A 115,343-nucleotide genomic window follows, 5' to 3' on the forward strand; every position below is an offset into this window, starting at 1 on the left:
GGAGGATCAAGAATGGCGAAATTATTATATTGATTTCCGATCTTCAGTAACTTCAGGCGATGTTGATGTGGTCTTGATAAATAATGCAGCTGGAGGAATTGGAAATGATTTGGCTATTGATGATATTACCTTTAGTCCGTGTGGTGCGGCGGTGTCACTTTCTGCGGATAAGCCTGTTTTTTCAGGTGTGTGCGATAATACGGCTAGCTTTGAGATGAAAGCGGATGTTCCATCTTCTGCATTTACGGACCTTAGATATATTTGGCAAAAAAGCACCGATAATGGAAAAACTTGGCAAGATGTGACTGGTCCAACAACAGATTCGAAGTTCGCGGTAAGTTCTGGGTCGTATCAAAATGGAGATCAATACCGCTATGTTGTGGCTGAGCAAACAAATATACTTTCAGCTAGTTGTCGTATTGCGTCAGAACCCTCTACGGTTCAGGTTTTAGGGTATCCTGAAAAGCCGGATAAAAAAACCTTTAATTTTTGTATAGGTTCAGCAGATGTAATTACAGGTGGCCATAATATTAAATGGTATTCCACGGAAACGTCTAATGATGGTTCTTTTACGGCGCCTATTGTAGATACTTCGAAGCTTGATAACTACAGTTTATGGATTAGCCAAACGCTAAACGGTTGTGAAAGTCCTCGGCAAGAGATATTTGTTAATATTGGTAGTGTTCCACCAAAACCTACGGCTTCAAATATTACAGTCTGTCAAGGTGATGTTGCTCCAGTTCTTACAGCAACTGGAACTAATTTAAGATGGTACACGCATCAGACTGGAGGTTCGGTTTACATGCAGACGCCAATTATAGATACGAGTAAACCGGGTGTTACTTCGTATTGGGTTTCTCAAAATACATTTTGTGAAGGTTTACGAAGTGAAGTCAAAGTCACTGTTGTTCCTGCACCGGTTCCGAATACATCGTTGGAAGCATCGCTTTGCGATGGAGATCTTGTTACGTTGGATGCGGGAGCTGGATTTGCATCGTACGAATGGTTGCTCGATACACCTGTTTTTTCAAGGTATTTACAAGTTACAGAAAGGGGAGTTTATAAAGTCAAAGTTTCGAATTCAAATGGATGTTCTGCAATATTTGATTATGAAGTGAAGTCTGGAGTTACACCAGAATTCGTTAAAATAATAAGTGGAGATTCGTTTATTGAAGTTGTCGCAACTGGAGGAACGCCACCGTATCAATACTCCATGGATGGTGTTAAATGGCAAGATTCGCCAAAATTTAATTCGCTTAAATCTGGGAAATATAAAGTTTACGTCAAATCGCAACTGAATACATGCATTGCAGTTGGAGAAACAACCGTTATTTCGGTTCCAAATTTTATTTCTCCTAATAACGATGGGAAGAATGATGTTTTTTCAATTCCTTTTATTAGTGATTATCCCAATGCAACACTTACGATATCAGATCGGCATGGGAAAACAATGTTTTCTTCCGTTAAGGAAAATACAATGATTTGGAACGGAATGTACCAGAATAGGTCTGTTCCTTCGGATTCGTATTGGTATCATTTGGATTTTGGGAACGGTTCAGAAAGAACCGGATGGCTCTTAGTGAAAAATAGAGATTAAGTAAATAAAAACCTCCGAAGAATTTTCGAAGGTTTTTTTTCGACCATTATTTGGAAGACTATTTAATGAAAAACCCTGAATTCAGGAGAACTCAGGGTTAAAAACACAAATAATGAAATTAAATTTATCTCTTTTATAAAGGCGAATATCGTGCCTTATTATGTTAACTAAAGTTAAACTTTTGTTAGTATTTTGTTACTTTTCAGTCGGTCTAAAAACCAAACCACTTTCAGGGAAGAAATCCATGGTGATTCTGTCGCCGTCGTTTACATTTCCGGCTAAGATTTCTTTAGACAACTTGTTCAAAACGTCTTGTTGAATGACTCTTTTCAAAGGTCTTGCTCCGAAAGCTGGGTCGTAACCTTTGTTCATTAAATAATCCAAAGCGTCTTGAGTTGCGGTCATCATAATGTTTCTTTGTGCAAGAAGCGCATTCAAACCTCGCAATTGATATTGTACGATTTTTCCGATATTCTTTTTGGTTAAAGGTTGGAAGAGTACAATTTCATCAATTCTATTCAAGAATTCCGGTCTTAAACTTTGTTTTAAAAGGTCAAAAACTTCTTCTCTCGTTTTGTCAAGAACTTCATCAAAATTGTTATCATCTAATTTTTCGAAATTTTCCTGAATTAAATGCGAACCTAAATTCGAAGTCATAATAATTATCGAGTTTTTGAAATTCACGACACGTCCTTTATTATCGGTTAATCGACCATCATCCAAAACTTGCAACAATGTGTTGAAAACATCGGGATGCGCTTTCTCGATTTCGTCCAAAAGCACCACAGAATAAGGCCTTCTTCTCACGGCTTCGGTCAATTGTCCGCCTTCATCATAACCAACGTATCCTGGAGGCGCACCAACCAAACGAGAAACGCTGTGACGCTCCTGATATTCGCTCATATCGATTCTCGTCATATTGTTTTCATCATCGAAAAGCAATTCCGCCAAGGCTTTTGCCAACTCGGTTTTACCAACACCCGTTGTTCCTAAAAATAAGAACGAACCAATTGGTTTTTTATCGTCGCTTAATCCAGCTCTATTTCTTCGGATGGCGTCTGCAACGGCTTGTATCGCTTCGTCTTGACCAACCACACGTTTGTGCAATTCGTCTTCCAAGTGCAATAATTTTTCTCTTTCGGATTGAATTAATTTGGTTACCGGAATTCCAGTCCATTTTCCAATCACTTCCGCAATGTTTTCAGAAGTTACTTCCTCTTTAATTAATTCATTTTGATGGTTTTGCATTTCCAATTCCACCTTTTGAAGTTCATCTTCTTTTTCGCGAAGTTTTCCGTATTGTATTTCAGCAACTTTTGCGTAATCGCCAGCTCTTGAAGCACGTTCAGCTTCCAATTTCAGAGCTTCTATTTCTTTTTTAATGTTGGTTAAATCTTCAGATTTTTGTTTCTCTTTTAACCATTTTGCATTAATATCATTTCTTTGTTCCGTAATTTTCGACAAATCTTCTTTTAAATGGTCGATTTTCGTTTGGTTGCCTTCTCTCGAAATAGCCGCCAATTCGATTTCCATTTGCATGATTTTTCTATCTAAAACATCCAATTCCTCTGGTTTTGAATTGATTTCCATTCTCAATTTTGCAGAAGCTTCATCAATCAAATCGATGGCTTTATCTGGTAAAAATCGGTCAGAAATATAACGCTGAGACATTTCCACAGCCGCAATAATCGCTTCGTCTTTGATGCGAACTTTGTGGTGCGCTTCGTATTTATCTTTAATACCTCTCAAAATCGAAATCGCAGATTCGGTATCTGGTTCTTCCACCATCACCTTTTGGAAACGTCTTTCAAGGGCTTTATCTTTTTCAAAATATTTTTGATATTCATTCAAAGTTGTTGCGCCAATTGCGCGAAGTTCACCTCTTGCCAAAGCGGGTTTCAAAATATTGGCTGCATCCATCGCGCCTTCGCCACCTCCAGCTCCAACCAAAGTGTGGATTTCATCGATGAAAAGGATAATTTGTCCGTCCGATTTCGTTACTTCATTTACCACTGATTTCAAACGCTCTTCGAATTCACCTTTGTATTTTGCACCAGCAATCAAAGCGCCCATATCCAGTGAATAAAGGGTTTTGTCCATCAAATTTTCAGGAACGTCACCAGAAATAATTCTATGCGCAATTCCCTCTGCAATCGCTGTTTTACCAACACCAGGTTCTCCAATTAAAATCGGATTATTCTTGGTTCTTCTTGAAAGAATTTGCAAAACTCTACGAATTTCTTCGTCACGACCGATCACTGGGTCTAATTTCCCTTCAGCAGCGAGTTCGTTGAAGTTTTTTGCGTATTTATTTAAACTTTGATAGGTTTCCTCAGAACTTGCAGATGTCGCTTTCGAACCTTTACGAAGTTCTTTAATTCCGCCTTCCAAAAGGCTTTTTGTAACGCCCATGTCTTTTAACATTTGTGATACGGGAGAATTTACTTCAATTAAAGACAGCCAAAGATGCTCAATGGTAACGTACTCGTCGCCCATTTTTTTAGCAATATTCGGTGCGTCCAGCAAAACTTTATTTGCGTTTTGAGAAAGATAAATGTTTCCACCTTCAACTTTTGGAAGTTTCTCAATACTTTCGCGGTTTCTGGCTCTTACCAAATCGGCGTCAGCTTCGGATTTTTTCAAAAGGAAAGGCGATATATTTTCATCCACTTGGAAGATTCCTTCCAAAAGATGTTGCGGTTCAATCTGTTGGTTGCCAAACTCCATTGCTACTTGTTGTGCAGCTTGGATGGCTTCTTGCGATTTTACTGTGTATTGATTTAAGTTCATATATGTAATTGGTATTTTCTAAATTAATGTATTTGCAAAATAGAATTGCAAAAACTATACTTTTCGAATTAAAACCCATAATTATGTCAAAAATTCCGAAATTTTTAAAAACATTTATTTTGAATATGACAAAATTTCTTAATTTTTGATTTTTAAGTGAAATTGATATGCTTTATTGACTTGTTTTACTGAATTAAATTTTGGTTTTCTACTTAACTGATTAATCTTTATATTTGGAATCAGCACTTAATAGAAATTTTCATGCAGCATTTTCATCCACTTCGTGTGGCTCAATTAATCAAAGAAACCAACGATTGCGTACATATCGGTTTTGAAATTCCACAAGAGCTTAAACATGCTTTTTTGTTCAAGCAAGGTCAATACCTAACGGTGCGACACCTTGAAAATGGGGAAGATTTGCGTAGGTCATATTCTATTGTGAACGCACCTTCGGAATCGTCCCAATTGGTAGAAGTTTTGGTTAAAAAACTTGAAAATGGAGTGGTTTCTTCTTTTTTGAATGATCATTTGGTTGAAAATCAAACGTTAGAAGTTTTGGCGCCGCAAGGTCATTTTTACACGCATTATCACCCTTCAAACGAAAAGGTTTATGTAGGAATTGCTGCGGGAAGTGGTATTTCGCCTGTTTTATCTAACGTTGTCGAAGGTTTATATCAGGAACCAAAAAGTTCAGCATATCTTTTTTTTAGCAATAAAAGCACGAATCAAATTATTTTCAAAGAGCGTATAGATGGATTGGTCGAAAAGTTTCAAGGTCGTTTAAAAGTAGTTTATTTGCTTTCTCGTGAGAAACATATTGAAAATGAATTGTTTGAAGGTCGAATTTCAGCCGAAAAATTGAATGCTTTGCTCGAGTTTTTTCCTGAGATTCCGGCGCAAGAAGCAACGTTTTTCATTTGTGGGCCAACGGATATGATTAAAAGTATCAGTACATTTCTGAAAGAAGAGAAGAAAGTGCCGTCATTGCAAGTGATGTATGAATATTATACACCACCAGATGATGAAGAAAATGCAGAGAAAAGTGAAGAATTCAAGAAAATACCGAACATCGAAAGTTTCGTAACCTTGATTATCGATGACGACGAATATAATATCCATTTAAATTCCAAAAAGGAAAGTATTTTGGATAAGGCTTTGAAAGATCAATTGCCTGTTCCTTTCGCTTGTAAAGGCGGAGTTTGTTGTACGTGTAAAGCGCAAGTGATGGAAGGAGAGGTGTTTATGGAGAAGAATTTTGCTTTAACGGAAGATGAAGTGGAGCGCGGTTTTGTACTGACTTGTCAATGCCATCCTGTAACGAATATCGTCATGTTGAACTACGATGTTTAGTGGAGTGTGAATGCGTGAAGTTGTTAATTTGTAAATGTGTGAAGTTCTTTATGTTGCTATTTATTGGTAAGATCATTGACGAATCAACGAATTAGCAAATCAACAAAAAATCCTATTTGCATTTTTATTGGTAACTTAGAAAAGGTTTAACTCTTAAAATTTAATCCGATGAATAAATGGAAATTTGCTTCGTTTATTGAAGTTGACAAAGAGTTTCGAGTAAGTGGACTCAATATTTGGAATTATTATTGGCATTGCTCCGATCGTAAAGTAGAAGTTTTATGTCCGCAAGAAGGGCAGATTTATTTTTTCAAAGAATATGAAATTCAAACTCCTGAAAAGTCGGTACAGTTTGTTGCGGGTGAGTTTGCAGATGCGACAATCGGTATTTATTTGAAAGACGACCTGCATGACGGTCGCATTTAATTTAGAAATCCAAAAAATAGAATGGATCACGATAAGTTTTTAGAATACGTTCAGGCCGAAAATAAAGTCGAGCCGAAAGACGTGATGCCCGATGATTATCGGAAATTGTTAGTTCGTCAGATTTCGCAACATGCACATTCAGAGGTTGTTGGAATGCTTCCGGAGGCCAATTGGATTAGCCGTGCGCCTTCTTTGAGGAGAAAAATGGCTCTTTTGGCGAAAATTCAAGATGAGGCGGGACATGGTTTGTATTTGTATGCGGCGACCGAAACCTTAGGAAACGGTACCATTACAGCGGATCGAGATGCAGCTTACAACGATATGCTTGAAGGTAAGGCGAAATATTCTAGTATTTTCAATTATCCAACGTTAAGTTGGGCAGATATTGGTGCGATTGGTTGGCTGGTAGATGGCGCCGCAATTATGAATCAAGTGATGTTGATGGGGAATTCCTACGGTCCGTATGCTCGTGCGATGGTTCGTATTTGTAAGGAAGAATCGTTTCACCAACGTCAAGGATATGAAATTTTGATGACGCTTTGCCGTGGAACCAAACAACAAAAAGAAATGGCTCAGCAAGCGTTAAATCGTTTCTGGTGGGCAGCTTTAATGATGTTCGGGCCAAATGATGATGCATCTCCAAATTCTCAAAAATCGATGAACTATCGTGTAAAAAGAGAGAGTAACGATCATTTAAGACAACGTTTTATTGATGTTACCGTTCCTCAAGCCGAATTCTTGGGTTTGAAAATTCCAGATGAAAACTTAAAGTGGAATGAAGAACGTGGTCATTATGACTTTGGCGACTTACCTTGGGATGAATTCATGGAAGTGCTTAAAGGAAATGGGCCATGCAATAAAAAACGTTTGGAAACGAAAGTTAAAGCGCAACAAGAAAATTCTTGGGTGAAAGAAGCGGCTTTAGCCTTTTCCAAAAATCAAAAGAAAGAAGAAGTGTAAATAATGAGTTAATTGGATGATGAGTTAATTTGAAAATGAATTATCGCATTATCACATTCACAAATTTTCAAATTTTAATATGGCAAACTTAGATATGTGGGAAGTTTTTATTCAAACAAAACCAGGACTTTCTCACAAGCATGCAGGAACCGTACAAGCTCCAACAGCAGAAATGGCATTGCAAAATGCACGTGATGTGTATACAAGACGTAAAGAAGGAACGTCCATTTGGGTGGTGCCTAGTCAATATATTGTGACTTCGGAAGGAGTTGATAAAGAAGCTTTTTTCGATCCTGCTGATGACAAATTATACCGTCATCCAACCTTTTATCAAATTCCAAACGACGTAAAAAATATGTAATCTTTTGTAAAATTTACTACGTACAAGGTAAAACGTACTTTGTACATAGTACATTTTACATGATACAAAAAAGAAAAAATGAATCCATTATATTACTATTTACTAAAATTAGCGGATGATACCCTGATTATGGGTCAGCGTTTGGCAGAATGGTGCGGGAAAGGTCCGTATTTGGAGGAAGATATCGCGCTTACGAACGTGGCTTTGGATTATTTGGGCCAATCAAGTAATCTCTATAAATACGCAACACAGTTTACAGAAGGAAAGACGGAAGATGATTTGGCTTTTCTACGATACGAACACGAGTATTTGAACGCTCAATTGGTTGAATTTCCAAATGGAGATTACGCACAAACCATCTTGAAAGTCTATTTTTTTAGTGTTTTTCAGAAGATTGTTTATGGAAATTTGATGAATAGTACTGATGAGCAACTCGCTGCGATTGCAGAAAAATCTCTAAAAGAAGTAAAATACCATTACACGCATTCTAAATCTTGGGTAGAAATTTTTTCTAATGGTACCGAAGAGAGTAAATTGCGCTTAGAAAAAGGTATTCAGAATTTGTGGGAATATACCGGTGGTTTGTTTGATACAACGGAAGGTGAAGAAGATTTAGTAAAACTAGATATAGTTCCAAATCCAACAGATTTGCAAGCAGCTTGGTTGAATCAAGTAAAATCGGATTTCTTAAAATTTGGAATTGCACTTCCTGAAGATGAATTTATGCAAAAAGGAAGTAGAAAAGGAGTTCATACAGAATATTTCGGCTATATCCTTTGCGAATTACAATACATGCAAAGAGCATATCCAGGCTGCGCTTGGTAGTGAAAAATCAGAATATGAAAGATCTTTGGGAGCTTTTAAAAACCATTCCCGATCCTGAAATTCCGGTTATCGATATTGTGGAATTGGGGATTGTTCGCGATGCTCAATATGTGGATGCTCGGGATGTGAAAATTTGGATAACACCAACGTATTCGGCGTGTCCAGCGATGTATTCCATTGAAGAAGATATCGTGAGTTTGTTAAAAAAGGAAGGTTTGGTTGCGGAAGTAATTACGCAACTTTCTCCAGTTTGGACAACGGATTGGATTACAGAAGAGGCAAGAGAAAAACTTCGCGTTTACGGGATTGCGCCGCCTGATCAAGAGGGTGAAAATTGGGAAAAGCCTGTTCTTTGTCCTCGTTGTCAATCCCCACAAACCAAGATGATTAGCCGCTTTGGATCTACGTTGTGTAAAGCTTCGTATCAATGTGAATCGTGCTTAGAGCCTTTTGATTATTTTAAATGCCATTAGAAAAAAATTAAATTATGTATAATCAATTCGAAATTGAAACCCATTTAGAGGGGAAATTAAAAATAGCGTATCTCAACCAACCGGAGATCATGAATGCGATCACCAAGCCTTTGTTAAAGGAGCTTAAACAGTTTTTTGATGAATGTTCTAATGATGAAACGGTGCGTTGTGTTGCTATTTCAGGACGTGGTAGGGCATTTTGTTCAGGGCAGAATTTAGGTGAAGCTCTAAATATGGATGCCAAAAATGATGATGCGGTCATTGTTCGAATTGTTGAAGATTACTACAATCCAATGGTGAAATCCATTGTGGAGTGTCGTAAACCAGTTATTTCTTTGGTAAATGGAGCTGCCGTTGGAGCTGGAGCGATGTTAGCATTGATTTGTGATTTTACATTAGCAACAAAAAGTTCGTATTTCGCACAATCATTTGTAAATATTGGACTGATTCCCGATACAGCGGGAACGTATTATTTACCAAAATTGTTGGGTAGACAATTAGCAAGTTATTTGGCTTTCACAGGAAAGAAATTAAGTGCTGAAGAAGCTAAAAATATGGGTTTAATTGCTGAGGTTTTTGAAGACGAAACCTTTGCTGAAAATTCGATCGAAATCTTAACTCGAATTTCAAATATGCCTACGAAAGCAATTAGCATTACGAAAAAAGCGTTTAACGAATCGTATTCAAATTCGTTAGATAAGCAGTTGGAAGGTGAAGCAAAATGGCAACAAGCAGCTGCTAAATCAGAAGATTTTATGGAAGGTGTAACCGCCTTTTTACAAAAAAGAAAACCTGAATTTAAAGGGAAATAAATCTTTCAGAACTTAGATTTTAGAGGTTGGAAATTAGTCTAATATCTAATATCTAACGTCTAACATCTAGAATATGAAAAGAGTAGGAATTATAGGAGCGGGAACAATGGGGGTAGGAATCGCTCAAGTGGCGGCAACTAACGGTTGTTTCGTAACTATTTTTGATGCAAATTCTCAACAAGCGGAAAAAGCAAAATTTGGATTGCAATCAACGATAGAGAAGTTGGTTTCGAAAGGAAAAATTTCTCAAGAGCAAGGTGATTCTATTCTTTCTAATTGTGTTTTTTGTTCGAGTTTATCGGATTTGGCTCAAAGCGAGTTGATTATTGAAGCCATTGTTGAAAATAAAGAAATCAAGTATCAAGTTTTTACCGAGTTGGAATCTTTGGTTTCGGAAACTTGCATTTTAGCTTCCAATACTTCGTCGATTTCAATCACGTCTTTAGCTTCATGTTTGAAAAAACCAGAACGTTTTATTGGAATTCACTTTTTCAATCCAGCGCCATTAATGCCATTGGTAGAAATTATTCCAGGATTGTTGACGGATACTAAATTAAGTTCTGAAATGCTTCAATTGATGGCAGATTGGGGTAAAGTTCCCGTTTTAGCGAAAGATATTCCCGGTTTTATTGTCAACCGAATTGCGCGACCTTTTTACGGTGAAGGTTTACGAATTGTAGAGGAGGGAATCGCTACTCCAGAACAAGTGGATGATGCGATGCGCAGTCTTGGGAATTTTAAAATGGGACCTTTTGAGTTGATGGATTTAATTGGTATTGATGTAAATTTTGCGGTTACCAAAACCGTTTATCAAGACTATTTTTACGATAAAAAATACCAACCGAGTTTGCTTCAGCAGCGCATGAGTGAAGCAAAATTGTGGGGAAGAAAAACCGGACGCGGATTTTACAATTATGCAGAAAACGCAGAAAACCCAATTCCGGACACGAATGAGAAGTTGTACACAGAGATTTTCAACCGAATTATAGCGATGTTAATTAACGAAGCAGTTGAAGCAAAACGTTTGAAAGTCGCTTCGGATGAAGATTTGGATTTGGCGATGATGAAAGGTGTTAATTATCCAAAAGGCTTATTGGCTTGGGGCGAAGAAATTGGTTTTGATCGAATTTCAAAAACACTTCACGATCTGTACGAAACCTATCAAGAAGAACGATACAGACAAAGTCCTTTGCTTCGAAAACTAGCAAATTAAGTATCAAAAATCTACAAAAAACAAACAATGAATCCGAAAGAGCTTGCTCAATATATGCTGAATCAAGACGCTTTTTCCCAATGGATGGGCGTAAAAATTATCGATGTAACCGAGAAATATTGCTTACTAGAAATGCCTGTTCGTCCCGAAATGATCAACGGACTTCGAACGGTTCACGGCGGTGTTACGTTTGCCTTTGCAGATACGGCTTTGGCGTTCTCTTCAAACAATACCAACGATGCTTCTGTGGCGCTTAATTGCGTAATCAATTTCACCAAAGCGGTTCGCGAAGGAGATACGTTGAGAGCGGAAAGTATTTTGGTTTCTGATACCCGAAAAACGGGGATTTATGATATTAAAATCACCAATCAAAACAACGATTTAGTAGCGTCGTTTCGAGGAACGGTTTATAAACTTGGAAAAGCAGTTACGGATTTATAAAACCCGTAAATCCAATACTTTTTCGTCTTGAAGAAAGGCTTGCAAGATATCCTTTTCATCAACTTTTCCAACACCGGCTGGTGTTCCTGTAAATATCAAATCGCCAACACGTAATGTGAAATACTGTGAGACAAAAGCAATGATAGAATCCATACTAAACATCATTCGCATCGTATTTCCATCCTGAACTTTTGCTCCATTTTTCAACAATGAAAACGAAAGATTTTCTAAATCGTAATTGGCTTTAGGAAAGAATGGACTTAAAACTGCGGAACCATCAAAACCTTTGGCAAGTTCCCAGGGAAGACCTTTTGATTTCAGTTCCGATTGCAAATCACGTGCGGTAAAATCAATTCCCAAACCGATTTCTTCGTAGTGTTTAGCGGCGTTTTCTTTTTGAATGTACTTTCCACCTTTTGAAATTTTCACAACCACTTCAACTTCATAATGAACATCGTTGGAAAACTCGGGGATATAAAAATCATTTCCCTTCAAAACAGCCGTGTCGGGCTTCATGAAAATCACAGGTTTATCGGGAATTTCGTTTCCTAATTCTTTAGCATGTTCCGAATAATTTCTACCAATACAGATTATTTTCATGAGGAGTTTTGAATTTTAAAATTTACTTTTTAGTTGAATTCCAGTAAGGATTTTCTTTGTGTATAAAGGGAAATCAGCATTCATAATCCAGCTGTAATAACCCATATCTTTTTTGAAAACGTCCAAAACTTTTTGACCTTTATATTTTCCAAATTGAAAGATTTCGTCATCAGCATCGTCATAGCCGATCATTCCTGCTAAATCTGCAAATTTATTATGGTACGAAAATTCGCTTAAACCAGCGATATCTTTCGGAAGATCAGGATAATGACCAACTTGCGCATCCAAAACTTCAAAAGTCGCCATCACATCGGCTTCAGCAGAGTGGGCGTTGGTTAATTCTTTCTGACAATAGAATTTGTAAGCGGCGCTTAACGTACGTGGTTCCATTTTGTGGTAAATGGTTTGCGCATCTACTAAACGGAATTTACTTAAATCAAAATCAACTCCAGCTCGCAGAAGTTCTTCCGCCAACAAAGGAACATCAAATCGATTGGAATTGAAGCCGCCCAAATCCGTTCCCGCAATGAATTCAATCACTTTTGAAGCAATTTCTTTAAACGTTGGAGCGTCTTTAACTTTATCATCTGTAATTCCATGAATGTCCGAAGACGCTTGTGGAATTAGCATTTCTGGATTTACCAACCACGTTTTGGACTCTCGCGAAGCATCAGGGTTGATTTTTAAAATAGAAATTTCAACAATTCGGTCTTTTCCAACGTTTGTTCCTGTTGTCTCAAGGTCGAAAACGCAAAAAGGTTTATGTAATTTAAGATTCATATAAAGATAGATTATTGGCTAAGTTGCTTCTGAAAAAGAATGGAAACCAGCATGTAATAGACGATAGTTAATGGGATTCCTACCCAGCCAAATGAGATTAAAATAACGATGCTTCCTACTAACAAAGCTAGTTTTGGATAGTTGTCTTGAAAATTCATAGATTTGAATTTCATGGCGATCATTTTGATCGGACTCACCAAAAGCCACGAGCAAAGGAATGTTAAAACCAACCAAAATCCAACATTGTTGGTCATGGGGACGTACTGTCCCATTTGTTTCGTTGCGTAAAACAATCCAAATAATAAGATTGTATTGGAAGGCGTATTTAAGCCTTTGAAATAGTATTTCTGTTCTTCATCTAGGTTGAAAATAGCTAGTCGTAAACACGAAAATAACGTCACAAAAAACCCTAGATATTTGATTTCAAATGGTAGATGAATTCCAAACAAATCTGCGCCATAAGGCTCCATAGCTTTGTAAAGCGTTAATCCTGGTAGAAATCCAAAACTCACCATATCCGCCAAAGAATCCAATTGAACTCCAAGATTAGAATTTGATTTTAAAGCTCGTGCAATAAATCCATCGAAAAAATCCAAAACCAAAGAAATAACAATACACAGCGCAGTAATTTGATAGTCACCCAAAAGCAAATGAACGGCGCCCACGCAACCTGAAAATAGATTTCCAAGCGTGAAAGCGTTGGCGAGATTGTTTCGTACAAAATTCATAGGGACAAAATTAAGAAATACATTTGAGAGCGCTCAGAAAATTAGCACTCAAAACGGATTTCAAGGGTTTAAAATTATTTCTGCACTTTATAAACGTAGTGAATTTTCCTTTCCGTGTGGTTTTTAGACTTGCCACCTTCCTCATTATCATCGTATCGATTAATGAAAGTCACCTGATAGCCCATTTTTTGAAAAGGTTGCATCATATGTTCTCCTTCGGTATTCGTTGCCACATAAAATTGGTTTTCCTTGGGAAGTGTTTTCGCATCATTTAGTTTGATTTCGGGCATCACGTCTTGATATTTAAACCAAACCTCAGGCGAATATTCTTCGAAGGAATACAACGTTGCTTGCTCTTTCTTGATTTGATCTTTTAACATCAACATCGATTTATGCTCGGTATTGTTGTTAAAAACTTGATCGATAATTGGAATTCCGAACAAAGCGGTTCCCACCATTAAAATCAATAAAGCTGAAAAGGCTTTCTCAAATTTCCCTCCAACAAAAACAGAATACAGAACATAAATACCTGCCGCAAAGGCGATTGTTGAAAAAACAATGCTGTAAAATCCGATACTTATGGGTAAGAAAAAGATACCAACCGAAAGTGCTAAACAAACAATTCCTAGAATACTAAAAATTACTTTGTTGAGTTTCTTTTCCCATTTTTTTAATTGAGGAACGGTAAATAAATAATATAAGTAATATCCTGTTGTTACGGCTAGTGGAACCATCATTGGGAATAGATAACGTTCTTTTTTTGATGGAATTAAGGATAAAAAGATAAATGCGAATACCGTCCAATAAAAAAAGAAAAAGTATTGTCTTGGTTGGCTCGTTCGTTTTTTCATCATAGGGAAAATCAATCCGATAACGCTAAAGAAAATCCAAATTCCTGTTTGAGCAGGGAAGTTGAGGTAACGTGTAAATGGTTTTACGTCGCGATTTCCTCTCGCCGAAGCTTCTTTTTCCATCACTGCTAAAAAGGTGTCTGAATCTGCTAAATAAACATAACCATACCATGAAAATCCGATGATAATTGTGATGACAGCACAAAGTGCAATGCCACCAATTTCTTTCCACTTTGGAAAACCGTTGGTTAAAACGTACGCAATATACATTGGGATCAACAAAACATAGGGTCCAGTTGGTCCTTTACTTAATACGGAGAATCCAAAGAAGATTCCTGCAACAAGATAATTTGGAAAGGTTTTGATGTTTTTCAGAGCAAGTAGAAAATAATACATTCCAATCACCATAAAAGCGTAGGAAAAAATGTCCCAATTGGCTCTTCTACCAACATAAATCACCAAAAAACTGGTAATGAAAATTAACGATGAGATTAATGCCAAACGAGCATTTTTTGTGACAAATTCGACAATTTTGTACAAATAAATTAAAGCCGCAAAACAAACCAAAGCGGCTGGAATTCGGAGCGCGCCAATGTGATCAAATCCAAAAAGCATCCCCATAAATGCGGATAGCCAAGTAGGTAAAGGCGGTTTTTCGTAACGCGGTAAGTCATTCATCGTGGTGAAAATCCAATGTCCTTCATGCGCCATTTCTCGTGCACTAACAAAATTTCGAGCCTCCATAATATCCACATAAAGCAGTCCCAAATGGGCGAAAAGAATCACAGAACCAACGGCAAGCAGTAAAATAAAGTAGGATTTCTCCGATTTCATGAGCAGAGTTTTTGCAAATATAGTAACTCCAAACGTTGGAGATTTATTTTTATTGCTTTTTGAAGTATCTTTGCATTTTCAAACTCATTTTTAATGAACCATAATAAACTCTATTCTGTCGTTGTTCCGCTTTACAATGAAGAAGAAAACGCTCCTTTGTTAATCAAGGCGATTGATGATGTTTTAAAGGATTATCAATACGAATTGATTTTGGTGGACGATTTTTCTACGGATAAAACCGTAAAAGTGGTTCGGGATTTAGCGCATCCACATGTGGTTCTTATCGAGTTGAAGAAAAATTACGGTCAAAGTTCCGCTATAATGGCGGGAATCGACTATGCACAAGGAGATTACATCATTACCATGGATGGTGATTTGCAAAATGATCCTACCGACATCCCGAAAATGGTGGATGAAATGGATGCAAATCAATGCGATTTAGTGATTGGTCGACGTCAGAAAAGACAAGATAATTTACTGCGAACATTCCCTTCGAAAGTGGCTAATTTTATCATTAGAAGAACCACAAAATTAAATGTAAAAGATCACGGGTGCGCCTTGAAAGTTTTTGAAAAAGAAACCGCAAAAGGACTCGATTTATACGGAGAATCACATCGTTTTATTACGCTTCATGCACACATGGCTGGAGCTCGAATCGTTGAAGTTCCCGTGAAGCACCACGCAAGACAGTTTGGCGTTTCTAAATACGGAATTGGCCGTACAACCAAAGTAATCAACGATTTGCTGTTATTGATGTTTAACCAAAAATACCTTCAAAAGCCTATTTATCTTTTTGGGAATTTAGGAATTATCGCTTTTGGATTGGGGATTTTGGTGAATTTGTATCTGTTGGTTTTAAAATTAATGGGCGAAGAAATCGGCGGAAGACCTTTATTGATTTTAGGTATTTTGTTAATTTTTGTTGGGATTCAATTATTTACAACAGGGATTATTGTTGATTTATTGATGAAAACCTATTACGAATCGCAGAGTAAGCGTCCATTTAATATCAGAAAAATCACCACTTTTTGAAAAAAGTAAAGAAAATAGGAATCACGCTGCTCAAAATTGGAGTGAGCTTTCTATTGCTGTTTTGGGTTTTTAAAAAGATTCCCTTTAGAGAAGTTTGGGGATTAATCGTTGAGAGTAATTACGTTTATCTCACGCTAGCTTTAGTTGCTTTTGTCCTATCACAAGTGGTTTCCTCACTTCGACTGGTTCAGTTTTTAGAAGTTCAAGACTATTATTTATCCAAAATTACCAATTGGAAATTGTATCTCATTGGGATGTTTTACAACTTCTTTATTCCAGGCGGAATTGGTGGTGATGCCTATAAAATCTACATTCTCAATAAAAAATTCCAGTGGAACGTTAAGAAATTAACGTCGGCTATATTTTGCGATCGATTGGTTGGCTTGATGGCAATTGTGGTTTTAATTCAAATTTTTGCCATTGCTTTATTTGAAACGCCATGGAAATGGGCGTTATTCGGAGCTGCATTCATTTCTGTTATTGGTGGATTTTTCTTCTTCAAACTATTTTTTCAAACTTATAAAACTATTTTTACGAAGACATTTTTGTATTCTATTGGCGTTCAATTACTTCAAGTTTTTAGTGTTTTTTGCATTCTCAAAGCGATTGCTCCTGTTGATTCGGTTTGGATTTATTTAGTCGTTTTCTTGTTAAGTGCGATTTTTAGTTTAATCTCGTTTTCAGGAATTGGCGTTCGTGAATGGCTATTTATGAAAGCGGCGGTCTTGTATCATTTTGATCCTCAGATTTCCGTGTCGGCAGCACTCGTTTTTACGATTATGACAGCGTTTGTTTCCCTTTTCGGAATTTGGTATCAAAACCGCAATATCTTCAATACAGATTCACGGTAAAATTTTATTCTGTTTAGTTTTTATTTTTGGCTTATTTGTTGATATTTATGCTATATATAGTAAAATATTTTTGTTGTTTAAAAAAAAAATCTAATTTTAGCCAATCAATCAACAGAAGTAGATTTCTATTGAATTATTAAAAATTTAGAAAATGAAAAAATTAGTATTCACTTTTGCGTTATCGCTAATCAGTGTTTTTTCTTTTGCACAAATAGAAGGGAAATGGAAAACAATTGACGACGAAACGGGACAAGCAAAATCCATCGTTGAGATTTATAAAAAATCGGATGGTAAATATTATGCGAAAATTAATCAATTACTACAAAAACCAGAAAATAATAACTGTGTAAAATGTAGTGATGATCGTAAAAACAAACCACTTATCGGTCTAGAAATTATTCGTGGATTGAAAAAAGATGGTGCTGAATTTTCTGGTGGAACAATCACCGATCCTAAATCTGGAAAAACGTATAAATGTACGATTAAAAGAGACGGGAATAAACTTAATGTAAGAGGCTACGTAGGGCTTTCGCTTATCGGAAGAACCCAAACTTGGCAAAAAGCAGACTAAACCAACTCACAACCATCATATTTTAATGGTAAAGACATTCGTCATGAATGTCTTTTTTTTATACCTTGAATATTTCTTTTTATTTAAAATTTGCTAATTTTGTATTCTAATTAATTAAAACAGATTATGGCAGAATATACTTTTCGTGAAGTTATTGCTCAGGCGATGAGTGAAGAAATGCGTAAAGACGAATCTATTTACCTAATGGGTGAAGAAGTGGCAGAGTACAATGGTGCTTACAAAGCTTCTAAAGGGATGTTAGATGAGTTTGGTGCTAAAAGAGTAATTGATACTCCAATTGCTGAACTCGGTTTTACAGGTATTGCAATCGGTTCTGCAATGAACGGGAATAGACCTATCGTAGAATATATGACCTTCAACTTTTGTCTTGTAGGTATTGACCAGATTATCAACAATGCTGCAAAAATTCGCCAGATGAGTGGTGGTCAATGGAATTGCCCAATCGTTTTTAGAGGGCCTACAGCTTCTGCTGGTCAATTAGGAGCGACGCATTCACAGGCTTTAGAGAGTTGGTTTGCAAACTGTCCAGGTTTGAAGGTGGTTGTTCCATCCAATCCATATGATGCAAAAGGACTTTTGAAATCTGCTATTCAAGATAACGATCCAGTGATTTTCATGGAATCTGAGCAGATGTATGGTGATAAAATGGAAGTTCCTGAAGAAGAATACTATTTGCCAATTGGTAAAGCAGATATCAAAAAAGAAGGAACAGACGTTACTTTGGTTTCTTTCGGTAAAATCATGAAACTGGCGCTTCAAGCAGCAGAAGACATGGAGAAAGAAGGAATTTCAGTAGAAGTTATCGATCTTAGAACTGTTCGTCCGTTAGATTACGATACTGTAATTAATTCTGTTAAGAAAACGAACCGTCTTGTGGTATTAGAAGAAGCTTGGCCATTTGGTTCTGTAGCTTCAGAAATTACGTATATGGTTCAGCAATTAGCATTTGATTATTTGGATGCACCAATTAAGAGAATTACAACTCCAGACGCTCCAGCTCCGTATTCATCAGCATTATTTGCAGAATGGTTCCCGAAATTGGAGAAAGTAAAAGAAGAAATTAAGAAAGTAATGTATGTGAAAGCATAAGCATAATTTAGTATATATAAAAAAAAGGATAAGCATTGCTTGTCCTTTTTTTATTTATATATACCTTTGAAATTAAGTTATTTAATGAAACGCAAATTGATGAAAGTTTTCGATGGTCAAATCAAAAATTCGTCTAAATTTGCATCCGTTTTTTAAAAACCACAAATTAATGGCAACAGCATTAGAAGGAGGTCATCATTTTGACACCAAGAAACTTACTTTAATTGGAGTAATTGTATCACTAGGAATTGTGTTTGGGGACATTGGGACCTCGCCATTATATGTGATGAAGGCGATTGTAAATGCTCGAAGCGAAGGTGCGCAAATGCCTTTTGAAGATTATATCGAAGGTGCTTTATCGTGTATTATTTGGACACTTACATTGCAAACTACCGTAAAATATGTGGTTATTGCACTTCGTGCGGACAATAAAGGGGAAGGCGGAATCCTTTCTTTATATTCTCTTGTCAAGCGAATGAAAAAACGTTGGCTCTATCTAGTTGCTATTATTGGAGCGGCGACTTTGGTTGCAGATTCCGTGATTACACCATCGTTAACGGTGATGTCGGCCATTGAAGGGTTGAAGATTTATAATCCAGATACGCCAGTTGTTCTTTATACGTTAATTATTCTATTTATCGTATTTGTGGTTCAACAATTCGGAACCGCGCAAATCGGAAAATTCTTTGGACCCATTATGATTACGTGGTTTTTAGCTTTAGGAGGATTTGGAGCGATGCATATTTTTGATCATGTTGAAATTATCAAAGCATTTAACCCAATCTATGCCTACAACTTAATCACACATTCGCCAAGTGCTATTGTGATTATGGGAGCGGTTTTCCTTTGTACAACGGGAGCAGAAGCTTTATATTCAGATTTGGGACATTGCGGGAAATCAAATATCCGTGTGAGTTGGATCTTTGTTAAATTAATGTTGATTTTAAATTATTTAGGTCAAGGTGCTTGGTTATTAGATAATTATCATACTGTTGTTGCTCAAGGAATCAATCCGTTTTTCGGAATTATGCCTTCTTGGGCGGTTTTTCCTGGTGTATTATTAGCGACAATGGCTGCGATTATTGCCAGTCAGGCGGTAATTACAGGTTCATTTACCATGTTCTCGGAAGCGATGTCAATTGCCTTTTGGCCAAATCAAAAAATCAATTATCCTAGTGGTGTGAAAGGTCAAATGTATATTCCTCGTATTAACTGGGGATTGATGATATTTTGTTTTATCGTTGTTCTTTATTTCCAAAAGTCAGAACATATGGAAGCGGCATATGGTTTAACAATTACCATTACGATGATTATGACTTCGATATTACTCATTTTTTGGTTGAAACGTCATCGAGTTCACTTTGCTTTCATCGCGCTTTTTGCTTTGGTTTATGGTAGTATCGAACTTGGATTTTTCTATGCCAATGTAATCAAGTTTTTTGATGGAGGTTGGTTAACGATGGTTCTTGGAGGGTTTATCGCAGTTTGTATGTACGCTTGGTATAATGGACGATTAATTAAAGCGAAGTTTGTAAAATTCGTGAAATTCGATTCCTATGTTCCGATTATTAAGGACATGAAATTGGATGAAACCATCCCGAAATACGCTACGAATCTGGCTTATTTAAGTAGAGCTAAAAGACAAGACGAAATCGAGTCTAAAATTATTTATTCCATTATTCGTAAGCAACCAAAACGTGCGGATCATTATTTTATCTTAAGTATTATTAATCAAGAAGAGCCGTACACATTCAAATATTATGTGGATGAAATTATGCCGGGTACGATTTATAAAGTTAATTTCTTGCTTGGATTTAAAATAGATCGTCGTATTAATGAGTATTTTGATCAAGTTCTGAACGATATGATGATGAATGACGAACTTCCTTCAAGAAGTGGTTACCAATCATTGAGACAACATAATGTACCACCAGATTTGAAGTATGTTATTATTGATAATACGTACATCAGTGATCGATTGCTGTCCTTGAAAGAGAAAATTACATTGAATATTTACAATTTCGTAAAAGTTCTAGGAAGTGATGATTTTAAAGCTTGGGGAGTTACGCCGCATAACGTAGTTGTAGAATCGGCGCCATTAGTGGATTCGTATATGTCAAGCACGCGAATTGAGCAAGTAGATTTCAAAAGACATCATAATTCTTAGACAAGGATTCTATTTCTCCAAAAATCAGTATTTTTGTATCTTTATAGCATGGCAATGGATACGAAACAGAAAGATTCAGATATAAAGGTGATCAAAGAAGTGTTGAGACAGTATTTGCAGGATAATAAATTCCGCAATACGCCTGAACGATACACAATTTTAGAGGAAATCTATAATCTAGAACACCATTTTAATGTAGATGATTTGTATTTAATCATGATGAAGAAAAAATATCATGTTTCTAAGGCAACTATCTACAACACGATTGAGATATTTTTGGACGCTGGACTTATCAGAAAACATCAGTTTGGCGAGAAGACTTTGACTTCTTCTTCCTACGAAAAATCCTATTTTGATAAACAACATGACCATTTGGTGGTGTACAAAAAGGATTCGGATAAGGAGATTGAAGAGATCATTGAATTTTGCGATCCAAGAATTCAGGGGATTAAAGAAGCTATTGAAGAAGCTTTTGGTGTGCAAATTGATACCCACTCTTTATATTTCTACGGAACTAAGAAAGAGTAATGAAATACCTTCTTTTTTTATTTTTACTTTTCAGCACGTCTGCTTTTGCTCAGGTTAAGCCTCAGCCAAAAACTCCAGTGCAGAGAGATCCTTTTTTGCAAAAGAAACCGGATTCCAAGCAGCCTACGGAAATGATCAAGCATGTGCATTCCGATCGTTTTGGTGTGAGTAAAGATCGATACGATGGTAATCCAAATTTTACAGGAAGTGTCGTTTTCGAACATAAAGGTTCTACTTTATATGCGGATGATGTGGTTTTGTACAGCGAAGAAAATTTCATTAAAGCGTATGGGAATGTGAAGTTGGTGAATGCTGATGGTTCTGTGATTACAGCTCAAGAAATGGAGTATGACGGAAATACAGAACGTGGTGTTGCTCGAAAAAATGTGGTTCTTATCGATCCAAAGCAAACGATAAAAACAGAAACGCTTTACTACGAACGTCAAACCAATAAAGCGTATTTCAATACGGGTGGGACAATCACCGACGCTCAGAATACGATGTACACGAAGTCTGCAGTGTACAATGTTTCTACGAAGTTGATTGATTTTACGGGAGATGTTCGAATTGATAATCCAAAATATTTAGTTGAAGGAGTTAATATCCTTCATAATCAAAATACGAACATATCAACGTTTACGGGGCCAACAACGATTTATGATAAAGCAAATCGTTCGAATAAAATTTATACCGAAGAGGGAACGTTCAACCAGAATACCGACGAAGTTTTTCTAAAGAAGAATTCCATCGTTTATTATAACAATAAAAAACTAACAGGAAACACCATTTATTTCAACCGAAATTCGGGGTATGGAAATGCAAAAGGCGATGTAACTTTGGATGATCCTCAAGAAAATAGATACATCAAAGGCGGTTATGGTGAAGTTTGGCAAAAAACCGATTCTGCAGTTATTACAGAAAAGCCGTATGCCGTAAAGATTTTTACTAAAGATTCGATGTATTTCGCAGCCGAAAAATTTATCACCTATCAAAAACTTGATTCGGGCAATCCTCAAAAGAAATTAAGTTTCCTAAGAGCGTTTAAAAAAGCAAGAATGTACAAATCCAATGCTCAGGCTCGTGCAGATTCTTTGAGTTTCAATGAAACGGATGGAATTATGCATTTGGATGGAAAACCAATTTTGTGGAGCGGCTTTAAACAAGTTACCGGTGAAAAAATTGAAGCGTATTTCAATACGCAAACCGAGAATTTGGACTCTCTGAAAGTCATCAACAATGCAATTGCGATTAGCAAAGTGGATAGTTTGAATAATTTGGATGAGTTTGATCAAGTGAAAGGAAAGTTGATGCATCTTATTTTTGAAAATGATCAAATAAAGCAAGCAAATGTTGTCGGAAATGCGCAAGCAATAACGTATGCGGATGATGTGGATGCTAAAACCAATAAAAAATCGAGAATTGGAATCAACCTAGCAACATGCGGAAAAATCGTTGCTGATTTTGAAGAGAAGAAAATCCAGATTGTTTCGTGTAATATCGGTTCCAATGGAGAAATGATCCCGATGAGTTTGGTTTCCAAAGAAAAACGGTTTTTCCCAGATTTTAATTGGAATACAACTGATCGACTGAAAACATGGCGCGATATTTTTGTGGAATCTCCGAATTATCCTGCTACAATTTACGAATCTAAAAACGAGCTTTTCGATCAAGCTCAAGACAAAATAAAGAAAGAAAAAGAGAAAGAAGAAGCGAAAAAACCGAAACGAGTTCGTAAGTAACGAGGTTTTCGTTTTCTATTTTCTACCCTTTTCTTTTGCTATTCAATTTTACTAAAATGAATACGAAATCAGATTTTTTTACCTACCAAGCGCAAACAACGCCGTTTGCTGCGGGTTTCGAAGTGGAGAAAGCTTCAGGAAGTTATATTTATGGAAAAGATGGCCGAAAATACTTAGACTTTGTAGCTGGTGTTTCTGCTAATACATTGGGACATTCGCATCCAAAAGTTGTTCAAGCGATCAAAGATCAAGCAGATTCGTATTTGCATGTCATGGTTTATGGTGAATATGCTCAAGAGAAGCCAGTTAAGTTATGTCGACTTTTAGCGGAAGCAACGCCCGAGCCTTTAGAAGTTACGTATTTGGTGAATTCTGGTGCGGAGGCTATTGATGGCGCATTGAAATTGGCAAAGCGATATACAGGTCGTGAGCAAATTATCTCGATGGTGAACTCGTATCACGGAAATACACATGGTGCGCTTTCGGTTTCTGGAAATGAAACGCATAAGCGGGAATTTCGTCCTTTGCTTCCGATGGTTGATTTTATTCAATTTAATGATGAATCCGAATTCGAGAAAATTACAGAAAAAACAGCTTGTGTTATTGCAGAAACCATTCAAGGTGCTGCTGGTTTTTTAGTGCCCAATCAAGACTATTTCAAAAAACTAAAAGCGCGTTGCGAAGAAGTTGGCGCATTGCTTATTTTAGATGAAATTCAACCAGGATTTGGACGTACGGGAAAATTATTTTCGTTTGAACATTTCGATATGGTTCCGGATGTCCTTGTTATGGGAAAAGGAATGGGTGGTGGAGTGCCAGTTGGTGCATTTATGAGTTCTAAAGAAATTATGCAATCGCTTTCACATTCACCGAAGTTAGGTCATATCACGACGTTTGGTGGGAATCCTTTAATTGCAGCTTCTTCTTTGGCGACATTACAGGAGGTTTTAGATTCTGGATTAATGAATGAGGTAAATCGTAAGGAGCAACTTTTCAGATCCTATTTAAAACATCCAAAAATCGAAAAAATTAACGGATTAGGTTTGATGTTGGCGGTCAATCTTGGTTCACCAGAATATACACTTCAAGTGGCTAAACGTTGTATGGAAGAAGGACTTATCGTTTTCTGGCAACTTTATAGAAATGAGTATTTACGAATTTCGCCACCATTAACGATTTCGGAGGAGGAAATTAAAGAAGGTTGTGATATTATACTTAAAATTTTAAGCGAGTAAGGCAACAAAAATCATTTTTTCATAGTGCGTATTTCCGAAATTAATTTATATATTGCGGCTCAATAAAAATTATAGGAAGTATGTCGAAAACGAAAGTGCATTACGAATATCCAATGCATTGTCTTTCAGAGATTTTGTATGAATACTTGGCAAGCGCTGAAGGCTTGTCCGAGTGGTTTTCAGATGAGGTGGTAGAGAAGGGAGACGATTTTTATTTTACTTGGGGCGGAGGTCACACGGAAAAGGCAACCTTGATTAGGTACAAGCCAGAAAGTTTTGTGCGTTTTCGTTGGGAAGAGGATGAAGGAACTAAGAATTTTTTCGAGATGACAATTGTTATCGACGAAATTACAGAAGATTTAGCTTTAAATATTACTGATTTCTGCGATCCAGGTGATGAAGAGCAGAACAAAATTTATTGGGATAATCTTATCGAAAACCTTCGAATAAAACTAGGAGCAGGATAAAAAATAATACAAAGGATGAACGGATGAAAATTCGTTCATTATTTTTAATAGCTATGCAAGATTTTACAATTTCAGAAAATTTTTCACCAATCAATAGAGCGTTTTTATACGGGGACTCAGTAAGTGTTGCTTTTTTTGTTCGCAATGGAGCGATCATTATGGCGGAAGAATCCTATTTCTTCCTAATGGCATCGATGCGTAAAATGCGAATGAATATTCCGTTGACGTATACGCTTGAGTATTTTCAAAATTTGGTGCAAAAAGAAATTAGCGATTTTCAATTCGAAAATGGAATTATTGAGTTTTTTGCTTTTCGCGAAGCCATTGATTCATCTTTGGAAAAAGGAAATGTAGGTTACGTGTTGAAACGGAATTCATTACAAGATATTCTTCAAGTTCAAGGAAATTATGAATTGGATATTTTGAAGGAAATAAATGTGAATACAAGCTTGTTGAGTAACATTAGAACGCACTGTCCAGAAAATGTATACGCTTCGATTTACGCGAAAGAAAATGATTTGGATGAAGTGATAATGTTGAATCCTAATAAACGAATTGCGCGTTCTATTTCGGGGAATTTGATGTTTTTGCAAGACGGTAAGATCAAAGTTCCAAAACAATCCGAAGGTGCGTTTATTTCGCCTCTAATGGAGAATTTTGTTACATTTTTAAGCAAACAAAATCTTGCGGAAGTGGAAGAAGTAGAAATGGTTGCTTTCGAATCTCAAAAAGCGGAAGAAATCTTGTTGATTTCGGATGTTAAAGGCTTGTTTTCAGTAACGAAAATTAGAAATAGAGAATTCAAGTTTGAGACCCTCTCAAATTGGATTCAGCAATGGCAAGCGTCTTTCGAGATGGCTTAAATTGACAAGCCCGATAAATAACCGTTTTGCAGTCGTTTATCGGGCTTTAGTCCCTTAATATGGAAATTTACTAGGGGTTTCTAAATTATTGCGATTTCCATTTTTCTACTTCATGTAGAATTTCATTTTCTCATCTCAAATCGCATGTCAAAGGAAGTGATTTTATCGTTAAGAAAAATCTAACTGATTGCTAAATTGTGTTAAAGTTTTTCACTAAAAACTTAGTTCATCGAAATATCTTCCGGGCTATTCGCCCAAATCAGAAATTCACCACCTAAATTTTGCATAATCTTCTTCCAAAGATTTTGGTCGTTTTCTGAGGTGTAATCCATGTTGTAGAGTTCTACAACCGTCCAAAATTTTTGTTTGATTTCGTTTTCTAGTTGTTGAGCCGTCCAGCCAGAGTAGCCAGAGAAAACTTTGATTTCTTCAAGTGAAATTTTATCTTCTAAAACTTGAGCTATGATGGTTTCCAGGTCTTCGGTTACGTAGTAATTGTCTATGAATTCCATGTAGGATTCGGTTTCGGGTTTTCCTTTAGCAAGAATAAAAATTTTATCATTTTCAACCGGACCTCCTTCGAAAATTTCCACTTTAAATCCTACTTTTTCTTCAATTCGTAAGCTTACATTTTTATTCATTTTGTTTAAAATTAAGCCAAATGCGCCATTCTCGTCATGATTGATGACAAGTATGACCGAACGAGAAAATATGTCTCCCGAAATATCGGGCGTGGAAATTAAAATTTTACCTTTGTAGGAATAACTCATACTCAAAAATATAAAATAATATGGAAAATCTTCATGACCACCGTAAAGTTTATGCAAAATCCGAACTTTTGGAGTCTGAAATTCGAGAAAATCCGATCGAGCAGTTTCGAGATTGGTTTTTAGAGGCGGATGAAAATGCAATGATTTCGGAAGCCAATGCCATGGCGGTTTCTACGTTAGAAGCAGATTCGTGTCCAAGAACTCGAATGGTTTTGTTGAAGGCATACACGCATGAAGGATTTATATTTTATACCAATTATGACAGTAAGAAAGGCAAAGCGATTGAGAAAAATCCGCATGCTTGTCTTCATTTTTTCTGGCCTGTTTTGGAGCGTCAAATCATTATCAAGGCCAAATTAGAAAAGCTTGCTCCGAATTTGAGTGACGGTTATTTTTCGCAGCGACCACGTGGTAGTCAGCTAGGAGCGTTGGTTTCGCATCAAAGTTCCGAAATTCCGAATCGGGAGTTTTTGGAAAAAGAATTGCAGGATTTAGAAAAGTCGTGGGAGGGAAAAGAAATTGAACGTCCAGACTATTGGGGAGGTTATTTGGCTAAACCGTATGAAATTGAATTTTGGCAGGGGCGTCCGAATCGTTTGCATGATCGTATTTTGTACTCCTTGCAAGAAGATTATGATTGGAAAGTAACAAGATTGTCACCGTAAAACATAAAAAAAACCTCGAATAAAACGAGGTTTCTTTTTTTATAATAATCGAATGATTATTTTTTCTTAGCTCCAGAAACTGCTCCAGCAAGATCAGCACCAGCTTTAAACTTAGCAACTTTCTTAGCAGCAATTTTGATTGGTTTTTTTGTAGCAGGGTTGATACCTTGTCTAGCAGCTCTTTCAGCTACTGAAAAAGTTCCGAATCCTACTAGAGATACTTTTCCGTCTTTTTTCTTCAAAGTAGAAGTTACGTTAGAGATAAAAGATTCTAAAGCCGCTTTAGCTGCTACTTTAGTGATTCCTGCATCCTTTGCAATTGCGTCGATTAATTCAGACTTGTTCATAATTTTTAAATTAAAAAGTTAGTGTGTTGATTATCTTATAATAACAAATATAAAACAAATTTCATATTGTGCAAATTTTTTTACAAAAAAGCGAATATGTTATAGCGTTTATTCCTTTTTTATTGAAAACTAATAATAGTACTTTGCACGTAAATATCGCTTTTGTAGGCATCCAATATTATGCCAACTGCCTTGTATTAAGGTGTTTTTAAACTTTTGTTTAATTTATAAGTCTAATTGCGAATTCCTTAATATTTATCGATAATGATGTGATTTTGCTTTATTGTTGAAAATTAGATAAATAAAGGATTTTTATGGAAAGTTTTTCTCAATAAATTTGCTTTTGAAAAAAATCTATTTTTTCGTAGTAAAACAAATAAATTCTTAAATTTGCGCCATGTTAATTGAAGTATTTAAATCCAAGATTCATCGTGTGAAAGTCACGGAATCTGACCTTAACTATATCGGATCCATCACCATTGATGAAGATCTTATTGATGCTGCAGGACTTATTGTAGGGGAAAGAGTGTATATCGTGAACGTCAATAACGGTGAGCGTTTTGATACCTACGTGATTAAAGGAAAGCGTAAATCGGGTGAGATTTGCTTGAACGGACCTGCAGCTCGTAAAGTACAGAAAGGCGATACGATTATTATCATCGCTTACGCTCAGATGTCTCCCGAAGAAGCGAAGGTTTTTCAACCAACGATTGTATTTCCGAACGAAGAGACCAATCTTTTAACGTAAGATTTTATGGAAAACAAATCGACTTCTAGTCCTGTAAAAAACATCTTAACCATCGTTATCTCGCTTGCGTTTGCGGGATTTTTTTTATGGCTTGCCTTAAGAGGATTGAATTTTGAGGTGATTAAAGGAGCATTAGCAAAAGCGAATTACTCTTGGGTTTTGCTAGCGGCTGTTTTTGGATTGGGAGCCTATTGGTTTCGAGCGGTTCGATGGAATTTGTTATTGGAACCGATGGGACATAAAATCTCCAATAGCAATTCGTTATGGTCAATTTCATTTGGTTATTTAATGAACCTAACGATTCCTCGAAGTGGAGAATTAGCACGTGCAACAGCGCTTTACGGTGTAGAAAAAGTTCCAGTTGATAAATCTTTTGGAACGATTATTTTAGAACGTGTAATCGATTTGGTTTGCATGCTTGTTTTTCTTGGCTTGACTTTGATTTTTAAGTATGATGTTATTTTTAGTTTCTACAAATTAGCCACGACGCAGAAGAAAGAAGACAAAGTAACTGAACCAAACTGGTTTGAAAACATATTGTTGAGTATTGGAATTTCAGACTTTGCACAGTTTTATTTTGTTTTAAAAATTGTTTTGTTGGTACTAGTTGTAATAGCTATTCTTTATTTGGTCATCTTTAAACGTAAGAAACTGATTGATTTTGCTAAAGGTATTTTAGCGGGATTATTATCGATTTTCAAATTAAAGCAAAAGGGGAAGTTCTTTTTATTAACTGTTCTTATTTGGGTTTGTTATTATTTTGCAGCCTATTTAGTTTGTTTTTCCTTACCTGAAACCTCAGATTTTGGTTTTGCCGATGGTTTCTATCTTTTAGTAGTAGGAACTTTAGGAATGATTATCCCGGCTTCTGGTGGAATTGGTGCTTTTAACCTAGCGATGAAATTTGGTTTTATGGCCTTGTTTATTTCCATGGGAAAAAATGCAACGCTTGGTAGTGAAATAGGCTTAATTTATTCTTTTATTTCACTTCCGCTGCAGATTTGCTTGATGCTTATAATGGGTTTGATTTCAATTCCTATGTTAGCGAAAGCGAGAAAGTTTTAGTTTAAAAGATTCAAGAGCCTAGAACCAAGAACCAAGAACCAAGATTTTGGACTTCAAATAATATTGATTACACAAATAAGAACAACATCCATTCGCAATAGGGATAGTAGTGGTAGCCCGGAAGGAGGCGCGAGCGAAGCGAGCGTCGACTGAGGACTTTTAGCGAATAGCCCGACCCGAGAAGTGGCAACGGAAAGGCGAGGGGATTGCCCAAAATCTACCCATCTAATTTTCAATTTTCGAATAAAAACTGACTTCAAAACACTATCTTTGTACTCGTTACAACGAACTTAAGTAAAACAAGGAGAAATCCTTAAATATCTAAAAAATGACAGTAGACAACAATCATGTAGTTGCTCTTAGCTACACATTACACACTATTGAAGGTAATGGTGAAAAAGTTTTCGTAGAAGAAACAAATGGCGAAAATCCGCTTACTTTTTTATACGGTGTTGGAATGATGATTCCAAAATTTGAAAACGAAATTAAAGGTCTTACAGCAGGTGATAAAAAATCGTTCACAATTTCTCCAGCAGAGGCGTATGGTGAGAGACAAGACGATGCGATTGCTCAATTACCAGTTGATATGTTCCAAGAATCAGGTATGCCACCAGTAGGTGCTATTTTGCCTCTTTCTGACAACCAAGGAAACAATTTCCAAGCGGTTGTGGTAGAAGTAACTCCAGAAATGGTTGTTGCAGATCTTAACCACCCAATGGCTGGAAAAACATTAAACTTCGACGTTGAAATCTTGAACACAAGACCAGCAACTGAACAAGAACTTTCTCACGGTCACGCTCACGGAGTTGACGGAACAGAAGGTCACTAAGAAGAATTTCAGATTTTTGTCTGAATTTTAAATAGAATCGGGCGCCCAACGAAGTTGGGCGCCCGAGTTTTATTGTTTTATTTACTATTTCAAAAACGGAAGCAAAATCTTTTCCATCACATCGTAACCTTCCTTATTGGGATGAACTTCGTCTCCTGAATACTTGGCTGGTAATCCATTTCGAGTATCTTTCATCGCAGCATGGTATTCAATAAATGGAATTTTATTTTTCAACGCATAGGCTTTCAGCATTTTGTTAAGTTCTAAAACCTTGTTTGCGGGTTCTATTCCTGCTTTCCACGAAAAAGAGTAGGCTGGCAAAACGGAACTCATCACGACTTTAATATGGTGAAATTTCGCTAATTCAACCATCGAAAATATATTGTCCGCAACATGTTCTAAAGAAATTGGACCCGTATTTTCAGCAATATCATTGATTCCCGCCATAATAACAACTTGTTTCGGATTTAGATTCAGAACATCTTGTCGAAATCGAAGTAGCATTTGCGACGTTGTTTGCCCGCTAATTCCACGGTTTACAATTTGATGCTGCTCAAAAAATGATGGATTATTAGATTTCCAAAATTCGGTGATAGAATCTCCAAAAAGTATCGTTTTTACTTGGGTTTTTGAAGATTTAAGTTGAGCGTTTGCCGTTTCGTATTTTTTATAATTAGCAATATCTTGAGCGTTCATAAACAGCGTCAGTGTTAAAGCAAAAAAAGTGAATATATTTTTCATAGCTGATTAATTTTGGTTTTGGATAAGACTTCCTTTTTCCTCATCTTTTACGATGCTTAAAGAGATAGGCATACGTTCTTTCAGTTCTTCGACGTGGGAAATAATACCGACGATTCGGTTTTCTTTTTGAAGATTCATTAAAGTTTCAAAAACGATGTTAACGGATTCTACGTCTTGCGTTCCGAAACCTTCATCAATAAAGAAGAAATTCTTTTCCGCTTTCGCATTGGACTGCACCGATTCTGCTAAAGCCAACGCCAAACTCAACGACACTTGAAAAGCTTGTCCGCCAGAAAGCGTTTTCACACTTCGACTACGACCTTCGTTGAGGAAATCGACAATTTCAAAATCGTTGTTATCATTCAAACGCAAACTCAATTGGTTGCGCGTCATTCGATGGAATCGTACATTGGCATGATCACATAATTGACGCAAATAAATGGAAGAAACATATTGCACAAAACCTGCTCCTTTAAAGAGATTGAACATCGTTTTAAGGTTTTCTGCACGTTTAGAAAGTGCTGCCTGCTCTTTCAATAAATCCTCTTTTTTCTTGAATTCTTGTTCCAAACGAGTGATTTCTGCAGCGATTTGGATCGCGAATTTATTGGATTCTGCAAGTTCAGATTCTTTGATTTTAAATTGATTTTCTGTTTCCAAAAACTGGTTTTCATCGAATGAAAAATCTTTTAGTTTTTCCTTCAATTCCGAAATGCTGTTTTTCAGAGTTTCGAATTGAATTTTAAAATTCTGAATTTCCTGTTGAATATTTTGCTCGTCTAAATTTTGATTCAAAATTTCTAAAACTGCATCTAGATCATTGAAATTCGATTTTCCTAAATTCTCATTCAATTGATTTTGAATTTTTTCTAATTGAGAATTCAAATCAGAAACTTGCTTTTGAAATTGTTCACGCTTCGTATTTTCAGCCGATAATTTGACTTGAATTTCTTGAATTTCAGAAATTAAATGATTCCAAACCGTTTCTGTATTTTGATTTTCTTGTTTTAAATTTTCAAGTTGCAATTGAACTTCAGCTTCCGTTTTTTCAGAATAATCGTTTGGATTTAATCCTTTTAAAAGTGCTTTGTTGCTTGCTATTTTGGTTTTGAATTCTAAATTTTCATTCGAAATCTCTTGAAAACGTTGATTCGCTTTATCTAGTTTTTTCCGAATGGAATCTAATTCGGTTCGGGAAGTTTCAAGTTCTTTTTCTTTTGTTTTTAGTTGATGCTCTTTGTTTTGGTTTTCTGCTTTTCGATTTTGAAAATCATCAAATTGATCTTTTGAAAAGTCTTTCCAAATGAAGGTTTTTTCTAAATCTGAAATTTGCTTTTCCAGCGTTTCAATCGAATTTTGAATTAGTTTTCCTTGCTGAGAAACCAAGTTTTTTTCTTGTGTTATTTTTTCCGCTTCCTTCGTTTTTTGTTCTAAACTTTCCAATTGTCCATTTAAAGCCAAAAGTTTTTCTTCTAAAACTTCTAAATCATTGCTCACATCTTCAAAAACTGCAATCGAAGGATGATGCTCCGAGCCGCATAACGGACAAGCTTTTCCTTCGTGTAATTCGGTAGAATAATGTGAAAGTTGTCGTGAAACTTCCAGCTTATTTTTCTGATTTTGGAGCTTTTCTTTTTCTGATTTTAGTTTTGCAATTTCTTCGGAAAGCTTTTTTGGTTCTATATTTTTTAGTTTTTCGTCGAGAATTTCAATCGATTTTTTGTTAGTTTCAAAGCTGGCTTTTTCCTTAGCTAAATTATCAGTTAAGTTTTTTTCTTTCGAAAACCACTCGCCAACTTCAATTATTGTTGCGGACGAAATTAAGTTCGATTTTAAGTTTAATATTTCGTGTTCTTGATTTTGAATTTTTATGGAAGTTTCTTCTTCTTTAGATTTAAATTCTTTTACAAACTTTTCACCTTCAATCGTGCTTTGTGCATTTTTTTCAAGTTTAAATTCATCGGATTTTACATGAAACAACAATTCTAAATCTTGCTCAAGAACTTTTTGTTTTGGGAGCGCATCAACTTTTGGTTGCAGTTCTTCTTTTGATTTTTGTAATCGATTCGAATTATCCGTCAACGATTTCCAATTTTCGTCCACCAATTTCAATTGCTCTTCCGTAGATTTTAAAAGATTTTGATTTCTTTTTTTTTCTTTTAAATCATCGTTAAATACTCGAAATGTCGATTGATAAAGCTTTAATTGATTCTCTTTTGCATCAATTTTTTCTTTATTTTTTTCTAATTGCGAAAAATCAGTTTCTTTTTTGGAAAGCAATTCGAAATCCGATTTCAGGTTTTTTAATTGTTGATAATGCGAATTGACTTTTTCAAATTCTAGTTTTAAGTTTTCCTGAGCTGTTTTCGCTTGAATTAAATTATCTTTTTGCGTAGCAATGTGTTCTTCCGAAATCGTTTCAAAACCCGAAAGTTTTCCTTCAAGTTGATCGAGTTCCGTTTGATTTTTCTTATTTAAACCTGAAACTTTATCCTGCAAATCAAATCGATACAGATTGAAAATTTCTTTCATCATATCGGTTCTTTCTTTCGCACCCAACTCCAAAAACTCCTTGAATTGCCCTTGGGGAATAATAATCGTCCGTTTGAAATTGGAATAATTTAAGCCAATAATTTCTTCTGCATTCACGTGATCCAAAGCTTCCCAAGTTTCATTTTTAAATTCATAAAACACTGCCGAAGCTGGCTTTACATTTTCAAAATTCTTAGAATTTCGTTTGTATTCTCGTGTTGCGCGGAACAACTTATTTTCGTGATTGATGAAATCAAATTCAATATACGAACGATTGGATTTTAAGTTCATCATGTTGTACGCACGTTTATCGCGCGAATTCAAACGCTCAGTTTCGCCATACAACGCAAAAGAAATTGCTTCTAAAATCGACGATTTCCCAGAACCAACCGCCCCGAAAATCCCAAACAATCCCGCTTCCGTAAGATTGGAAAAATCGATACTTTGACGTTCCTGATACGAATAAAGTCCTTCTATAATGAGTTTCTGTGGAATCATTTAAGCGTTTTTAATTTCTTGAAGAAGTTGCATTAATTCTTCATTCGGTTCTTGATTTGCGTTTTTCGATTTGAAATAATCGACGAAAAGTGGCTCTAAATCTTTTGTAAGATCAATTTCAGCGATTTCACCATTTTGATTTTCGATATTTTTCACCTTTGGAATCAAATAAATAATGCCGTCATGACTTTGAAAAATTCGTTTGCGGTCTCCCGCTTTTAAATACGAATCAGATTCGATGGTTAGTTCAATTAAAGTATTTGGATTTTCTGTCAGCCAAGTGATTGTCTCATCAACGTTATCGAAACTTTTTCTAACCAATTGCCGTCCAGATTTTAATTCAATTTTTTCAAAAGAAATGTTTTGGTTGGGCTTTGCATCAATAATGGAAACGTATTTGGTTTGGCCAGCCTCTGAAAAACTATAACAAAGTGGTGAAGAGCTGTAAATAACAGGTTTTTGTTCCGTTCCTATATTTCTGAATCCGTGCAAATGTCCCAAAGCCGTGTATTGAATTTGATTAGGAATCGCATCCGAATAGACCATATCCGCATTTCCGATTTTGATTGGTTTTTCACCTTCGGGTTCTTCCAAAAGTGCAGCACCACGCTTATTCATATATAAATGCGTAGTCAAAATATTAACGCCATTTTCATCACAGAATTCATCTGCAATTGTTTTCCAATGCTCAGCTAAAGTTTCGTTCAAGGCTTTTTCTTTTTCTTCACCGAAATACTGTTTCAACCGAACTTCATTGGCATAAGCGGTATGAATTAATCGAATTGGATACGCGAACTGAACTAATTTCAACTCTAAAAATCCTTCTTGAGAATTTATAATTTTGAAATTTTCTACCTCAAATTCTTGAATTTTTGCTTGCGGATGACCAATGAGAATAATGCCACATTCGCGAGCCAAAGGATCGGGCGCATCAATCAAACTAGGAGAATCGTGATTTCCTGCAATCGCAATTACGGGACGTTTTCCGTTGTTGGAAAGTCTCTTTAAGGTTTTATAAAAAAGTTCAGCCGCTTCAACACTTGGATTAAAATTATCAAACAAGTCGCCCGCTACGATTATCATGTCAACTTTTTGTTCATCAGCGATTTCGATGATTTCATTCATCACTGAAACTTGCTCCTCCAAGCGTGAAAATCGGTCTAGGCGTTTTCCTAAATGCCAATCGGCAGTGTGTAAAATTTTCATGATTCGCTATCTGGTTGTTGATTCTCCTTCTCAATAAAACTGGCTCTGATTTCTTTTAATCGAGCTTTTCGTTTTTCTTCGGCTTCTTGAGTTTTCCTCTTCTTTTGGTCGATTTTTTTCTTATTCGCTTTTCGGTTGGCATCCGTATTTCTGCTCATTTTTAAGCCTATTTAATGAAGCTAAGATAGTGAAGTTTGAGAGGAATTTAAAATGAAAAATTGCAAACTAAGCTTTTCGTTTTAGTATTTTTACAAAAAAAATATGGACCAAAATTCTAAAGATCCACTTCACGGGAAACGTTTGGACGCTATTTTAGAAGAACTTTTAGAGTACTACAAAGGCTATGGCGAATTGGGAAAACAAATTAACATCAAATGCTTTACGGGTGAGAATCCTAGTGTTTCGTCTTCGTTAAAGTTTCTTCGCAAAACACCATGGGCGCGCACCAAAGTGGAAAGTTTATATTTGTATGTTTTGAGACAGAAAAAGAAAAACTCTTAAATTCGTTTGCATGTCCGAACATTATCTAAAAAAAATAGACCGTGTAACCGCTATTCTTACGCAATTGCAGAGCAAACCTTTGGTTCGCGCTCAAGATTTGGCGCAGAAATTTGAAGTAAGTGTTCGGACGATTTATCGAGATATTAAAACTTTAGAAAGCGCTGGAATTCCGATTATTGGTGAAGCTGGAAGTGGCTATTCATTGATGGAAGGATATAAATTGCCGCCTGTGATGTTCACAAAAGAGGAAGTTTTAAGTTTTATCACAGCCGAAAAATTCATGCAAAAATTTTCTCACGAAAGTTTGGGAAGTCATTATCAAACGGCGATGGGTAAAGTAAAATCTGTTCTAAAATATTCGGATCGAAATATGATTCAACATATCGAAAGTCAGATTGATGTGTACAATTACAGCCATAAAGAGGAAGATGTTGTGAAGAATTCTATTCCGATTATTTTGGAAAGTATTTCTGAGAAAAAGCAACTGAAACTGAACTATCAAGCGGTTAACAACCAAGTGACAGAGCGAGTTGTAGAAGCTGTTGGGATATTTTTTGAATTCAATTTCTGGTATTTGATGGCGTTTTGTACACTTCGAAAAGATTTTCGACAATTCCGAATTGATAGAATGCAGAAAATCCAAAAGTTGGATGTTGATTTTCAAGCAGAATACGGAAGTATCGCCGATTACAAAAAGAATTCTCAACGAGAAAAAGTGGAGGTTCAAATTTTAGTTCAAGAAAAATTGAATGCTCACATCGTTAATTCCAAGAAATTTTATGGTTTAACCAAAGAAGAATTCACTGAAAACGGAATTTTAATGACCTTTGAAACGGAATGGATTGATGAAGGTTTTCCGCGTTGGTTGATTACTTTTGGTGATTCTATGGAAATCATATATCCTGAAGAATTGAAAATCAATTTTAAAAATTTGCTTTCGGATATTAAACAGAAGCATCTGTAAAAAGTTTCGGGCGCGGCGAAGCCGCCCCCGAAACCAAAAATCATCTGTTCGAACCTAAATTTTCTAAAACTGAAATCGTTGGAGGTTCTACCAAGCCTTTTTCATCTCTAGCTTTTTGAAATTCAAGAAAAATTGGAATTTTCAAAACCTCTTGCTGAATTTCCTCATTTTCATATTCTGAAATATGCGTAAACTTGTTCTCATAAGCCTCAAAGAGAACTTTGTAGTCAAAATTCAAATCCGTTCTTGACTTAAAATTCTCTAAAAATTTCTGAATATTCGCTTTATTTTCAGCCACAAATTCGGGCTTTACTTTATAGCTTACAATTACATTAATCATTTCGATTTTTTTTGTGAAATTAATAAATAAGCTCAAAATCTTGGTTCTTGATTCTCGGTTCTTTTATCTGATAGTCTAACGCTCCCAGAAAAACGGAGGCTCAATTCCCAAAGCTCGTAAATACACATAACCTTGCCCTCTGTGATGAATTTCATTATCCACGAAATACAAAATATTTTCATAAACAGGAAACTCGAATTGCCCGAACAAATTAAAAGTTTCAGCAAAACGCTCCTCAGGAATTTGATTATAATAATCGTTTATTAATACCGTTTCCTCATCCCAACGATCCAGAAGTTCTTGCTTCGTTTTGGGTTGAAAAGCTTCTTCATTATAAGCATCCATACTTTTCTCCAAAATCCCTTTCAAAGCGGGACTTCCGATGGAAATCATTTCTAGTGCCATTCTTCCGAACGGTCTCATTCCGCCGATCGAAAATTCGAACAAATCCTTTTCTGGAAATGCCTCAATCACCCTTCTGGTCAAGTTTCTGTGTCCTTGCCAATGTTTCAAAAGTTGTTCTTTAGAAAGAACTTGCGCTGTTGCTGTCATGTTTTTTTTGTTTTAGGATTAATTTCTACTCCAAAATTACGAGGCAGTTGTGACAACAGTTTGTCAGTAGCAAAAACAAATTCTATTTTTCTTTTTTGGGTGTGTCCGCTTGCCGTTTTGGCGCTCGCTTCGCTCGCGCTCCTTGGCTTGCGGTCGGTCTGCGCCTGCAATCTTTTACCTCCACTTCGTGTCGGCAAAAGGATTTCCGGCTCCGCCCTCACACGGAATTTCGGCTCTTAAAGAAATAGTCAACATAAAAACAAAATTTGTAACAAATTCAAAATCAATAACAACTAATAGTGTAAAATCAGATTATGAAAAAGATATTGTATATAAGTTGCGCTTTTTTCTTGTTTTCTTGTTCAGAAAATTCAAACAGAAATTCAAAAGCAAACAATCCAACCAATGTAATCGAGGAAGCGGAATCCTCGGCGTCTTCAAGCTTAAGCAAAAGCGGAAGCCGTTATGGTGGAAATTTGGTTGACGAGATATTTGGAGCATTATTGGATAAAAATGAAAACCTTAAAAAATTGGATGAGAAAATCCTAAACCTTCAAAAAGAATCCACAAAAATAATTTCTGAAAATGAAAAAGTGATTTCAAAATCTGCAAATTATTATGCAGATGCCAAATCAAAAACGGAAAGCATTTCTGATTCTTTAACCAAGAAAAGCGCTTTAGAAATGATAAAACAAAGCTCAGATCGATTCGATTTAAAAACGCAAAAACTCCGTGAGTTAATAGGTCAAGCCAAATTGAACAGTCAAAAAATAGATGATACATACACCATTTTTAAAATCAAAAAGACCATTCCCGAAATCGAAAAATATCAAAATGACAATCCTATCGAACTGAATAATCTCAACAACTACATCAACAGACAATCGCAACTCCTTTCTGAACTCAAAAAAATATAGAATCGTCACTAAACTTTTCTTGGCAAGTTAATTGTTGAATGTAGATTTCAAAATTTTAAAAAGAATGAAAAAATATATCGCAATCGCATCTGTTTTGGCTTTAACATTGACTTCATGTAATAAAGTTGAAGAAAAAATTAATGAAAGTATCGACCAAGCTACCGAAAAGGTCAAGCAAAAAGCCCAAGAACAAGTGAAAGAAACGATGGATAAAGCCGTGAACGAAACAATAAATTCGGTTACCAATTCGCAAGACGTAAGTTTTCAAGAGGTTTTTCCTAGTGCAAAAATGGATATTGTTTCCGAGTTTAAAGGCAAGAAAATGAAATTCCCGAACGGAAGTCCAGCTTATTTTTTAAATACAAAGCCGACAAAGCTGAATTATTACAATTAATGGCGGCTCAACCAACAACCGACGAAACAAAATCGGATACGGAAGCAAAGAAAATTGATGGTCAAAAGTTCATCGACCAATTAAGCTTCTTTGAGAAATTTATTCCTGAAGGTATTTTGGATACCAATTTTTTAAGTGAAATAAAAACGGATAAGTCTTTAGAATTCTACAGAATAAAGCGTTTTCCAAATAAATCAACCATTATTGTTAATCCAAAAACAAACGTGATTTATCAGTTTGTGGAAGTTAATTAAGATAAATTTTTATCGGATAAACAGATTCGGCGGCGCCTTTGGCGCCGCCGAATCTGTTTATTTGGTGATAATGCAAAAACTAGGTTTCGCGCGGCGGCGAAGCCGCCGCTGGAACTCAAAAACTTTAAACCTTCAACCCAAAACTCTACAACTAGAATTTAATACGTCAACATCAAACCAGCTCCCCAACCCATTTTCGAATCATAATTTCCAGAAATAGAAAGCCATTTTTTAACGATATAGTTGAGTCCAGCATCAAATTCCTTGTCAGAATTTACAGAAACACTTCCTCGAAGTCTTCTCGAAAGCGGAATATCTTCTCTACTAAATTCCAAAACAGCTTTTCCGTTGTGATCAATACTTGCATCAGCTGTAATTAAAAATGGCAAAACGTACTGAATACCAACGATGAAAACGTTATTATTTTTCGGAGCTACATTTTGTCCGAACCACGTTTTCTTAGGGTTCATCAACATTCCGTGATGATCCATTTCAAAATGTCTATTCTGAGTTCGGAATCCCACATACGGCAACGCCCATTGGAATTTTCCTAAATAACGACCCACTTTTACATTGGCTTCATAGTGATCCAACTTCCAATTCGAATGGAATTCATTAATATTTGCCCAATGTGGACCAAACATTGTCATTGTTTCCGCATGAATTCGATTACTCGAAACGTCCAACATCGCCATCGAACTCATCATCGAATTATCTCGTTTAAAATCTTTCCAAGCTTCCTTTTTATCAGGTAATTGAGGATTCGGAGCCGAGTTCTCATAAGAGAAAATCCGTCCCATTCCCGCCATCATGTGATACAAAATATGGCAATGAAAAAACCAGTCGCCATCTTGGTTTGCCGCAAATTCTATCGTGTTGGTTTCCATCGGCATAATGTCCATTACGTTTTTCAGTGGCGAGTATTCACCTTCAGAATTGATTAATCTAAAATCGTGGCCATGCAAATGCATCGGGTGGCGCATCATGGAGTTGTTATACATTTTGATACGCAGAACTTCTCCCTTTTTAACCAAAATTTTATCCGTTTCCAAAACCGTTTTGTTATCCAAAGTCCACAAATAATGGGACATATTTCCTTCTAAAGTGAAATTTAGTTCCTTAATATTATCTGATGGAAGTTCCGTAATTTCGGGCGCCGAAAGCATGTTGTATGACAAACGTTTGATTTCAGGCTTGTCATCCATCTTCATTTCAGAATGATTAGAATGATCCATTTCTTCATGTTTTGATGGCTCTTCTTTTGTTTTAACACCCATCATTTCGTTCATGTGCTTCGCCGAAGCTTTTCGTTGAGCTTCCGAAAGTTCAGGATACATCACTTCATTCATATCCATCATTTGGTTGCCCATTTCCATGTTCATCGGCTTCATATCACCACTCATTTTCATCATGCCGTTCATCATTTTCATACCTTCAAAAAGCATTAAACGAGGAAGGTTGGGTGCTTCTACTTTTTCACCCGAACCTAACCACAACGAAGCATGACCAGATCGATCTTCCGCCGTTGCGCGGAATTCAAAACTCTTATTTTCAGGAATGGTAACTTCAATATCGTAGGTTTCAGAAACGCCGACGATTAGACGATCAACGACAACGGGATTGACTTCATTTCCGTCATTTCCGACGACTGTAATTTTTCCGCCGCCATAATTCAACCAAAAATAGGTGGACGAACCGCCATTGGCTACCCTCAATCGAACTTTATCACCCGCTTTAAGATTGGAATAAGCCGAAGTTGGTTGCCCATTAATTAAGAATTTTTCGTAATAAACGTCACTTACATCCATCGCTTCCATGCGTTTCCACTCGTTGAGCAATTTGACTCTGAAACTTTTCGCTTTTATGGCTTCCCAATAGGATTGCACGGCATTTTTCTTGACCGCATACCAATCTGTATTTCCCATGTGAAGACGACGCATGATGTTTTTTGGATTTTCATCACTCCATTCGCCCAAAAGAACTGGGATTTCTGCAGAATAATTTTGACTGGATTCTTGACCTTCACGCTTTTTGAAAATCAAAATTCCATTCATTCCAATTTGTTCTTGTACACCTTGATGTGAGTGATACCAATAAGTCCCGTTTTGTGAAATCTTGAATTTATACAAATGCGTTTCACCCGGCATTACTGGCTTCGTCGTCAAATACGGAACGCCATCTTGTTCATTTGGCAAAATGACGCCATGCCAATGGAAACCCGTTTTTTCTTTCATTTGATTATGAAGATAAATTTCCGCTGTATCGCCTTCTGTGAAGTATAAAGTTGGTGCTTGCAATTTTCCGTTAACGGCAATCGCACGACGTTCTTTTCCTGTGAAATTCACGATCGTGTCTTTTACATACAAATCATATCGAACGGTCTTTCCACCAAACGAAACCTTTCCGTTTTCGGAATTTCGTTTTAGTTTGCCATCACTATCGGAATCGTCATGATGTTTGTTTTCAGATTTTGGAACTTTCACCAACTCGAGTTCCATTCCACACTTTGGACATTTTCCAGGTTTGTCGGAAACCACTTCTGGATGCATCGGACAAACGTATTTTCCTTGCTGCGTTGTAGTGGTTTTGGTCTCTGTATGTTGATGATTTTGCGAAAATCCGAATGCAAAAAACGATACTAAAATTACAATTAGTAGCTTTTTCATTTTTACTAAATAAAAGTTGAAAACTAGTTTTTAATCTCAGATTTTACGCTTCCGCAGGACAACATTTTGCTTCCGTAATATGGATTTACGATTTTGTTTTCATTGCTCAACCAGCTCCCTTCAGCCATCGGACAATATTGAACGTAAACGCTTTTATCCGAAAGTTTGAACTTCTTCGCAATTTCAATCATGTTATCCGAAAGATTGTAAAAAGATTCTCTTTGCTTTTGAATGCTTCTTGCTTCTGCAATCGCTGTAGCGTCTTTTCTTAAAGAAGTGATATTACCTTCAGAAATCAGTTTTAAATCGATGGTTCCTGCTGTTTTAATGAAATTTAAAGCTGCTTTTGAAGTTTCGTCCGATTTGTCAGAAGCCAACGCATCTTTGATTTCAATATATTGATTGTAAAGTTTCGTAATGTTCGCATTACTGGTCTTTTGAGCAGAAATAGAAATGATTGCGAATATAGAAAGTGCGAATGTTAGAATGTATTTTTTCATTGTAATTGATTTTTAGATTCTAGAACAAAGAGCCAAGAATCAAGATTTTGTTTGAATTTAGATATTAGATGTCAGATTACAGACACTAGATTTTAGATTTCTCGTTAGGTTTAAAAATTGAACAGTAGTTAAATTATAAGCTAACAACTATCAACCAAAAACCGTCAACCAAATTCTAAATTCGGAAATTACAATGTTGAATAAATATAGGAACAGACCACGATTCGGGTGGTGCATTGATTTTAATTGATGGAAATTTTGAATCCGAATAAGAAATATCCGGAAACTTAAAATGATGGGTAAAAACTTCTGCAAACGAAGAAACAAAACTTAATTGTAAAAGTTCAGATTTTTTGGAAGTATCAGTTTTTAAAACTTTGAACTCGGTTTTACAACAATCGTTTTTAGATTTTGTTCCGCATTTTCCACAAGATTCATCGGAGGATTGTCCGATCGAAGAAAGTTCATCCATACAATAATGAATACTAATTGCCGCTCCAGAAGACATTCCGAAGTAGAAAAAAGTAAGCAGTATGATGAGGAACTTTTTCATTTACCGTACAAAAGTAAATTGATTTGTTAGCGTTTTGTTATATTATTATGGATAAATATAGCAAAACTTTGAAAACTCATATTTTACTCAACGAAATCCCCCGAAACATAATACCAACGACCTTTTATCAGTTGAAAGTATGAAAATTCATGATGAACTTGAGGTTTACTATCTTGGTCTGTGTAATAGGCTTTGAACTCGACTTGATTAAGTGCTGGAGTTCTGATGATTTCTAGTTTTGTCCAAGTATTTATTTCGCCCCATTCTTGCAATTCGGCTTTATCATGGAATTTTCTTTTGGATGGAAGTGTCGTTTCCCAAAGATAATCAGCATTTGGAATTGCAAAAGCAGAAAAACGCGAACGTATCAAAGCTTCGGCTGTTGGTGGAGTTTTATCACCTTTGTGGAAAGGTTGGCAGCATTCTTCGTAGGTTTTTCCGGAGCAACAAGGACAAGTCATTTTTGTTGAGAGTTTATAGTTTAAGATTGTTGAATGATAAATTCCATCGTTTTTTCGACGTGGTTTTGTTCTGTAATTCCTTTGGCGTAATAAGAATTGTCACCAGAATCGTATTTATCCAGATAAGCTTGACTAATTTTTTCGTTTAAAGCATCTAAATCATTTGGGATTTCGGCTTTTATTTTAAAAACTTGGTCACCACATTTTATTTCGCCATTAGAATCATTTAGAAAAGTGTTGTACCAACTTCTTTTTGCAAATCCCCAAGAGCGTGCAAAAATTCGATTGTTAACGGTTACCATCCATATTTCAAGAAAAGTTTCGCGGTCTTTTCCTCCTTTTATTCCGGTAAGGTTGTGCGAATTGATGTAATTAATTGCTTCGTTTTGCATTGTTAAGTTTTGTAAGAATCGTCACTTCGAGTAGCGAAGCGTATCGAGAAGCCAGTATTTTAATAACTTCTCGATACGATTCTTTCAAAATCTACTCGAAGTGACGGCTAATTTTAGATTTACCCAAAAGCTCTTTTCAAAAGACTTTCTACTTTTGGCTCGCTGCCACGGAAGTCTTTGTACAATTCCACTGGGTCTTTGGTTCCGCCAGATGATAATAGAACTTTGTATTTTGCTGCTGTTTCAGGATTGAAAATTCCAGTTTCTTTGAAATATGCGAAAGCATCTGCGTCCAAAACTTCTGCCCATTTATACGAATAATATCCCGCCGAATATCCACCTTGGAAAATATGCGAAAAAGTCGGACTCATCGCCGTTTCTGGATTTACAGGATATAAAGAGGTTTTCGAAGTTTGAGCGTCTTCAAAAGATTTTACGTCATTTACATCTTCAGGATGCGTGTGATATGCCATATCTAACAAACCAAAACCTAATTGACGAAGCGTTTGGTAACCTTCCATAAAGTTTTTGGATTGTTCGATTTTTTCAATTTTATCGTTGGGTAAAACTTCACCTGTTTTGTAATGTTTTGCAAAGGTTTTTAGGAATTCTGGTTCGTAGCAGAAGTTTTCCAAAAACTGAGATGGTAATTCTACAAAATCCCATTTTACAGAGGTTCCCGAAAGATTTGGATATTGCGTATTGGCTAACATTCCGTGAATTGCGTGTCCAAATTCATGGAAAAGTGTGGTCACTTCTTGGAAAGTCAACAAACTTGGCGTGTCTTTCGTCGGTTTGCTGAAATTACAAACGATGGAAATATGCGGACGAGAATTTTCGCCATCTTTCGTGAATTGATTTTTATAACTCGTCATCCATGCGCCGGCACGTTTGCCTTTTCGTGGGAAATAGTCGGTATACAGAATAGCTTTAAGCTGTCGGTTGTCGGTTGCTGGTTGTTGGTCGCTGAGCGGAGTCGAAGCGCTATTGTCAACCTCGTACACTTCATAAGTTTTAACATCCGCATGATATTTTTGGATGTTGTTGATTTCTTTAAATTCCAATCCGAAAAGTTGATGTGCTAGTCCAAAAACGGCGTCCTGAACTTGATTTAAAGGGAAATAAGGTTTTAATTCTTCATCATTGAAATCATATTTTGCTTTGCGTAATTTTTCAGCGTAGAAAGAATGATCATAACCTTGCATATCTTCGATTCCGTCGGCTTTTGCTAAAGCTTTTAATTCTTCGATTTCTTTTTCGGCGTAAGGTTTTGCTTTGGTAAGAAGCTCATTTAAGAAATCTAAAACTTTAGTTGGAGATTTTGCCATTCGCTCTTCCAGAACGTAATCTGCATAGTTTTTATATCCTAACAGTTCTGCTTTTTGTTGTTTTAACGAAATGATTTCTTTGATAAGATTTTGATTGTCAAATTCACCACCATCAAAGGATTTTTTACCATTTGCTAAAGCCAATTCTTTTCTCAACTCACGATTTTCTGCATAGGTCATGAAAGGAACATAACTTGGATACTGCAATGTCACAACATAACCTTCTAAATTGCGTTCTTTGGCTTCTTCAGCGTATTGCTCCAAAATTGCATCGGGAATTCCTGCCAAATCTTCTTTGTTGGAGATATGCTTGAAATACGCATTGGTTGCCGCAAGCGCATTTTGTCCGAATTGAAGTGACTTCACCGATAAATCCATATTGATTTGCTTCAACTTTTCTTTATCCGAATCGTTGAGTAAAGCGCCGCTTCTTACAAAGCCTTTGTAGGTTTCATCCAAAAGCATTTGTTGCTCTTCGTTGAGATTGTATTTTGATTTTTCATCTGAAGAATTTTGATTTTCTTTTTGGTCAGATGGATTTCGTAAACTCATTTCATCATACACTTTTTTAATTCTATTGAAAAGCGCTTCGTTCTGCGATATTTTAGAAGAATATTCTGTTAAAAGTGGTGAAACTTCTTGCGCAATTTGTTGAAGTTCGTCGCTGGTTTCTGCAGAATTTAGGTTGAAAAAAATATTCGAAACCACATCCAATTTCTCACCTGAATAAGCTAAAGCTTCGATTGTATTTGAGAAAGTTGCATCTTCTGGATTGTTGATAATTTCATCAATTTCTTTCTCCGATTCTGAAATTAATTCTTTGAAAGCAGGAAGATAATCTTCGTTTTTGATGTTTTCAAAAGGTGGTGTATGATAAGGCGTATTGAAGTTTTGAGTAAGTATGTTCATAAAATTTGTATTAATGTATTGTGTACAAAGTACAATGTATTTACTGTTTATTGTTTAATGTTTAAAGTTTCCTTCGTCGCTTCGAGTAAAATTCTGAAAGAATTTTGTATCGAGAAGTTTTTATTGCGACTTCTCGATACGCTTCGCTACTCGAAATGACGGAATGTTTTTTATCTTAAATCTAATGTTTCAAGTTTTAAATCTGATATTTTGAATCTCGGTTCTTATATATATATATCTCAAAGATAAAGCCAAATCTTGAAATTGTGACAAAATTGCGTCCCGGATGGAACGGCATGTTGGAGCTCTTTTGTCAAGGTGGCTGAGCGGAGCCGAAGCTACATTGCAAAAAGCGACTAGTGACAGCCGGAAAAGACGCCATGAAAATTGTCAGTTATAATGTGTAGGAAGTGAAAGAATGTTAAATTTGAATTAAAATATCAAGAATGTCGCACCATTTACTTTTAATATTTCACTTGTTAGGCGCATGCATTTGGGTGGGTGGACATTTGATTCTGTCCATCGGAATTTTGCCCGAAGTTTTGAAGAAAAAAGATCCCGAAATTCTCCTCAATTTTGAACGGAAATATGAGGAAATCGGAATTCCAGCTTTGCTTGTTATGGTGATTACGGGCGTTTGGATGTCGTATCAATTCGGGATTAAATGGGATGATTGGTTTCATTTTTCCAATCCTTTGGAAACGGCGATTTCCATAAAATTGGGTTTTCTTCTCGTAACCATTTTGTTTGCGTTGAGTGCTAACTTTCTTGTTTTACCCAAACTTTCTGCTAAAACAATTCCATTGATGGCCTTTCATGTGATTTCAGTGACTATTTTAGGCGTTGGTTTTTTGTTGGTGGGGAGTTTTATTCGGTATGGTGGAATTTCTTTTTAATGATAAATTTAAGAAATCAAAAAGCGAAATCAATTAGATTTCGCTTCATTTTATCTGTTGTAAAGCTTTTCATAAAGCTTCCGGAACTTCTCTTTGATAATTTTTCTTTTGAGTTTTAAAGTCGGCGTTAATAGTCCGTTTTGTTCGCTCCAAACCTCAGGCGTGAGTTCGATAGTTTTTATTTGCTCCCAATGTCCTAAGTTTTTGTTGACGTGCTCAATCTCCGCTAGAATGGCTTTTTTTAGTTCGGGGTTATTAGCAATTTCTTCCTCGCTAGAACCAAGATTGACGTTATTTTTCGATGCCCATTCTTTAGCATAAGAAAAATCAGGTTGAATAAGTGCTGCTGGCATTTTTTCGCCTTCACCAACCACCATAATTTGCTCAATAAATTGCGATGCTCTAGCCAAATTTTCAATCATTTGTGGAGAAACGTATTTTCCACCCGATGTTTTGAACATTTCTTTCTTACGATCGGTGATGAAAAGGAAATTATCCGAGTCCAAATGTCCAATATCACCGGTTTTGAAATAACCATCTTCCGTAAATGCTTCCTTCGTCATTTCTGGATTTTTATAATATCCTTGAGTGACAATTGGACCTTTTACGGTGATTTCGCCATCTTCTTGAATTTTTACATCAACATTTGGGATTGGGCGACCAACAGAGCCAATTTTCATGTGTTCAAAACTATTCACTGCAATGACCGGCGATGTTTCGGTTAATCCATAACCTTCCAAAATTGGAATTCCTGCTGCTTGAAACATGATATTGAGTTTCTGACTCAAAGCCGCTGACCCGGAAACTAAGGTGATAATATTTCCGCCCAAACCCGCTCTCCATTTCGAGAAAACCAATTTGTCAGCTACTTCGTGAAGTAAGGATTTTGGTGCTCCTAACTTATAGCTTTCTGCAATTTTTAGTGACCAAAGGAAAATTTTTGCTTTGAAACCACCTCCAGAAGTTCCTTTTTGATAAATTTTGTCGTATACTTTTTCTACTATTCTCGGAACAACGGTTAGATATTCTGGTTGTACTTCGAGAAGATTTTCACTTAGTTTATCCGTGTTTTCAGCAAAATATATGGAGATTCCACTCATCGTGAAAATGTACAAAATCATTCTTTCGTAAACGTGGCAAAGCGGAAGAAAACTTAAGGCTTTATTTTCAGGTTTTTTACTCGGAACAATATCATAGCATCCAATCACGTCGGAAATGATGTTTTTATGCGTCAGCATCACACCTTTAGGTGTTCCTGTCGTTCCGGAAGTGTAAATAATAGAAACCAATTCGTCTTCGGAAATACTATCTTTCAAGGCATCAACTTCGGGTTGATTATCTTCGCTTTCACCCATTTCTAGAAGTGTTTTCCAGTTTTTGGCTCCGCTTACTTGATCAAATGTGAAAATATCTTGAAGTTGAGGAAGGTTCTTTTGGATAGAATGAATTTTAATAAACAGTTTTTCATCCGAAACAAAACAAACTTTCGTATCCGAATTATTCAAATTATAAACACAATCCATATCCGAAATCGAAGGGTAAATTGGAACCGTTACCAAACCAATTTGCAGAGCTGCGTGGTCAAAAAAGCACCATTCTACTCGATTATTGGTTGATATTAAACCAATTTTATCTCCCTTTTTTAATCCATATTTCAATAAAGCTCTTGAAAGCTGATTGATGGTTTTCAAGTATTCTTCTGTAGAAATACCCACCCATTCGCCATTTCGTTTGTCACTTACATAAACTTCTTTATTGTATTTTTTATGGGAATAGTAGGGGATATCAAATATTCTTTTTACGTCCATCGGGATGATTTTAGTTACGATTTTTAATGATGTACAAATATAAAAAAATGTGCTCGGATGGGATTCTGAATATTTTTCTCAAAAACACCATTTTCAATGCTCAATTGTAAGCAAAAGTTGGTAATGTTTGAAACGAAATCGAGTGTAATTAGTATTTAGTAAATAGTATATATTTGTACAACTAAAAAACGAAACTATGAAAAGAGCATTACGTCTTATCCTTTTATTTTTGGTGGGAATTGTCTTGGTTTTGGCTATTGTGATGTTTGCAATTGGTAAGCAATATCATTTTGAAAAAACAATTACAATTAATGCAACCCCTGAGAAAATTTACGAGAAAATTAGTTCTACAAAAGGAATCAATGAATGGAATCCTTGGATGGATCTTGACCCGAATTTGAAATTAAGCTATCAAGGAACTCAAGGCCAAATAGGTGACCAATATTGTTGGGTAGGGAACGAAAATGTCGGCGAAGGTTGCCAGAAAATTCTGGAATTGGTACCTAACGAAAGACAAAAAACAGAAATGACGTTTAAAAAACCTTTTGAAAGCACAGCGACTTCGGAAGTTTTGTTGAAACCAAAAGGAAATCAAACGGAAGTAACGTGGACTTTAGATTGTGATTTGGATTACCCAATGAACTTAATGAGTATCATGATGGATAGCCAAATGGACGATTCCTACGGAAAAGGTCTAAACAAACTGAAAGAGATTTCAGAAAAATAAAATAAATCGAATCAAAAAAAGCCTTTCATAATTTGGAAGGCTTTTTTTGTTTCGTGATGCTTTAAAATTGGCATTAATTGAACTTTTTACTATTTTTATTTTATGAATCACCGAGTTGTTGATAAAAAAGATTTGCGAAACTACGTTCTCCAATTAATTTCAGATAAAATTGAAAAATTGGAAAACTTCATCGAATTTACCGTTGAAGCGAGTCGAGATATCAAAAAAACACCCAAATACGATAGCATACGAGAAGAAGCGCAAGAAGAAATTTATCAGTTACAGAAGCAGTTGGCAGGTTTTTATGAGATGCAAAAATCCATGACAAAAGTATTGAATAAGGAATTTGATAAAATTAATTTAGGTTCTTTGGTGATCACGAACAAAGCCCGATTTTATATTTCGGTTTCTTTGGGTGAATTTTTCTTTGAAGGTGATCGTTTTTATGCGATTTCGCAAGAAAGTCCCATTGCTCAAAAAATGCTTGGCTTGCGAGTTGGCGACGAATTTATTCTGAATAAAATTCATCAAAAAATTGAAGAGATTGTTTAATTTATGAAGTCGGTTTTTCAAACCCAGCGCTTTTTTCTGAGAGAAATACACGAAAATGATGCAGAATCGTTTTATCAACTAAATTCCAATCCTAACGTTTTGAAATTTACAGGAGATCAACCTTTTTTGAATGTGGAAGAAGCGCGTTTGTTTTTGCAAAACTATCAAGAATATCAAAAATTTGGTTTTGGAAGATGGGCGATTATTTCGAAAGAAACTCTAGAATTTGTCGGTTGGTGTGGTTTGAAATTTCATCCAGAAACCAAGGAAGTAGATGTCGGTTTTCGAATTTTTGAAGAATTTTGGAATCAAGGGATCGCGACTGAAACGGCTAAAGCTAGTGTTGACTATGGTTTTAATTCATTGAATTTAAACGAAATCATTGGTCGTGCAATGAAAGATAATCATGCTTCTATAATGGTTTTGAAGAAATGCGGTCTCGTATTTTCAAAAGAAATTGAACTGGATGGTAGACCTGCCGTTCAGTATGTAATCACTAAAAAATAATTGGGAAATACCCGATTTCAATTTGTATTTTTACGCTATGGAAAATGCTAAAGTTTTAAAACATATTATCGAAGAAAGACGTAGTGTCTTTCCAAAAGATTATACCGATCAACCGATTCCCGAACATATTTTAGATGAGGTTCTTAATGCGTCTGTTTTGGCTCCCAATCACAAAAAAACAAGACCGTGGCGCTTCAAAGTTTTCCGTAACGAAGACAAAAATAAGTTGGGAGGAGAGCTGCAAACTATCTATAAATCGATAACATCTCCGCAGACTTTTTTAGAAAAGAAATATCAGGATATTGGCTTCAAAATAGGAAAAGCAAATGTGGTTATTTCCATCGTTTGTGAGTTTAGTGGTTTGGTTCCCGAATGGGAAGAAATTGCAGCAACAGCCATGGCTGTGCAAAATATGTATTTAACATGTACGGCAAATAGAGTAGGCTGTTATTGGAGTTCTCCCGCTTTGGTTAATCATCTTCAACATTCTTTAAAGTTAGAAGAAAACCAAAAGTGTTTGGGATTGTTTTATATGGGAATGCTTTAGTAACGATCGTAAAAACTAGTTGCCTTTGATTCGGATTTTTATTCTTTTATGTAGTTTTATTTCATTATCACTTTTTGGGCAACGTGAAGCGACTGACTGTGTTAATTTTATTCAGATTTGTGGCAATCAAACAATTTCATTGAACCCAGCAGGGAGTGGAGTTCAAGAGCTGAATTATTACAATGTTTGTAACGGAACGGAGAACAATTCACTATGGATTCGCTTTACCGTAAAAACTTCTGGAACTTTGGGTTTTGATTTAATTCCCGATAGCTCTGATATTAATGTTGATTATGATTTTTGGATTTTTGGTCCCAACGTGTCATGCAGCAACTTTGGCTCAGCCATTCGTTGTTCTACGACCAATCCAAAACAATCTGGCGCGGCGAACAATCATACCGGAATGAGAGATTCAGAGCCTGATGGCGATTTTTCTGAAGGTCCAGGCTCTGACGGCGACAATTATATTAAATCTTTAAATGTTGTTGCTGGCGAATCCTATTTTTTGTTGATTGATCGGCCAATCGGAGATAGTTCATTTAAGCTAAATTGGACCGGGACCGCAAATTTGGAAGATCCTTTTGGAACGGCACCAAAAGCTTTTGGAGTTCCAAGTTCAGTTGAAATCTGCAATATCAATTCCACGCTAGATTTTTCAACTTTTGATGCGAGAATTTTAAATAATAATCCGGATTTTGAAGTCTATTATTACAATTCTAATGAAGATGCGAGTTATGATCAAAACAGATTAACCGGAATAACTACCATTGAATCTAAAAAGTATTATTATCGAATTCAAAGTTTAAAAACGCATTGTTTTCAAGTCGGCTCAATCGATGTTATTCGAAATCCTTTGGTTTTAAAAACCGACGAGTTGAAAGCTTGTTCTACAAATGGTTTAGGAATATTCAATTTGTTAAATGCGAAACTTACTGACGATGCCATCGATCAAATTCACTTTTACGAAACTCGAGTTGCAGCCGAAAATCATATTTCAGGAACCGAAATTTCAAATCCCACTGCATACACGTCTGCTGAAAAAACAGTGTATGCTTGGGTAAAATTAATTGATGGATGCGAAGCGGTGACGGAAGTGAAATTATCATTTTTCCCTATTCCAAATGTGAATGTCGCGTTATTTAATTCAGAATTTTGCGATGACGATTTTGATGGAAAAATTCCAGTTCAGTTTGCAGCGATTACGTCGACAATAGTTCAGAACAGTTCTGATTTTAATGTGATTTATACACTTGTTGCAGATCCTAGTCAAATTCTTCCTAATTCTTGGTCATTTTCTCAAGATACGGATGTTCAAGTTGAGGTGAAAAGTAAAAATGGTTGTCCATCCGCTTTTGGGATTATTCATTTTAAGATTAAACCAAGATTGTTGGTGGATTTGCAACATCATTTTGATATTTGTGATTCAGATTTGAGTGGGAAAGAGGATGTTAATTTATTTGATTTAGCAAAACAAATCGCCAATTATTCCCAAGTGAAATATTATACATCTCCAGCTGAAGCAAGAATGAATGGAACTTCGATTTCAGAAAATCAAACAATTACGGCAGATTCTGATTTTTATTTTCGATGGAAAGACGCTTCCGGTTGCGATGAAATCACGCATGTAAGTGTTACGTTTAATCAAAGCAGAAAATCCGAAATCTTAAAAGATGTGGTGATTTGCCCAAGTGCCACAACGACTTTAGATGCAGGTGCAGGTTATTCCGCATACGCATGGAGTAATGGAAGTAAAACGGCTAGTTCAGGCGACCTTGCGGTTGGGAAATATTGGGTCGATCTTTTTGTTGGAAACTGCAGTTATCGGCAGCATGTTGAAGTTTTAGCCGAATCTAGTTTGATAATTACAGATATTAAAGTTAAAAATAATACAGCAACCATATCCGTAGAAGGTGGTTCTTCAGCTTACGAATATTCTTTGGATGGTGTTCATTGGTTTTCATCTCCCGTTTTCACCAATTTAGCATACGGAATTCATAAAGCTTATGTGCGAAATCAAATGAAATGTGAAGTCGTTTCTGCAGAGTTTTTGAATCTCAATTTGATAAACGCAATTACACCTAACGATGATGGAATAAACGATCATCTTGATTTTTCTGGTTTGAAAATTAAAAAAGACGTTCGTTTTTTGGTGTTCGACCGATTTGGGAAGGAGGTATTTCAAGCCAAAGAAAATTCTTTTGTTTGGGACGGAAAAAGTGACTTGAAACGACCACTTCCTAGTGGCACGTATTGGTATATTTTAGAGTGGATAGAACCGCATTCAGGCGTGAAAATGCAATTTCATTCTTGGATTCTATTAAAAAATAGAAATTGACACGCATTTTTTTTCATAAAATGGCATCGATGAGATTGTTAAATAAAAATTTAATCTTATCTTTGCAGCCTTAATAATTAACCGGGACGAGTTCCCAAAAATCAAAATTATATGTCAGTAAAAATTAGATTACAAAGACACGGTAAAAAAGGAAAACCGTTTTTCCACATTGTAGTAGCAGATTCAAGAGCGAAAAGAGATGGTAAATTCATCGAAAAAATCGGAATCTACAACCCAATTACAAATCCTGCAACAATTGAATTAAACGTTGATTCTGCAGTAAAGTGGTTAAACAACGGTGCGCAGCCTACTGATACGGCTAGAGCAATTCTTTCTTACAAAGGAGCATTGTACAAAAAACACCTTCAAGGTGGTGTTGCTAAAGGTGCTTTTGACGAAGCTGAAGCTGAGAAGAGATTCACTGCTTGGGTTGAGGCTAAAGATGCTAAAGTACAAGGTAAAGTTGAAGGTTTGGCTACGGCAAAATGGGATGCTAAAAAAGCAGCTTTCGAAGCTGAACAAAAAGTAAACGAAGCGAGAATCGCAGCAGCTGCAAAAGCAGAAGCTGACGCTCAAGCTGCTGATGTTGCAGAAGAAACTGCTGAAGCAACAGAAGAAGTTACAGAAGTTATCAATGAAGAGTCTGCAGAAGCTGGAGAAACTCCAGAAGCAGAAGCTTAATTAGATAGAAAATTAAGACTTAGTGAAAGACGCGATTATTCGCGTCTTTGCTTTTTATATCTTTGTTATTACACCCTTTTATTCGATTTCATGAAAAAAGAAGATTGCTATTTCTTAGGAAAAATTACGCGCCGTCATGGTTTGCAAGGAAATGTTATTTTGAAGTTAGACACCGACCAACCAGAACTTTACAACAAGTTGGGTTCTATCTTGGTGGAAGTTAATGGTCTTTTGGTTCCGTTTTTTGTTGAAAAACAACAATGGCATAGAGAAGATAAAATTCTAACTTTCAAAAATGCATCCGAAGCGATGGTTGATCAAACGGTTGGAAAAAATGTTTTTCTGCCACTAGATACGTTGCCGGTTTTAACAGGAAAGCAGTTTTATTATCATGAAATTAAAGCTTTTGAAATTGTTGATGAACAAGGACGAAGCTGCGGAAGAATTAAGGAAGTAAATGACCAAACAGCCCAACATTATTTTGTGTTGAATTTGAACGATAAAGACGTTATAATTCCAATTATTAAAGATTGGATTGATGAGGTTGATCGTGAGAAAAAACAAATCAAAATGCATCTCCCAGATGGTTTGCTAGAAGTATTTCTAGATCCGCCAGGTAACGATGAAAACTAATACAACCGCTTCTTTTGAAGCGGTTTTTTTATGACGATGATTTATTTTGCGCCAGAATGCTTTATCTTTGCACCTCACGAGAATTTCGGCCTGTTGATTCTCTTTTCGAAGAGGGTAGGAAAGTCCGGACTCCAAAGAGTAGCATAGCGGATAACATCCGTCCGTCGCGAGGCGAGGACAAGTGCAACAGAAAGCAAGTACAGTTCGGCTGTAGTGAAACCAGGTAAACTCTATGCGGAGCAATGATAAGTATATCGGGTTTTTGGTTCGCCAAAATAGAAGCGGCTCGTTTCGAATACCGAGGGGTAATCAGCTCAAGTCCTGTAGCAATGCAGGACGTAGATAAATAACAGGCATTTTGGCTTGTCCAAAATACAGAATCCGGCTTATAGATTTTCTCGTGTTTTTTCTGTATTCCTCCAAAAAATTTGGGCTGCAACTAGGAAAAGTAGTGTACCCAATCCAAAAATCAACCAATACCAAAGGTTGTATTTCAAGTCGTAGAACGTATTCCAAAGATCAACTAAGTAAAACTGACCAATAAGGGCAAAAAGGTTGTTTACAAAATGAAAGAGGATGGAATACATGATTTTCCCTGTTCTGTAATAAATCAATGCGGAAGTACATCCAACCAAAAATGTGGAGACTAACTTATTCGCCATCGGAAGGTGAATTAACGAAAAGTAAAATGACGAAACAAGAAGGGAAGTCATCAAGGTATTTTCCTTCAGCATTTGTCTAAAAAATACTTTTCGAAAAAGGAGTTCTTCAAAAATAGGAGCAATAATCAAGGTTGGAATTAACGTCATGATAAATTCAGAATCGAATTTTACACCTGGACTTCCTTTGAAATTAGGAATATCAGGAAATCGTATATCATGATAAACATCGAGAAAAGGTTGCACAAAAATTTGAATTCCAATCACCAAAAAGAGTATCGGAATCCAAATTTTATCTTGAAGCGGAACGGTAAAATCACGCCAGCTGAAAAATGGAAATTTCTTTTCCAAAATGAATTTCCAAATTAGAAAGTACACCAAAATAAAGATGATGATTGGTAAAATATTGACAAATAATTTCCATGCAAAATCAGGGATAATCCAGTTGCCAATGCTTGAGATGACGATTCCTACGATGAGGAATATACACCAACAAACGATAAAATAGAGAAAAGAATCTACAAGTTTCACGAGTCTTGTGAAAGCTGTTCTCTGGCTGCTTCTAGCTCTTTTTCTTCATCAGTTGAAAGAACTGGGAATTTCAAATCCATTCCTTTTAATGTATCAATAATAATTTGGATCGCCGATAATCTTGAAAGCCATTTTTGATCCGCAGGAAGTACGTACCAAGGCGCATTATCGGTATTCGTTTCGCGAATTGCTTTTTCGTAGGCTTTCATATAGTCTTTCCAAAGGGCACGTTCTTTAAGGTCGCCTGAAGAAAACTTCCAATTTTTATCTTTTTCATTAATTCGATCTAAGAAACGCTGCTTTTGTTCGTCTTGGGAAACATTCAAAAAGAATTTAATAACCGTCGTTCCATTTTGAGTTAGATGTTTTTCAAAATTCTGAATGGATTCATATCTAGTATTCCAAAATTTATCATCAAAATCGGAAACTTTTTTCCATGTTTTTTCGCTAAGATTGTATTCTGGATGCACTTTACAAACCAAAACACTTTCGTAGTGACTGCGATTGAAAATTCCAATTTTTCCTTTTTCGGGCAGCGCAATATAGTGACGCCACAGGAAATCATGTTCGTACTCGCTGGAATTGGGTGTTTTAAAACTATGAACCTCACAACCTTGCGGATTAACTCCTCCAAAAACATGTTCTATTAAAGAATCTTTTCCCGCCGCATCCATCGCTTGAATGACGATAAGCAAGGCTTGGCTTCCATCAGCATACAATTTTTCTTGCAACGCCTTTAGTTCTTCTTTTAATTCTACCAAAAGCTTTTCACCATCTTCTTTTTTTAATTTAGATTTAAACTCGGTATTGGCTTTTGAGATATCAAAATTGCTTTCAGCACGGAATAGTTTTTTGAAGTTGTAATTTTCCATAATTCAGGTTTTCAAGTATTAAAAATAAAAAAATCATCCTTAAAAAAGGATGATTTCGAAGACATTATTTTTGTATCGTCTTATTTTTTAGCTGCCGGTTCTACAATACCTTTAATGTGTACAACAGAACGGCTATTTTTATCATCGTTCGAATAAACTTCTACCATTTTCTGGAAACCATTCGGTTCTAATAATTCCGTATTGTAATGAACGGTAATTTTTCCTGATTTTCCAGGTAAGATAGGCTCTTTATTCCATTGTGGAATCGTACATCCGCATGTAGATGTTACGTTAGAGATAATTAATGGCTTATCACCTGTATTTGTTACAGTAAAAACGCGGTTACCATCGCTTCCTTGTTTTACTTTTCCGTAATCGATAATTGTTTTATCAAATGTTATAGTTTGAGCAGAAGCTAAAGCTGCGAAACCAACTAAGGCTAATCCTGCAATCATTTTTTTCATATCTGTTCGGTTTTTAAATTGATATTTAAACTTGTTTTAAGGGTACAAAGTTAAAAATAATTCTAAAACTTTGTTTTAATTTTTTAGTTAGACTATTTTTGCAAATAGTAAGCCAAAAATTGAATTATGACGATTTCAGACAAATACAGTCCAAAAGAAACCGAACAGAAGTGGTATGAGTACTGGATGGAGAACAAATTTTTCCATTCGACGCCCGATAACAGACCGCCTTATACTATTGTTATTCCACCACCAAACGTGACGGGAATCTTGCATATGGGGCATATGTTAAACAATACAATTCAGGATGTTTTGGTCAGAAGAGCTCGTATGCGTGGGTTTAATGCATGCTGGGTTCCGGGGACAGACCACGCTTCTATTGCAACAGAGGCGAAAGTGGTTGCGAAGCTGAAGTCAGAAGGAATCAACAAATCGGATATTACAAGAGAGGAGTTTTTGAAACACGCTTGGGATTGGACGAACCAATATGGTGGAACCATTTTAGAGCAATTGAAAAAGCTAGGATGTTCTTGTGATTGGGATCGTACGCGTTTTACTTTAGAAGATAAATTGTCGCAACAAGTAATTAAAAGCTTTGTTGATTTATATAATAAAGGTTTGATTTATCGTGGCTACCGAATGGTAAACTGGGATCCCGAAGCGAAAACCAATATTTCTGATGAAGAAGTTATTTTCAAAGAGCAAAACGGAAAATTGTTCTATTTGAAATATCAAATTGAAGGAAGTGAAGAGTTCTTAACGGTTGCTACAACGCGTCCTGAAACTATTTTTGGTGATACTGCAGTTTGTGTTAACCCTAATGATGAACGTTACACGCATTTGAAAGGTCAAAAAGTAATTGTACCTATCGCAAATCGTGTGATTCCTATTATTGAAGACGAATATGTTGATATTGAATTCGGAACAGGAGCGTTGAAAATTACGCCGGCTCACGATACCAATGACTATGAAATCGGACAGAGACATCAACTTCCGATGATTGATTCGATGGATGATGATGCCAATTTGAACGAGCATGGATTGCATTATGCAGGACAAAACAGATTTGATGTTCGTAAGCAAATCGTAAAAGAATTAGAAGAAAAAGGTCTTTTGTTGAAGGCAGAAGATTACGTAAATAAAGTAGGAACTTCTGAGCGTACAGGTGCGGTTATCGAGCCTAAAATTTCGCAACAATGGTTCTTGAAAATGGCAGATATTGCAAAACCTGCTTTGGATGTCGTGATGAACGATGAGGTAAGTTTTTACCCAGACAAATTCAAGAATACCTATAAATATTGGATGGAAAACATCCGCGATTGGAATATTTCTCGTCAACTTTGGTGGGGACAACAGATTCCAGCGTTTTATTATGGAATTGGTGAAAATGATTTCGTTGTTGCCGAAACAATTGAAGAGGCTTTAATTTTAGCGAAAGAAAAATCGCAAAATCCAAATCTTGAACTCTCCAATTTGACTCAAGATGAAGATGCGTTAGATACGTGGTTTTCATCATGGTTATGGCCAATGTCTGTGTTTGATGGAATGTTAGATCCAGAAAATAAAGACATTTCGTATTACTATCCAACAGCGGATTTGGTTACGGGACCGGATATTATTTTCTTCTGGGTGGCTCGTATGATTATGGCGGGATTGGAATTCCGTGGCGAAGTGCCGTTCAAAAACGTGTATTTTACAGGAATTGTGCGTGATAAGCAACGTCGTAAAATGTCCAAATCTTTAGGGAACTCTCCAGATCCGTTAGAATTGATTGAAAAATACGGAGCCGATAGTGTTCGTGTTGGGATTTTGTTGAGTTCGGCGGCTGGAAACGACTTGCTTTTTGATGAAGATTTAATGCTTCAAGGAAGAAACTTCGCTACCAAAATTTGGAATGCCTTCAAATTGACGCAAAGTTGGAAGCAAGAAGAAAAAGCACCGAATGAAGCCGAACTTCAAACGATTGAATGGTTCGGAAATCAACTGAATAAAACAATTGCGGAAATCAACGACCAATTTGAGAAATTTAGAATTTCGGATGCGTTGCATTTGATTTATAAACTAATTTGGGACGACTTCTGTTCTTGGTATTTAGAAGCGGTGAAGCCTAATTATGGTGAAGCTATTTCTACAGAAGTATATCAAAAAACAATGGATTATTTCGGTGAATTACTGAAATTATTACATCCATTTATGCCGTTCTTAACTGAAGAACTTTGGCAACATATTGCTCCGAGAACTACCGAGGAAGCGTTGATTATAACGCAACAAATGCCTTCATCAACGTTTGATGTGGCTGCGATTGATAATTTTGAAACAGCTAAGGAAATTATTTCTGGAGTTCGTAATTACAGACAAAGCAAAGGGATTTCACCGAGAGAAGTCGTTGAAGCATTTACCAATGCGGCTGCATTTGCAAACCAAGCGGTTATTACGAAGCTTGCAAATGTGGAAACGATTAATTTCAATACGAAAACCGACAAGCCGAGCTTTACGTTTTTGGTGGGAGCAACGGAAGTTTCTATTCCGCTAAGCGAAAGTTTAGATTTGGAAGAAGAAAAGAAGAAAACGGAAGAAGAACTCTCGTATTTGAAAGGATTTTTAATTTCGGTTCAGAAAAAACTATCGAACGAGAAGTTTGTAAGCGGAGCACCAGCCAATGTAGTTGATGTAGAACGTAAAAAACAAAAAGATACCGAAGAGAAAATTGCTATTCTGGAAGAAAAGCTAAAATCTCTATAAAAACATATAAAATCATCATCGGAAAAGACTAATGAACGTTTGTTTTTTAGTCTTTTTCTTTACCTTTATTCCTAATTTTAAAGTCATGCACTACCCAGAAACTATAAAGAAATTATTTACGAAAGATTTTGTAGAAAACCCAGCGATAGAGTCTTTTCAAGTTGGAGATTTAGTTATTAACAGCGGTAAATTGATCGCTTGTGACCCGTTGATTACGCACGATATGAAAGCGTTCAAAACACAGTTTCCTTTGGGTAAATTTCCTGTAACCATCCATAAAGAGAGAGAAACCAACTGCATCGCCTATGTTGAAATTCGTTTTAACACGAATCCTGTTGTTGATTGGCAATTAGCAACGACAGAAGGTCAAAATGTGGATGATTTAGCGGAAGGAGAAACTTTTGGCTATCCTGTTGAAAGTGGTATGGGTGCTTGGATGGACTCATTGGCTCAAGAAGAATTAAATTGGCTGGAACAGCATTTGTATCGAAGAAAGGGAAGTGATTTTATGGGAATCTATGAAGAATTTTTCCACGATCATTTTTTTGATGCAAACGGTGCGATTGATCAATTTGCATTTTTAAAACCAAATGAGGAAAAAGAAGGCAATCTTTTTGCATTCGAAACGGGGTATGGTGAAGGGTTTTATGCAAGTTATGTCGGGTTTGATAAAGACCATCAACCCGTGAAAATTATTAATGAATTTATCGAAATTTCAGCGGAATAATCCTGTTTTTTCAAATACCAAAATACCTTATATTTGTCCAAAAGCCAATTTGAATTATGAAATTCACCAGTGAGCAACCCAAGATTTTAGTAGTAGGAAGTTCTTCCATTGATTTGGTTCTGAATACGGAAACCTTTCCGTATCAAGGTCATACTGTTATGGCTCAGAAATGCGAAAGTTTTTTTGGAGGAAAAGGCGCCAATCAGGCGGTGGGAACAGCTCGTTTGGGCGGAAGCGTTTATTTTATTGGAAGCGTCGGGATGGATCCGCATGGTCAACAAATAATGCGTAATCTAATTGATGAGGGCGTGAATGTTGGTTTTGTGGTGGAGTCGGAAACAGAATCTACAGGTTCGGCTTATGTAACAGCTTCGCACGGTGAAAATGCTATCGTCGTGGTTCCAGCGGCTAATTATTATTTGAAACCCGCTCATATTGATCACGCAGAGCGTTTGTTCAATACAACGGATATGGTTTTAGTTCAGTTGGAAATCCCAATGGATGTGGTGGTGCATACGATTCAACTAGCCAAATTAAACAATAAAAAAGTCATGCTTTATGCCGCCCCTGCAACACAATTACCGGAATATGTGATTGAAAATGCCGATTTTATTGTAGCAAAAAGCAATGAATTGGAGGTGATTTTTAAAGATCAAGAAAAAGACGCTGTCCTTAAAAAGTTTCCAAATAAATTATTTGTTCGTGATAACAATTCAACCACGTATTTTAATGGAAGCGAAATGCGCTACTACCGAAATGATGAAGTGGGATTTGCAAATAAAATGGGGATGGGCGATGCGTTCACTTCAGGCTTCAGCATTGCGTATTGTCATGGAAATGAAATTGACGAATGTGTAAAATTCGGCAACGAAGTGTCTCTTAAAGTCGCTAAAGTTCGTGGTTCACAAAAAGGCTTACCTTTCTTAAAAGACTTTCAGTAAAAGAAGATTCTATGTGTCGAATTTCAATTTTCGGCGTATGAGCTTATTTTTTGGATAAATTTGATTGGATATTTCACTACATGCAGTCAATAATCATACATACGGAGGATCAGTATCCTTTGCACACAACGCTTTTCGAACCTCAACTTTCCAACAAATGTTTTCTACTTATTGGTGGAGCTACAGGAGTTAAACAGCATATTTATTTTGGATTTGCGCAGTTTATGGCGGATCAGGGTTTTACCGTGTTGACTTTCGACTATCGTGGAATTGGATTGTCAAAACCAAAGAAAATGAAAGGTTTTGAAGCCAGCATGCGACTTTGGGGAAGTGTGGATTATCGGGCGATAACATTTTATATTCGGAATCATTTTCCCGAAATGCACAAATACTATTTGGGGCATTCTTTGGGAGCTTTAATCCTCGGGATGAATGTCGATTCTCATCTATTTGAAGAATTTGTTTTTGTGGCGACTCAAAAAGCGCATGTTTCTAATTTGAAATGGAAAACCCGAATGGAAGCCTACGTCGGTTTTGGACTTTTACAACCGATTTCAACACAGATGTTTGGCTATTTTCCAGCCCATCGATTTGGGTTGGGCGAAAGTTTACCCAAAGGAAGTGCTTTTGATTGGAGAACACTGATTTTAAATAAGAAATCAACCAATAAATTATTGGAGCAAACCTTGGATATTTCGAAGGAACTGAGGCAAAACGTATTGGTACTTTCGATGGAGGACGATGCTTGGGTGACGGATAAAGGTGTTCACGCTTTGTTAGAAGAAACCTACCCGAATATGAAACCTACCTACAGAAAAATATTGGTTTCGGAATCCGAAGCGAAAAAAATTGGACATATTAATTTCTTTAGGAAATACAATAAAAAATTGTGGAACATTATTTTAAATGAAACGGAATGGTAGACATCATAAAAACAACAGTTGATTTTGTTAAAAAAGAGCTTGAAGGTGCAGAAACTGGGCACGATTGGTATCATATAGAGCGCGTTTGGAGGCTCGCTGAACATATTGGTGAGAAAGAAAACGCGAATACTCAAGTGGTGGCTTTAGCCGCTTTGTTACATGATATTGCCGATCCTAAATTTCACAATGGGAATGAGACGTTGGCATTGGAAATTTCCGAACGTTTTTTAACGGAGAATAATGTTGATGCGGATGTTATTCAGCAAGTGCTTTATGTGATTCAGAATATTTCTTTTAAAAATAGAGGCGAAGCGCCAACGCAACCGAGTTTGGAACTTCAAATTGTGCAAGATGCCGATCGTTTGGACGCTATTGGGGCGATTGGGATTGCGCGAACATTCAACTTTGGAGGCTTCAAAAATAATTTAATGTATGATCCTGAAATTCAACCAAAATTGAATATGGATAAAGAGGAATATAAAAAGTCGAACGGAACAACAATCAATCATTTCTATGAAAAATTGCTGTTGCTGAAAGATTTAATGAATACCGAAACCGGTAAGAAATTAGCCGAAGAACGCCACCAGTATATGCTTGGTTTTCTAGATCAATTCTATAAAGAATGGAATGTAGAAGTGTGATTCCAAGATTATAAGTATATTTGCGGTGTCTATGGGGTTTATTTTATTTATTCTACTCATATTATTATGTCTTTCGCTGTTTCTCTCTTTGTACAAAAAGGGGCCGCTTAAGCGTATCATTTATTCATTTCGTATCCTTACAGTGGTGTTGGGCGTCGCTTTTTTCACGTATTGGTTTGTTGAAAAAAGTTTAGACAAGTTTATGAAAAATGCCATTGGTTTGCAGTTAATTAATGAGTTGCCACAACCTTTGGATTTTTACATTATCACGGTGGAAAAGAAGGATGGTGAGAAAGTCTATCAAACCGAGCATTTAGGAAAAATCAGAACCGATCATTATCGAATTAATTATTTGAAAATGGCCAATTCTAATGAATACTGGGTTGTCGGTTATTTAGGGAAAAATCTATCGTATTTCTCTGCTCAATTTGTGCCCAATAAAAGTATGGACCAGATTGTGAATGTGAATAACTACACGGTAGAAAGTGAACAGCTTTCTGAAATTGCAAAATTACATGTTGACGATTACCGAAGTAAAGATTTACGAACCGCCGTACGAGTTACTCTTGTATTGCTGCTTTTATTTCTGAATATCGGTTGGTTGATGACCAAAGATAAAGGAGATCATTAAGATCTCCTTTTTTATTTTGTTGACACCGATTTTTCGGATGTTATTTTTGTTCCTTCAATTCTTTTTTGTCTTTATCCGAAGGATTCCAAACTTTGACATCAGCATTTTTATCTAATCCAGAAATGATCTGAACGTTGATTCCGTCGCTAGCTCCAAGTTTTACATAGGCTTTTTTGAAGTTCCCATCTTTTTGTTTTACTTCTACAAAAGCTTTGTCTTTTCCGCCTTGCTTTTCATACTGAATCAAGGATTCGTCTAGTAATAAGGCATTTTTTTGCGAACTCAAAACAATCTCCCCGTTTGCTGAAAATCCCGCACGAATGTATTCGTTGCTTGGGTTCATCACATCCCCTTCAATCGGAAATTTAATGGTTCCATTTTCGTCGGTTCCTTTAGGGGCAATCATCGTTACTTTTCCTGGGAAATTTTTGTTCTGAAGGGCTCCAATCACGATGTTCATGTTCATTCCTTCTTTAATTTTTCCTGCTTGTGCTTCATCAATTTTACCTTCAAAAATCAAGGAATTCAAGTCAGCTACGGATGCAATCGTTGTTCCCGCGTTGAACGAGTTGGCTTCAATAACTTGGCTTCCCGCTTTTACAGGAACTTCCAAAATCGTTCCGGTTGCTTTAGAACGAATCTGTGTCGTCGCCATGCTTTGCAATTCTGGAGTAACCCCAGTTCTTGCAATTTGCAAGCCTTTTTGTGCTGTTGCCAGTTGTTGTTGCGCATTTTTAACCGATTGTTGCATGTTGTAAAGCGCTTGCTGAGCAGTTAAAAATTCTTGCTTCGAAATAACCCCTTGATTGAACAATTTTTGTTGCATCGCAAACTGTTGTTGCTGATTGGCAAGGTTAGAGCGCGCATTGTTGATTTGCAAATTGGCATTGGCAACCTGTTGCTGTGCGTTGTTTACTTCGGCAACGTTGGGTACGATTCTCAATGTTGCTATTAATTGTCCAGCCACAACTTTATCGCCTTCTTTTACCATGATTTTTTCAATAATTCCAGGCATATTGGGTTTAATCTCAATTTCCTCACGGGGGACAATTTTTCCTGTTGCCATAACTTTGTCCTCCATATCTTTTACCATGGGCTTTCGGGTAAGAAACTCTTTACTTTCTTTGGTATTGGATTTTACCATATATCCGATGACCGATACGAGAGCCACAGCTGCAATTAGGCCAAGAACGATATATAAAATCTTCTTCAAAGGGGACTTCTTTTTCATATGATCTAGTTTATTTAATTCTTTGTTAATCTGTTCTAAGTGCTTCAATTGGACGAATACGTACCGCACGTTGCGCTGGAATCATCCCAATCACCAATCCTAAAAATACCATGATGGCCATGGCGCCAAAAACGTTTCCGTAATTTACGGTTGGGTTGTAGAACGGAAATTCGTCTTGATTGGCGAAAGCTGCATTGAGGCCCATGAGCAATATCATTCCAAACATAAAACCAAGTAAGCCCGAAGAAAGCGTGATTACGACACTTTCTAGAAGGATTTGGTTCCGTACTTCGGAAGGTTTAGCGCCTAAAGCACGTCGAATTCCAATTTCTTTGGTACGTTCTTTTACCGTAATTAATAAGATGTTTGAAATCGCAATAACTCCCGCAATTATGGTTAGTGCTCCAACCACGATGGTGAGAAGTTGCATTCCATCTAAGAATCCAGTGAGTTTTTTAAACTCTTTTCCAAGGTTGAAACTTCCATACGCATTGGTATCATCGGGTGAAGCGTGGTATTTTTGTTTTAAAGCTGTTTTTACATCGTCTTCTACCAAAGCAACATCAGCGTCTGGTTTCGATACAATGGCAAAATATCCGACACGATCGCCATCGTTAAACATTTTTGTAAACGTGGAAAGTGGAATATACACGGAACGGTCGTTATTCAATCCGCCACCCGCCTTTACTGAGAAAACACCGATTACGTTGAAGAAAATTCCTTTAATATTAATGGATTTTCCGATCGGGTTTTCGTTTTTCTTGGCATCGAAAAAGTTTTTATAAACCTCTTCTCCAATGACAACCACGTTTTTATTTCCCGATACATCGGCATCGTTGAGATATCGACCAAATAAAAGTCTTTTCTCTGAAATTTTATTTCCAATTGGGTAATCGCCATTCAAAGTATAAACGGCCGTTTTGTTATTTCGGTTCATCGATTCTCCAGGAGTTCCGAAGCTTCCGCGGGAGTTTTGTGGAGAAATGTAATCGATTTCGGGAACTTTCTTTTGCAGATAATCAATATCGGGTAAGCGAATTTCCATTGCTCGACCTTTCGGGAACCCATCAAATGGAATGCTGGTATTTTGTGCCCAAAGGAAAATGGAGTTGGTTGCAAATCCCGAAAAAAGTTTATCAAAACCATTTTCCATTCCTTTTGCTGCTCCAAGAAGAGCTACGTATAAGAACATTCCCCAACCCACACCAATCATGGTGAGGAAGGTACGCAGCTTATTATTCCGTAATGAGTAATAAATCTCCTGCCAAGTATCTTGTTTAAATAGAATGTTCATTTTAATATTTCTAAAAACTTGAATTTGATATTATTCGGCTCTCAAGGCTTCTATAGGTTTAATTTTCGCGGCACGATAGGCAGGTACAAATCCAGCTAATAATCCTGAAAAAATCAAACATAAGAAGGCTACCAAGATTAATCCCCATCCCACACTTGGATCCATAATGAAATATTCTTCCAAATTATTTCCGATGAGTTTTAGGGTTAAAATTCCTAACGCCACACCGATAAGTCCAGAAACTACAGTGATGACAATACTTTCCTGCATAATCAGTGCGATAATACTACGCGGTTTGGCGCCAATTGCTTTTCGTACACCAATTTCTTGCGTTCGCTCCTTCACGATATACACCATGATATTCGAAATACCAATGATTCCTGCCAAAAGAGTTCCCATCCCAATAAAACCAACGATCGCTGCAATTACCGCTAGAAAAGCAACGCTTTCGCCTTGGTTTCGGGCATTGTTCCAAACCCAAACGCCATCTTCATCATCGGGAGAAACTTTTTTTCGAGCCTTCAGCTTATCCTTAATGTCGTCACCGTATTTCATGGCTTGATCTGGTGTCATTTCAGGATTGTACGCTATATAAATGGTGGAAAGGGAGTCGGATCCTTTTTTCATTTGTTGAAGCGTACTTATCGGAACCGAAATATGTCTTTCGTCCCAGTCGCCACCATCATCCGAGAATACACCAACCACTTTAAAAATGGTACCGTTGATGTCTAATTCTTTACCTACTGGACTTCCATCTTTAATTAAATCTCGTTGAACCATTCGTCCAATCACCGCAACATTTCGTTTTTGTTCGATATCAATTGGGGAAAGGTATCTTCCTTCGAGTATTTTTCTGTTTTCAATGTATTTTTCTTCGGTATTGGCACCGTTTATTTGGTAATTTCCACTCTCACGGCCGTATTTTACCATCCAACTCGATGAATATCTAGGTGTTGAATATTCTACTTTTTTCTTGTCGTCGTTGATAATCGCATCATAATCTTCGTTATTCAAAGAAACCTCACGTCCCGATTGCAATCCACCGTACGCGATGCTGGTATTTCCTGTAGAAATTTGAATTAAATTTTGAGCATCTCTTGTGAAACCTTGTGTGAAGGCATTTTTTAATCCATTTCCAAAACCAAAAAGCACAATAAAAATAAACAACCCCAAAGCTACGGTGAAGCCAGAAAGTACGGTACGCAAAACATTGGAGCGTATCGAACTGAATATTTCTTGCCAACGGTCTATATCAAACATGATGGGGTGTGTTTACGTGTTTATTCTTTGTTGAATTAGTTTTTATCATAGTCGCCTAAAACATGCTGTTTGATAAATTCATCACTTTCGATGATTCCATCTTTTAGGACAACGTTTCTTTTGGTTTGGGCTGCCACATCGGGTTCGTGCGTTACGACAATAATTGTTTTTCCTTCGTTATTAATCTCTTGCAACAACTTCATGATATCATGCGTCGTTTTTGAATCTAACGCTCCTGTTGGCTCATCCGCTAAAATCACTTTCGGATTGGTAATCAACGCACGAGCAATAGCTACTCTTTGTTTTTGTCCACCCGATAATTCGTTAGGAAGGTGATTTGCCCAAGGTCCTAAACCTACTTTTTCAAGATATTCCATCGCTCTTAGGTTACGCTCTTTTCTATTGATATTCTGATAGTAGAGTGGTAGCGCAACATTTTCCAAAGCAGTCTTATAGCCAATAAGGTTAAATGATTGAAATACGAATCCCAAGAATTTGCTACGATATTCTGCTGCTTTTACTTCGTTGAGGTGTTCAATAGGAATTCCATCCAGTTCATACGTTCCGGAATCCTTTTCGTCCAAAATTCCTATAATGTTAAGCAGGGTAGATTTCCCTGAACCTGAAGAACCCATAATGGATACGAACTCGCCTTCGTCGATGTTGAGATCGATTCCTTTAAGAACATGAAGTTGGCTTTTCCCCGTGTCGTATGATTTGTTCAGATCCTTTATGAATAACATGGACGTCGTTTTTTCAATTCTAACAAATAGGTAGATTTTTTTTTTGGTTTGTTACATATTTTATTTAGAAATAAAACAAATATGAAAAATATGAGTACAAATAATTACTAAATCAAAATAATGTTTAACTTAATGAATGATAAAAAGTGTAAAAGCCTATTATCGAAAAAACTAACTAACCATAAAACGATTTCTATCTTGCTCAGTAGCATACTGGGTTTTTTATGTGTATTTACACAAGACATTCCACCGCCACAAGTTGATGACTTTGAATCCCGAACACATACCAAAATCTAATGCTAAACAGGTTGACTTCAAACTATTAGAAAATAATTAGGAGGTGTATTTTTTCGTTGGTAAAGGTATTTTCTGCGATACAGACAAAGCCATGATTTTGCCCAAAGTAAGTTCGCCTCATCTCAATATTGTAAATCCAGCGGCGGGTATGCTTGTGTATGATACACATGATAAACTATTAGCGATTTTTAACGGAACGCAATGGTCGTTCTTAAAACCTTAGAATAAAATTTAAAATTCACATGGTTATTAGTGGCGCCAAATCTTCTTCGGAAGTGAGGCGCTTTTTTTTGCTTGATAATTTTCCGCTTGTTTAGGTTTAATTAATTGATTTTCAATTATAATATTCGATGTGTTTAATATGAATTCTCTACGTTGATGATGATATCGGTAGAAATCATCCCAAACCGACACTCTTAGCGACTTCTGTGTCAATGTGGAAAACTTTTGCCTCCATAAGTCAGACTTTTACATTTTCAGCCTTTCAAATCTTAAAGGCATTCTCTATTTTTGTTTTTCAGTTCAAAAGCAAATGATGATTTTATTTTTGATTTGATCGTCAATTTTATTTTATTGAAAATCAATTGTTTGAACTGGATTCTAAAAACAAGTTAAAAAAGGTATTAATTCTAAAAAAGAGACACAATTATGGGAATTTTTGATAAGAGAGTGAGTTACAAACCGTTTGAGTATCCAGAAGTTTTACAATTTGTAGAAGCGATTAACAAATCCTTTTGGGTGCATTCGGAAGTTGATTTTACAGCTGATGTTCAAGATTTCCATTCACAATTGGAGCCGCACGAAAAAAATGCGGTTAAAAACGCTCTTTTAGCGATTGCTCAGATTGAAGTTTCTGTAAAAACCTTTTGGGGGAACTTATATACCCACTTGCCAAAACCAGAACTTAACGGTCTTGGAGCAACATTTGCAGAGTGCGAATTCCGTCATTCGGAAGCCTATTCTCGTTTGCTAGAAGTTTTAGGATACAACGAAGAGTTTAATCAAGTTATTGAGATTCCAGCCATTAAAAAGAGAATTGATTTCTTAACCAATGTGTTGAAGCATGCCAATTCAACAACGCCTAAAGAGTACGTTTCGTCTTTGCTGTTGTTTTCAATCTTGATTGAGAACGTATCCTTATTCTCTCAGTTTGCGATTATTTTGTCGTTTACGCGTTTCAAAGGTTTCATGAAAAATGTGTCTAACATCATTGCATGGACGTCCGTTGATGAGCAAATTCACGCAAATGCAGGGATTTATTTAATCAACAAAATTCGTGAAGAACAACCTGATTTATTAACAGACAGCGATATCGAAGATATTTATACATTGGTAGATCAGTCTATTGATTTGGAAGGTGAAATCCTAGATTGGATTTTCGAATTGGGTGAAATTGATAACTTCTCCAAAGAAGATTTATTGAATTTCATGAAATATAGAGTTGATGATTCTTTGAAGAAAATCAACATGGCAACTCGTTACAACGTAACGCCAGAACAATACAGACCCATGGTTTGGTTTGAAGAAGAAGTTTTCGCGAATTCATTGGATGATTTCTTTGCAAAAAGACCGGTAGATTATACCAAGCACGACAAGAGTATTACCGCGAACGATTTGTTCTAAAAAAGACTCTAGAATCAAGATTTTATGGCGCGAGCGAAGCGAGCGTCAAAAAGCACAACATTAGCGAACTCAAGTTTAAGAATCGCTAGCAAGCTGAATTAAGTAGTATCAAAACACAAGGTGTATTTTATCGAAATACCTTGTTCAAAAAAATAAAAATCATGGAAGAACAAAATACAGATATCTGGTGGCTGAATGAAGAATCAGAGCAAATGCTTAACCGAGGTTACCTTTTAAAAGGGGAAACTGTGGAAGGGGCTATTGATCGAATTACTTCGGCTGCGGCAAAAAGACTTTACAAGCCAGAATTGCAACCCGCATTTAAGGAAATGATCGTGAAAGGATGGATTTCTTTTTCGTCTCCCGTTTGGGCGAATATGGGTACGCAAAGAGGTCTTCCTATTTCGTGTTTCAACGTGCATATTCCAGATAGCATCGAAGGAATTACCCATAAAATGGGTGAAGTGATCATGCAAACCAAAATTGGTGGTGGTACTTCCGGTTATTTTGGGGAATTACGAAACCGTGGAACTGCCGTTACCGATAACGGAAAATCTTCTGGTGCCGTTTCGTTCATGAAATTGTTTGATACGGCAATGGACGTCGTTTCGCAAGGCGGTGTTCGTCGAGGAGCTTTTGCAGCGTATTTGGATATTGACCATGGTGATATTGAAGAATTTCTATCGATTAAAGATATTGGAAGTCCGATTCAGAACTTGTTTACGGGAATTTGCGTTCCTGATTATTGGATGCAAGATATGGTGGATGGTGATATGGAGAAGCGTAAAATATGGGCGCGTGTTCTAGAAAGCCGTCAACAGAAAGGTCTTCCGTACATTTTCTTTACCGATAATGTAAACCGTCATAAGCCTCAAGTGTATAAAGATAAAGGCTTAACGATTAACGCAAGTAATTTGTGTTCTGAAATTATGTTGCCTTCAACCATGGAAGAATCGTTCATTTGTTGTTTATCATCGATGAACTTAGAGTTATTTGATGAGTGGAAAGACACCAATGCGGTTCAATTAGCTATTTACTTCTTGGATGCGGTACTTTCTGAGTTTATTGAAAAAACAGAAGGTAATTACTATCTGCAAGGAGCTCGTAACTTTGCATTACGTCACAGAGCTTTAGGTTTAGGAGTTTTAGGATACCATTCGTATTTGCAGAAGAATATGATTCCTTTTGAAAGTTTCCAAGCAACGCAGTTTAATGCAAAAGCATTTAGACATATCAAAGAGCAAGCAGAAATCGCTTCTCGTGAATTAGCCAATATCTACGGGGAACCAGACATGTTGAAAGGGTACGGAATGCGTAACACAACGTTGATGGCGATTGCTCCAACAACTTCGAGTTCGGCTATTTTAGGTCAAACTTCGCCAGGAATTGAGCCATTTGCGTCCAACTATTATAAAGCAGGATTAGCAAAAGGAAACTTCATGCGTAAGAACAAATATCTGAAGAGACTTTTAGAAGAAAAAGGTCTTGAGAACGAAGAAACTTGGAGAACGATTATGTTGAATCATGGTTCTGTTCAGCATTTAGAAGAGCTTGCAGAAGACGAAAAAGCGGTGTTCAAAACGTTTAAAGAAATCTCTCCAATGGAGATTGTTTCTCAAGCGGCGCAAAGACAACAGTATATTGATCAAGCACAATCATTGAACCTGCAGATTCCTTCAACAATGCCAGTGAAAGACGTTAATTACGTGATGATTGAAGCTTGGAAAAAAGGGGTGAAAACATTGTATTACCAAAGAAGTTCATCGGTTTCTAAAGAATTGATGGTCAACTTCGTTTCATGCTCGGCATGTGAAGCGTAAGAAGAAGTTAGAAAGTAGATTTTAGAGGTTAGAATCAAGAATCAAGAGATATAAATAAAAACTGCAGATTTTTCTGCGGTTTTTTTAATACCTTTAAATCGTAATTTAAAAAAGTAACCAATGAAATTCGGACAAGTTGAAGATCCTTCCAATATCGATTTTACCCTTCCAAAAGACCATAAAAAAACAGCAGAACTTTTTGAAAGCAATAAAAAAGGTTTGCAATCCATTTCTATTGGTTGTGCAAAATGGAATAAGACCGATTTGAAAGGCTTTTATCCCAAGGGAACCAAAGATGAGTTGACCTATTATGCAACGCAATTTAATTCCATTGAGCTGAATGCCACTTTTTACGGAATGCCAACTGCGGAGCAAGTTCAAACTTGGAAAGAAAAAACACCGGCTAACTTTAAGTTTTTTCCGAAAATAACCAATACTGTTTCCCATTTCAGACGCTTACTGAATATTACTGATGTGGTGACGCAATTCGCAACGGCAGTACTTAATTTTGATGAGAAATTGGGAATGGTTTTCCTACAATTGCATGATAACTTCAAACCGAAAGATTATGATCGTTTGGAGAAGTTTGTACAAGACTGGCCGCGTGAGATTCCTTTAGGGATTGAACTTCGTAATACCGACTGGTTTACTGATGAAGAAGTTTTTAATACGGTTTGTGCTCTTTTTGAAAAGAATGGAATAACGAATATTTTGGTGGATACGGCGGGACGACGCGATATGCTTCATATGCGCATGACGACCCCTAAAGTTTTTATTCGTTACGTTGGTGCCAACGCCGAAAGTGATTATCAACGACTTGATGATTGGCTAGAGCGATTAACCGAGTGGAAAGAGCAAGGAATGCAAGAATTGGACTTTTTTGTCCATCAAAATGTTGAGAAAGCGTCTCCTTTATTGTCAGCGTATTTTATTGAAAAACTTAATGCTAAGTGGGGAACAGAAATTCATATTCCTACGATGGCAGAAGTTAAAACGAAGTTCTAGAGCCTGTTTAAAAATTTTAGTAATAAAATGTTAACAGGCTCTTAAGTTGAACGTAAAAATAAACAAGAGTCGGCATCGAAGATGCCGACTCTTGTTGTATATGCGTGAAAAAAATTAAGCTAAGAACTTAATTTCCTTATCCTTAAAATCGTTTTTGTTTACCAATTTGTTGATGGTTTTCAGCATCTTTTTTCTCAAAGCGGCAATTTTTCTAATGTTTTTGTCTTCGCTATAATCGAAAATATTGTCTTCAAAAGAAAACGTATCCCCTTTTTTAAAATGGATGTTGTTTTTCTTCATTTCCTTCAAGATCATCATGGTGGTCATGTTTTCAAGAAGCGCATATTCGGAAATGGCAACATTTTTCAATGTTTTCAGAAGTGCTTTTTTATATTTCTTTTTGTTTTTCATAATTCTAATTTTTTGACGCTTCAAAGGTAGGCAAAATTCCTTTTAAATGCTTAAATTAGCGAAAATTTAAAGTCAATGCAAGATCCTATTTTTGAACTAATTGAAAGAGAAAATCAAAGACAATTACACGGTTTGGAGCTTATTGCTTCCGAGAATTTTGTTTCAGAAAACGTGATGAAGGCGATGGGCAGTGTTCTTACGAACAAATATGCCGAAGGCTATCCAGGAAGAAGATATTACGGCGGTTGTGAAGTCGTAGATGAGGTGGAAAACCTAGCTATTGATCGTGCGAAGCAACTTTTTGGTGTTGATTATGTGAATGTGCAACCGCATTCGGGTTCTCAAGCGAATGCTGCCGTTTATTTGTCATGTGTGAAACCTGGAGATACAGTGATGGGAATGGACTTGTCGATGGGAGGTCACTTAACTCACGGTTCTGCCGTTAATTTCTCTGGAATTCAGTACAATATTGTTTCTTACGGCGTTCAAAGAGATTCTGGACTTATTGATTATGATCAAATGCGTGAAGTAGCGCTACAGAATAAACCAAAAATGATTATTGCTGGTTTCTCGGCATATTCTCGAGATTTAGATTATGCAAAGTTCAGAGAGGTGGCAGACGAAATTGGAGCGACGCTTTGGGCGGATATCGCGCACCCAGCAGGTTTGGTTGCGAAAGGTTTGTTGAACAATCCGTTTGAGCATTGCCATGTGGTTACGACAACAACGCACAAAACCTTGAGAGGTCCACGTGGGGGAATGATCATGGTCGGTAAGGATTTTGAAAATACCTACGGTCATAAAACACCAAAAGGAGAAACGAAAATGATGAGTGCTGTTTTGGATTCTGCAGTTTTCCCAGGTATTCAAGGTGGGCCATTGGAGCATGTAATCGCAGGAAAGGCGGTGGCTTTTGGTGAGGCATTGGACCAGTCTTTTGAGGTTTATGCAAAACAAGTGAAAGCCAATGCACAAGCGTTAGCAAAAGCGATGATTGATCGTGGTTTTGATATCGTTAGTGGTGGAACGGATAATCACTTGATGTTAATTGATCTTAGAAATAAAGGTGTAAACGGTAAAGAAACGGAGAAGGCGTTGGTGAAAGCAGATATTACATGTAACAAGAATATGGTTCCGTACGATGATAAGTCACCATTTATCACGTCGGGAATTCGTTTGGGAACTGCTGCGATTACAACTAGAGGATTGAAAGAAAATGATATGGAAACGATTGCTGAATTAATCAATACAGCGGTTTCAGATTTGAAAAATGATGCCAATCTAGAATCTGTAAAAACGCAAGTCAATGCTTTAATGGAAGGCAAAGCGTTGTTCAACTACTAATTTCGTGTAGAATACATAGCATAAAAAAACCATCCAAGATTGGATGGTTTTTTGTTTTTTGAAAGGTTGTTGAGACTTATACCAATTCAAAGAAATGGAGTTTTCCGATTTTGATTTTTGTTCCTTTAACAAGATTAATCATGCAATTCGGATCCGTTATTTTTTCGTGATTTACTTGCATACCGCCACCCAAAATAATTCTTCGAATGGCGGATTTTGAATCATCCTTTTTCAAATGATGGCCCAAATCGACCAACGAAATGGGATTTGACTCGCCTAATTCCTCAATAGAAATAGGTTCAAAAACCTTTTCTTCTTGATTTTTATTTTGAAACTGATTGGTGAAAAAGGCTTCTGCCTCCAACGCCTCTTGATCTGAGTGGTATTGAGTGATGATGTTCTTGGCGATTTCCTTTTTGATATTCATCGGGTTCTCTCCATTCGAAAGTCGGCTTTTTAATTCACTCAATTCCGCTACTGAGAAATCCGTTGCCAAGTCCAAATACTCTTCGATGAGTGCATCGGGAATTGACATGGTTTTCCCAAACATCTCTTGAGGTTCATCGGTTAATCCAATGATGTTATTCAAGGATTTGCTCATTTTTTCTTTACCGTCTAAACCACGAAGTAGGGGCATGCACATCACAATTTGTGGGGACATTCCCATACTTTCTTGCAATTGGCGTCCCATGGTGCAATTAAACAACTGATCCGTTCCGCCCATTTCGATATCGCAGTTGATTTGCGTAGAATCGTAGCCCTGTAAGATCGGGTAAACCAGTTCGTGCATTGCAATTGGTGTGTTTTCTTGGAATCGTTTGTTGAAATCATTTCGATGCATGAGTTGGGCGACGGTCACTTTGGAAAGCAATTGAATCACCTCTGAAAAGTTTAATGCATCTAGCCAATCCGAGTTGAAGACGATTTTTGCTTTATTCACATCAATCACCTTCGAAAGTTGGTTGATGTAGGTTTGCGCGTTATGTTGCACATCGTCTGCACTCAAGGGTTTTCGCGCTTTGTTTTTCCCTGTGGGGTCTCCAATTCGGGCAGTAAAGCTTCCCACCAAAATGACGATTTGATGCCCTAGATTTTGAAACTCTCGAAGTTTCTTCAAAACAACAGCGTGTCCCAAATGGAGATCTGGTGCAGTAGGGTCGAATCCTAGCTTGATGATTAAAGGGCGTTTTTCCGTTTCGGCAAGTTGAAGTTTCTCTTCTAATCCGTTTTCTGGTAGAATGATTTCTACGTTTTGTTTTAAAGTTGTTATCATGTTGTTGGTTTGAATTTTAGACAAAAAAAATCCCGAAACGTACTGCTTCGGGATCGTATATGATGGTCAACGCAAAATGCGATTTAGGTCAATAGGAGATTTCCCGAGAAGTTATCGGGTAATAATACGTACTGAAAAATGGCAGCCTTAGTATGGAATTCAATTTTTTCATTTCGAATGACAAAGGTACAAAATATTTTATAGCTTGCTTTTTTTGAAGTAATTTTGGGGCATGGCCGAGGAAAAGAAATCCTATACGTTCGATGAAATCAAGCTAAAACTGGTACACTATTGTGTGTATCAGGATCGGTGCCATTGGGAGGTGGAGCAAAAGATGCGTGAGTTTTTATTGATTCCCGAAGCCAAAGAAGAGATTCTCCTATATTTAATACAAGAAAATTATCTCAATGAAGAACGTTTTGCTCGCAGTTATGCCCGAGGTAAGTTTTATTTGAAGAAGTGGGGGCGCACTAAGATTAAAATTCACCTCAAGCAAAAAGGAATTGGCGACAAACTCATTTCAAAAGGAATGGAAGAAATAGATGCGGATGATTATGAAAAGACGCTGCAAAAACTCTACGAATCCTACTATGAAAATTTAAAGGGATTGCCAATTTATCAGAAGCGTACCAAGACCATCCGACATCTCCTATCTAAAGGGTTTGAGTATGATTTGATTTTGGATGTTAATTCTACGAATTAGTCTTTTTTGATTTAAGTATCAAAAAAAAATAATACATTTACATTAACTAACTTATAACCATGAAAACGACATTACGTATCGTCTTCATCATAGCCTTTTCTGTTATGATGAAGGCACAGGTCTTTAAATACGGTTTTATCGGCGGCTTTCATAAGACCTCTATTGTGGGTATCCATGATTATTCTGAAGGGAAATTTGGCGGTAATCTCGGTTTTTTTGCCAATGTTTCGCTTGTTGAAAACGATGTTTTTGACTCGTCGTGGTTGTATTTGCAGCCGCAGATTGAGTTTGCGATGGAAGGTGAACATGCCAATCCACCTGAAGGTTATCAGAAGTTTTTGAACAATTATGTTGCCGCCCAAGTCTATTTAAAATACTTTTTCCATAAAGGGAATATGAAGCGGGATGTCTTTATTTTTGCTGGCCCTCGAGTGGAGTATTTGATTTCTGAAGAGAGAAAAGGTCCTCCAGTTTACGATATGTTTGTGGATATGGAAAAGCGCATCAATAAATTTGGTTATGGTGCTTCGTTTGGCGTTGGCTTAAAAGTAACGCCACGATTGGAAGGTATACTCCGATACGATCGAGGTTTTAGCCATATTTATCCTGACTACTCTATTTTCAATACATATAATCGAATGTTGTCTTTAGGCTTTAATTATTATTTATCTCCGATTAGATAATCCCGAACTCGAATTGTGATTTATGAAAAGGAATTCCCTTGTTATTATGTTCGTTGCCTTGTTTTGCATCGCTTGTCAGCCGAAGCGGAATATGGTGTATCTGTCTAATAGTAATTTTGAAAATGAGGTTTCTCAAGCCCGTTTTCAAGGTTTGCAAATTCAAGAAGGGGATGTTTTGGATATTTTGGTTTCCTCGTTTGATGATATCGCTTCGAAGCCATTTAACCGTACGACGATGACTCAAACCGGTAAGATTGCCGCAACATCCACCCAAAACCTGGGTGCAACTAACGAGTATCAAGTCAACGAAGAGGGCTATATTCAAATGCCTGTCTTGGGATCCATTTTTTGTAAGGGGATGACAAAGACCCAATTGAAGAATGATTTGGAAAGCCGTTTGAAGCAGTATCTCACCGATCCTGCGGTAACGGTGAAGCTGGCCAATTTCAGTATTTCGGTTTTAGGCGATGTGGGTTCACCAGGACAGAAAACAAGCACTTCTGAAAAGCTGAATATTTTTCAGGCCTTAGCTTTAGCTGGGGATTTAAATGATTCTGCAAATCGAACCAATATTAAGTTGATTCGTTATTCTGAAGAAACTGGGAAAGATGCCGTAACCAATTTGGATTTATCTGAAGCATCGATTGTGAATTCCCCGTATTACTACCTTCAACAGAATGATATTTTGTATATCGAACCGGATAAGAATAAGCAGATTGTTGCCAATACGACCAATCCCAATCGGGGCTTGTTTTTACAAATTGGAGCTGCTTTAATGGGACTTGCCACGTTCATCATCGCTATAAGTAAATAATATGGAGTTACTCGATAAGCAAGAAGATCGTAATAAGCAGGTGAACTTCAAGAGGGAAGTCGGGCGCTACTTAAAAAAGTGGCCTTGGTTTGTCTTGAGTATGTTGGTGTTTTATATTGGGGCGTTGGTGTATTTACGCTATGTGCAGCCTCAGTATCTATCTAAAACTTCGTTGATGCTTTTGGAGTCTAAAAATAAAAATACCGCTCTAAGTGATTTGAAGAATCTGGGGATGGGTGTCAGTGGGGACAACGAATTGCAAGGAGAAACTACGTTAATTGTTTCCAAGCCCATACTTTCACAAGTCGTTAAAACTCTTAATCTTGATGTTACTTTTTATAGTATTGGTAAGATCAAGGAGGTTGAATTATACGATGATGCTCCGTTTGTTGGAGAAGTGAAGGCGCTACGCGATTCTGTGAAGTTTGGAGGCGCTACCGTGATTCTAAAACCTGCAGGTGGAAATTCCTTTCGCATTGAAGAAGGCCCCTCTGCTGGGAAGACGTTTGCCTTTGGACAGGTTGTTGATTTACCGTTTGGGAGCGTCCTGCTTCGTATGAAGCCTCATGCTGTATTTGGCGAACCTATCAAGGTCGTTTTTTCCAATGTGAAAAATGTTGCCGCACGCTTAGAATCGTCGGTAAGTGTGAGTCTGCCCGAGAATAAAGGGCTGCTAATGGAACTTTCGCTTGTGGGCCCTGTACCTCGAAAGTCCGAAAATATACTCAACGAACTAGTCAAGCAATACAATATTGATGGGGTGAAAGATAAGAATCAGGAAGCTCAGAATACGCAGGATTTTATTAACGGCCGATTGGATGTTATTACGCAAGATTTATCGGGAATAGAAGGAGAGAAGGAAGATTTTAAGCGCCAAAATCAGATTACTGATTTGGAGGCCCAGGCGAATATGGCTATGTCGAATGCCAATGATAATACGACCAAGTTGTTGGCTGTATCCACCCAACTCGATTTAACTAATTCCATATATCAAGCCAGTGGGAAAGAGCAGTTGCTACCTACTAATATCGGTTTAGGTTCCACGGATACTTATATTTCTGAGTATAATGAATTGCTACTCACGAGGAACCGTGTTTTAAAACAAGCTACGCCCGCCAATCCAGCGATTATTGAACTCAATAAGCAACTCTCCGATGCTCGCCATTTGGTGCGCACCAGTTTGAATGAAAAAAGAGCCGCTTTGCAACTGGAATTGGGGACATTGCAACAGCAATTACAACTCAATAAAGATCAAATTACAAAATATCCCTCACGAGAAAAGGTATTCCGAACGATTGAAAGACAACAGCAATTGAAAGAGCAGCTGTATTTGTATTTGCTCCAGAAAAGGGAGGAGAATGCTATTACCCTTGCGGTGACGGCACCGAAGTCTAAGGTGGTAAATCCAGCGTTTACGACGGGGCAGGTGAAGCCCAATCGAAAGCAGATCACAACGGGAGCGTTGGCTGCAGGCTTTTTATTGCCTTTGGCTTTACTCTTTGCGATGAATACGTTGGATACGAAAGTTCACTCGAGGTTGCAAATCAACTCTCTGGTTCCCGATATCCCCGTCTTAGCTGAAATCCCTGTGACTAAGGAAGAAAATGCTTTGGTACATCCTAAGGATTTTTCCCCTTTTGCCGAGTCCTTCCGAATACTCACTTCCAATTTGAAGTATGTATTAAAAGCCAAAGTAGCGCCATCTGATCCCAATTTAGGTTCGGTTATCTTGATTACTTCTTCGATAAAAGGCGAAGGAAAAACGACGGTTACTATGAATATCGCTCAAACTTTAGCGTGGCGCAGCAAGATTTTGTTGATGGGTGCTGATATCCGAAATCCCCAATTGCATCGTTTTATTGATGGAAAAAATATTGGACTTACGGATTATTTGGTTTCGGAAGACACCGATCCTTTACGATACGTCAAAAACTCCGGTTTGAGTGAAAACTTGGATGTCTTATTTAGTGGAAAAATCGCCCCCAATCCGAATGATTTGTTGGATATGGAGAAGTTTGATCAGCTGATCGCTCGGGTTCGAGATGTGTACGATTACGTCATTATCGATTCGGCACCGTTGATGTTGGTGAGTGATACGATGAATTTGATTAAGCATTCTGATGTGGCGATCTATGTTGTGAAATCCAGTTTTACTGAAAAAGAAATGCTGGCTTTTGCTACCGAATTTAAGAAAAACAATAACCTTAAAAATATGGCCTTTGTGCTCAATGCTGTTGAACCTCAAAATTCCCGGTACGGTAAGAAGTACGGATATGGATACTATACGTATTCTCAAGAACATGGTGAGAAAGGGTGGAGGGCCTACTTTAAAAAATAAAGACAATTGTTTTTTTTCAAGCTCGAATAACTCTATTTTTAGTTTAGTGTCCCATATTTAAGTCAAGTTATTAGTATATAATAGTAGTGACAAATTTACAAACACTGTACATATTAAGCCAGTCGTTTAATAATTGCATCAGTATGATTACCCTTTCCATCATTATTCCAGTGTACAATGCCGAACATTTTCTTGAAGAATGTTTGCAATCGGTATTTAAGCAGACTTTGACGGATCTGGAGGTTATTTGTGTCAATGATGGTTCCACGGACCGGTCAATCGAAATTCTTGAAAAATGGAAAAAGAAAGAAGCGCGTTTGCTCATACTTGACCAACCCAATCTTGGCGTTTCTGCAGCACGAAATGCAGGTCTGCGTGTTGCTGATGGGAAATATTGTGGCTTTGTTGATGCAGATGATACCGTAGATGCAATGTATTTCGAGTTATTTCTTGATCACGAAAAGAAGTATGATTTTGTTTCTGGATTTCTTGGCGTGATACCAAAAAGATTAGAAGTAGAAAAGGAATATTTTAAAGAAGATTTGCAATCTCTTTGGATGAAAACGATGCTTTCAGAGGATACTTTGAATTCGGTTTGCTCCAAAGTTTTTAAAACCGAATTTCTTAGGCAAGAAGGTATTTTGTTTCCTACAGATATGAAATTAGGAGAGGATGCTCATTTCTTTTATCAGGTTTTAAGTAAAGCAAATACGGGAAAAACGATTGATGTACACGGGAAATATATATACCGAGATAATGAGGAAAGTGCAACACGAAAGGTGGTAGATGATACTTTTTTTAAGCGAATGTTTCAAGAGTTTGAATTTGATCACAAAGAGTTTTATCAAATAAACCTTTCGAAACAAGAAATACGAGCATTAAAAACGAAACGATTAGTGCGAGCGTTCTTAGCAGCACTTTCCTTGTACTTGCGCGAAAATCCTAACATGAAATATGAACAGCGTAAATCGATTGTAAAAACATTTTCTCGAAAGCTGACGTCAATACAAGTGATTCCTTCGTATTTAAATGAGTTTAGGGAAGAAATTAATCGTTTTGAACGCTTTGTTTTAAAGGCGATACAACAACAATCAACATCAAAAATAATGTGGGCATACCGTTATGCACATTGGAGAAATGGAATTAAGTAGAAAGAACTATTTATTGTTCTTCCATGGCGGAAGCAAAAATAGAGGTTGTGAAGCTATTGTAAGAACTGCTGTTACCGTGATTAGATCTCGATATCCTGAGGCGGTCATTGCGTTGGCGTCAACAGATCCCGATTCTGATAGAGGAATTGATGGTATCGATGAGGTGATCTTTCATAATCAAAATAGAGGAATTTCAAGGTTATCAAAGAAGTATTTCAAGAATTTTTGGGAAACAAGGTTTCGAAAATCATCAAAAATACACTACCAGCTTATGCATCAAGATATTATCGATCGCATTTCAGATTTTGATGTATTTCTATCCATTGGTGGAGATAATTATTGTTATGGTGATTTACCCGATTATTATGAGCTGAATAAACTCATAAAAGCAAAAGGCAAAACGTTACTATTATGGGGCGCTTCCTTAGGAAAAGAAGATATAACTACCAATACGAAATTAGAGGATTTGCGATATTTTGATGCCTTGTTGATTCGCGAGACAAAATCCTTTAATGAGTTAGAAAGCCTTGGATTGCATAATGTAAAGTTGGTTGCAGATGGCGCTTTTGTTTTGGATAAAGTTTACTTGGACTTACCCAAAGAATGGGAAGAAGGTAATACCATTGGTTTTAACTATAGCCCTTTGGTTGAAGATAAATATCCATTAAGTAGAAACGCTGCGATTGAATTACTTCGTCATATTTTAGAAACAACACCTTACACAATTGCATTAACTCCCCATGTTATCCAGCCTGGGAATGACGATTACCATTGTTTGAAAGAGTTGTTGAAAGATTTGGGAAATCATCCTAGTATAGATAGAATTTTTATGCTTCCGAATACCCTTAATGCAATGGAGTACAAAGGCTATATTGCAAAGATGAAGCTTTTTATTGGGGCGCGTACCCACGCTACCATTGCCGCCTATTCATCTTTTGTCCCAACCATGGTATTAGGATATAGTATCAAATCTTTAGGGATTGCCCATGATATCTTTGGGTATGAGCGATTGGTGCTTAAATCTTCAGAAATTTCTGATGCTCAATTGTTAATTAGTAAATTTGAGGAACTCAGCAAAGATCAGGAGGAGATACGAAAAGAACTGGAAAGGAGAATACCAGAAATACAGAAAAAATCGTTTGAAGCGAATTCTTATATTTAATGCATTAGTATGAAGAAAGAACTACTTTTTGTAATACCAGCATTGGATTTAGGCGGAGCAGAAAAAAGCTTTGTTAATCTTCTCAATGCCATTGATTACACAAAATATCATGTGGATGTTTTTCTAATGACCAGAACGGGGATGTTTTTAGATTTAATTCCCAAAGAAGTTTGTATTTTGCCTCAATCAGATACTTTTAGTACATTTTCTACTTCTTTTTTAAATTCTATTCTTCAATTTATAAAACAGGGAAAACCTTATCTAGCACTTCAAAAAGTACGATTTTCCGTATATAATAAAGTCGAAAATAATCCTGTTTTAAAAGAGCAAAAGTCTTGGAAGTATCTTCGTTATTTTTTTGCCAAGCAACCTAAAATGTATGATGTTGCCATTTCTTATTTAGAAAAAACAAGTGCATATTACGTTGCTGAAAAAACGATTGCTAAAGAGAAAATTACTTGGATACATACCGATTTAGAACAATTGGGAATTGATTTCGAAATTGAAAATACCTATTTGCAACAGTTTACCCATTTGGTAACGGTATCTGATGGATTAACGGAACGATTGAAAAAAAAGCTTCCACAATTTTCGGCTAAGATTAAAACGATAGAGAATATTAATTCCAAAAAACTGATTGATTTTTTAGCTTCTAAAACGGAAAATATATCTTTTTCAAAAGAAGCAATCAATATTGTGTATGTTGGTCGTTTGGCTCAAGAAAAGGGATTATTCAATGCATTAGATGCGATAGATATTTTGATTGAGAAGAAATATCCTATACATTGGTATTTAATAGGGACTGGAAATAAGAAAGAAGAATTGGAGAAAGTAGCGGTTCAAAAGGGGATTTCGGGGCATATCCACTTTTTTGGTTCTCAAAATAATCCTTATCCGTTCATTAAAGAAGCTGATCTCTTTATATTAACCTCCTTTTATGAAGGGAAATCCATATCCTTAGAAGAAGCTAAGATATTGAGAAAACCTATTGTAATTACTAATTTTTCTTCGGCTAAAGACCAAATTGTTGATGGAGAAACAGGACTCATTGCCGACATGAATCCCGAATCCATTGCCGAAAAAATTGAAACTTTACTTACCAATGTGAATTTAGTCGCAAAATTGGTTTCAAATCTTGAACAAACTGCTTTTGGTAATGAGACGGAAATTGAAAAATTTTATGATATCATCGATGGGTAATAGAAAGAATATATTGTTTGTAATGAATAATCTGCACATGGGAGGTGCCGAAAAAGCATTAGTTGCGCTACTGCAAGGCTTAGACTATTCACAATTTCAAGTCGACTTATTGCTTTTCAAAAAAGAAGGAATACTACTGAGTGAAGTACCAAATGAAGTTACTTTATTAGAAGCTCCCAAAAATTACCATTATTTTGATGGATCGTTTAAAAAAGTACTAAAAAGTCTTAACCCATTTCTTATCTATCAAAGGTATCGTTTTGTAAAATTAATGAAGAAGGGAAAAAATACTTCAGAAGCTGAGCAGTACGCTTGGGGCGCATTAAAAAAGGCATTACCAAGATTAAATAAGAAATACGATGTTGCCATAGGTTATTTGGAAAAAACGCCTAATTATTATGTAGTAGATAAAGTTACCGCAACTAAAAAAATAGGATATATCCATAATGATTACGTTAGTTTAGGATTAAATAAAACGATAGACGCCTCTTATTTTGATCAATTATATGCTGTTTGTACTATTTCTAAAAATTGTCATGATGTTTTACACAATGAGTTTCCATTGAAAAAAAACTTATTCCACTTGATTCCTAATTTCGTATCGAAAGAAATATTAGTTACAAAAAGTAGAGAAGAAATAAATGAAAAATATTGGAGTACTAAATCAAAAAAAATAATTTCAGTTGGAAGGCTTGAAAAGCAAAAAGGCTTTGTTTTGAGTATTGAAGTGGCTAATCTTTTAAAACAAAAAGGAATTGATTTTAAATGGTTTATATTTGGCGAAGGCAGTCTTAGGAATGATTTACAGAACTTGATTAATGACTATGGGTTACAAGATACATTTGTACTACTTGGTATGCACATTAATCCAACTAAGTTTATGAAAAATGCGGACCTTATAGTACAAACTTCTCTCTTTGAGGGCAAATCTATTGTAATTGATGAAAGCAAAATCTTGCAAAAACCTATTTTAGTTACAAACTACCCTACAGTGTCAGATCAAATTGTAGATAATTATAATGGTATTATTTCAAGCTTTGATCCAAGTGATATTGCCAGTAAGATTGAGCATATTTTACATGATGGAGAGCTACGCCAAAGGTTATCACAAAATCTAGAATTAGAAACTGCTAAGGATGAAGGCTTAATAAAATTTTTAAGACTGATTGAATGAAAATAATTAATTTTTTAAGAGCTAGATTTAGAAAATGATTTAATGAAGAAATGATCGAAAAAATTAACCAATTTGGATTTGTGAAATAATGATTTATTTGTGTCTTTTTATTCTATTATTTTGTCTATCGATTATTTTAATTGATCTGATTCCTCAGTTTTGGACGTGGCAAAGTCGTATTAAAATTGGACAATTCGAAAATCAAAAGGATTGGGAAAAAAAGGTTTTTTCACTTTCTAGAAGGTGGCTTAAAAATACGCCTACCATCAAACTGACCGACCAAACTCGATTGATTTTTATTGATGTCATCAAAGGGAATTATACAAGATCAACCATACAAGCTTGGCAGGAAGCGGCTTTGGTTTTAGGCTTAACAGAATATCATAAGAAGAATACTCATCAAGTTATACAACAAGAAATCGTTCATTTTTTTAATAAAAAGACTTTAGGTACTGGAGCTTGGAAAATAAAACCTACTGCAACAGATGAAGCGATACTTGCTTATGCTTTGTTAAATGCAGATTTTATTAACAAAGAAAAATATAAACCAGCACTTGATGAAACCTATCAGATGATTCTTTCTCTAAAAGGAAAAGATGGTACGGTTTCCTATAAAAGTCACACACGAGATTTTCGATTTGTTGATACTATCGGTTTTATATGTCCTTTTTTAACGCTTTACGGTTTGCAATTCAACCATCCTGACGCCATAAATTTGGCTATTCATCAAATAAAAGAATACGTCAAACATGGAATGATGCCAAATCGAAATATCCCATGTCATACCTACCAAGTGGAAACAAAAATTCCAACCGGTTTATTTGGTTGGGGGCGAGGTTTGGGTTGGTTTGTGATTGGTTTAGCTGACACTTGGAAGTTATTGCCTTCATATCATCCTGAAAAAGAGCATTTAAAGCAAATTATGATTAAGACTGTCCATTCGGTTGTTGAATTTCAGCAGGAGAATGGAGGATTTCATTGGTTGTTATTTGATACCCGATCCAGAATGGATTCTTCTACTACAGCCACCTTAGCTTGGTTTTTTAGAGTTGCCGAAGAAATTTCTGAAGTCTCAGAAATTTGTGTTTCTGCCAAAGAAAAATGCTTGCAGTATTTACTAAAGGTTACCCGACGAAATGGAGCTGTTGATTTTTCGCAAGGGGATACTAAAGGAATAGGCATCTATTCCCAGAATTTTGATATTTTACCTTTTACCCAGGGATTTTTGTTGAGAACTTTATACAATTAATGATAACAGGAAGAACAAATAGCACCCTTAGGAATATATCTACAGGTTTTATATCTCAAATCATCCAAATGATATTGGGTTTTGTTTCACGTACCGTATTTATCAACTATTTATCGGCCGAATACCTTGGTGTGAGCAGTTTATTTTCCAATATCTTGTCGATGATGGCTTTGGCAGAGATGGGGATTGCTTCGGCATTTATCTACGAATTGTACAAACCTTTATCCTCCAAAAATGAAGAGCAAACGGCTGTAGTATTGCGATATTTTAGGAAAACATATGCCGTTGTTGGTGTTGTTGTTTTTATAACAGGACTTCTATTGATGCCCTTTTTAAATGACATTATTGCAGAAAAACCAGCAAGCATTACAGAAGATATTCGCGTGATCTTTTTATTTTATATAGTAAGCACCGCATCTTCCTACTTTTTCTCTTATAAGATGTCTTTGCTTGATGCGGATCAGAAAATATCGGTTTCAACTATTAACAACATTAAGTTTTTAATAGGTCAAAATATCGTGCAAATAGTCATTCTCATTTTCGCGCAGAATTTTTTATTGTATGTGGGTGTACAGATTTTGTCGCAATTTTTATCTAATCTGTATATTTCGAGAAAAGTTAACCAACAGTATCCATTTCTTTCAGAACATAAACATGTTAAGATTTCACCAGAGGTAAAAAATAATGTGATAAAAAATGTAAAGGCAGCTTTTCTAACAAAAATTGGAGGAGTACTGGTGAATGCCACCGATAATGTTTTTATCAGTATGTTTGTTGGTTTGGCACTGCTAGGAAAGTATTCCAATTACGTGATGCTGTTTGGGTTAATTTCCGGCTTTTTAATGATTATTTTTGCAAATATTAAGTCGTCAGTTGCGCATTTTGTCATCAATGAATCTCTTGACCGACAACGCCAATTGTTTAAGACGCTTAATTTTTTGAATTTTGTCTGTTTCGGTGTCGCCTCTTTATTAATATACTTTTGTATTAATGATTTTATAGAAATTTGGATTGGAACGGCTTATGTTTTAACAGCAAATATACCCTTAGTTTTAGCCATTAATTTTTTTATGTTGGGAATGCAGAATGGTTTTTGGACATTCAAAGGTGCGTACGGCTACTTCCAATTTGGTAAATATATGGTATTGGGTACCGCAGCAATTAATCTGGTACTATCATATATATTAGGAAAGGAATATGGCATTGTAGGTATTATTACCGCAACTTTAATCGCAAGGTTGTTTACCAATTTTTGGTATGATCCTTTTATTGTCCTGACAAAAGGTTTGCATCAAAATCCTTGGAAGTATCTGTCCCGATTTTTATTGTATCTATTTATTTTGTGTTCAGTTGCGGGGCTGATTTATGGCGTATTTCGCGTTGTTCACTTCGCACTTTGGTTGCAATTGCTATTGAAGTTTTTCCTAACACTCACTTTCTCTTTTTTATTGATTTTTTTATTCATGAAAAATACAGAGGAGATGAAGAGCTCGTTAACTTTTGTTAATAACTTACCACTCATTAAAAGACTTTTTAAAGCAGAATAATATGAAACTCCTCTATATCACTAATGGGATTAACGGTTCTGGCGGACTCGAGCGGGTGCTTTCCATTAAAGCTTCGTATTTTGCTGATGCGTTGGGCTATGAAGTTCATCTATTGGTTTTAAATCAGACTGACCAAAATCGCTTTTATTCTTTTAGTGAAAAAGTTCAATTTCATTCGATTGATGTTGGCGGTCATCCACTTTCTTACTTTTTTAAGTATAAATTTGGGATTCAAAATACAGTACATCAAATTAATCCAAATATTATTTTGGTATGTGATGATGGATTGAAAGGCTTTTTCTTACCAAGTTTAATTAAAACAAAAGCCCAATGGATCTACGAACGCCATGCTTCGCAGGAACTGAACAAACAGAAAGGCCTAATTGGAAAACTGTCCACACAAATTATGCAAACACAGTCTAAGAAATTTGATCGTTTTGTGGTTTTAACCAATGCGAATAAAGAAGAATGGCAACGTGCAGCAGTTGAGGTGATTCCTAATCCTATCAGTTTTTATCCGAAAGAGTCCAGTACATTAGAATCCAAAAGAATTATTGTTGTAGGTTCCCATTCTTATAACAAAGGCTATGATACCCTATTAAAAATTTGGAAAAATATTGAAAACGACTATCCTGATTGGCAATTGGCTATTTTCGGAAAAATAGATCAAGACGAGACTTATGTCAAGATGGCGAAGGATTTCGATTTACAATCTGTTACTTTTCATCAGCCCATTGCGGCTATTCAAAAAGAATACCTGCAATCGTCCATGCTATTATTACCGTCACGTTCCGAAGGTTTTGGGATGGTGTTGATCGAAGCGATGGCGTGTGGTGTTCCTTGCATTAGTTTCGATTGTCCATCGGGGCCTATAGATATTATAAGTAATGGCATTGATGGGATCTTAGTGGAAAATCAAAACACAGAAGACTTTGAGAATGCCATTCTTCAATTAATAGGAAATTCCGAGCTTAAAAAGACAATGGGCGAAAAGGCGAAAGAACATGCAAAGGCCTATTTACCTCCGGAAATAATGGAACAGTGGGATCACTTATTTAAAAATTTGATATAAATTCAATGAAAATCCTCATCAATACTGACCAAATTTATTTGCATGGTGGCATCGAGAAAGTGATGGCGACCAAAGCCAACTATTGGGCGAACTTGCTTGATGTTGAGGTTTTTATTGTGACCACCGAGCAACAGAATTTGCCTCCACGATATCCATTAGATGCGTGTGTTAGATTAGTAGATTTAGGCGTTAATTATTCCCGAGTAACGTCTTATTTTTCATTCGAAAACTTAAAGAAGTCCTGGGTGCATTATAAAAAGCAAAAGCAACTATTCAAGGAGTTGCAACCAGATGTTATCATTTCGCCTAATTTTAATTTTGATCACTATTGGTTGCCTTTTATAAAACAAAAATCGAAATTGATTAAAGAACGTCACGGTTCAAGATTCTATGAAGCTATACAACGAGAAGAAGCCAATTTTTTAAAAAAGCTACAATTCAAAATTAATGATTGGATTGAAAAAAAATATAACGCTATCGTGGTTCTTAATCCTGATGAAGCACGCTATGTAAAAACTAATAATGCAGTGGTTATACCCAATCCTATCGAGGCATCAGATCTCTTGGCAGATGTTCGTGCAAAAAAGGTGATTGCTGCTGGACGCATTTCACCCGTTAAGAATTTCGGAGATTTGATTAAAGCATGGGAATTCGTGCATCAAGAATTTCCCGATTGGCAGTTGGATCTATATGGCGAAGATTATTTGCAGACACAAAAGAAATTAGAACTGCAAATAGAAGAAGCTGGTTTACAAAATGTGATTCATTTCAAAGGAAGTACAGAAAATATTTTGGAGCTAATGTCACAATATAGTATTTACGCCATGACCTCCGAAACCGAATGTTTTCCAACGGTCCTATTAGAGGCAATGTCCATTGGACTTCCTATCGTTAGTTACGATTGCCCCAACGGACCTCGTCATATCATCGAGAACGGCGAAGATGGTGTTTTGGTTCATCATCACGATGTTGAGGCTTTCGCAACCGAATTAAAAACTATGATGCGTAATCCTACCGAGCGCCACCGCATGCAGAAACTGGGCAAAGAGCATTGTCTATGCTTTACAACCCTCGTCGTCATGAAACAATGGCAAAGTTTATTAAATTTACCCCATGTTTGATTGGATCCCAGTAGAAATCTATACCAACCTTTACTATCAGCTTCTTTTGCTGGTGGTATTCTTGATTGTGGTTCATGGTTTTCTCTATGATATCCATGATGCGCAAAGCCTACAATTTTTTCAAATTTTAGGTTGGATCTTGGCGGTTGTTTTGGTTTTGTATATAGGACAGCGGCCAATCAATTATCGATTTGGAGATACTGTGAATTATAATAAAGGGTACTCCGTTTTACAATCGGGAGTGCAGGTCACCATAGAAAAGGATTTTCTTTTTAATTACCTCATGGTTTTCTGTTCCAAAATAATGTCTATTCACGGTTTTTTGCAACTTTGTGCGCTCTTGTATATCGTCCCTTGTGTTCTTTTTTCGAGGAAATATTTTGGGAACTATTGGTTTTATGCCTTTTTTATGTTCTTGGGTTCTTTTTCTTTTTTGGGGTATGGAGTGAATGGTGTTCGAAATGGCTTGGGAACCGCCATGTTTTTACTGGCTTTGGTTTTTTATGAAAAAAAATGGGTGCTGTATGGATCGTTGATCGTCTCCTATTTTATGCATGCCTCTTTAATTATACCGATTGCAGCCTTTATTGTTTCGGGTTTGTATCGGAATCCTCAAGTGTATTTGATTATTTGGTTGGTCGCCATTCCGTTATCATTGGCAGGAGGTTCGGCATGGGCATCTTTTTTTGCAAATCTTGGTTTTGCAGAAGATCGAACTCAAGGCTACCTTACCGGAGGTTCTGCAGAAATTAATGTCCAATTTTCGCAGACGGGGTTCCGTTGGGATTTTTTATTGTATAGTGCTTCTGGCATTTTTGCGGGATGGTATTTTATTTTTAAAAAGAATATTATCGATGGCTTTTATATCCATTTGTTTGGTACGTATTGTATCGCCAATGCCTTTTGGATATTGGTGATTACCGCTGCTTTCAGTAACCGGTTTGCCTATTTATCCTGGTTTTTGATGGCCGCGGTGATTGGGTATCCGATGTTTCGCTACAAATTATGGAATGATCAGTATCGTATGTTTGGGATTGTGCTCTTTATTTATTTTATGTTTACCTACGGTATGTTTTTAAAAACTGGTTTTTAGCATGGATAAAGTTAGTATTATTGTACCTTGCTTTAATGCAGAAGCAACCTTAAAAACCTGTTTGGAGAGTATTCGAAATCAATCTTTTTCCAATATTGAAGTTATTTGTATTGATGATGGTTCTACTGATGAGACAGCACGTGTTTTAGATGCCTTTTCAAAAGACGATGCTCGTTTTCTGGTGTTTCATCAACATCATTCGGGTATTTCGCAAGCTCGCAATTTAGGATTGTCGAAAGCGAATTCAGAATATCTTCTTTTTGTGGACAGCGACGATTGGTTAGAGCCCAATACACTTCAAGTAGCTGTTGAGTCCATCCAAGATTTTGATATCTTAATGTTTTCGTATTATAAAAATTATACTGCCCACGAAATGCCAAAAGATTTGATGATTGATGGTGATTTTGATGCTGCTTTTATTCAAAGACGTTTAGTTGGATTTGTAGAGGATGAGATTAAAGACTTCCCGTCTATGGATGCATTAGCGACCGTGTGGGGCAAGTTGTATCGAAAATCTATTGTACATAATGTAGAATTTACGGAATTAGATGAAATTGGAACTTGGGAAGACGGCTTGTTTAACGTTCATGTTTTAGACAATGCTAGCAAAGTGCGTATTTTGAACCAGCCACTTTATCACTATCGAAAAACGAATACTCAATCATATACTTCTTTATTTAAGGAGGAATTACCGAATCAATGGGAACGAAAGTTTGGAATTTTAAATACAATTATTGAATCTAGAGATTTGCCATTTCAAGAAGCCCTAGGAAATCGGAAGGTATTGACTGTTTTGAATTTGTGTTTTAACGAACACCATGCTCGTAAAGGATTTCGTGAGACGCAAAGGAGAATTCAGCTGATTTTAAATAAACCTTTATATGCAGAGGCACTTAAACAATTTAAATTGACTAATTTGCCTTATCATTGGCAGGTTTTTTATTTTTTTGTTAAAAAACAAAATGCATTTATGGTAACGTTGGTTTCGAAGTTTATTTATTTGGTAATCAATCGACGAATAGGATGAAAAAAATAAAGATCTTGCAAGTTTTTACCATTCTTAATCGAGGTGGCGCCGAAACCAATATGATGAATTATTTTCGGTTGATGAATCGTGATCAATTTCAGATGGATTTTTTGGTGCATCGTGAAGAAATAGGAGCGTATGAGTCGGAAATATTGGCTAGGGGAAGTCGGATTTTTCGATTGCCCGCTATTCATCCGTTGCATTTGAGGACGTATAAAAAAGCGGTGGCCCTTTTTTTTGAGGAACATTCGGATTATGATATTATTCACGGCCAGCTTTCCGAATTGGGTGTTTTTATTTATGAAGAAGCCAAAAGACGGAAGATTCCTGTTATTATTGCCCACGCCCATAGTAGTTCTTCAGCTTTTGATTTTAAATTCTTATTTAGAACCTTGTGGATAAAAAGGATAAGAAATCTAGTTAATTCTTACTTTGGATGTAATGAGGAATCTATTAGATATTTATTTGGAGAAAATATGATTCAGAATTATTTTTTAATGAAAAATGCAATTGATTTACAAAAGTTTATAATTGAACCGTATCAAGACCAAAACAAAAAGTTAAAATTAATTCATGTAGGGTCGTTAACAAAAGTGAAAAATCATACCTTTTTACTCGATGTTTTTTCGGAAGTGGTTAAGCGTAACGCAAACGCAAAGCTGTATCTCGTTGGTGAAGGTGCGTTGAAAAATCAAATCCAAGCTCAGGTTAGCCGCTTGAGGTTATCATCCCAGGTTCATTTTTTAGGGGTGCGTTCTGATGTTCCCGATCTTTTGAAAATGATGGATATATTTCTTTTTCCATCCTTATTTGAAGGACTTCCTGTAGCTCTTATTGAAGCTCAGGCCTCAGGAATACGTTGTGTCATATCGGATACCATTTCCAAAGAATCCCTACTTATTGAAGAAAATGTGAAGGTGTTGTCCCTGAAACAAAGTGCTGCGACTTGGGCGGAGGCGTTGCTTGCGTTTTCAACGTACGAGCGGCAAGATCAAACGGGACGCATTCGAGAGAAAGGATATGCTATAGAGGATAATGTTCCCAAATTGGAAGCGCAGTACCGCAACTTAGTTGCTCAATTTAAGGGTAAATCGTAACGAAAAGCCTATTTTTGTTGGAAAGCTATCCATGAAGACCCTTACTATTTTTACGCCCAGCTACAATAGGGCGCATCTTTTACCCCGTTTGTATGAAAGTTTGCTAGACCAGACTTCGCAGGATTTCCTTTGGTTGGTGGTGGACGATGGTTCGCAGGATGAGACCCAAGACTTGATACAGAGATTTATCGCTGAACAGAAAATAGAGATACGTTATGTTTATCAAGAGAATCAAGGGATGCATGGTGCTCATAATTTGGCCTATGAAAGCATTACCACCGAACTCAATACGTGTATTGATTCGGATGATTTTATGCCCCCAAGTGCTGTGGAATTGATTTTGAATTTTTGGAAGTCGCTTCCTGATACGAAGGCTTTGGTAGGTATGGCTGGATTGGATCAGGATATGAATGGGAATCTAATAGGAACACCCTTTACCCGTTCGGAAATCACTATTGAATCGTTTTATCGACAAGGAGGTAAAGGAGACAAGAAGTTGGTTTATAAAACCGATGTGATGAAAGCTTTACCGCCTTACCCTCTGTTTGAAGGGGAAAAATATGTGGGTTTAAATTATAAATATCTTTTAGCAGACAAATTGGGGCATTTAGCAACATTAAACAATTTCTTGGTAACGGTAGATTATCAAACAGGAGGCTCTTCTCTTAATATGTTTCATCAGTATTACAAAAACCCGAAAGGATTTGCTTTTTTAAGAAAAGAAAGTATAAAAGTGACAAAATCAAAAAAAAGGAAATTTTTGGACTCAATTCATTATGTTTCGAGTAGTTTATTGGCTAGAAATTTTAGTTTTATTAGCGAATCTCCAAATAAGCTAATGACTATAATTGTAATTCCTGCTGGTTTTTTATTGTTTACGTTTATTGTTTTTAAAAATCGAAAGCAATTAAACTCTACTGAACTGTAATTTTGAATTATTGTGTTAGGTTAATTTATCCTTATGGTAGGGAAATAAAAAAAATCTCGAATTTTTAGTGGAAAGTTAATTATTTTTTTGAAATTTGTAAAAACTAACTAATTATACCATGAATTTCAAATTAAACTACCATGAAAACTTTCAAAATAGTTAAGGTCGCTACGATTCCGTGCTCTTTGGACGGACTGTTAAAAGGTCAATTGTCTTATTTCAATCAATTTTATGATGTTATTGGGGTGTCTTCCTCAGGAAAGGAACTTGAAAATGTTGCTCTAAGGGAAGGTGTTCGTACCGTAGAGGTGAACATGAAACGGAGAATTAGTCCTTTTCACGATATTGTTTCACTTATAAAGCTTTATTTTGTTTTTAAGAATGAGCGGCCTCATATGGTTCATTCCATTACTCCTAAAGCAGGACTTCTTTCTATGATTGCGGCAAAAGCATCGGGAGTACCCATTCGAGTTCATACATTTACTGGACTTGTTTTCCCCTATAAAGGAAATCCATTAAAGTATGTTTTGATATATATGGACCGCTTATTATGCTATTGTGCAACACATGTTATCCCTGAAGGAGAGGGGGTGAGAAAAGATTTGGAATTGTACAACATAACTAGAAAGCCATTAAAAGTTATTGCAAATGGTAATGTAAATGGGGTTAACTTAAGTTATTTTGACCGTAATGTTATTCCATTACAATTGATTTCTGACCTTAAAGATAGTTTACAAATCTCTTTCAAGGATTTTGTTTTTGTTTTTGTTGGGCGTATTGTTAAAGATAAAGGTATTGAAGAATTAGTTAATGCTTTTAAGAATTTAAATAGAAAAGATATTAAATTACTACTGGTTGGACCTTATGAGGACGAGATAGATCCTATTTCTCCAAAAACTAAAAAAATAATTTTAGAATCTGCTAATATAATTCATGTTGGTTTTCAAGAAGATGTCCGTCCTTATTACACTATAGCAAATTTACTTGTTTTTCCAAGTTATAGAGAAGGTTTTCCTAATGTAGTTCTTGAAGGTGGTGCTATGGGACTTCCTACGATTGCTACTGATATATGTGGATGTAATGAGATTATTAAATCTAATGAAAACGGAATATTAATACCTAAAAAAAATGAAGCAGCATTGAGAGAAGCAATGCAACTTTTTTATGATAACCCAAATATGGTTTCCTTTTTGGCATCAAATGCACGAATTTGCATTGAGAAAAAATTTACGAACGCTGAAGTTTGGACAGATCTTCACCGATTATATGAGATTTTGAAAAATAATCTAGGAGAACAGGATAAAATTTCTAAAAAAGCCTATGTAAAGTTTTCTCATAACGTTGTGTTAAAAAATGGTTTGAATTAATTGTAGCTACATTTTTTTTATAAAAAAATAATCGTAATTACTTAATTTTTAGTATCTTTGATTAAACTAAAACCATGAAAATACAAAAACATCCTTTCTTGAAAAGGTATGCCTATTTGTCTCCCAAGTTCTCATATTGGGATAGCCTTCATTATAGTTTATTCGCATTTTAGTTTACAATTTATTGCTGTATCCTAAAAAATCTTAACTACCAAAAACACCATACCAATGAAAAAAAATATATCTACTTCAGTACGCAACCTCCTGTCTTTTTGTTTCGTTTTACTTTTTACTATTGCTTATGCGCAAACTACGGTTACCGAAATTTTTCAATATACAGGTTTGGTGCAAAATTTTACTGTTCCGCAAGGGGTAACTTCCATTAAGATAGAAGCGTGGGGTGGAGGTGGTGCCGGTGGTGGCGCGGTAAATGATGGGGAGTTCTTAACTGGTGTAAAATTGGGTTCAGGTGGGGGTGGTAGTGCTTTCGCGGGAAATAATAGTCTAGCCGTTACGGCTGGAGCGATTTACAATGTTTTCGTTGGGAAAGGTGGCGTTGGAACTGCAAACGGTAATATGGGTGAAAATGGAGGAGATTCTTATTTTCGCTTAAGTACAAATAGTGCAAATATTGTGATGGCTAAAGGAGGGTACGGAGGTTCTGGATCAGCTTCAGGTGGTCCGAATCAGAGTCAGGGAGGACAGGCTAATGCCAGCGATGGAGCAATTAAGAATTCCGGTGGAAATGGTACTTCTAGAAGTGGTGTTACTTCAGGTAGCGGAGGAGCTGCTCCAAATGGAGGAGGTACAGGAGGTGCAGGTATTGGAGATTGGTTTGAGGTTGCTAGTGGAAATATAGGTGGTTTTCCAGGCGGCGGTGGCGGTGGTGCAAAGGTTGGATGGCTTAATAATAGCAAGCAAGCAGGAGGAAACGGGGGAAATGGGCAAGTAAAAATAACGTATACAATTACACTTCCAGCAATCTCAATAACTCCAGCTTCGGCAACTATATGTTCTGGGGCTAAAGTTAATTTAAAGGCTAGCCCTGCGACATCAAGTGGGATTTATACTTATGAATGGACTATACCGGAAACATCCACATTCGTTGGTGTCGGCGAATCGATAGAGGTTAGTCCTACAACGACAACAACATATAGGGTTACAGGCAAATTTTCTAGAGGGGGGCAAAATATTACAAAAACGAAAGATGTTACGATTACAGTAAATCCAAATGTAAATGCGGGTTCAATTACTGCTAGTTCAAGTTCACTATGTATTGGTGGGACATCCAATTTAAATACTACAGGAACAGCTGGTGGAGCATGGTCGTCTTCATCTAATTCTATAGCAACCGTTAATTCTTCAGGTGTTGTAACCGGTGTTAATCCTGGAACGGCAACTATCACGTATACCGTTACAGGTTGTGGAGGAACAAAGACAGCAACAACATCAATTACAGTAAATCCAAATGTAAATGCGGGTTCAATTACTGCTAGTTCAAGTTCACTATGTATTGGTGGGACATCCAATTTAAGTACTACAGGAACAGCTGGTGGAGCATGGTCGTCTTCATCTAATTCTATAGCAACCGTTAATTCTTCAGGTGTTGTAACCGGTGTTAATCCTGGAACGGCAACTATCACGTATACCGTTTCAGGTTGTGGAGGAACAAAGACAGCAACAACATCAATTACAGTAAATCCAAATGTTAACGCAGGAACAATTTCTGCTAATTTAAGTTCAATATGTGTTGGCGGAACATCCAATTTAACCACTACAGGAACTACAGGTGGCACTTGGTCATCATCAACTCCGTCTATAGCAACCGTTAGTTCTTCAGGTGTAGTAACTGGTGTAAGCCCTGGAACGGCGACCATCACGTATACCGTTACAGGTTGTGGTTCGCAGCCTAAGACATCATCAATAATTATGACGGTTAATCCTTTACTTCCTGTAAGCGTTGCAATTTCTGCGAATCCAGGGGTAGCGATTTGTGCTCCAGGAACCAATATTACATTTACCGCTATCCCGACTAACGGAGGTGCTTCGCCAAGCTACCAATGGAAGGTAAATGGAGGTAATGTAGGAACAAATTCGGCCACATTTTCAAGTTCTACTTTAGCGAATAATGATACTGTTACGGTAACAATAACTTCTGATGCGTCACTTTGTACCAGTGGGTCACCAGCAACTTCTAACACTTTAATTATAGGTGTTGCTTCTACTTCAACTTATTCTGCATCTGGCTGGGATAATGGAATACCATCCGCAACAAATCAAAGAATTGCAAAAATTTCGGCTGATTATAGTACCAGTGCTGCAGGCAATGATTCTTTTACTGCTTGTTCATGTGAGGTAGATGCGGGCAAAACACTAAAGATTACTGCTGATAAGTTTGTAGAATTACAAGGTGGCTTAACCAATAACGGAAGTGTAATCGTGGAGCCTGATGGAAACTTGAAGCAGTTAAGTAGTCAAAAAGGAATTAATACAGGAAGCGGTACTACTATCGTGCAACAAAAATTAGATTTGAGTGCATTAGGAGATCAATATAACTATTTGGCAACACCTGTAGAATTTGCACCTGGACAGTCCTTTAAAACCATTTACCCTGGAGTTACAGGAACAAGTCAGCCTCAAGTTTTGTATTATGTAGAAAGAACCCGTTATTTTTATCAATCAAGTGGGGCTAATATATTAGGAAGAAGTTCTGCAGTAAAAGAAGTTACAAAAGCATTGGTTCCATCAGGTGTAGTAGAATTTAAAGGAGTCCCTTTTGTAGGGGATATTGTTAATTATCCATTAGATTATTCTCCAACAGGATTAGGCTTCAATCTTGTTGGTAATCCGTATCCTACTAATATTGATTTGGATGTATTGTATACGCTTAATAAAGATAATATTAAGGCAGAATTCCGTTTTTGGGATAACAAGGCAAATAATATATATGAACAACAGGGCGCTAATTATAGTGGCAGTGCTTACGCAATCTATAATGCTAAGTCCATTACAGGGGTTTTGCGAACATCAACTGCAAGTGCTTTGGCAGCGCCTAGAACACCAAATAAAATTCTTAAAGTTGGTCAAGGATTTATGGTTCAAGCTCTAGGTTCTGGAAAATCCCTGTTATGGAGTAACCCAGCCACTTTAAAGACCACAGATAATACAGGATCCTTGTTTTTTGGGAAAACAGCATTACTAAATCGTTATTGGCTACGCTTTAAAACACCAAATGATTTAGTACTTTCTTCTGCAATTGTGTACATAAGTTCGCTATCCAATGCAAAGGGCATGGAGGATTCTGATGTTGATAGTAACGAGTCTAACTCTTTTTACACATTTACAACGGACGGATCTGGAGTTGTTATTAATGGACGAAGTTCGTTCACAACAGCAGACCAAGTTCCAATTGGTGTTACGCATTATCAAGATGGTAAATATGAAATTTCTTTAGGGGATCAAGAAGGTGTATTCGCGAATGCACAAGCTATTTATTTAAAGGACAACGATCTGAAAACGATTACAGACTTAAGCAAAGGGAACTATTCGTATTTTGGTGAAAAAGGTTCATTTACCAATCGATTTGAGATTGTATACACTCAATCCAATTTTGATGGGGTTTTAAATAATAAGGAAAATTCTATTGGCGGAGTTAAAGTCTATTTAGAAAGAGATGATTTTGTCGTAGATGCTAAGGATAAAGACATAAACCAAGTATCGATTTATGATATGCAAGGTCGTTTACTTAAAACAATTATGGATGAAAAACGTGTTATTCGAATTTCAAAATCAAGTTTAGGAAAAGGTATATTTCTACTTAGAATTGTTCAAGGAAGTACGATTACTACCAAGAAAATTAAAAATTAAAATCCGCAGGATTTATTTATAATATGGAATACTGCGGATTAATTCTGCAGTATTTTTTGACTTTTTGTTTGAATTTTTCTTTTTTTTTAATTAACTACACAAATGATTGAAAATGAAACGGTTATACAACAAGAAGCTTTTTCGGTTGTTGTTTTTTATACTTTTTAATATCCATCCTTTTTATGGATGGGCTAAAATTAGTTTTAAAGCAGATTTTCATGAATTAGTTGGGAAAGCTTCGATAATCGATAAGGAAGTTCGTTCGAATAAGAATGGGACTTCGGCATGTACGATGATACCCGTTTTACAGATTAATGCAGCATCGTTAACTCTGTTTACTTATGCTGAAGGGCAAGGTCCTTCACCCTATCAGACAATTCAGGTTTCCGGACAAAACATGGAAGGGGAACTATTAATTACCTGTGATTCTAATTGGGAGGTTTCTACAAATCAAGGATTTACGAATCCGCAACAAACATTGGTTTTGACACCAAATGCTTCCAATGTGGTTGTATTGACCAATATTTATATCCGCTTAAAAAGTAATATCAGTCAGGGAAGCTATTCAGGGATTATTAATTTTCAGACCGTAAATTCCCCTATTCAGTCGTTTTCTTTAAGTGGTGAAGTTTCCGCTCCGGTAGGTTTCATTGATGTAAAAGCACAAATTGCATCAAATCCTTCAATTTCGGGTAATGGTTCTGGTACCAATGTGTCAAACCCGCTTCAAAATACCCAATTTGCGACACTATCAATTGGTGATCTTCAAACTAAATCTTTTCTACTTGAAAATAGTGGTGGAGTAGGATTTCAAATTTCGTCCGTCAATATCGAGGGTGCCAATCCAAGTGATTTTAGTATTTCCCTCTTGCCTCAATTTATTAATGCAAAAACCACAATATCCTTTACAATTACATTTTCTCCAAATAGTATGGGCGAAAAAAATGCGATCATTCATATCCGCAACACCAGTACCAATGTATCGGAATATCGTTTTAATGTAAGAGGAAACGGAAGAAATGGAGAAGTTGAAGTAAGAGGAAATTCGATGATTATCATAAATGGGAGTAGTGATATCAAAGACGAAAACAATACACGAATTGGGTTTTCAAATATTAATACATCGTATCCTACCATAACATCGAAGAATTTCACCATTTATAATAGAGGAAACGATATTTTGGACGTGACAAGTATAACAACGGAAGGTCAAGATGCAGGAAGTTTTGTAATTGCACCTTCGGTATTCACCATACCTATTGGTGGTTCTCGAGAAATTACAATTTCGTTTCAACCGGATACCATAGGAATAAAAAATGCAATAGTAGTTATTCAAAACTCGGATAGATTACCAAATAAAAATCCGTATCGCTTTTTAATTCAGGGAATTGCAGGTGATTTTATTTCGTGTTCACCAAATGAAAAACGCATTTATGAAACAGGTTTTGAATCACCAGAATTTACGAGTAACTTAAATGGTTTAGGAGCAATTTACAATAATTCTACACCTTATGTTTCAGGTCCTTCAGGAAATACATGGAGTACCTATTTCGGGACACCATCCCAAACTGGTTCTATAACGGAGCAGCAATCATTACAAATGCGTCTGTATGCAACACAACCATCAGTTAAAGCGTATTCGTCCATGGATTTTGATGTTTCAAGTGCGATCCGTTTAGAGTTTAAAGCAATCTCGACAGGAAATTTAATGGTTCGTGTATTGCAATCGGTCGATCAGGGTGTTTCGTATAATAATCCTCAGGAATTTAATCTATCTCCTACAATTTCCGCTGTACCGTATCAATATCAGGTTTCTTCATTGACTACTAATCAACCCATTCGGTTCAAATTTGAGTTAGTAGGAAATGCCCCCGCTAGTGGTAGTTCACGATTGATTATCGATGATGTTGTTATTTTTGCTTTTGAAAATAACATTAAGGAATGGAATGGTACATCTTGGTCTGGTGATGGTCAGACACCAAAACCGAATCAAAAAGCAATAATTTTGAACGACTATTCAACTAAAAATTTTGGAAATTTTCAAGCCTGTTCGTGTGAAATTAAAGCTGGAGCAAATTTAATTGTTGGAGATAATGAACATGTTGTTATTCATAACGCGTTGATTAATAATGGAAATGTGCTTATAGAAAATAATGCGAACTTAGTACAAACTTACGATGTAAATAGTAATATAGGTGAGATTCGTGTTATAAGAAATGCGATGCTAAAAAAGGGAGATTACAACTATTGGGCATCTCCAGTTTTGGGACAGAATTTAAAGTCTTTTTCTCCTGATACATCAGATAAACAATTTCTAACTTATAACGAATGGAATGACTTTTTTACCAGTGTAAATCCTCTTCTTTCTTCATTTCAAGTTCCTGGTAAAGGTTATGCTATTGGCGCACCAAGTACTTTTTCGTCTTTGCAAAGCACTTTTCAAGGAACGTTTACTGGTGTGCCTAATAATGGCTTTTACGAATTGCCTCTTTTTTATACAGATTCAAATCATGGTTACAATCTTATTGGCAATCCTTATCCATCAAATATCAATATCGAAAAACTATTTTCAGAAAATAAAGAGTTAATAAATGCTCTCGCTTATTTTTGGACTAATATTAATCCGAATGGTCCGATGCAAGGAAGTGGTTATCCGAAAGATGGACTTCTCAATAATTATAGCGTTTTTAATGGAACAGGTGGGGTGGTAATGTCAGGAACGGTTAATACCTATTTTTCAATGGTTCCGAATGTCAAAATTGGTCAAGGTTTTATTGTAAAAGCTAAAAAACCTGGAAATCTGATTTGGAATAATTCGATGCGAAATTCCGAATCTAATTCAATGTTTATTAATAAAGTAAATCAAATTCAAAAAGATCGGTTTTGGCTACAACTAAAAACGCCTTTGGATGTGGTTTCGACTATTTTAATTGGATACGTATATGGTTCTTCAAAACAATTTGAGCTTGATTTTGACGCGCCTTTGGTTGTAAAAGCATCGGATGCTTTATATACTATTTTGAACACCAAAGCTCTTGCGATTGAAGGTAGGGGTTCTTTTGATAGTAGTGATGAAATCCCGTTAGGAATGAGCTTTTATGAGGATGGTTTGTACGAAATTAATATTAAAGATGTGGACGGGATTTTTGTTGATAAAGAAATTATTCTCCTAAAAGATAGAGTGACAAGTACAATTACAAAATTGTCAAATCAAAAACCCTATCGTTTTTTTGCAAAAAAAGGTGTGGAAGAGAATCGGTGGAGTATTGTTTTTAGAGATTCTTCTTTGTTAACAGATGATATTTCAATTAAATCAACTGTTGATGTGTATAAGGATGGAACTTTTTTGGTATTAAAATCTAAATTAAAGCCCATCCAAGAAGTACTCATTTTTAATGTTGTAGGACAATTATTATATCAAGGGAAACCAAATAAAAAAAGTATAGAATTAGATCAGCTGAATACTTCAAATGATCTTAAAATAATTGTTTTCAAGATTGATAATGAAAAGATTACAAGGAAAATATTTTGGTGATCTTTTTATGAGGAGTATTGTCTCTATAAAAAAATGTACATTTGTATAATTCAAGACCTAAAAATAGTCATGAAAAAACTAATAACAATAACTTTAACTACGCTATTTCTTTGTAGTTTTGCACAATATTCTGATAATGATAATACATTTAGGAATGATGAGGTAAAGGAGCAAAAGGATATCAAACAAGAGGATCCAACCATTAATAGTCCTGGAAATCCAGGAGAGCCTACACCTATAGATAACTTTCTACCATTCCTTTTGATATTTACAGGAGTAGGAATTTATTTTAGCTCAAGAAAATATTTAAAAAATAGAGGATAAAACAATTTATTTTTTAAATTTAATAAAACTAAAAACTAAACTACAAGATGAAGAGTAATTTGAAATTGCTTTTGATCTTGAAAACTAACCATGTACAAAACTTATTTTAAACCAGCAGCCGATTGGGTGGTAGCACTGTCTCTATTCATTTTGCTATTTTTTCCGATGCTTATCATAGCTATTTTGCTCGGAATTTCCAATCGAGGAACTCCACTTTTTTTACAAAAAAGGCCGGGGAAAAATGGTAAAATCTTTACCATTATTAAATTCAAAACCATGTCTGATCAACGTGATGAAATGGGGAGTTTACTTCCCGATCATGAACGATTAACTCGTTTCGGGCGATGGATACGTATTACGTCGGTAGATGAATTACCACAACTGGTTAATGTTTTGCTCGGCGATATGAGTCTTATTGGGCCAAGACCTTTGTTGGTGGAGTATCTTCCGTTATATAATGATTTTCAAAATAGACGACATCTTGTAAAACCTGGAATAACAGGTTGGGCACAAGTGAATGGACGAAATGCCTTAAGTTGGGATGAAAAATTTCATTTTGATGTAGAGTATGTGGAGAATCTGTCATGGGACTTGGATTGTCGGATTGTCGGAATTACCATTGATAAAGTGTTAAGAAGACATGGCGTTAATGCTGAACCAAAGCTTAGTATGGAAGCTTTTAAAGGAGAAGTGTTATGATACTTTACGGAGCCAGAGGTCAAGCTAAAGTGATTTATGATTTGATCTTATCGAACAATCGACTTTTAGATTATTTGGTGGATGATAATCCGCCAACTTCTTTTCCGCATCAATTACCCATTTATATTCCAACAGATAATTTACTTACGAATAAAGAACTCATTATTGCTATTGGTGATAATTCGATTAGAGAACGGATTGCCAAAAGAATAGCTCCACTTTGTACATTTGCTAATATGGTGCACAATACAGCTTATATTTCGCGATTTACGGTTATGGGAGAAGGAACGGTGGTCATGCCTAAGGTGTGTATTAATGCCGAAGTGCATATTGGTGATCATTGTATCATCAATTCTTCAAGTGTAATTGAGCACGAATGTGTTATTGGAGATTTTGTTCATGTTTCACCCAATGCTTCGCTAGCGGGGAATATTACTGTTAAAAAAGGAGCGCATATTGGATTGGGAGCCCAAGTCGTTCAAGGTATTACGATTGGTGAAAATGCGATTATTGGCGCTGGAGCGGTGATTTTAAAGGATGTCCCAGCGAATACGATTGTTGTTGGTAATCCGGGTAAAATCATTAAATTTAGAGATGAATTAAAGGATGGAAACTAAGATTTGGCTTTCTTCACCGCATATGGGAGGTGGTGAGATGAAATATATACAGCAGGCTTTTGATGAGAATTGGATTGCGCCTCTAGGGCCTAATGTCAATGGATTTGAGACTGATTTGGAAGGTTTTCTAGAAAGTAATGTGCATGTTGCTGCATTGAGTTCAGGAACTGCAGCATTGCACTTGGCACTTGTTTTACTTGATATTAAGGCTGGAGATGAGGTTATTTGTCAAAGTCTCACTTTTGCTGCTTCGGCAAATTGCATACGCTATTGCGGCGCGGTTCCTGTTTTTATTGATAGCGAACGAGATACATGGAATATGTGTCCTATTCTTTTAGAAGAAGCAATAGTAGATCGTATTAAAAAGGGGAAAAAGCCTAAAGCAATTATGGTGGTTTGTTTGTATGGTATGCCTTATCAAGTAGAAGCTATTCACTCAGTCGCTGAGAAATATGAAATTCCCATAATAGAAGATAGTGCCGAAGCTCTAGGAAGCTCCTACAAAGGTCGTATGATGGGAACTTTTGGAGATTATTCTGTTTTAAGTTTTAATGGTAATAAAATTATTACTACTTCAGGCGGTGGTGCTTTGGTAACTAAAACCAAAGAAAATAAGCAACGTGCTATTTTTTTTGCCACCCAAGCCAAAGAGAATACTGTTCATTACGAGCATATGGAAGTCGGGTATAATTATAGAATGAGTAATGTGTCAGCAGGAATCGGACGTGGGCAAATGGAAGTACTTTCTGAGCGTGTACATCAAAGACGATCTTTAAATCAATTTTATGCTGATTTGCTTGACTCTAAAAACGGAGTACAGGTTTTTAAGGAGCCATCAGATTTGTTTTTTTCGAATCATTGGCTCACTGCTCTTGTTTTAGATTCTAAATTTGGATATACACCTGAAAATCTACGTCTTGAATTGGAAAGGAATAACGTCGAAGCACGACCTTTATGGAAGCCGATGCATTTGCAACCTGTTTTTGCCGCTTTTCCAAAGTATGAAAATGGAGTTTCTGAAAACCTCTTTAACTTTGGACTTTGCTTACCCTCGGGCTCAAATCTTACATCAAATCACTTAGAATGGATTTCTGAAGTAATTTTAGATTTTTTAGAAAATAAAAGTCTTTAAAGCAATAGTGGAACATACGATTTAAAATTATTATGAAAAATAAATCAAAAATAAATACGATTTTTTGGACTTCTAAAAGCAAGTTTTTGGAAATAAAAAAAAAGCAAGAAAATTTTATTGAAAATAAATTCATTGTTGGATATATTGATTGTTTAAATGATAATAAAGTACATTTTATTTCTGAAAATAAAGAAATAGACATTGCCAATTTATTTTTGAATGAAAGTAATTTGCTTGATACTATCGAAGAGCTATATCTTGATGAAAGGTTAGATTGTAGTGATGTCTTAATCAAAAATTATATCAATGTATTTCTTTCTAAAGGTGTTTTAATTTATAGACTAGTTGATAATAATGCTATTGTAAAATTATCAATTGAAGATTTTATAAAGCATAGTGAGCATAAATTTGAATTGGGGGAATTAGTGGATAAGTTTAATGATGAATGCATATTAGTTACGGGTGGCGCAGGGTCCATTGGTGGTGAGTTGGTTAAACAGCTACTTTTACTCAGCCCAAGTAAGATCGTTATTTTGGATCAATCAGAATGCGCTTTAAATGAAATTCGATTAGAAATTAATAAGCAAATTTTTAGTATAGAAGTTGAATATGTTTTAATCAATATTACCAATTTAGAGAGGTTAGAATGTTTGTTTAAAAAAAATCAATTTTCCTTAGTTTTTCATGCAGCAGCTTACAAGCATGTCCCTATGATAGAATTGTGTCCACATGAAGGTGTATTAACAAATATTCTTGGAACTCAGTACTTAGCAATTTTATCAAAAAAATTTAACGTTAGAAAATTCATTTTTATTTCTACGGATAAAGCTGTTAATCCAACAAGTGTGATGGGGGTGACAAAACGAATTGCAGAATTGTATTTGAAAAGTATATTTAGTGAATATCCTAATTTTATTATAGTGCGCTTCGGAAATGTAATCGGATCTAGTGGTTCGGTTGTGCCAATGTTTAAGAAACAAATAGAAAATGGTGAGCCGGTTACGATCACTCACCCAGGTGTAAAAAGATTTTTTATGACCACCAATGAAGCGTGCGAGTTAGTTTTACATGCTTTATTGATGGGGAAATCTAACGAAACGATGTATTTTGAAATGGGTAAACCTATTTTAATTCAAGATATTGCTGAGCAAATGGGTAAATTGTATTCAGGTTTTTCCAATAAGGATATAGTTTTTGAATATATTGGATTAAGGCCAGGGGAAAAATTAGAAGAAGAATTGTTTTATAAAGGTGCAAAAATATATAGAACTAATCACGAAAAGATATTCATTTGTAAAGAACGTGGTATCAATTTTGATAAATTGACTGACAAAATAAATTATATACTAAATAATTTAAATAGTTTTGATACGATTGAATTGAAACATGAGTTAAAGAAAATAGTTCAAGAGTATACTATTAGCTTATAAGAGGTGTTTTAAATAAAAGTTAATTATTGTATATTTGCCAAATGACATTATAAAGTATGAATTTACAAAAACTACTATATTTTTATTCTATATTATTAATTCTAAACTCTTGTGCTACAAAAAAAGAATTGGGGTATTTTAAAGATAGCGAGCAAGAAATTACAAATGAAATTAATAGAATTGGAGAATTAAAATTACAACCAGGTGATCAGCTAGTGATTAACTTTATGGCTCCGGATAATGAGGTTGTAAAGCCATTTAATCAAAATTACACTTCTGGTAAAGTACTACAAAATGTTACTACTTCGGGTAATGCGATGTCATCCACATCTACGGTTTCTGGATCAACCTACTTAATCGATTCTGATGGAATGATTGAGATTAATGTGATTGGACCAGTAAATGCAAAAGGATTAACGGTTGATGAATTAAAAGAGCAGTTGAGATTGAAGGTTCTTCGGTACGTGAAAGAGCCTACCGTAAGTGTACGACTTACTAATTTTAGAATTTCAGTAATGGGTGAAGTTGCTAGACCAGGAGAGTTTACTATTCCTGATGGTAATGGAACTGTTTTAAGTGCTTTGAGTATGGCAGGGGACTTGACAATTTATGGGAATCGTGAAAATGTACAACTAATACGTTCAATAGATGGTAAAATTATTAGGACTACTATTGATTTAACAAAATCAGAATTGCTAAATTCACCAAATTATGCATTAAAGCAGAATGATATTCTGTATGTGTCTCCAAATAAAACAAGAGAAAAAACATCAAGATTAGACCCCAATGCAGGGATTTATATTTCTGTAGCAAGTATCGTTGTTACAATATTAGCGTTAGTATTCAAAAAGTAATTCGTTTTTATCACATTAAGTAATATGTCTTTGGATAAAGAAAAAAAAGAAACGCCTGACGAAATTGATTTGAGTCAAGTTTTAAAACCCTATTTGCAGAAATGGCCATGGTTTATTATTAGCGCATTAATATTATTAGCGCTTACTTTTACTATTCTTAAATTTGTAACCCCTGTTTATAAGATACAGACTACAGTTCTTATTAAAGATTCTAAAAGTAATACAAGTGGTTCTGATGCTGGTGTCCTTCAAGATTTGTCTGGATTTGGGGGGATGAAAACGAATAGTGTGGAAAACGAAATGGAAATTTTGCGATCCAAAAAACTGATGAAAGATGTTGTTGAAAAGAATAACCTTCAAGTTGATATTTTTTCTGGAACAAAGTGGAATGATGTTGAACTGTATAAGGAAACATCACCAATTGATGTGAAAATTATTAATGAAAAGAGTTATCAGAAATTTCCAGAAGAGCCTGTTCAAATTCATATAACTGGAAATAGTTTTGTTCTTTCATCTGACGAATTAAAACAGAATATTAAAGGGGAGTTTGGTAAAACGATTTCTTTACCATACGCTAATATTATTGTTGTAAAGAATGAATCTTTTATTGAAAAACAAGCCTTGGGAATTGATCCAAATTTTTTAGAACTTGTAATTTCTAATGCAGATAAAAAAGTTAACATTCTTCAAAAAAAATTATCTGTAGACTTAGTTAGTGATGATGCAACAGTTGTTGGACTTTCACTTAATTATCCAGTAATTAATAAAGCAAAGGATATACTTAATTCGCTTGTTATTTCTTATAATAACGATGCAATATTAGATAAAAATTCAGAATCTAAAAGAACACTTGAATTTATAGATGATAGGATTGCTAAATTACAAAATGAACTAGGGGCAGTAGAAAGCGAAAAAGCTCAATTCAAATCTCAAAATGGATTAACTGACTTAGAAACTGAGGCTAGGATTAATTTGGAGACATCAGCAAGTGCCAGGGCAAAACAGGTGGATTTAGATTCACAATTAGAATTAACAAATGTATTATTAGGTTTTGTAAAAAAACAGGCGAATAATCAGATACTTCCAACTAATATTGGTTTGAATAGTTCAGACGCTTCTGCCAATATTTCGAGTTATAATCAATTAGTTACTGAGCGAAATAGACTTTTACAATCAGCAACGAATGAAAATCCTGTAGTTGTTGAGTTGACAAAGCAGATTCAAAATATGAAAAATTCTGTTCTGGAAAGTCTACAAAAGAACAGACAAGGTTTAGAATTAGCTAGTAAGGAGTATCAGTTAGAGCAAAATAAAATATCTTCAAAAATTACAAAACTTCCTTCTCTTGAAAAGCTGTTTAGAGGGATTGAGAGGCAACAGCAAATTAAGGAAAATTTGTTTTTGTTACTATTGCAAAAAAGGGAAGAAGTAGCTATAGCACAATCAATTTCAGCTCCAAAGGCAAGAGTAATTGATCTTGCTTACCCGTCTGGATTACCTGTGTCTCCCAACAAAATAATAATTATGCTGGGCGCATTAATTTTTGGATTAATAATTCCATTTGCTATTATATATCTTACCCAATTACTAAGCAATAAAATTAAATCCAAGCATGACTTAGAAAGAGTTTCGCAAGCACCATTTTTGGGAGAATTACCACGAATTCAGAAGGGAGAGCCAGAAATTGTTACTTCTAATGATTTATCGCCAATGGCTGAGGCATTTAGGATTTTAATTACGAATATGAATTTTATTTTACCTAAAACCTCTGGTGGTAAAATCGTTTTTGTAACATCCACCGTAAAAGGTGAAGGGAAAACCTTTACGTCTGTGAATTTGGCACTAACATTGGCTAATCCAACTAAGAAGGTAATAATAATTGGATCTGATATTAGAAATCCGCAATTACAAAGGTATAATACATCTAGAAAGGGATTAAAGGGATTAACTGAATATTTATATTCAGATGATACGAAATTGGACGAGATAATTCACGTTACATCATTTAACCCAAATTGTGATGTAATTTATTCGGGTATGATTCCTCCAAATCCAACTGAATTATTAAGTAATGGTCGCTATGAGCAATTATTAGATAAACTAAAGCCTCTTTATGACTATATAATTTTGGATACAGCACCATTAATGTTGGTTACTGACACATTCTTAATAGCCTCATTGGCAGAGGTAACCATTTATGTAACTCGTTCTGGTTATACGGATAAGGCATTAATCGATTTTGCAAACTCCAATATTAATTCTGGAAAGATCAAAAATGTTGGGTTTGTCCTGAATGATGTTGATAAAAATAACTTTGGTTATGGGAATAAGTATGGTTATGGTTATGGTGCAAAGGAAAAAAGTTGGTTGGAGAGAATAAAAGAAAAACTGTAAACTAAGAGGAAGGTTAATAGAATTGTTGATATTATTTTATGAAAAAGAAAAATCTTATTGTGTTTGGAACAAGGCCGGAAGCAATAAAAATGGCTCCACTAGTTAATGCTTTTAATAGTTCAGAAGAGTTTGAAACTAAAGTTTGCGTAACCGCCCAACATAGACAAATGCTTGATCAAGTATTGGAGTTTTTTAGTATAACTCCTGATTATGATTTAGATTTAATGAAACCTAATCAAAACCTATATTCTCTTACTGCGGACATTATTGTTGGGTTAAAAGATGTTTTGGAGGACTTTAGGCCTGACTATGTTTATGTGCATGGAGATACTACAACAACTATGGCTGCAAGTATAGCATCTTTTTACAGTGGTGCTCAAGTTTGTCATGTTGAAGCTGGTTTGCGAACTCACAATAAAAGGGCTCCTTTTCCTGAAGAAATTAATAGACAGATTACAGGAAGGGTTTCAGATTTTCATTTTGCACCAACTGAGAAGTCAAAATCAAATTTATTAGCAGAAAATGTCAATGAGGAGTCAATTTTAGTTACAGGTAATACAGTAATAGATGCTTTAATGCAAAGCTCAGAAAGGTTGAAAGAATATTCTAATTCCGAAATTGAAATATTAGAAAATCTAATTATTCCAAATTCTAAAATTATTTTAGTTACTGGTCACAGACGAGAAAATCATGGGGAAGGCTTTATTAATATTTGTAAGGCTTTAAAAGCTATTGCACTTTCTAATCCTTCGGTTCAGATTATATATCCGGTGCATTTAAATCCCAATGTCCAGAAGCCTGTTTTTGAGTATCTTTCTGGGGTTTCAAATATTAGTTTAATTGAACCTCTAGCATATCCTGCTTTTGTTTGGTTAATGAATAGATCTTATTTAATTATTACAGATAGTGGTGGGGTACAAGAAGAAGCTCCAAGTTTAGGAAAGCCAGTTTTAGTAATGAGAGAGACTACCGAAAGACCTGAAGCTGTAGATGCAGGAACGGTCATTTTAGTAGGTACAGATTCTGAAAAGATCATTTCGGAATGTACTACACTTTTGAACTCATCAGAAGCATATCAAGCTATGTCAAGGTTGCATAACCCATATGGAGATGGTAATGCTTGTAAGAGAATTGTCGATTTTATCTCGACCTTAAACTAGGGTATGGCTCAAGAAAAAGGGCTGTTTAAGGAAACAATCATCTATTCTATTGGAAGTTTTGGCTCTAAAATTTTAGCTTTTCTTTTAGTTCCATTGTATTCCTTTTTTTTGTCAAAAAAGGATTTAGGAGAGTATGATTTGTTTCTAACGACCATTACGTTGTTGGTTCCTTTAGTATCTCTTCAGATTTCAGATGCTTCTTATCGTTGGTTGATAGAGAAAAAAGACATAAAGGATAGTATATATAAGACAAAGATATTTACGAATTCAATTTTTATTTTTTTACTTGCATTTTTTATTTTTACAATTCTTTTTTACATCTACATAGCATTTTTTGATCAATTTGTCTACAGCCACTTCTTTGTTCCAACTCTATTTTTTAGCTGTTTGCTTCCTTTTTTACAAAGCTTTTTGCGTGGTGTTGGTAAAACAAAAGAATTTGCCGTAAACGGTGTACTAACGAGCTTTTTGATGGTTGTATTCAATGTGTTTTTTATTTTTATTCTCCATCTTAAAGTAGAAGGTATTCTAATAGCGAATATAATTGCCAATGGTATCGCATGTGTTTTAATTATTATAAAACTAAATTTCTTTAAAAGTTTCAATGTAAGCTATTTAGATAAATCCTTAATTAAGAGATTGTTAGCTTATTCCCTACCGTTGATTCCTAATTTAATGAGTTGGTGGCTTATTTCGTCAGCAAGTAAATTTATTATATTAAAATATATGGGGGTTGATGCCAATGGGTTGTATGCAATATCAAGTAGGTTTCCCTCAATCTTAATCCTTATAAATTCTGTATTAATGCTTCCAATACAAGATGCTTTTTTGAAAAGTGAATCTAATGATTACAGTAATTTTAATACATTAGTAATTAAATTTATCAAATTAGAACTTATTTTGGTACTATTACTTTCTATTGGAGCTCCTATATATTCAAAATTTATTATTAGTAATGAGTTTTATTCCTCTTGGAAATTTATGCCCTTACTTTTTTTAGGTGTTGGTTTTAATACAATTGGAGCATTAATAACATTAATTTTTCAAAAAGAAAAAAAAACCTTAAGGATTACAATTACCACATTGTTAGGAGGTGCTTTTTCTGTGGGTTCTTGTTTTTTATTAATTAACGAATTTGGATTACAAGGTGTTTCGTTATCCTTTTTATTGGGATATTTTGTTATGACATTTCTTAGATATCACGATGTTAAGAGAAATAGTAGTTTTCAATTGTTTATACCTAACGAATTATTTTTTTATTTAATATTAGTTATATTAATTAATATTATTATAATTTATTTTGAGATACCATTTTATATTTTTGCGTTATTATTTATATCATCAATATTTGTATTTTTAGTTGTAAATAAGAAATTTATTACAAATTTTATAATTTCAAAAAAACAAAGTTTACTAAAAAAATAGTGTTTAAAAAACGAATCATGAAACTACTCTACTATTTATTTTTGATTTTTGCAACGCTTATTAACTGCAATTCAGATGATGAGATTAGAGAACCTAAACTGGTTAAAGATTTTAATTCAACAACTGGGGCTAATGTAGATTTAGGGAAATCTTACGATGTCATCATTTATGGAGGAACTCCTGCAGGAATCACGGCTGCTATTGAAGTTGCTAATTCTAATAAGTCTGTATTGTTAATTTCTCCAGAAGGGACTTATTTGGGCGGAATGATTACAAATGGATTAGGTGCGACGGACTATACTTCATCAGCAATCATCGGAGGAACGACTAAAGACTTTTTTAAAGAATTGAAAAGCTTTTATTCTGATGATTCAAATTGGTTTGCGGGAACCAAAGAAAGTTTTTATAAATATAATTCTTATCCTGAAATGATGATGTGGTTTGAGCCTAAAGCTGCCAAGTTTGTATTTCGAAAAATGATAATGGAAAATAAAATACCGGTATTGCATTCGGAAAGATTAAGCCTAACAAAAGGTGTAATCAAGGACTCTCAAAACTCAATAAAGGAAATAGTTATGGAATCTGGAATGAAAATTTCTGGGAAAGTATTTATTGATGCGAGCTATGAAGGTGACCTAATGGCTAAGGCAGGTGTTTCTTATACTGTAGGTAGAGAGCCATCTGGGCAATATGGTGAAAGTCTAGCAGGAATCCAACGTACTAGACAAAATTACTCACATCAAAATCCCGATGGTATTATTGATGACTCTTATATTAACTATACGATGGGTCACGAAGGATCAGGAGATAAAAAGCTACAGGCTTACTGCTATAGAATGACATTGACAAATGTGGAACAAAATAAAATAGATTTTCCTAAGCCTGCGAATTATAAGGAGGAAGATTACGCACTTTTGTTTAAATATTTAGAGATTTATAAAGTTGGTAAAGATCCTGCTTTTATTGATTTTACACCAATGCCTAATGGAAAAACAGATTCTAATAATTCAGGTCCCATTTCTACAAATTTTGTAGGTAAAAACTATAATTACCCAGAAGCTACTTATTTAGAACGAGAGCGTATTATTCAAGAGCATAAAGATTATCAAATGGGATTAATGTGGACGTTAGCGTATAGTGATAAAGTTCCAGCAAATATTCGTGAGATCTATAGCAGATGGGGACTTCCAAAAGATGAATTTTTAACTAATGGTCACTGGCCTAATCAGTTGTATATCAGAGAAGGAAGAAGAATGATAGGTGAGTATGTAATGACTCAAGCAAATTGCGAAGGTGTAAAGATTGCTGATAAATCAGTCGCTCTAGGTTCCTATTGGATGGATTCACACACGGTACAACGCTATGTGAATTCTAAAGGATTTGTTAAAAATGAAGGGAGTATTGCCGGGAGAGTTTCAGAACCATACAAAATTGACTATGGTAGTTTAGTACCTAAAAAGAATGAATGTAAAAATTTGCTAGTACCTGTTTGCTTGTCGGCTTCACATATTGGGTATAGCTCAATTAGAATGGAGCCAGTTTATATGACTTTAGGACAGGTTTCGGGTTTTGCAGCGGTATTGGCTATTAATAATAAAACGGCTGTTCAAGATTTGAATTATACAGATTTGAAGGCAATACTAACATCAAAAAATATGGTATTTTAATTAATTTCTTATGAAGATTAATGTAAAGGGGGCTTATGGCGAATCAAACTTTGGTGACGATTTGCTAATGATTGTATTTGAAAATTATTTCATTGAAAATTTTCTTGATTTGCAATTAAATTTTTCAGGAGAAAATGCGGATTATGTTGAATCGTTATTGAAGAAAAGCACTTATAATGAAAATATTAAAAATGCAGATTGGCTTATTTATGGAGGTGGAACACAATTTTTTGCCTTTAATTCAAAGCCATTATCTTTTTTTCAAAAAGTATCATTAGTAATTACGAATCCGAGTTTGGTGATAAATAAACTAAGAAACGATGATGCTAGAAATGTTGCTTTTTTAGGTTTTGGAATAGGTCCTTTCTCAAATAATAGTTCAGCGGAGTTGTCTGCGAAAGAACGAGTTAAAAAAGCAAGATATGTAGGAGTTAGAGATCAAGTATCAAAATCATTTTGTGATGTGTGGAAGATAAAGTCTACGTTAGGTGCTGATGTTGTTTTTTCTTCCTATTTTAAAAAGTTAAATTTAATTCCTCCAAAAAATTCAGGAGAAAAAGACTCTACGATAAGAAAAGTAGGAATTATACTTAGAGACTGGGGTTGGGATAATGAAGGCGATGCTTATATAAGCAATATTCTTAAATTTTATAATTTGC

106 protein-coding genes, 1 other RNA gene and 1 pseudogene (2 of these 108 only partly in view) are annotated in these 115,343 nt (G+C 35.9%); 79 read left to right on the forward strand and 29 right to left on the reverse strand.

Features of this window, described 5'->3' with window-relative positions:
- Nucleotides 1-1,597 carry the 3' portion of a T9SS type B sorting domain-containing protein gene (locus tag AC5XHR_RS10300; protein WP_495950705.1) on the forward strand. The gene continues 509 nt to the left of window position 1, outside the view, so the window shows 1,597 of its 2,106 coding nt (coding positions 510-2,106); the start codon falls outside the window, past its left edge; its stop codon occupies nt 1,595-1,597.
- Between the two features lie 195 nt (nt 1,598-1,792).
- Here the strand turns inward: AC5XHR_RS10300 and clpB are convergent, their stop codons facing one another.
- A complete protein-coding gene (gene clpB, locus AC5XHR_RS10305; RefSeq protein WP_495950706.1) occupies nt 1,793-4,387 on the reverse strand; it encodes an ATP-dependent chaperone ClpB in 2,595 nt (864 codons plus the stop codon).
- A gap of 261 nt (nt 4,388-4,648) precedes the next feature.
- Between clpB and AC5XHR_RS10310 the strand changes: the two genes are divergently transcribed.
- The 9 genes from AC5XHR_RS10310 to AC5XHR_RS10350 all read left to right on the forward strand — a co-directional run bounded on the left by AC5XHR_RS10310 (nt 4,649) and on the right by AC5XHR_RS10350 (nt 11,248).
- Nucleotides 4,649-5,737, forward strand: a complete 1,089-nt coding sequence (locus tag AC5XHR_RS10310; RefSeq protein WP_495950707.1) for a 2Fe-2S iron-sulfur cluster-binding protein — start codon at nt 4,649-4,651, stop codon at nt 5,735-5,737.
- A gap of 168 nt (nt 5,738-5,905) precedes the next feature.
- A complete protein-coding gene (locus tag AC5XHR_RS10315; protein WP_495950708.1) occupies nt 5,906-6,163 on the forward strand; it encodes a hypothetical protein in 258 nt (85 codons plus the stop codon).
- Between the two features lie 21 nt (nt 6,164-6,184).
- A complete protein-coding gene (paaA, locus tag AC5XHR_RS10320; RefSeq protein WP_495950709.1) occupies nt 6,185-7,123 on the forward strand; it encodes a 1,2-phenylacetyl-CoA epoxidase subunit PaaA in 939 nt (312 codons plus the stop codon).
- A 79-nt stretch (nt 7,124-7,202) separates the two neighbouring features.
- Nucleotides 7,203-7,484, forward strand: a complete 282-nt coding sequence (paaB, locus tag AC5XHR_RS10325; RefSeq protein WP_495950710.1) for a 1,2-phenylacetyl-CoA epoxidase subunit PaaB — start codon at nt 7,203-7,205, stop codon at nt 7,482-7,484.
- Between the two features lie 78 nt (nt 7,485-7,562).
- Complete coding sequence (paaC, locus tag AC5XHR_RS10330; RefSeq protein WP_495950711.1) at nt 7,563-8,309, forward strand: 1,2-phenylacetyl-CoA epoxidase subunit PaaC; 747 nt, start codon at nt 7,563-7,565, stop codon at nt 8,307-8,309.
- A 14-nt stretch (nt 8,310-8,323) separates the two neighbouring features.
- Nucleotides 8,324-8,782 carry a 1,2-phenylacetyl-CoA epoxidase subunit PaaD gene (paaD, locus tag AC5XHR_RS10335; RefSeq protein WP_495950712.1) on the forward strand — a complete coding sequence of 153 codons (459 nt, stop codon included), beginning with the start codon at nt 8,324-8,326 and terminating at the stop codon, nt 8,780-8,782.
- A gap of 14 nt (nt 8,783-8,796) precedes the next feature.
- Nucleotides 8,797-9,594 (forward strand): enoyl-CoA hydratase/isomerase family protein, encoded by a 798-nt coding sequence (locus tag AC5XHR_RS10340; protein WP_495950713.1) that lies wholly within the window; start codon nt 8,797-8,799, stop codon nt 9,592-9,594.
- A gap of 73 nt (nt 9,595-9,667) precedes the next feature.
- The gene (locus tag AC5XHR_RS10345) at nt 9,668-10,807 is read left to right on the forward strand and encodes a 3-hydroxyacyl-CoA dehydrogenase NAD-binding domain-containing protein (protein ID WP_495950714.1); all 1,140 of its coding nucleotides are present in this window, start codon (nt 9,668-9,670) and stop codon (nt 10,805-10,807) included.
- A gap of 27 nt (nt 10,808-10,834) precedes the next feature.
- On the forward strand, nt 10,835-11,248 hold the full coding sequence (locus tag AC5XHR_RS10350; RefSeq protein ID WP_495950715.1) for a PaaI family thioesterase: 414 nt from the start codon (nt 10,835-10,837) through the stop codon (nt 11,246-11,248).
- Here AC5XHR_RS10350 and AC5XHR_RS10355 read toward each other — a convergent pair.
- The 4 genes from AC5XHR_RS10355 to AC5XHR_RS10370 form a co-directional block, all read right to left on the reverse strand.
- Complete coding sequence (locus AC5XHR_RS10355) at nt 11,243-11,848, reverse strand: fumarylacetoacetate hydrolase family protein (protein WP_495950716.1); 606 nt, start codon at nt 11,846-11,848, stop codon at nt 11,243-11,245. The genes AC5XHR_RS10350 and AC5XHR_RS10355 overlap by 6 nt on opposite strands.
- 15 nt (nt 11,849-11,863) lie before the next feature.
- Nucleotides 11,864-12,628: an exonuclease domain-containing protein gene (locus AC5XHR_RS10360; RefSeq protein WP_495950717.1), complete on the reverse strand. Its 765-nt coding sequence runs from the start codon at nt 12,626-12,628 to the stop codon at nt 11,864-11,866.
- Between the two features lie 11 nt (nt 12,629-12,639).
- Nucleotides 12,640-13,356, reverse strand: a complete 717-nt coding sequence (locus AC5XHR_RS10365) for a CDP-alcohol phosphatidyltransferase family protein (protein WP_495950718.1) — start codon at nt 13,354-13,356, stop codon at nt 12,640-12,642.
- Nucleotides 13,357-13,430: 74 nt separating this feature from the next.
- Nucleotides 13,431-15,041, reverse strand: a complete 1,611-nt coding sequence (locus AC5XHR_RS10370) for an ArnT family glycosyltransferase (RefSeq protein WP_495950719.1) — start codon at nt 15,039-15,041, stop codon at nt 13,431-13,433.
- Nucleotides 15,042-15,134: 93 nt separating this feature from the next.
- Here AC5XHR_RS10370 and AC5XHR_RS10375 point away from each other — a divergent pair, with 93 nt between their 5' ends.
- The 10 genes from AC5XHR_RS10375 (at nt 15,135) to AC5XHR_RS10420 (ending at nt 25,604) form a co-directional block, all read left to right on the forward strand.
- Nucleotides 15,135-16,073, forward strand: a complete 939-nt coding sequence (locus tag AC5XHR_RS10375) for a glycosyltransferase family 2 protein (protein WP_495950720.1) — start codon at nt 15,135-15,137, stop codon at nt 16,071-16,073.
- A complete protein-coding gene (locus AC5XHR_RS10380) occupies nt 16,070-16,924 on the forward strand; it encodes a lysylphosphatidylglycerol synthase transmembrane domain-containing protein (RefSeq protein ID WP_495950721.1) in 855 nt (284 codons plus the stop codon). Before AC5XHR_RS10375 ends, AC5XHR_RS10380 begins: the two co-directional genes overlap by 4 nt.
- A 151-nt stretch (nt 16,925-17,075) precedes the next feature.
- Nucleotides 17,076-17,495: a DUF2147 domain-containing protein gene (locus tag AC5XHR_RS10385; protein ID WP_495950722.1), complete on the forward strand. Its 420-nt coding sequence runs from the start codon at nt 17,076-17,078 to the stop codon at nt 17,493-17,495.
- Between the two features lie 126 nt (nt 17,496-17,621).
- Nucleotides 17,622-18,605 carry a pyruvate dehydrogenase complex E1 component subunit beta gene (locus AC5XHR_RS10390; protein ID WP_495950723.1) on the forward strand — a complete coding sequence of 328 codons (984 nt, stop codon included), beginning with the start codon at nt 17,622-17,624 and terminating at the stop codon, nt 18,603-18,605.
- Nucleotides 18,606-18,774: 169 nt separating this feature from the next.
- The gene (locus AC5XHR_RS10395) at nt 18,775-20,772 is read left to right on the forward strand and encodes a KUP/HAK/KT family potassium transporter (RefSeq protein WP_495950724.1); all 1,998 of its coding nucleotides are present in this window, start codon (nt 18,775-18,777) and stop codon (nt 20,770-20,772) included.
- Nucleotides 20,773-20,826: 54 nt separating this feature from the next.
- Nucleotides 20,827-21,300 carry a Fur family transcriptional regulator gene (locus AC5XHR_RS10400; protein WP_495950725.1) on the forward strand — a complete coding sequence of 158 codons (474 nt, stop codon included), beginning with the start codon at nt 20,827-20,829 and terminating at the stop codon, nt 21,298-21,300.
- On the forward strand, nt 21,300-23,039 hold the full coding sequence (locus AC5XHR_RS10405) for an OstA-like protein (protein ID WP_495950726.1): 1,740 nt from the start codon (nt 21,300-21,302) through the stop codon (nt 23,037-23,039). Before AC5XHR_RS10400 ends, AC5XHR_RS10405 begins: the two co-directional genes overlap by 1 nt.
- A gap of 56 nt (nt 23,040-23,095) precedes the next feature.
- Complete coding sequence (locus AC5XHR_RS10410; protein WP_495950727.1) at nt 23,096-24,274, forward strand: aspartate aminotransferase family protein; 1,179 nt, start codon at nt 23,096-23,098, stop codon at nt 24,272-24,274.
- An 80-nt stretch (nt 24,275-24,354) separates the two neighbouring features.
- On the forward strand, nt 24,355-24,741 hold the full coding sequence (locus tag AC5XHR_RS10415; protein WP_495950728.1) for an START-like domain-containing protein: 387 nt from the start codon (nt 24,355-24,357) through the stop codon (nt 24,739-24,741).
- Between the two features lie 53 nt (nt 24,742-24,794).
- Nucleotides 24,795-25,604, forward strand: a complete 810-nt coding sequence (locus tag AC5XHR_RS10420) for an aminotransferase class IV (RefSeq protein ID WP_495950729.1) — start codon at nt 24,795-24,797, stop codon at nt 25,602-25,604.
- Nucleotides 25,605-25,825: 221 nt separating this feature from the next.
- On the opposite strand, the gene AC5XHR_RS10425 is transcribed toward AC5XHR_RS10420, so the two are convergent.
- Nucleotides 25,826-26,374, reverse strand: a complete 549-nt coding sequence (locus AC5XHR_RS10425; RefSeq protein WP_495950730.1) for a YqgE/AlgH family protein — start codon at nt 26,372-26,374, stop codon at nt 25,826-25,828.
- Between the two features lie 20 nt (nt 26,375-26,394).
- Here AC5XHR_RS10425 and pdxH point away from each other — a divergent pair, with 20 nt between their 5' ends.
- On the forward strand, nt 26,395-27,039 hold the full coding sequence (pdxH, locus tag AC5XHR_RS10430) for a pyridoxamine 5'-phosphate oxidase (protein WP_495950731.1): 645 nt from the start codon (nt 26,395-26,397) through the stop codon (nt 27,037-27,039).
- Between the two features lie 56 nt (nt 27,040-27,095).
- On the opposite strand, the gene AC5XHR_RS10435 is transcribed toward pdxH, so the two are convergent.
- Nucleotides 27,096-27,386: an HU family DNA-binding protein gene (locus AC5XHR_RS10435; RefSeq protein WP_495950732.1), complete on the reverse strand. Its 291-nt coding sequence runs from the start codon at nt 27,384-27,386 to the stop codon at nt 27,096-27,098.
- Nucleotides 27,387-27,783: 397 nt separating this feature from the next.
- Between AC5XHR_RS10435 and panD the strand changes: the two genes are divergently transcribed.
- The 3 genes from panD to AC5XHR_RS10450 all read left to right on the forward strand — a co-directional run bounded on the left by panD (nt 27,784) and on the right by AC5XHR_RS10450 (nt 30,028).
- Nucleotides 27,784-28,134, forward strand: coding sequence for an aspartate 1-decarboxylase (gene panD / locus AC5XHR_RS10440; RefSeq protein ID WP_495950733.1), 351 nt, complete (start codon nt 27,784-27,786; stop codon nt 28,132-28,134).
- Nucleotides 28,135-28,140: 6 nt separating this feature from the next.
- Nucleotides 28,141-29,199 carry a lysylphosphatidylglycerol synthase transmembrane domain-containing protein gene (locus AC5XHR_RS10445; RefSeq protein WP_495950734.1) on the forward strand — a complete coding sequence of 353 codons (1,059 nt, stop codon included), beginning with the start codon at nt 28,141-28,143 and terminating at the stop codon, nt 29,197-29,199.
- A 328-nt stretch (nt 29,200-29,527) separates the two neighbouring features.
- A complete protein-coding gene (locus tag AC5XHR_RS10450; RefSeq protein WP_495950735.1) occupies nt 29,528-30,028 on the forward strand; it encodes an FKBP-type peptidyl-prolyl cis-trans isomerase in 501 nt (166 codons plus the stop codon).
- An 84-nt stretch (nt 30,029-30,112) separates the two neighbouring features.
- Here AC5XHR_RS10450 and AC5XHR_RS10455 read toward each other — a convergent pair whose 3' ends face one another.
- From AC5XHR_RS10455 to AC5XHR_RS10470, 4 genes are read right to left on the reverse strand one after another with little or no spacing between them, the layout of a single operon-like run.
- A complete protein-coding gene (locus AC5XHR_RS10455; protein ID WP_495950736.1) occupies nt 30,113-30,769 on the reverse strand; it encodes a GDSL-type esterase/lipase family protein in 657 nt (218 codons plus the stop codon).
- A gap of 6 nt (nt 30,770-30,775) precedes the next feature.
- Nucleotides 30,776-33,799 (reverse strand): AAA family ATPase, encoded by a 3,024-nt coding sequence (locus AC5XHR_RS10460; protein ID WP_495950737.1) that lies wholly within the window; start codon nt 33,797-33,799, stop codon nt 30,776-30,778.
- A complete protein-coding gene (locus AC5XHR_RS10465; RefSeq protein ID WP_495950738.1) occupies nt 33,800-35,005 on the reverse strand; it encodes a metallophosphoesterase family protein in 1,206 nt (401 codons plus the stop codon).
- On the reverse strand, nt 35,002-35,163 hold the full coding sequence (locus AC5XHR_RS10470) for a hypothetical protein (RefSeq protein WP_495950739.1): 162 nt from the start codon (nt 35,161-35,163) through the stop codon (nt 35,002-35,004). The genes AC5XHR_RS10465 and AC5XHR_RS10470 overlap by 4 nt, the downstream gene beginning before the upstream one ends.
- Nucleotides 35,164-35,266: 103 nt before the next feature.
- Between AC5XHR_RS10470 and AC5XHR_RS10475 the strand changes: the two genes are divergently transcribed.
- Both AC5XHR_RS10475 and AC5XHR_RS10480 read left to right on the forward strand, forming a co-directional pair.
- Nucleotides 35,267-35,506 carry a VF530 family protein gene (locus tag AC5XHR_RS10475; RefSeq protein WP_495950740.1) on the forward strand — a complete coding sequence of 80 codons (240 nt, stop codon included), beginning with the start codon at nt 35,267-35,269 and terminating at the stop codon, nt 35,504-35,506.
- Nucleotides 35,507-35,516: 10 nt separating this feature from the next.
- Entirely contained in the window at nt 35,517-36,470 is a 954-nt protein-coding gene (locus tag AC5XHR_RS10480) for a helix-turn-helix transcriptional regulator (protein ID WP_495950741.1), read from the forward strand.
- A gap of 40 nt (nt 36,471-36,510) precedes the next feature.
- On the opposite strand, the gene AC5XHR_RS10485 is transcribed toward AC5XHR_RS10480, so the two are convergent.
- On the reverse strand, nt 36,511-36,810 hold the full coding sequence (locus tag AC5XHR_RS10485) for a hypothetical protein (RefSeq protein WP_495950742.1): 300 nt from the start codon (nt 36,808-36,810) through the stop codon (nt 36,511-36,513).
- A gap of 75 nt (nt 36,811-36,885) precedes the next feature.
- Nucleotides 36,886-37,362: a DinB family protein gene (locus AC5XHR_RS10490; RefSeq protein WP_495950743.1), complete on the reverse strand. Its 477-nt coding sequence runs from the start codon at nt 37,360-37,362 to the stop codon at nt 36,886-36,888.
- Nucleotides 37,363-37,676: 314 nt separating this feature from the next.
- Between AC5XHR_RS10490 and AC5XHR_RS10495 the strand changes: the two genes are divergently transcribed.
- The 3 genes from AC5XHR_RS10495 (at nt 37,677) to AC5XHR_RS10505 (ending at nt 38,927) form a co-directional block, all read left to right on the forward strand.
- Nucleotides 37,677-38,279: a hypothetical protein gene (locus AC5XHR_RS10495; RefSeq protein ID WP_495950744.1), complete on the forward strand. Its 603-nt coding sequence runs from the start codon at nt 37,677-37,679 to the stop codon at nt 38,277-38,279.
- A gap of 64 nt (nt 38,280-38,343) precedes the next feature.
- Nucleotides 38,344-38,673, forward strand: a complete 330-nt coding sequence (locus tag AC5XHR_RS10500) for a hypothetical protein (RefSeq protein ID WP_495950745.1) — start codon at nt 38,344-38,346, stop codon at nt 38,671-38,673.
- The gene (locus tag AC5XHR_RS10505; protein WP_495950746.1) at nt 38,673-38,927 is read left to right on the forward strand and encodes a hypothetical protein; all 255 of its coding nucleotides are present in this window, start codon (nt 38,673-38,675) and stop codon (nt 38,925-38,927) included. The genes AC5XHR_RS10500 and AC5XHR_RS10505 overlap by 1 nt, the downstream gene beginning before the upstream one ends.
- Nucleotides 38,928-39,085: 158 nt before the next feature.
- Here AC5XHR_RS10505 and AC5XHR_RS10510 read toward each other — a convergent pair whose 3' ends face one another.
- From AC5XHR_RS10510 to AC5XHR_RS10535, 6 genes are all read right to left on the reverse strand, one after another.
- Nucleotides 39,086-41,593, reverse strand: coding sequence for a multicopper oxidase domain-containing protein (locus AC5XHR_RS10510; protein ID WP_495950747.1), 2,508 nt, complete (start codon nt 41,591-41,593; stop codon nt 39,086-39,088).
- Nucleotides 41,594-41,616: 23 nt separating this feature from the next.
- On the reverse strand, nt 41,617-42,093 hold the full coding sequence (locus AC5XHR_RS10515) for a DUF3347 domain-containing protein (RefSeq protein ID WP_495950748.1): 477 nt from the start codon (nt 42,091-42,093) through the stop codon (nt 41,617-41,619).
- 175 nt (nt 42,094-42,268) lie between these two features.
- Nucleotides 42,269-42,646, reverse strand: coding sequence for an HYC_CC_PP family protein (locus tag AC5XHR_RS10520; RefSeq protein ID WP_495950749.1), 378 nt, complete (start codon nt 42,644-42,646; stop codon nt 42,269-42,271).
- An 83-nt stretch (nt 42,647-42,729) separates the two neighbouring features.
- Complete coding sequence (locus tag AC5XHR_RS10525) at nt 42,730-43,107, reverse strand: YchJ family protein (protein WP_495950750.1); 378 nt, start codon at nt 43,105-43,107, stop codon at nt 42,730-42,732.
- A gap of 20 nt (nt 43,108-43,127) precedes the next feature.
- Complete coding sequence (locus AC5XHR_RS10530; protein WP_495950751.1) at nt 43,128-43,499, reverse strand: DUF2255 family protein; 372 nt, start codon at nt 43,497-43,499, stop codon at nt 43,128-43,130.
- 119 nt (nt 43,500-43,618) lie between these two features.
- The gene (locus AC5XHR_RS10535; protein WP_495950752.1) at nt 43,619-45,736 is read right to left on the reverse strand and encodes a M3 family metallopeptidase; all 2,118 of its coding nucleotides are present in this window, start codon (nt 45,734-45,736) and stop codon (nt 43,619-43,621) included.
- 446 nt (nt 45,737-46,182) lie between these two features.
- Here AC5XHR_RS10535 and AC5XHR_RS10540 point away from each other — a divergent pair, with 446 nt between their 5' ends.
- Nucleotides 46,183-46,632: a copper resistance protein CopD gene (locus AC5XHR_RS10540; protein WP_495950753.1), complete on the forward strand. Its 450-nt coding sequence runs from the start codon at nt 46,183-46,185 to the stop codon at nt 46,630-46,632.
- 50 nt (nt 46,633-46,682) lie between these two features.
- On the opposite strand, the gene AC5XHR_RS10545 is transcribed toward AC5XHR_RS10540, so the two are convergent.
- Entirely contained in the window at nt 46,683-48,440 is a 1,758-nt protein-coding gene (locus AC5XHR_RS10545; protein WP_495950754.1) for an AMP-dependent synthetase/ligase, read from the reverse strand.
- A gap of 196 nt (nt 48,441-48,636) precedes the next feature.
- On the opposite strand from AC5XHR_RS10545, the gene AC5XHR_RS10550 reads away from it, so the two are divergent.
- The 8 genes from AC5XHR_RS10550 to rnpB all read left to right on the forward strand — a co-directional run bounded on the left by AC5XHR_RS10550 (nt 48,637) and on the right by rnpB (nt 54,827).
- Complete coding sequence (locus tag AC5XHR_RS10550) at nt 48,637-49,167, forward strand: SRPBCC family protein (protein WP_495950755.1); 531 nt, start codon at nt 48,637-48,639, stop codon at nt 49,165-49,167.
- A gap of 102 nt (nt 49,168-49,269) precedes the next feature.
- Nucleotides 49,270-49,719, forward strand: a complete 450-nt coding sequence (locus tag AC5XHR_RS10555; protein WP_495950756.1) for a hypothetical protein — start codon at nt 49,270-49,272, stop codon at nt 49,717-49,719.
- 3 nt (nt 49,720-49,722) lie between these two features.
- The gene (locus tag AC5XHR_RS10560) at nt 49,723-50,226 is read left to right on the forward strand and encodes a GNAT family N-acetyltransferase (RefSeq protein ID WP_495950757.1); all 504 of its coding nucleotides are present in this window, start codon (nt 49,723-49,725) and stop codon (nt 50,224-50,226) included.
- Nucleotides 50,227-50,263: 37 nt separating this feature from the next.
- Nucleotides 50,264-50,773, forward strand: a complete 510-nt coding sequence (locus AC5XHR_RS10565) for a nitroreductase family protein (protein WP_495950758.1) — start codon at nt 50,264-50,266, stop codon at nt 50,771-50,773.
- A 139-nt stretch (nt 50,774-50,912) separates the two neighbouring features.
- Entirely contained in the window at nt 50,913-53,108 is a 2,196-nt protein-coding gene (locus tag AC5XHR_RS10570; protein WP_495950759.1) for an FIDD domain-containing protein, read from the forward strand.
- Nucleotides 53,109-53,219: 111 nt separating this feature from the next.
- Entirely contained in the window at nt 53,220-53,789 is a 570-nt protein-coding gene (locus AC5XHR_RS10575; protein ID WP_495950760.1) for a 30S ribosomal protein S16, read from the forward strand.
- A 90-nt stretch (nt 53,790-53,879) separates the two neighbouring features.
- Nucleotides 53,880-54,422, forward strand: a complete 543-nt coding sequence (rimM, locus tag AC5XHR_RS10580) for a ribosome maturation factor RimM (protein WP_495950761.1) — start codon at nt 53,880-53,882, stop codon at nt 54,420-54,422.
- A 77-nt stretch (nt 54,423-54,499) separates the two neighbouring features.
- Nucleotides 54,500-54,827, forward strand: an RNA gene (gene rnpB, locus AC5XHR_RS10585) — RNase P RNA component class A.
- A 203-nt stretch (nt 54,828-55,030) separates the two neighbouring features.
- Here the strand turns inward: rnpB and AC5XHR_RS10590 are convergent.
- The 3 genes and pseudogenes from AC5XHR_RS10590 to AC5XHR_RS10600 all read right to left on the reverse strand — a co-directional run.
- Nucleotides 55,031-55,231: pseudogene (locus AC5XHR_RS10590) on the reverse strand (CPBP family intramembrane glutamic endopeptidase); the annotation flags it as partial.
- 377 nt (nt 55,232-55,608) lie between these two features.
- A complete protein-coding gene (locus AC5XHR_RS10595; RefSeq protein WP_495950762.1) occupies nt 55,609-56,484 on the reverse strand; it encodes a PPK2 family polyphosphate kinase in 876 nt (291 codons plus the stop codon).
- Nucleotides 56,485-56,564: 80 nt separating this feature from the next.
- Nucleotides 56,565-56,948, reverse strand: a complete 384-nt coding sequence (locus AC5XHR_RS10600) for a DUF1573 domain-containing protein (RefSeq protein WP_495950763.1) — start codon at nt 56,946-56,948, stop codon at nt 56,565-56,567.
- 126 nt (nt 56,949-57,074) lie between these two features.
- Between AC5XHR_RS10600 and AC5XHR_RS10605 the strand changes: the two genes are divergently transcribed.
- From AC5XHR_RS10605 to AC5XHR_RS10630, 6 genes are all read left to right on the forward strand, one after another.
- Nucleotides 57,075-59,690 carry a valine--tRNA ligase gene (locus tag AC5XHR_RS10605; RefSeq protein ID WP_495950764.1) on the forward strand — a complete coding sequence of 872 codons (2,616 nt, stop codon included), beginning with the start codon at nt 57,075-57,077 and terminating at the stop codon, nt 59,688-59,690.
- An 85-nt stretch (nt 59,691-59,775) separates the two neighbouring features.
- Entirely contained in the window at nt 59,776-60,417 is a 642-nt protein-coding gene (locus AC5XHR_RS10610) for a DUF4241 domain-containing protein (RefSeq protein ID WP_495950765.1), read from the forward strand.
- A gap of 56 nt (nt 60,418-60,473) precedes the next feature.
- Entirely contained in the window at nt 60,474-61,358 is an 885-nt protein-coding gene (locus tag AC5XHR_RS10615; RefSeq protein ID WP_495950766.1) for a ribokinase, read from the forward strand.
- 80 nt (nt 61,359-61,438) lie between these two features.
- Nucleotides 61,439-62,281, forward strand: coding sequence for an alpha/beta hydrolase family protein (locus AC5XHR_RS10620; protein WP_495950767.1), 843 nt, complete (start codon nt 61,439-61,441; stop codon nt 62,279-62,281).
- Nucleotides 62,275-62,922, forward strand: a complete 648-nt coding sequence (locus AC5XHR_RS10625) for an HD domain-containing protein (RefSeq protein ID WP_495950768.1) — start codon at nt 62,275-62,277, stop codon at nt 62,920-62,922. Before AC5XHR_RS10620 ends, AC5XHR_RS10625 begins: the two co-directional genes overlap by 7 nt.
- A 202-nt stretch (nt 62,923-63,124) precedes the next feature.
- On the forward strand, nt 63,125-63,553 hold the full coding sequence (locus AC5XHR_RS10630) for a hypothetical protein (protein ID WP_495950769.1): 429 nt from the start codon (nt 63,125-63,127) through the stop codon (nt 63,551-63,553).
- A 40-nt stretch (nt 63,554-63,593) separates the two neighbouring features.
- Here the strand turns inward: AC5XHR_RS10630 and AC5XHR_RS10635 are convergent, their stop codons facing one another.
- From AC5XHR_RS10635 to AC5XHR_RS10650, 4 genes are read right to left on the reverse strand one after another with little or no spacing between them, the layout of a single operon-like run.
- Complete coding sequence (locus tag AC5XHR_RS10635; protein WP_495950770.1) at nt 63,594-64,784, reverse strand: efflux RND transporter periplasmic adaptor subunit; 1,191 nt, start codon at nt 64,782-64,784, stop codon at nt 63,594-63,596.
- A 25-nt stretch (nt 64,785-64,809) separates the two neighbouring features.
- On the reverse strand, nt 64,810-66,078 hold the full coding sequence (locus AC5XHR_RS10640; protein ID WP_495950771.1) for an ABC transporter permease: 1,269 nt from the start codon (nt 66,076-66,078) through the stop codon (nt 64,810-64,812).
- A 30-nt stretch (nt 66,079-66,108) separates the two neighbouring features.
- Nucleotides 66,109-67,338: an ABC transporter permease gene (locus tag AC5XHR_RS10645; RefSeq protein WP_495950772.1), complete on the reverse strand. Its 1,230-nt coding sequence runs from the start codon at nt 67,336-67,338 to the stop codon at nt 66,109-66,111.
- Between the two features lie 35 nt (nt 67,339-67,373).
- A complete protein-coding gene (locus tag AC5XHR_RS10650; protein ID WP_495950773.1) occupies nt 67,374-68,081 on the reverse strand; it encodes an ABC transporter ATP-binding protein in 708 nt (235 codons plus the stop codon).
- A 340-nt stretch (nt 68,082-68,421) separates the two neighbouring features.
- Between AC5XHR_RS10650 and AC5XHR_RS10655 the strand changes: the two genes are divergently transcribed.
- The 4 genes from AC5XHR_RS10655 (at nt 68,422) to AC5XHR_RS10670 (ending at nt 72,826) form a co-directional block, all read left to right on the forward strand.
- On the forward strand, nt 68,422-68,601 hold the full coding sequence (locus tag AC5XHR_RS10655; RefSeq protein WP_495950774.1) for a phage tail-like protein: 180 nt from the start codon (nt 68,422-68,424) through the stop codon (nt 68,599-68,601).
- A 425-nt stretch (nt 68,602-69,026) separates the two neighbouring features.
- Nucleotides 69,027-70,001 carry a ribonucleotide-diphosphate reductase subunit beta gene (locus tag AC5XHR_RS10660; protein ID WP_495950775.1) on the forward strand — a complete coding sequence of 325 codons (975 nt, stop codon included), beginning with the start codon at nt 69,027-69,029 and terminating at the stop codon, nt 69,999-70,001.
- A 161-nt stretch (nt 70,002-70,162) separates the two neighbouring features.
- A complete protein-coding gene (locus AC5XHR_RS10665; RefSeq protein ID WP_495950776.1) occupies nt 70,163-71,821 on the forward strand; it encodes a ribonucleoside-diphosphate reductase subunit alpha in 1,659 nt (552 codons plus the stop codon).
- A 120-nt stretch (nt 71,822-71,941) separates the two neighbouring features.
- Nucleotides 71,942-72,826 carry a DUF72 domain-containing protein gene (locus tag AC5XHR_RS10670; protein WP_495950777.1) on the forward strand — a complete coding sequence of 295 codons (885 nt, stop codon included), beginning with the start codon at nt 71,942-71,944 and terminating at the stop codon, nt 72,824-72,826.
- 114 nt (nt 72,827-72,940) lie between these two features.
- Here AC5XHR_RS10670 and AC5XHR_RS10675 read toward each other — a convergent pair whose 3' ends face one another.
- Entirely contained in the window at nt 72,941-73,237 is a 297-nt protein-coding gene (locus tag AC5XHR_RS10675; protein ID WP_495950778.1) for a hypothetical protein, read from the reverse strand.
- A 75-nt stretch (nt 73,238-73,312) separates the two neighbouring features.
- On the opposite strand from AC5XHR_RS10675, the gene glyA reads away from it, so the two are divergent.
- Entirely contained in the window at nt 73,313-74,581 is a 1,269-nt protein-coding gene (gene glyA, locus AC5XHR_RS10680; protein ID WP_495950779.1) for a serine hydroxymethyltransferase, read from the forward strand.
- A 76-nt stretch (nt 74,582-74,657) separates the two neighbouring features.
- Here the strand turns inward: glyA and tyrS are convergent, their stop codons facing one another.
- Nucleotides 74,658-75,854 carry a tyrosine--tRNA ligase gene (gene tyrS, locus AC5XHR_RS10685; protein ID WP_495950780.1) on the reverse strand — a complete coding sequence of 399 codons (1,197 nt, stop codon included), beginning with the start codon at nt 75,852-75,854 and terminating at the stop codon, nt 74,658-74,660.
- Nucleotides 75,855-76,086: 232 nt separating this feature from the next.
- Between tyrS and AC5XHR_RS10690 the strand changes: the two genes are divergently transcribed.
- The 30 genes from AC5XHR_RS10690 to AC5XHR_RS10835 form a co-directional block, all read left to right on the forward strand.
- Nucleotides 76,087-76,557, forward strand: coding sequence for a regulatory protein RecX (locus tag AC5XHR_RS10690; RefSeq protein WP_495950781.1), 471 nt, complete (start codon nt 76,087-76,089; stop codon nt 76,555-76,557).
- A gap of 104 nt (nt 76,558-76,661) precedes the next feature.
- The gene (locus AC5XHR_RS10695; RefSeq protein WP_495950782.1) at nt 76,662-77,240 is read left to right on the forward strand and encodes an outer membrane beta-barrel protein; all 579 of its coding nucleotides are present in this window, start codon (nt 76,662-76,664) and stop codon (nt 77,238-77,240) included.
- Nucleotides 77,241-77,262: 22 nt separating this feature from the next.
- The gene (locus AC5XHR_RS10700) at nt 77,263-78,054 is read left to right on the forward strand and encodes a polysaccharide biosynthesis/export family protein (protein WP_495950783.1); all 792 of its coding nucleotides are present in this window, start codon (nt 77,263-77,265) and stop codon (nt 78,052-78,054) included.
- A 100-nt stretch (nt 78,055-78,154) separates the two neighbouring features.
- Nucleotides 78,155-80,392 (forward strand): exopolysaccharide transport family protein, encoded by a 2,238-nt coding sequence (locus tag AC5XHR_RS10705; protein ID WP_495950784.1) that lies wholly within the window; start codon nt 78,155-78,157, stop codon nt 80,390-80,392.
- Between the two features lie 143 nt (nt 80,393-80,535).
- Nucleotides 80,536-81,543, forward strand: a complete 1,008-nt coding sequence (locus AC5XHR_RS10710) for a glycosyltransferase family 2 protein (protein WP_495950785.1) — start codon at nt 80,536-80,538, stop codon at nt 81,541-81,543.
- On the forward strand, nt 81,530-82,705 hold the full coding sequence (locus AC5XHR_RS10715; protein WP_495950786.1) for a polysaccharide pyruvyl transferase family protein: 1,176 nt from the start codon (nt 81,530-81,532) through the stop codon (nt 82,703-82,705). Before AC5XHR_RS10710 ends, AC5XHR_RS10715 begins: the two co-directional genes overlap by 14 nt.
- Before the next feature lie 9 nt (nt 82,706-82,714).
- Nucleotides 82,715-83,905 carry a glycosyltransferase gene (locus tag AC5XHR_RS10720; protein ID WP_495950787.1) on the forward strand — a complete coding sequence of 397 codons (1,191 nt, stop codon included), beginning with the start codon at nt 82,715-82,717 and terminating at the stop codon, nt 83,903-83,905.
- Nucleotides 83,906-83,942: 37 nt separating this feature from the next.
- Nucleotides 83,943-85,079, forward strand: coding sequence for a glycosyltransferase (locus tag AC5XHR_RS10725; RefSeq protein WP_495950788.1), 1,137 nt, complete (start codon nt 83,943-83,945; stop codon nt 85,077-85,079).
- An 88-nt stretch (nt 85,080-85,167) separates the two neighbouring features.
- Nucleotides 85,168-86,328, forward strand: a complete 1,161-nt coding sequence (locus tag AC5XHR_RS10730; protein ID WP_495950789.1) for a glycoside hydrolase family 88 protein — start codon at nt 85,168-85,170, stop codon at nt 86,326-86,328.
- Nucleotides 86,329-86,396: 68 nt separating this feature from the next.
- Complete coding sequence (locus AC5XHR_RS10735) at nt 86,397-87,875, forward strand: lipopolysaccharide biosynthesis protein (protein ID WP_495950790.1); 1,479 nt, start codon at nt 86,397-86,399, stop codon at nt 87,873-87,875.
- 1 nt (nt 87,876) lies between these two features.
- Nucleotides 87,877-88,947, forward strand: a complete 1,071-nt coding sequence (locus AC5XHR_RS10740; RefSeq protein WP_495950791.1) for a glycosyltransferase family 4 protein — start codon at nt 87,877-87,879, stop codon at nt 88,945-88,947.
- A gap of 5 nt (nt 88,948-88,952) precedes the next feature.
- Nucleotides 88,953-90,068: a glycosyltransferase family 4 protein gene (locus AC5XHR_RS10745; protein ID WP_495950792.1), complete on the forward strand. Its 1,116-nt coding sequence runs from the start codon at nt 88,953-88,955 to the stop codon at nt 90,066-90,068.
- On the forward strand, nt 90,061-91,161 hold the full coding sequence (locus AC5XHR_RS10750) for an EpsG family protein (protein WP_495950793.1): 1,101 nt from the start codon (nt 90,061-90,063) through the stop codon (nt 91,159-91,161). Before AC5XHR_RS10745 ends, AC5XHR_RS10750 begins: the two co-directional genes overlap by 8 nt.
- A gap of 1 nt (nt 91,162) precedes the next feature.
- Complete coding sequence (locus AC5XHR_RS10755) at nt 91,163-92,188, forward strand: glycosyltransferase family 2 protein (protein ID WP_495950794.1); 1,026 nt, start codon at nt 91,163-91,165, stop codon at nt 92,186-92,188.
- Nucleotides 92,185-93,285: a glycosyltransferase gene (locus tag AC5XHR_RS10760; protein WP_495950795.1), complete on the forward strand. Its 1,101-nt coding sequence runs from the start codon at nt 92,185-92,187 to the stop codon at nt 93,283-93,285. Before AC5XHR_RS10755 ends, AC5XHR_RS10760 begins: the two co-directional genes overlap by 4 nt.
- A gap of 31 nt (nt 93,286-93,316) precedes the next feature.
- On the forward strand, nt 93,317-94,213 hold the full coding sequence (locus AC5XHR_RS10765) for a glycosyltransferase family A protein (protein WP_495950796.1): 897 nt from the start codon (nt 93,317-93,319) through the stop codon (nt 94,211-94,213).
- A 140-nt stretch (nt 94,214-94,353) separates the two neighbouring features.
- The gene (locus AC5XHR_RS10770; protein ID WP_495950797.1) at nt 94,354-95,580 is read left to right on the forward strand and encodes a glycosyltransferase family 4 protein; all 1,227 of its coding nucleotides are present in this window, start codon (nt 94,354-94,356) and stop codon (nt 95,578-95,580) included.
- 228 nt (nt 95,581-95,808) lie between these two features.
- On the forward strand, nt 95,809-99,447 hold the full coding sequence (locus AC5XHR_RS10775; RefSeq protein WP_495950798.1) for a DUF8693 domain-containing protein: 3,639 nt from the start codon (nt 95,809-95,811) through the stop codon (nt 99,445-99,447).
- A 112-nt stretch (nt 99,448-99,559) separates the two neighbouring features.
- On the forward strand, nt 99,560-102,982 hold the full coding sequence (locus AC5XHR_RS10780) for a DUF8693 domain-containing protein (protein ID WP_495950799.1): 3,423 nt from the start codon (nt 99,560-99,562) through the stop codon (nt 102,980-102,982).
- Between the two features lie 69 nt (nt 102,983-103,051).
- On the forward strand, nt 103,052-103,306 hold the full coding sequence (locus AC5XHR_RS10785; protein WP_495950800.1) for a hypothetical protein: 255 nt from the start codon (nt 103,052-103,054) through the stop codon (nt 103,304-103,306).
- Between the two features lie 90 nt (nt 103,307-103,396).
- The gene (locus AC5XHR_RS10790; protein ID WP_495950801.1) at nt 103,397-104,005 is read left to right on the forward strand and encodes a sugar transferase; all 609 of its coding nucleotides are present in this window, start codon (nt 103,397-103,399) and stop codon (nt 104,003-104,005) included.
- Nucleotides 104,002-104,622 carry an acetyltransferase gene (locus tag AC5XHR_RS10795; protein WP_495950802.1) on the forward strand — a complete coding sequence of 207 codons (621 nt, stop codon included), beginning with the start codon at nt 104,002-104,004 and terminating at the stop codon, nt 104,620-104,622. Before AC5XHR_RS10790 ends, AC5XHR_RS10795 begins: the two co-directional genes overlap by 4 nt.
- Nucleotides 104,612-105,754 carry a DegT/DnrJ/EryC1/StrS family aminotransferase gene (locus tag AC5XHR_RS10800; protein WP_495950803.1) on the forward strand — a complete coding sequence of 381 codons (1,143 nt, stop codon included), beginning with the start codon at nt 104,612-104,614 and terminating at the stop codon, nt 105,752-105,754. The genes AC5XHR_RS10795 and AC5XHR_RS10800 overlap by 11 nt, the downstream gene beginning before the upstream one ends.
- Before the next feature lie 32 nt (nt 105,755-105,786).
- Nucleotides 105,787-107,184: a polysaccharide biosynthesis protein gene (locus AC5XHR_RS10805; protein ID WP_495950804.1), complete on the forward strand. Its 1,398-nt coding sequence runs from the start codon at nt 105,787-105,789 to the stop codon at nt 107,182-107,184.
- A 56-nt stretch (nt 107,185-107,240) separates the two neighbouring features.
- Nucleotides 107,241-108,038 carry a polysaccharide biosynthesis/export family protein gene (locus AC5XHR_RS10810; protein ID WP_495950805.1) on the forward strand — a complete coding sequence of 266 codons (798 nt, stop codon included), beginning with the start codon at nt 107,241-107,243 and terminating at the stop codon, nt 108,036-108,038.
- A gap of 24 nt (nt 108,039-108,062) precedes the next feature.
- A complete protein-coding gene (locus AC5XHR_RS10815; RefSeq protein ID WP_495950806.1) occupies nt 108,063-110,432 on the forward strand; it encodes a GumC family protein in 2,370 nt (789 codons plus the stop codon).
- A gap of 38 nt (nt 110,433-110,470) precedes the next feature.
- A complete protein-coding gene (gene wecB, locus AC5XHR_RS10820) occupies nt 110,471-111,592 on the forward strand; it encodes a non-hydrolyzing UDP-N-acetylglucosamine 2-epimerase (protein WP_495950807.1) in 1,122 nt (373 codons plus the stop codon).
- A 3-nt stretch (nt 111,593-111,595) separates the two neighbouring features.
- Entirely contained in the window at nt 111,596-113,017 is a 1,422-nt protein-coding gene (locus AC5XHR_RS10825) for a lipopolysaccharide biosynthesis protein (protein ID WP_495950808.1), read from the forward strand.
- A 17-nt stretch (nt 113,018-113,034) separates the two neighbouring features.
- Complete coding sequence (locus AC5XHR_RS10830; protein WP_495950809.1) at nt 113,035-114,684, forward strand: FAD-dependent oxidoreductase; 1,650 nt, start codon at nt 113,035-113,037, stop codon at nt 114,682-114,684.
- Between the two features lie 10 nt (nt 114,685-114,694).
- Nucleotides 114,695-115,343, forward strand: the 5' portion of a protein-coding gene (locus AC5XHR_RS10835) for a polysaccharide pyruvyl transferase family protein (RefSeq protein ID WP_495950810.1). It continues 422 nt past the right edge of the window; 649 of the gene's 1,071 nt are visible here — the first part of the coding sequence; its start codon is at nt 114,695-114,697; its stop codon lies beyond the right edge, outside the window.

Source organism: Kaistella sp. CFF1-2 (genome assembly GCF_059509915.1).

Coding starts and splice junctions, on each gene's coding strand:
- AC5XHR_RS10640 (WP_495950771.1), bottom strand. CDS start 66,078: ATGAACATTCTATTTAAACAAGATACTTGGCAGGAGATTTATTACTCA.
- AC5XHR_RS10525 (WP_495950750.1), bottom strand. CDS start 43,107: ATGACTTGTCCTTGTTGCTCCGGAAAAACCTACGAAGAATGCTGCCAA.
- AC5XHR_RS10825 (WP_495950808.1), top strand. CDS start 111,596: ATGGCTCAAGAAAAAGGGCTGTTTAAGGAAACAATCATCTATTCTATT.
- AC5XHR_RS10505 (WP_495950746.1), top strand. CDS start 38,673: ATGGCGGCTCAACCAACAACCGACGAAACAAAATCGGATACGGAAGCA.
- AC5XHR_RS10390 (WP_495950723.1), top strand. CDS start 17,622: ATGGCAGAATATACTTTTCGTGAAGTTATTGCTCAGGCGATGAGTGAA.
- AC5XHR_RS10660 (WP_495950775.1), top strand. CDS start 69,027: ATGGGAATTTTTGATAAGAGAGTGAGTTACAAACCGTTTGAGTATCCA.
- AC5XHR_RS10475 (WP_495950740.1), top strand. CDS start 35,267: ATGGACCAAAATTCTAAAGATCCACTTCACGGGAAACGTTTGGACGCT.
- glyA (WP_495950779.1), top strand. CDS start 73,313: ATGCAAGATCCTATTTTTGAACTAATTGAAAGAGAAAATCAAAGACAA.
- AC5XHR_RS10435 (WP_495950732.1), bottom strand. CDS start 27,386: ATGAACAAGTCTGAATTAATCGACGCAATTGCAAAGGATGCAGGAATC.
- AC5XHR_RS10830 (WP_495950809.1), top strand. CDS start 113,035: ATGAAACTACTCTACTATTTATTTTTGATTTTTGCAACGCTTATTAAC.
- AC5XHR_RS10635 (WP_495950770.1), bottom strand. CDS start 64,784: ATGAAAAAGAAGTCCCCTTTGAAGAAGATTTTATATATCGTTCTTGGC.
- AC5XHR_RS10400 (WP_495950725.1), top strand. CDS start 20,827: ATGGATACGAAACAGAAAGATTCAGATATAAAGGTGATCAAAGAAGTG.
- AC5XHR_RS10690 (WP_495950781.1), top strand. CDS start 76,087: ATGGCCGAGGAAAAGAAATCCTATACGTTCGATGAAATCAAGCTAAAA.
- AC5XHR_RS10735 (WP_495950790.1), top strand. CDS start 86,397: ATGATATTGGGTTTTGTTTCACGTACCGTATTTATCAACTATTTATCG.
- AC5XHR_RS10720 (WP_495950787.1), top strand. CDS start 82,715: ATGAAGAAAGAACTACTTTTTGTAATACCAGCATTGGATTTAGGCGGA.
- AC5XHR_RS10520 (WP_495950749.1), bottom strand. CDS start 42,646: ATGAAAAAGTTCCTCATCATACTGCTTACTTTTTTCTACTTCGGAATG.
- AC5XHR_RS10355 (WP_495950716.1), bottom strand. CDS start 11,848: ATGAAAATAATCTGTATTGGTAGAAATTATTCGGAACATGCTAAAGAA.
- AC5XHR_RS10695 (WP_495950782.1), top strand. CDS start 76,662: ATGATGAAGGCACAGGTCTTTAAATACGGTTTTATCGGCGGCTTTCAT.
- AC5XHR_RS10710 (WP_495950785.1), top strand. CDS start 80,536: ATGATTACCCTTTCCATCATTATTCCAGTGTACAATGCCGAACATTTT.
- AC5XHR_RS10535 (WP_495950752.1), bottom strand. CDS start 45,736: ATGAACATACTTACTCAAAACTTCAATACGCCTTATCATACACCACCT.
- AC5XHR_RS10470 (WP_495950739.1), bottom strand. CDS start 35,163: ATGAGCAGAAATACGGATGCCAACCGAAAAGCGAATAAGAAAAAAATC.
- AC5XHR_RS10370 (WP_495950719.1), bottom strand. CDS start 15,041: ATGAAATCGGAGAAATCCTACTTTATTTTACTGCTTGCCGTTGGTTCT.
- AC5XHR_RS10740 (WP_495950791.1), top strand. CDS start 87,877: ATGAAACTCCTCTATATCACTAATGGGATTAACGGTTCTGGCGGACTC.
- AC5XHR_RS10540 (WP_495950753.1), top strand. CDS start 46,183: ATGTCGCACCATTTACTTTTAATATTTCACTTGTTAGGCGCATGCATT.
- AC5XHR_RS10620 (WP_495950767.1), top strand. CDS start 61,439: ATGCAGTCAATAATCATACATACGGAGGATCAGTATCCTTTGCACACA.
- AC5XHR_RS10360 (WP_495950717.1), bottom strand. CDS start 12,628: ATGAATCTTAAATTACATAAACCTTTTTGCGTTTTCGACCTTGAGACA.
- AC5XHR_RS10530 (WP_495950751.1), bottom strand. CDS start 43,499: ATGCAAAACGAAGCAATTAATTACATCAATTCGCACAACCTTACCGGA.
- AC5XHR_RS10645 (WP_495950772.1), bottom strand. CDS start 67,338: ATGTTTGATATAGACCGTTGGCAAGAAATATTCAGTTCGATACGCTCC.
- AC5XHR_RS10795 (WP_495950802.1), top strand. CDS start 104,002: ATGATACTTTACGGAGCCAGAGGTCAAGCTAAAGTGATTTATGATTTG.
- AC5XHR_RS10785 (WP_495950800.1), top strand. CDS start 103,052: ATGAAAAAACTAATAACAATAACTTTAACTACGCTATTTCTTTGTAGT.
- AC5XHR_RS10715 (WP_495950786.1), top strand. CDS start 81,530: ATGGAATTAAGTAGAAAGAACTATTTATTGTTCTTCCATGGCGGAAGC.
- AC5XHR_RS10790 (WP_495950801.1), top strand. CDS start 103,397: ATGTACAAAACTTATTTTAAACCAGCAGCCGATTGGGTGGTAGCACTG.
- AC5XHR_RS10705 (WP_495950784.1), top strand. CDS start 78,155: ATGTTGGTGTTTTATATTGGGGCGTTGGTGTATTTACGCTATGTGCAG.
- paaD (WP_495950712.1), top strand. CDS start 8,324: ATGAAAGATCTTTGGGAGCTTTTAAAAACCATTCCCGATCCTGAAATT.
- AC5XHR_RS10410 (WP_495950727.1), top strand. CDS start 23,096: ATGAATACGAAATCAGATTTTTTTACCTACCAAGCGCAAACAACGCCG.
- AC5XHR_RS10375 (WP_495950720.1), top strand. CDS start 15,135: ATGAACCATAATAAACTCTATTCTGTCGTTGTTCCGCTTTACAATGAA.
- AC5XHR_RS10445 (WP_495950734.1), top strand. CDS start 28,141: ATGGAAAACAAATCGACTTCTAGTCCTGTAAAAAACATCTTAACCATC.
- AC5XHR_RS10490 (WP_495950743.1), bottom strand. CDS start 37,362: ATGACAGCAACAGCGCAAGTTCTTTCTAAAGAACAACTTTTGAAACAT.
- tyrS (WP_495950780.1), bottom strand. CDS start 75,854: ATGATAACAACTTTAAAACAAAACGTAGAAATCATTCTACCAGAAAAC.
- paaB (WP_495950710.1), top strand. CDS start 7,203: ATGGCAAACTTAGATATGTGGGAAGTTTTTATTCAAACAAAACCAGGA.
- AC5XHR_RS10560 (WP_495950757.1), top strand. CDS start 49,723: ATGAAGTCGGTTTTTCAAACCCAGCGCTTTTTTCTGAGAGAAATACAC.
- AC5XHR_RS10800 (WP_495950803.1), top strand. CDS start 104,612: ATGGAAACTAAGATTTGGCTTTCTTCACCGCATATGGGAGGTGGTGAG.
- AC5XHR_RS10700 (WP_495950783.1), top strand. CDS start 77,263: ATGAAAAGGAATTCCCTTGTTATTATGTTCGTTGCCTTGTTTTGCATC.
- AC5XHR_RS10555 (WP_495950756.1), top strand. CDS start 49,270: ATGAATCACCGAGTTGTTGATAAAAAAGATTTGCGAAACTACGTTCTC.
- AC5XHR_RS10385 (WP_495950722.1), top strand. CDS start 17,076: ATGAAAAAATTAGTATTCACTTTTGCGTTATCGCTAATCAGTGTTTTT.
- pdxH (WP_495950731.1), top strand. CDS start 26,395: ATGGAAAATCTTCATGACCACCGTAAAGTTTATGCAAAATCCGAACTT.
- AC5XHR_RS10805 (WP_495950804.1), top strand. CDS start 105,787: ATGAAAAATAAATCAAAAATAAATACGATTTTTTGGACTTCTAAAAGC.
- AC5XHR_RS10345 (WP_495950714.1), top strand. CDS start 9,668: ATGAAAAGAGTAGGAATTATAGGAGCGGGAACAATGGGGGTAGGAATC.
- AC5XHR_RS10675 (WP_495950778.1), bottom strand. CDS start 73,237: ATGAAAAACAAAAAGAAATATAAAAAAGCACTTCTGAAAACATTGAAA.
- AC5XHR_RS10495 (WP_495950744.1), top strand. CDS start 37,677: ATGAAAAAGATATTGTATATAAGTTGCGCTTTTTTCTTGTTTTCTTGT.
- AC5XHR_RS10575 (WP_495950760.1), top strand. CDS start 53,220: ATGTCAGTAAAAATTAGATTACAAAGACACGGTAAAAAAGGAAAACCG.
- AC5XHR_RS10485 (WP_495950742.1), bottom strand. CDS start 36,810: ATGATTAATGTAATTGTAAGCTATAAAGTAAAGCCCGAATTTGTGGCT.
- AC5XHR_RS10315 (WP_495950708.1), top strand. CDS start 5,906: ATGAATAAATGGAAATTTGCTTCGTTTATTGAAGTTGACAAAGAGTTT.
- wecB (WP_495950807.1), top strand. CDS start 110,471: ATGAAAAAGAAAAATCTTATTGTGTTTGGAACAAGGCCGGAAGCAATA.
- AC5XHR_RS10725 (WP_495950788.1), top strand. CDS start 83,943: ATGGGAGGTGCCGAAAAAGCATTAGTTGCGCTACTGCAAGGCTTAGAC.
- AC5XHR_RS10455 (WP_495950736.1), bottom strand. CDS start 30,769: ATGAAAAATATATTCACTTTTTTTGCTTTAACACTGACGCTGTTTATG.
- AC5XHR_RS10665 (WP_495950776.1), top strand. CDS start 70,163: ATGGAAGAACAAAATACAGATATCTGGTGGCTGAATGAAGAATCAGAG.
- AC5XHR_RS10730 (WP_495950789.1), top strand. CDS start 85,168: ATGATTTATTTGTGTCTTTTTATTCTATTATTTTGTCTATCGATTATT.
- AC5XHR_RS10610 (WP_495950765.1), top strand. CDS start 59,776: ATGCACTACCCAGAAACTATAAAGAAATTATTTACGAAAGATTTTGTA.
- paaA (WP_495950709.1), top strand. CDS start 6,185: ATGGATCACGATAAGTTTTTAGAATACGTTCAGGCCGAAAATAAAGTC.
- AC5XHR_RS10760 (WP_495950795.1), top strand. CDS start 92,185: ATGAAAAAAATAAAGATCTTGCAAGTTTTTACCATTCTTAATCGAGGT.
- paaC (WP_495950711.1), top strand. CDS start 7,563: ATGAATCCATTATATTACTATTTACTAAAATTAGCGGATGATACCCTG.
- AC5XHR_RS10815 (WP_495950806.1), top strand. CDS start 108,063: ATGTCTTTGGATAAAGAAAAAAAAGAAACGCCTGACGAAATTGATTTG.
- AC5XHR_RS10460 (WP_495950737.1), bottom strand. CDS start 33,799: ATGATTCCACAGAAACTCATTATAGAAGGACTTTATTCGTATCAGGAA.
- AC5XHR_RS10775 (WP_495950798.1), top strand. CDS start 95,809: ATGAAAAAAAATATATCTACTTCAGTACGCAACCTCCTGTCTTTTTGT.
- AC5XHR_RS10425 (WP_495950730.1), bottom strand. CDS start 26,374: ATGAGTTATTCCTACAAAGGTAAAATTTTAATTTCCACGCCCGATATT.
- AC5XHR_RS10365 (WP_495950718.1), bottom strand. CDS start 13,356: ATGAATTTTGTACGAAACAATCTCGCCAACGCTTTCACGCTTGGAAAT.
- AC5XHR_RS10405 (WP_495950726.1), top strand. CDS start 21,300: ATGAAATACCTTCTTTTTTTATTTTTACTTTTCAGCACGTCTGCTTTT.
- AC5XHR_RS10765 (WP_495950796.1), top strand. CDS start 93,317: ATGAAGACCCTTACTATTTTTACGCCCAGCTACAATAGGGCGCATCTT.
- rimM (WP_495950761.1), top strand. CDS start 53,880: ATGAAAAAAGAAGATTGCTATTTCTTAGGAAAAATTACGCGCCGTCAT.
- clpB (WP_495950706.1), bottom strand. CDS start 4,387: ATGAACTTAAATCAATACACAGTAAAATCGCAAGAAGCCATCCAAGCT.
- AC5XHR_RS10515 (WP_495950748.1), bottom strand. CDS start 42,093: ATGAAAAAATACATTCTAACATTCGCACTTTCTATATTCGCAATCATT.
- AC5XHR_RS10750 (WP_495950793.1), top strand. CDS start 90,061: ATGTTTGATTGGATCCCAGTAGAAATCTATACCAACCTTTACTATCAG.
- AC5XHR_RS10780 (WP_495950799.1), top strand. CDS start 99,560: ATGAAACGGTTATACAACAAGAAGCTTTTTCGGTTGTTGTTTTTTATA.
- AC5XHR_RS10625 (WP_495950768.1), top strand. CDS start 62,275: ATGGTAGACATCATAAAAACAACAGTTGATTTTGTTAAAAAAGAGCTT.
- AC5XHR_RS10600 (WP_495950763.1), bottom strand. CDS start 56,948: ATGAAAAAAATGATTGCAGGATTAGCCTTAGTTGGTTTCGCAGCTTTA.
- AC5XHR_RS10500 (WP_495950745.1), top strand. CDS start 38,344: ATGAAAAAATATATCGCAATCGCATCTGTTTTGGCTTTAACATTGACT.
- AC5XHR_RS10545 (WP_495950754.1), bottom strand. CDS start 48,440: ATGGACGTAAAAAGAATATTTGATATCCCCTACTATTCCCATAAAAAA.
- AC5XHR_RS10350 (WP_495950715.1), top strand. CDS start 10,835: ATGAATCCGAAAGAGCTTGCTCAATATATGCTGAATCAAGACGCTTTT.
- AC5XHR_RS10770 (WP_495950797.1), top strand. CDS start 94,354: ATGAAAACTTTCAAAATAGTTAAGGTCGCTACGATTCCGTGCTCTTTG.
- AC5XHR_RS10605 (WP_495950764.1), top strand. CDS start 57,075: ATGACGATTTCAGACAAATACAGTCCAAAAGAAACCGAACAGAAGTGG.
- AC5XHR_RS10310 (WP_495950707.1), top strand. CDS start 4,649: ATGCAGCATTTTCATCCACTTCGTGTGGCTCAATTAATCAAAGAAACC.
- AC5XHR_RS10565 (WP_495950758.1), top strand. CDS start 50,264: ATGGAAAATGCTAAAGTTTTAAAACATATTATCGAAGAAAGACGTAGT.
- AC5XHR_RS10395 (WP_495950724.1), top strand. CDS start 18,775: ATGGCAACAGCATTAGAAGGAGGTCATCATTTTGACACCAAGAAACTT.
- AC5XHR_RS10630 (WP_495950769.1), top strand. CDS start 63,125: ATGAAAAATGCCATTGGTTTGCAGTTAATTAATGAGTTGCCACAACCT.
- AC5XHR_RS10755 (WP_495950794.1), top strand. CDS start 91,163: ATGGATAAAGTTAGTATTATTGTACCTTGCTTTAATGCAGAAGCAACC.
- AC5XHR_RS10465 (WP_495950738.1), bottom strand. CDS start 35,005: ATGAAAATTTTACACACTGCCGATTGGCATTTAGGAAAACGCCTAGAC.
- AC5XHR_RS10670 (WP_495950777.1), top strand. CDS start 71,942: ATGAAATTCGGACAAGTTGAAGATCCTTCCAATATCGATTTTACCCTT.
- AC5XHR_RS10550 (WP_495950755.1), top strand. CDS start 48,637: ATGAAAAGAGCATTACGTCTTATCCTTTTATTTTTGGTGGGAATTGTC.
- AC5XHR_RS10450 (WP_495950735.1), top strand. CDS start 29,528: ATGACAGTAGACAACAATCATGTAGTTGCTCTTAGCTACACATTACAC.
- AC5XHR_RS10650 (WP_495950773.1), bottom strand. CDS start 68,081: ATGTTATTCATAAAGGATCTGAACAAATCATACGACACGGGGAAAAGC.
- panD (WP_495950733.1), top strand. CDS start 27,784: ATGTTAATTGAAGTATTTAAATCCAAGATTCATCGTGTGAAAGTCACG.
- AC5XHR_RS10615 (WP_495950766.1), top strand. CDS start 60,474: ATGAAATTCACCAGTGAGCAACCCAAGATTTTAGTAGTAGGAAGTTCT.
- AC5XHR_RS10810 (WP_495950805.1), top strand. CDS start 107,241: ATGAATTTACAAAAACTACTATATTTTTATTCTATATTATTAATTCTA.
- AC5XHR_RS10415 (WP_495950728.1), top strand. CDS start 24,355: ATGTCGAAAACGAAAGTGCATTACGAATATCCAATGCATTGTCTTTCA.
- AC5XHR_RS10420 (WP_495950729.1), top strand. CDS start 24,795: ATGCAAGATTTTACAATTTCAGAAAATTTTTCACCAATCAATAGAGCG.
- AC5XHR_RS10510 (WP_495950747.1), bottom strand. CDS start 41,593: ATGAAAAAGCTACTAATTGTAATTTTAGTATCGTTTTTTGCATTCGGA.
- AC5XHR_RS10480 (WP_495950741.1), top strand. CDS start 35,517: ATGTCCGAACATTATCTAAAAAAAATAGACCGTGTAACCGCTATTCTT.
- AC5XHR_RS10595 (WP_495950762.1), bottom strand. CDS start 56,484: ATGGAAAATTACAACTTCAAAAAACTATTCCGTGCTGAAAGCAATTTT.
- AC5XHR_RS10340 (WP_495950713.1), top strand. CDS start 8,797: ATGTATAATCAATTCGAAATTGAAACCCATTTAGAGGGGAAATTAAAA.
- AC5XHR_RS10745 (WP_495950792.1), top strand. CDS start 88,953: ATGAAAATCCTCATCAATACTGACCAAATTTATTTGCATGGTGGCATC.